The sequence below is a fragment of the Devosia sp. 2618 genome (assembly GCF_040546815.1).
Taxonomy (GTDB): domain Bacteria; phylum Pseudomonadota; class Alphaproteobacteria; order Rhizobiales; family Devosiaceae; genus Devosia.
In genome coordinates, this window is the sequence record NZ_JBEPOO010000001.1 from 2,863,445 (window position 1) to 2,978,787 (window position 115,343).

The following is a 115,343-nucleotide window of genomic DNA, read 5'->3' on the forward strand; positions in this document are numbered from 1 at the left end:
GTCTTGCGCTTTGCCGGCCACAACTTTGAACCCCTGCCCTCCGGCGCGCTCTATTGGCACGCGCAGGAAACGCTGCTGGTTGCCGACCTGCATTTCGAAAAAATGGCGAGCTTTGCCCGTCGCGGCCAGATGCTGCCGCCCTATGACACGGCGATGACCCTGTCGCGACTGGAAGGCGATCTGCGTCGCACCGGGGCCAAACGCATGATTAGCCTGGGTGACAGCTTTCACCGCGTCGATGCTAGCAGTCTGTTAACGAATTCGGACCGGATGCGGATCGATACGCTCACCGAAACCGTCGACTGCATCTGGCTTTCCGGCAATCATGATCCGGCCCCGCACGCCATCGGCGGCACCTGCCTCACCGATCTCGAAGTCGCCGGTTTGACGCTGACGCACGAGCCATCACGCGGCGCAAACGGCCTGATTTGCGGGCATTTACACCCTGCCGCTCACATTCACATCCAGGGCCGCTCGACGCGTCGCCCCTGCTTTGTGCACGACAACCGCCTACTGATCCTGCCCGCCTACGGCGCCTCGACAGGCTCGATCAACATCTTGTCCCCCGCCTTTGTCGGCCTGCTAAACTGGCCAACGGTGCAAGTCACCATGCTGGGGAAAGATCGGACTTATCCGGTGAGCCCGAATCGGTTGGTGCGGGGCTGACGCGTTCTTCCCCTCTCCCCTTGCGGGAGAGGGACGACATTTCTGCGTTCAGCAGAAATGGCAGGGTGAGGGGTGCTGCGCTTTCCCATGCCAGAGATAGAGAAGAGACCCCTCATCCGCCCTTCGGGCACCTTCTCCCGCAAGGGGAGAAGGGAGAAGCAGCATTCCCTACCGCCTGAACAGCACCCCGCCCAGCCAACCTGTAAAGAGCGCCAGGATCACGCAGACCACGCCATAGGCCAGCGGCTGTTGCACGGCAGACTGCGCCAGAAAGCGCTCGAAACCGATCTTGCGCACGGCGAAGCCCTCAGACTTGCGCGCGATGATTTCCCCATTCTTGAACACATAGGTCAGCGCGATATAGGGGCCCGGCGGGGCATTGCTGGGCAGGGTCAGGCGAGCCGAATAGAAGGTGTCGGACAGGAAATTGACGCCGTTTTCCTGAATGCCGAACAGGCCTTCCTCGGTCATCAGCCGCACCAGTTGGCGGCCAAAGACCGCGCTTTTCCACCAGTCGCCATTGTTGTTCGACAGCGTATGGGACTCGGGCAGGATGTAGTTGGTGGTCAGCGTCGTGATGTCCGTAATGTCGGTCAGCCGGTCGCTGGAGATCACGTGGAAGTAACTGGGAAAGTTACGGAATTCGACCTGATCGGTATTGAGCCAGACGCCGAACACATTGGATTTTTGCCGCGCCACGCGGTTCTGCGTCGGGCCCAGAACGACGATCACAACGTTGAGCGGGCCCTCGACGACCCGATCTGTGGAGCCAACGTCGGGCACCACGGTGCCAAAGAAACTCATGCGCTCGCCATCGAAACTCGAGGTGATTTCGACGGTATCGTTGGAGACCTGCGACAGCAACCGGGCCGCCTGCGCGGGGACCGCTGCCAGCAGGAGCGCAACAATGACCAGCAGGCGGATCATCGGGTTATCCCCACGATCGCCATGCTGAATGGATCGGACGGCGCAATCACCAGCGACAGGCCAAATCGGATCGCCACCGCCAGCACCAGTAGCGCCAAAAGCCCACGCAACTGTTCGCCGCGCAGATACTTTCCGGCCGATGCACCGAACTGTGCCCCCGCCGTCCCGCCCACCATCAGGCAGAAGGCAAGCAGGATATCGACGCTTTGGCTTTGCACGGCATGGAGGATTGTCGTCGCCGCCATCATCGCCACGACCTGCGCCAGCGAGGTGCCGATGACGACATTGCCGGGCACGCGCAGCAGGTAAACCAGCGCCGGCACCATGATGAAGCCGCCACCGATACCGAGCAGCGAACCAACAAAGCCAATGAACAACCCGATGATCAAAACCGGCAAGACACTGATATAAAGGCGAGATTTTTTGAACCGGACGCGCATGGGCAGGCCATGGATCCAGTTGTGCTGGTTGGGCAGGCGCTCGCGCACCACGATGCCCTTGCGGTGCTTGATGATGGCGCGGATGGATTCGTTGAGCATCAAAACGCCGACGAAACCGAGCAGCACCAGGAAGCCGACCGAGATGACGAGATCGAGCTGACCGCCATCGCGCAGCAGCGCGAATGTCGCGACGCCACCAAAGGCGCCCAGCACCCCCGACAGCACCAGATACATCGCTAAATGGAGGTCAATCGCCCCCCGTCGATAGTGCGCCAGCGCCCCGGAGGTCGATGCCGCCACCACCTGTCCGGTCACCGAGGCGACGGCTACAGGCGCAGGCACGCCCGAGAAGATCAGCAGTGGTGTCAGCAGAAAGCCGCCGCCAACCCCAAAGAGGCCCGACAGGAATCCGACAGCCCCTCCTATCCCCACGAGAAAGAAGAGGTTTACGGACATCTCGGCGATCGGCAGATAGACCTGCAAGACCCTGATCCGTTAGAAAATCACTACACCGCACGACCATAGCCGACCGTACGTCAACAATAGGTCAAAGGTCCCCGCCGATAAGCGGGAACCTTTATGAAATGGGCTTAGGACTGCGTCCGCCCGGTGTCAAACGACAGTTCTGTATCAGACCGGCTGGCTACCCAGAACGGCGAGCAGCCGTGGATTGACCAGACCGCTTTCCGTCATGCCAGTGCCGCGCTCGAATGCCTTGACGGCTTCGGCGGTCTTGGGGCCAGCGACGCCGTCCGGCGTGCCGACGTCAAAGCCAAGCTTGCCAAGAGCGGTCTGAACTTTCGCCACCACATCCTTGGTGGTGATGCGTTCGCCGGGATCAAAACCAGCCGACCACGTGCCGATTGGCGCGAAGTTCGATGCAAGATCAATGGGTTCGGCCTTCCAGGTCGTCAGCTGCGCGTTGACGCGAGCGACCGCATCGGCGCTGAGCGACTTGGCGATATCGTCGCGGGCCTTGGCAGCGTCGCCGTCGCCATTGCGGGCGGCCAGCGAGAACCACTTGTAGGACTGCTCGAAATCCTGCTCGACGCCGAGGCCGCGGGCATAGAGCATGCCGAGGTTGAACTGGCTGTCGGTCATGCCGCGCGCGGCAGCCTGAGCGAACCACTCGGCGGCGGTTTCGAATTCCTGATCACCCAGCAATCCGCTGGCATAGAGCGCCGCCAGATTGTGCATGGCCATGCGGTTGCCGGCTTCGGCACCGCGCTGGTACCAGAGCTTGGCGACCTCGACGTCCTTTTCGACGCCCTGCCCAGCTTCATAGAGGTTGCCCAGGCGATACTGCGCCGGGATAAAACCCTGCGCGGCCGAGCGTTCATACCACTTGGCAGCTTCCGCATAATCCTGCGTTACCGCGCGACCTTCGGTATAGATGGCGGCAATTTCAAACTGCGCGCGCGCATCGCCATCGGCGGCGGCCTGACGCAGTTCGAGCGGACCAACGCCTTCCGGCGGCAACTCGAAGGTTTCAACAACAGCAGCTGTTTCGGGAATGCTTTCGCTGACGCCAAGCCCGGACAGATTTGCGGCGTCGACAGGCGCGACGGTGGCTGGCGAGCCAATGGCAGCGGCACGGATGGACGCAGGCATTGTCACGCCATCTGACTTCTGGAAGCCTGACTGACCACCATTGATCGAGGCCGTGGAGGTGCCGTCGATCATGTCGATGATGCGCGCCTCCGGCATCACCAGCGAGACTTTGTCATTGGCGGCCGGGGTGTTGGACGGAACTTCGACCGGGGCCTCGACGACGGCAGCTTCCTGCTCGGGCGCAGCCGGCGCCATGCGCTGGATCACCAGATTGAGCGCCAGCATCGACACAGCTACCAGGGTGGCCGCAAGCAGAAGCGGACGGCGGTACTTGGCGATAAAGCCCTGCTTGGCCACCAGCGTGTCGGTTTCGGCATCGTCGCCAAAGGCCGGCGCCTCTGGCGGCAGCTCGGCCTTTTTGGCGCGCTTTTCCTTGATCAGCTTGACCTTGACGGGCTTGGCCGGCTTTTCCAGAACCTCGGCGGGCACAGCATTTTCGGCTGCATCATCGGCCGGTGCGGCAACGGACGGCGCGGGCATGACGCGCGACAAAGCGCGGCTGATCAGTGAGTTCCCCGATGCTGGGGCCGAAACGCTCACATCCTGCCGAGCGCGCTGGGCGCGACGGGCGGCAGCAACGAAAGTGCTGGTGCTGTTCTGGCTGGCTGGCATTTCGACCTGAGGCGCGGCCGCTGTTGGCGGCGCGGCAAACGGATCGACAGGATCGCTGGCAAAGCTGGACTGTGGGCGCGGCGGAAGCTCGGCCTTGGACGGATCGAACGTTGGCCGCACGGTTGCCGCAGGCGCGACTGGCTTTGGCGGCACAGGTGCTGGCTCAGCGGCGGCCATTGGCTGCCGTGGCGTGACCTTGGCTTCGAGCGCAGCGCGGACGGGCCCGCTATCCTTAAAGCCCGGATCAACCAGCGGCATGTCGTCCGCAGGATTGGACGGCATTGCGTCGGACTTGGTGTTCTCCTGGCTCGACAATGCCAGCAGCATGGCATCGAGACGCGAGCGCTCATCGACGGCCTTGTCGACCTTGGCTGGCGTTGGTGCGGGAATAGATGCGGCCTGGGTCGGTGCAGCAGCAGGTGCGGCCACAAAGGCGGCAGCGGAGCGGTTTTCCTGCCGCTCGGTCAGCACAGCCTCAAGCCGCGCCAGACGTTCGGCCGTATCCTTGCCGGCCGTATTGAGCAGCGAGGCCATGCGGCTTTCGAGCGCGTTGAAGCTCTCTTCGCTGACGCCGCTTGGCGCAGCAGACTGACCGGAGCGCGCCACAGCAGCCGAAGTGCGCTCGGCAACCATCGTCGCGAGCGATTCATAGTCGGGCGTCTTGCCGGCCGATTTGATCAGGCCGGTAATGCGGTCTTCGATGCTCTTGAGGCTATCGGGGCCAAACATGGCGACGGGCGCCGGCGCCTTGCGGGTGATTGCGTCGCTGGTGCGCTCGGCGACCAGCGTTGCCATGGCTTCCATGCCAGCGTGGTCGGGCTGGGCGGAATAGAGCTTGGCCAGGCCATTGAGCTGGTTGCCGGTCTCGTCCATGCGCTGCATCAGCAGCTTGAGCTGGTTCTCGACCTGGGTCGTATCGCTTGGTGGCACAATGCGGTCGGCCAGCGCTTCGATCTGGCTTTCGATGCGGTTAAAGCGTGGCTCAATGCCGGACATCACCGCGTCGCGCAGCGAAGCGATATCGTCCTTGAGGCCCGCAACGTCGCCATTGGCTGTGTCGAGATTACCGATCCGCGCGACGAGAGCATCGACCTTGGTGACCAGCTTGCTGGGTGCAGCTTCGCGGTCTTTCATGGCCTGGGTAAAGGCGGCCATTTCCGAGGTCAGGCGCTCGAAGTCGCCCGAGGACAGCGTGACGTTCTTTTCGATGGAATCGATGCGGTCATAGACATTGCGCACGCTCTGCTCGATGGCATGCATGGCCGGTGCCAGCTTGGCAGCGCTATCGACGGCTGGCGTTGCGTCACGGCGCTCGTCGCGCACGATTTCGCGTTCCATCTGCTGCGCCTGCAACTCCGCCAGCTTGGCGACGGTCGAGGATACATCGTCGAGGCGCTTGTTGATGGCAGAAAGGTCCACCTTGGGACCACCTTCGATCAAGGCGGCCAGCGCACCGATCTGGGCTTCGAGGCGCTTAACCTGGCCGGTTTCGCCAACGGCGCCTGCCAGCAGTTCCACAACATGGGTGAGTTGCTCGACCTGGGCCGCGACTTCACGCACACTGCCATTGCCGGCGCGCTGCGTCTTGAGTTCACCCTCAAGCTGGCCAAGGCGACCCGACAGGCCACCCACCAGCGAGGTCAGTTCACGAAATTCTGGCTGATCGGCCGCGCGGCGACCAAGCGCTGCGGCAGGGGCCGACATCTGCCGGCCGCGGATTTCAGCAATCGCGCTGGTCAGTTCGTCCTGATCATCTTCGACATGCAGATCGTCACGCGTGCTGAACCGGTCGACGGCGCGCTTGACGGTGCGCAGCGCCTCGCGGCGGCGCACGGCGGGCTCGGGGCCAACGACCTGATCGCGCAGGCTGCGCACGCGGCGCGTCAGCCCGGTCAGTTCGGGTTCTTCACGTTCGACGCGGGCATAGCGCCCTTCGACCTGATCGAGAAGGGCGACCAGTTCGCCGCGCAAAGCCTGCCATTCACCTGGCTGAGGCTCATCAGCAAGGTCGGACATATCCGGATTGTGGTAGGCGCGGGCCATGGTCAGTCCCTGTCATGAGGAGGCGGACCCCTCGCGATTCAACACGAAGGTATGACGGTTACTCTTGGGAAAACATGGTAAAGAACCCGTTAAGTATCGCTGCAATATGCAAAGACGGGCCGCCTGTAGAGCCGAATTGTTAGGATACGGGAGCGCCGATTCAGTTTATGACGCGTTTCTGGCCAGCCGTATGAGGAGCATGCCGTCACCATGACCCGCCGCCGTATCATCATCGTTGATGACCATCCGCTGTTCCGCGCCGCCCTGCGTCAGACCCTGTCGGGAGGCGATGCCACGATCAGTGTCGAAGAAGCCGGCGACCTCAACGGGCTCAGCACCGCGCTCGATGCCGACCGCGATTGCGACCTCGTTCTGCTCGATCTGAACATGCCGGGCGTCAGAGGATTTTCCGGGCTATTGCTGCTGCGCGCACAATATCCAGATATTCCGGTGATGATTATTTCGGCGGTCGAGGACAATACTGTCATCCGCCGCGCTTTCGAGCTGGGCGCCGCCGGTTATCTTCATAAGTCCGTTGGTCCGACCGAAATTCGTCGCGCCATCGAGACGGTGTTGTCTGGCGAAGTCTTTGTGCCCGAGGGGACAAATCTGGGCAGCGACGACAATCACACGGCGCTGATGCGTCGCCTGTCGACGCTGACACCGCAGCAGGTGCGCGTGTTGATGATGCTCAGCGACGGGCTGATGAACAAGCAGATCGCCTATGAGCTGACGATTTCCGAAGCGACGGTGAAGGCCCACGTTTCGGCGATCCTGCAAAAGCTCGACGTGGACAGCCGCACGCAGGCGGTGATTGCCGCTGCGCGTATCGAGGATGGCCAGTTCGAGGCGCTGTTCTCGATCGGGTCCGAAAAGGCCTAGTCCAACTGACCACGGCCAGCAGCCCAGTCTTCGGTGTGCTGGCCGACCAGTTGCGCAATATTGGTTTTGCCCTCGGCGCGTACCGCCGCGACTAGCCCGCGCTTGAGCCGGTCCAGCATATCGAGCCCGCCAAACACCATGGCCGAGTAAAGCTGGATTGCATTGGCGCCGGCCTGAATCTTGGCCAATGCTGACTGCGGCGAGTGAATGCCACCCACACCGATGATCGGCAGTGCCCCAACGCGCTGACGCATTTGCGCCAGACGGCGGGTAGAGAGGTCAAACAGCGGCTTGCCGGAAAGACCACCCACCTCGTCGGCGTTTTCCAGCCCGGCGACCGCCTCGCGGGTGATGGTTGTATTAGAAATGATGAGCCCGTCGAGATCGGTCGCGAGAGCCACCGCCGCGATGGCGTCGAGCGCCGCTTCATCGAGATCGGGCGCGATCTTCAAAAATACCGGCACGCGCGTCTTGGCCTTGGCGCGGGCGGAAAGCACTTCGCTCAATAGCCGCCGCAGGGCTTCGTCGGCTTGCAAGTTGCGCAGGCCGGGCGTGTTGGGCGATGAGACATTGACGGTCAGATAGTCGGCCATATCGGCAAAGCGCGTGACGCCCAGCACATAGTCGGCGACGAAGTCTTCGCTATCCTTATTGGCCCCGATATTGATGCCGAGGGCCGCAGAGACGCGCTGGCCTTTGAGCCGCTCGAACACCGCGTCATGGCCTTCATTGTTAAAGCCCATGCGGTTGATGACGCCCTCGGCGGCCAGCACGCGGAACAGGCGCGGCTTGGCATTGCCGGTCTGCGGTCGAGGCGTGACGGTGCCGATCTCGACCATGCCGAAACCCAGCTTGGCCAATGGGCGCGCGACTTCGGCGTTTTTGTCGAACCCGGCCGCCATGCCGAGGGGATTGGACAGCTCAAGGCCGCAGAGGCTGGTCTTGAGTTCGGCGGCGTCGGGGTAGGTCTGCTCGGGCGCCAATCCGAGCCGCAAAGCGGTGATGGTCGCGCCATGCGCGGTTTCGGCATCCATCTTGAGCAGTGCTTCGCGCGTGAGGCCGGACAGCGCGGGAATGCGCAGCAGCGGAGATAGGGCCGACAGGATCATCGCACGCCCTCTGGCAAGGTGCAGGAGCCATCGGCCGCAACGCTCAGCGGCGCCTCCCAGGCAATGGTCGCGGTAGGCAGGTCACCACCGTAGAAATGGGGGAACAGCGCCCCACCGCGGGATGGTTCCCAGACCAGATCGTCGACAAGGTCAGCGCTGCGCACCGCGAGCAGTACCAGATCGCTCTGGCCCGCAAAGTGCAGGCGGAGCGTTTCGGTCAGTTGCTCGGCGGTTGAAAAGTGGATGTAGCCATCCTTGGCATCGATGGGCATGCCAGCAAAACTAGGCGCGTGGCGGCTCGGCGCGAACGCTGTTTCGGTGGCGATTTTGTAGATCAATTCTGGCGTGCTCATAAGGCGCGAACCTAAAGATGAGCGGCTTACGCGGCAAGTGAAGACGCCGGGCTCTTTACAAGAGAATTGTACGCGTTTAAAGGTAGGACTTAATTCCAAAATAAGACATATTTCCTGATTCTGGACTATATTCCATGCTGTCACACAGAGCCATTTGGGATGGAATCGATGCTTTGGCGCGCCGCCATGGCCATTCGGTGTCGGCCCTAGCCAAGCTGGCAGGGCTGGATGCGACGGCATTCAACGTCTCCAAGCGCGTTAGCAAAGATGGCCGCGAGCGTTGGCCGTCGACTGAAAGCATTTCCAAAATCCTTGAGGCGACGGACGAAACGTTTGAGTCCTTCCTCACTGGCACTGGCGCCTACCTCCAGATCACCAATAGCCTGCCCCGCAGCACGGTCCCTCTTTTGGGTCTGGCGCAGGCGGGTACGGGCGGCTTTTTCGATAGCGCAGGGTTTCCCGCCGGTCAGGGCTGGGACGAGATTGACCTGCCATCGCCAGGCGATGGCGGCATCTATGCGCTCGAAGTTCAGGGCGACTCCATGGAGCCGCTCTATCGCGAGGGTGACCGTATCGTGGTGTCGCCGACCGAGCAGGTCAGGCGCGGCGACCGCGTGGTGCTCAAGACCCGCGATGGCGAAGTGATGGCCAAGATCCTGTTCCGCCAGACCGGCAAGCAGATCGAACTACACTCGATCAACCCTGCCTATGCGCCGCGCATTTTCGATCTGGCCGATGTGGACTGGGTCGCGCGCATCATCTGGGCCAGCCAGTAAGCGTCTCTGGGCGGCTTGATTTCGCGCCTAACGCGTTGCAAGCATGACGCTGCCCTCGGGCCCGACCCGAGGGCCACTATCCCCGTCATCCGCTGTTCTGGCTCTCCCACCGCCCCTCGGGTCAAGCCCGAGGGCAGCCCGGTGGTTGGTTGAGAATGAGCAGTTCTTCATCCTCGTCCGCAGGGTTACGCATCAAGAGCTGTGGCCCGCTAGTCTACTGCGCCAGCATTTTGCCTGCGAGGGCGTCGGCGATCAGCTTGCGGGTATTCTCGACACCGTAAAGCGCGACGAATGAGCCGAAGCGGGGACCACGTTCCTGCCCAATCAGCACCTGATAGAGCATCTGGAAGAATTCCCCCGAAACACCCGGACCGCCGGTGGGGCTCTTCTTGGTGTGGTCCTGGTAGCGCTCGATCGTGCGAGCCACGTCGAGGGCCGCAGCCTGAATGGTTTCGTTATTCGCATCTGCCGGAAGGTCGGCGAACGCTGCCGAAACCGCCTCAAGCGCAGCGCGCTCGACGTCATCGGGCGCGCGATAGGTCTTCTGCACAAAGTCGCGGAAATAGCGGACGGCATAGCCGACCAGTTTATCCAGATCCGGATGTGTCTGCGGCGATACACCCGGCGCATAGGCCGAAATATAACCCCACATGACTTCGGGCGTTTCCGGGTTTGAGGCTGTGGCCAGATTGAGGAGCAGCGCAAAGGTGACCGGCATGTCGACCTTGGGCACATTGCCAAAATGAATATGGAACGCTGGATTCTCGACGCGCTCGGCCGTCGTCTGGCGCTCGAAGGCAGCAACAAAGCTGTAATATTCATCGACCGCGCGCGGGATGACATCGAAGTGCAACCGCTTGGCGGTGCGCGGCTTCTGGAACATGTAGAGGCCGAGGCTGTCGTTGCTGGCGTAAGTCAGCCACTCATCGATAGTCAGGCCATTGCCCTTGGACTTGGAAATCTTCTGGCCCTCGCTATCGAGGAACAGTTCATAGACATAGTGCTCAGGAGCCTTGCCGCCGAGGATTTCGCAGATTTTGTCGTAGATCGGTGCATTGGACTGATGGTCCTTGCCGAACATTTCAAAATCGACGCCGAGCGCAGCCCAGCGCATGCCGAAGTCGGGCTTCCACTGCAGCTTCACATGGCCGCCGGTGACCGGCACCGTGGTGTCGCGACCGTCTTCGTCCTCGAAAGTGATCGTGCCGTCCTTGGCGTTGACTTCCTTCATCGGCACGTAGAGCACGCGGCCCGAGATCGGGGAGATCGGCAGGAAGGGCGAATAGGTTGCCTGGCGCTCGGCACCGAGCGTTGGCAGCATGACCTTCATGATGGCGTCATAGCGCTCTGCGGCGAGGCGCAGCACTGGATCGAACTTGCCGGAGCGATAGTATTGGGTGGCGCTGGCGAATTCGTAGTCGAAGCCGAAGGTATCGAGGAACCGGCGCAGCATGGCGTTGTTGTGGTCGCCAAAGCTCGGGTACTCGTTACTCCAGGGATCTGGAACCGAGGTCAGCGGCTTTTGCAGATGCGGTTCCATCGCCTCCTTGGAGGGCACGTTTTCCGGAATCTTGCGCATGCCGTCGAGATCGTCCGAGAAGCAAAGCAGGCGCGTCGGGATCTGATCGCGGGTCAGCAGCCGAAATGCCGTACGGACCATGGTGGTACGCGCAACTTCGCCGAAAGTGCCGATATGTGGCAGGCCCGAGGGGCCATAGCCGGTCTCGAACAAAGCTTCGCCCTTGCCCGATTTCTCGAGCCGTTTGACCAGTTTCCTTGCCTCCTCAAACGGCCATGCTCTGGCAGTCTGGGCGGCGTCAAAAAACGCGGGGTCGAGAACAGGCAACGGGGCGGACGACAAAGGGGCAAACCTTTCAGGAGAAGGGAGTGCCGGTGTGTTACATTCCGAAGGCGTGACGTCAACGTTTTCGGGCGCCAATGCTTGCCAATCAAAGCCACCGAGCCTAGCAATCTTGTGTTGATGCCAATTTGCGGGATGCTCGATGTCCAACGCCGCTCACGACGCCCTGATCCACTTGATGATCGTCGCCGCCTCTTCCGACAGTGCGATGACGGAACAGGAATTGCTGCGTATTCAGGCGCTGATCGGGCGGCTGCCGGTGTTTGAAGGCTTCAACAAAGCTCGGCTGCCGCAGGTGGCCAATGCCTGTGCAGACAAACTGAATGGCCCCGGCGGGCTGGACCAGTTGCTCGACGATGCGATTGCCGCGCTGCCACGCAAGTTGCAGGACACGGCCTATGCCGTTGCGGTCGAGATCGCGTCGGTCGACCTGCATCTGGAACAGGAAGAGCTGCGTTTCCTTGAATTGCTGCGCGACAAGCTTGATCTGGATCGGTTGACCACCGCCGCGATCGAGACTGCTGCTCGCGCGCGACATCGGCGTATGCCGGCCTAGTAAAAGCCGACGGGGAACCAGCGCAGGTAAAGCTCGTCGAGCGCGCCATTGTCCTTGAGTTTGACCAGCGCCCAGTCGATGGCGTGGCGCACCGTGTCATGCCCGCCCGGCACCGCGACAGCCAGCCCTTCGCCAAACAGGTCCGGCCGAAAATAGGGATCGCCGGCAAAGCCGCAGCAGGTCAGGTTTTCGTTGAGCCAGAACGAGGCCCGCATGGCGTCGCCGAAGAAAGCATCGACCTGCTCGCCCCTAACAGCATCGAGCGCGAGAATTTCACTCGCATAGGGCGCGATCTTGACCGTGGGCAGGTAGCGCTTGAGGAAATTCTCGTGCGCGCTACCGGTGCGGACGGCGACGGTCTTGCCGCTCAGGCGTGTCGGATCGAACACCCCGATATCTGGCGCACGCGTCACGAACCGCCCCGGCAATGCCAGATAGGTCGATGAGAAATCAAAGCTGGCGCCATTTTCGGTGGACATGGCGAGCCCGGCGATCAGCGCATCGCCCTGATTATCTTCCAGCGCATTGGCCGCTTGCTCCCAGGGCCAGGCCTGAATGGTGCAGGCGACGTTGACCTCGGCGCAGATGCGCTTGGCCAGATCGACGTTAAAGCCAATCAGCTCGCCGCCAGCATCACGAAAGTTGAAGGGCGGAAAATCCGCCGTGGTCAGGAAGCGAATAGCCGGAACCGGCGTCAGGCTTGGCAGGATTTCTCTTGCACTTGGATCGACGTGGTACGGCAAAGGCTGCGCAAAGGCAGGCCCCGCCAGAAGCATGCCCAACAGGGTGAGCAGGGCCAGTTTTGATTTCATCAGCAGCATTGGGGCACCCCCTCGTCCTTCGACAAGCTCAGGATGAGGTCTACTATAAAACCGTGCATTTTCAGTAGACCTCATAGTGAGCCTGTCGAACCACGAGGGCGTGGCGATGGCTCAAATCTGATCCAACCCATATAGCAGGTCGGTGATCAAATCGTCGCTGGCTTCAAGACCAACCGACAAACGCACCAGACCCGGCGTCACACCCGTTTCAAGCCGCACGTCTTCAGTGAGGCGCTGATGCGTCGTGGTGCGCGGATGGGTAATCAAGGACCGCGCATCGCCCAGGTTGTTCGAGATCAGGATCACCGACAGGCTGTCGCACAGCTTGAACGCTGCTTCCTGGCCGCCCTTGAGATCGAGCGCGACAAGCGTCGAACCGGTCCGCATCTGGCGCTTGGCCAGATCATATTGCGGATGCGACGTGTGGTGCGGATAGATGACCCGACCGACCTTGGGGTGGCTGGCCAGCACATCGGTTATCTTGGCCGCGCTCTCGGTCATGGCCCGAACGCGCAGCGGGAACGTCTCCAGCCCCTTGAGCAAGACCCAGGCATTGAACGCACTCAGCGTCGAACCGGTCTGCCGCAACAGCGTATGGACTTCGCCCTCGATAAGCGCTTTGGACCCAAGCACGACGCCGCCGAGCACCCTGCCCTGCCCGTCGATATGCTTGGTGGCCGAATAGGTGACAAGGTCCGCGCCCAGTTCGAGCGGCTTCTGATAGAGTGCTGTCGCAAACACGTTATCGACGATCAGCACGGCGCCATGGGCGTGGGCGATATCGGCCACGGCCTTGATGTCGACCAGCTCAAGCGTTGGATTGGTGGGGGTCTCGATAAAGACCACCTTGGTATTGGGCTGCATGGCGCGGGCGAAGTTTTCCGGATCACGACCATCGACCAGCGTCGAGGTGACGCCCCAACGCGGCATGAAATCTTCCACCACATAGCGACAGCCACCAAACAGCGCGCGCGAGGCAACGATATGATCGCCGGCCTTGACCTGGCTCATCACCGCATTGCTGACGGCGGCCATGCCGCTGGCAAAGGCCTTGCCGGCCTCGGCGCGTTCAAGCAGCGCCATGCGCGTCTGGAACACATCGACGGTGGGATTGGCAAAGCGCGAGTAGTTGTGACCACCGGGGATCTCACCCTTGAACAGCCGTTCGGCGTGTTCGGAGCTCGGATAGCTATAGCCGGAGTTCAGAAAGAGCGCGTCGCTGGTCTCGTTGAAATTGGTGCGATGGGTGCCGCCATGCACAAGTTGGGTCTCGGCAGAGCGGCGGGAAGGATCGTTTAGGGGATTGTTCGCTTTGGACATCGTCACGCTTTCAAAACAAAAAAACCGGCACGCAAACAAGGCGGCCGGTTCCCAAACGGTCTTTAGCAATTTGTTTAAAGTGGCTGCAAGCGACCGGCCAAATCACCACTGAGGTTGATTTAAGAGCAATTGCCTGTTGGCGTCAATCGCGCGGGTTGGTAGGGAACACGGCTAAAGCCGAAGGAATACCGAGATCATGGACAAGCCACAGACCTGGCCGCAGGGCGTTTTTCCGGCGCGCCTGATCGACAAGCTGCACGACCAGGGTGCCATCATCGCGTCGCGCCCGTTCGACAGCGACCAGGTACAGCCCGCCAGCCTTGATCTTCGCCTCGGCGATGTTGCCTTCCGCGTGCGCTCGAGCTTTCTCCCCGGCCCCAGCCATTCGGTGGCCGAGCGGATCGAAGCGCTCAAGCTGCACGAGATCGACCTGACCAAGGGCGCCGTGCTGGAACGTGGCTGCGTTTACCTCGTACCGCTGCAGGAAAGCCTTGAGCTGCCCGATAGCGTCAGCGCCTCGGCCAATCCCAAAAGCTCGACCGGGCGGCTGGATGTGTTCACCCGCGTTATCGGCGACCGTGCGCGCGGTTTCGACCAGATGCCCGTCGGCTACAAAGGTCCGCTTTATCTCGAAGTCAGCCCACGCACCTTCCCGGTGCTGGTGCGGACCGGTTCGCGCCTCAGCCAGATGCGCTTCCGCTCGGGCGACAATCGCCTGACCGTCGCCGAGCATCAGGCGCTTCATGCCCGCGACACGCTGGTATTCGACAATAATGTGCCGGTCGGCGAGGGCGTTGCGCTGTCGATCGACCTCAAGGGCGCCGAGCGTAACGGCCTTGTCGGCTTCCGTTCCAAGCGCCACACAGCCGTTGTCGACGTCGACAAGAAAGCCGCGCTCGACGTGCTCGACTTCTGGGAGCCGCTTTATAATCGCGGCCGCGAAGAACTTATCCTCGACCCCGACGAATTCTATATTCTAGTGAGCGACGAGGCCGTGCATGTGCCGCCGACCCACGCTGCCGAAATGGTGCCGTTCGATCCATTGGTTGGCGAGTTCCGCGTGCACTATGCGGGGTTCTTCGATCCTGGTTTCGGCCATTCCTCGGCGGGTGGAACGGGTAGCCGTGCCGTGCTCGAAGTGCGCAGCCGCGAAGTGCCGTTCCTGCTCGGCCATCAGCAGACCATCGGTCGGTTGATCTACGAGAAACTGGCCGAGGCACCCGACCGCCTCTACGGCTCGGCATTGGGCTCGAACTATCAGGCCCAGACCCTCAAACTCTCCAAGCACTTCAAGCCGTATTCGGCCTGACCGGGCATTTGCGCGGCGCGTCGGGCGGACCAAACACCGTCTTGACGCCCCGCGCAATTTCCCGCATCTATCGCGCCGTTGCGGGTGTATCTCAATGGTAGAGAAGCAGCTTCCCAAGCTGATGACGAGGGTTCGATTCCCTTCACCCGCTCCAATTTCATGAAACTTGAATAGATCACACAACCGGGCGACTGCACGTCCGGTGCGTTGCCTTACCTGCCATTCTCACAATTGAGGAAATCGTGTTGCGGCGGGTGTCACGTCTGGCTCGGGGCGACTATGGTCGCGGCAGCCGAACCAAGAAGTAGATTCATGTCCGCACTCGACACTCGCATTGCCGCCCAGATCGCCACCGAAGTCGCCGCCCGCCCCGAACAGGTGCGTGCCGCGGTGGAACTGCTCGATGGTGGCGCGACGGTGCCGTTCATTGCGCGCTACCGCAAGGAAGTGACCGGTGGGCTGGACGATACTCAGTTGCGCCTCTTGGCCGAGCGTCTGACCTATCTGCGCGAGCTGGAATCCCGCCGCGCGGCCATCCTCAAATCCATCGACGAGCAGGGCAAGCTCACGCCCGATCTCACCGCATCGATCGTTGGCGCGGGCACTAAAGCCGAGCTCGAAGATCTCTACCTGCCCTTCAAGCCCAAGCGCCGCACCAAGGCCGAAATTGCGCGCGAACGCGGCCTAGGCCCACTAGCGGAAGCCATCCTCGCAAACCGCAATGCCGATCCGCTCCTGCTAGCCGAAGCCTACATTACCGAAGAAGTCCCCGGCACCAAGGAAGCGCTCGAAGGCGCGCGCGACATCGTCATCGAGGGCCTGTCGGAAAACGCCGCGCTGCTCGGCCAGCTCCGCACCTATATGCGCGACAAGGCCATGCTCAGCGCCAAGGTGCAAAAGGGCAAGGAAGAGGCCGGCGCCAAGTTCTCCGATTATTTCGCCCATTCCGAACTCTGGAAGAAGGTCGCTGGCCACCGTGCCCTCGCCATGATGCGCGGTCGTGACGAAGAGTTCCTCAGCCTCGATATCGAGGTGGACGCCGACGTCACCGACCCGGTCAAACCAGCCGAACGCCTCGTCGCTGGCGCCCTCAACGCGCAAGGCAATGGCGCGGGTGACAAATGGTTGCGCGAAGTGGCCGGCTGGGCCTGGCGCACCCGCCTCCGCGTTTCGCTCTCCATCGATCTGATGGTCGAGCTGCGCGAGCGCGCCGAGGTCGAGGCTATCGCTGTCTTTGCCCGCAATCTCAAGGATCTGCTGCTGGCCGCGCCCGCTGGTGCCCGCGCCACCATGGGCATCGACCCCGGCATTCGCACCGGCTGCAAGCTCGCCGTCATCGACCCCACAGGCAAGGTACTCGATACCGAAACCATCTACCCCTTCCCGCCGCGCAACGACGTGATGGGCTCGCAGGCCGCCATTCAGGCGCTGATCAAAAAGCATGGCGTCCAGCTCATCGCCATCGGCAATGGCACCGGCAGCCGGGAAACCGAAAAACTGGTGATGGACCTGATGGAGCGCCTGCCCGCGCCCAAGCCCACCAAGGTCATCGTCTCCGAAGCCGGAGCATCGGTCTATTCTGCCTCCGAACTCGCGGCGCAGGAGTTCCCCAATCTCGATGTCTCGCTACGTGGCGCCGTCTCCATCGCCCGTCGCCTGCAGGACCCGCTGGCCGAACTGGTCAAGATCGAACCCAAGGCCATTGGCGTCGGCCAATATCAGCATGATGTCGACCAGTACCGCCTTAACCGCTCGCTCGATGCCGTGGTGGAAGATGCGGTGAACGCCGTGGGCGTTGATCTCAACACCGCCTCCGCCCCTCTCCTCGCCCGGATTTCGGGCCTCGGGCCATCGGTCGCCGAAGCCATTATCACCCACCGCGACGCCAACGGCCCGTTCCGTTCGCGCAAGGCATTGATGGATGTGCCGCGCCTTGGCCAGCGCACCTTCGAGCAAGCCGCCGGGTTCCTGCGCATTACCGACGGCACCGAGCCGCTCGACGCTTCATCGGTTCACCCCGAGGCCTATGGCGTTGCCCGCAAGATCGTTGCCGCCTGCGGTCGCGACCTGCGCACCATCATGGGCGACAAGTCAGCCCTGTCGGGCCTTGACCCCAAGAGCTTCGTCGATGAGCGCTTCGGCCTGCCCACCGTGCGCGATATTCTACTCGAACTCGAAAAGCCCGGCCGCGACCCACGTCCCGCGTTCAAGACCGCGACATTCGCCGATGGCGTGGATGACATAAAACACCTCAAGCCAGGCATGATGCTGGAGGGCACGGTCACCAATGTCGCCGCCTTTGGTGCTTTCGTCGATATCGGCGTGCATCAGGACGGGCTCGTCCACGTCTCCCAGCTGGCCGACAAATTCGTCAAGGACCCGTACGAGGTCGTCAAAGCCGGCGATGTGGTCAAAGTCCGCGTCACCGAAGTCGACGTGCCGCGCAAGCGCATCGGGCTGACCATGCGTAAGGAACTTGACACGACCGCCCCGCGTGAACGCCCCCGCGACCAGCCCCTCCGCGCCAACCAGCGCCAACCGCAGGAAGCGCCGCGTAGCACCGGGTCGCTGGGCGACATGCTGAGCGAGGCGATGCGCAAAAAGAAGTAGCGGGGTCGACGGCTTTAACCGACCTGACAAGGCCGTTTGCAGGCATCATTCACGCGTAGTTTGACTTTTGTCAGAGTGCATGAATAATGTCGAAAAGGCGGAACTTGGTCAGGAAAACGATGTCGATACGGCCAACGGATCAGATCATTCATCGGGCTGCGTGGCTGTATTATACGCACGGCATGCGGCAGGACGAAGTGGCCAAGCGGCTCGATATTTCGCGGGCATCGGTCGCCATGTATCTGCGCAAGGCGCGCGAGACTGGCATCGTGACGATTTCGACGTCGAGCCAGCTGTTCACCGATGACGTGCTGGCGCGCAAGCTGGAAGACGAACTCGGGCTGCAGGCCGTTTGGATCGTGCCCGAGGACCGTCAAGCCATCGACCCGGTCGCCGAAATGCCCGTGGTGGCCGCGGCGGTTTTTCTGGAGCTGGTCAAGAAGGGCGATCGCGTTGGCGTGGCCTGGGGCCGCACCGTTTATCATATCGCCGACGTCATGCCCTATGCCGACCTGCAGGATGTGACCGTGATGCAAATCTGCGGCAACCTAGGCGCGCCCTACTCCTATCGGCCCGACCAGTGCACGACAGAAATTGCGCGGCGGTTGAACGCGGAAGGCATCAATATTTATGCACCGCTGGTGCTGAGCTCCGAGCGGTTGGCTGATGAAATCCGCGCCGAACCCGTTATCGAAGAACAACTCGCTTCCATCGCCGATTGCCAGTTGGCGCTTTATTCCGTTGGCGGTGTCGAGGATGACAGCCATCTGGTCAAATGCGGTGCGCTGAGCGCTGCTGAAATGCATGCTTTGGGCGAAGCAGGCGCCGTCGGCGTTATCGCCGGGCAGTTGATCGATGCCGAGGGGCAATTGATGGACTGCGCCTATAACCGCCGCTGCATTTCAGCCGACCTCGCCTCCATTCGCGCCATCCCTAAACGGATGATGGTGGTGCAGGAAGAAAACAAATTCGAGCCGCTGGTTGCCGCCATCAAGGGGGGCCTGGTCTCCCATTTGGTGGTCACCACCTCGATGGCGCAAAACCTGCTGGCCCGCTGGGCGCACGAAGCCAAGACCAGTTGATCCACCCGATCTATTGCCACCCCGGCCCGTCTGTGGGGCCTTTCCGATTTATGCGGGACCGATACGAATGAAAAATCTCTGGAATGATGCCGAAGCCGAAGCCATGGTGGCCACCTATGCCGCCAAGGGCGTCAATCGCGATCTGGCGCTGCGCACCTACACGACCCGGCTGCTCGGCGGCGAACCGCGCCTGGTTCTGCATGGTGGCGGCAATACCTCGGTCAAGACCACGGTAACCGATCTGGTCGGCGATAGCTGGGATGTGCTCTGCGTCAAGGGCAGCGGCTGGGACATGGGCACGATCGAGCCTGAGGGCCTGCCCGCTGTCAAAATCGCGCCGCTGCTCAAGGGCCGCGCGCTCGACAAGCTGTCCGACGCGAACATGGTGACGTTGCAGCGCGCCAACCTCATCGATCCGGCGTCGCCCAACCCGTCGGTTGAAGCGCTGCTGCATGCCTTCATTCCGCACAAATTCGTCGATCACACCCATTCGACCGCCATTCTGGCGATTGCCGATCAGGCCGAAAGCCGGGTGATGAGCGAAAAGCTGTTCGGGCCAAAGATGGGTTTTGTGCCCTACATCATGCCGGGCTTTGATCTCGCGAAGGCCGCGGCCGACGTCTACGATCAGGACCCGAGTGTTGAAGGCCTGATCCTCGACAAGCATGGCATTTTCACCTTCGCCGAAACGGCGAAGGAAGCCTATGACCTGATGATCCACTACGTCACGGTGGCCGAAGACTACGTCAAGCAGAACGGCAAGAACCCGTTCACGCCGACTGCACTTCCCTCAAACTTGGCCAAGCCTGCCGATGTTGCCGCCCTGCTGCGCGGTGCGGTCGCGGTTGATCGGGGCGAGGGTCGCTTCGATCGCATGGTCAGCGAGTTCCGGACCTCCCCGGCCATCCTCGAATTCGTCAATGCCAGCCAGGTCGAAGACATGGCGAGCCGTGGCGTGTCGACGCCCGATCTCTCGATCCGCATCAAGACCGGCCCGATGGTGTTGCCCGCGCCCGACGCCGATGCGCTGGACGGCTACAAGCAGATCATCGCAGATCGCGTCGCGGCTTTTGCTGCCGACTACACCGAGTATTTCAAGGCCAATGACGCGCGCGATGACGTCAAGCGCACCATGCTCGACCCGATGCCGCGCCTGACGCTGGTGCCGGGCCTTGGTATGTTCGGTCATGGCCGCACGCTCAAGGATGCCCGCATTGCCGCCGACGTTGGCGAAATGTGGATCGAAGCGGCGCGCGACGCCGAGTCCGTCGGCCGCTTCCAGCCGGTCAGCCGCCCCGATCTGTTCGATCTCGAATACTGGTCGCTGGAGCAGGCCAAGCTTGCTGGCGCCAAGTCGAAGCCGTTTACCGGTCAGGTTGCCGTCGTTACCGGTGGTGCCGGGGCCATCGGCGCTGCCACCGCCAAGGCGTTCGCCCAGCAGGGCGCGCATGTCGTGGTGCTCGATCTCGATGCGGCCAAGGCCGCCGCTGCCGCCAAGGTCGCCGGCAACGGCTCCATTGGTCTTGGCTGCGATGTGACCGACGCAGCGTCGGTACGAGCAGCGTTTGATGCGGCAGTGGCTACCTATGGCGGCGTCGACATCGTCGTCTCCAATGCCGGCGCTGCCTGGGAAGGGGCGATTGCCACGCTGGACGACGCGCTGCTGCGCAAGAGCTTTGAGCTCAATTTCTTCGCGCATCAGAGCGTGGCGCAGAACGCGGTTCGCGTGATGAAGCAGCAGGGTACCGGCGGCGTGTTGCTGTTCAATGCCAGCAAGCAGGCAGTCAATCCAGGCGCCAATTTCGGTGCTTATGGCTTGCCCAAGGCGGCCGCACTGTTCCTGTCGCGCCAGTACGCGCTTGAGCATGGTGTCGATGGCATTCGCTCCAATGCGGTCAATGCCGACCGCATCCGCTCGGGCCTGCTCAACGACGAAATGATCGCCAACCGCTCATCGGCACGCGGTCTCACCGTCAAGGACTACATGGCGGGCAATCTGCTCGGGCTTGAAGTCACTGCAGAGGACGTTGCGCAGGCATTCGTGCATCAGGCTTTAGCCGAACGCACCACCGCAGACGTGACCACGGTCGATGGCGGCAATATCGCTGCCGCAATGCGCTAAGAGCACAAGCTTTCGGGGCGCCTCTGGCTCCTCAGTCATCGAAGCTACAACACAGCCCCCATCGTGGGGGCTGTGTTCGTTTGAGCGCGCAGTCGTGCCGCGACCATCCCAAAATAAAAAGGGCGACTCGAAGGCCGCCCTCAATCTTGATTCTGGCAGGCGCCGTTACTTAGCGGCTGGCAGTGGCATCCAGGCTGGTACGACCACGTCAGCGTGAGCGAACTGGGGCAGCTTGGCGCCGAGTTCTTCCATGTTCTTGATGTCGTTGTCGTTGAGCTGAGCCTGAGTGATCAGGGTTGGCGGAACGACGACGCTGTGGCCGGGATCTTCGCCAGCCAGCATCATGGCAAGGGCACGGACAGAGACCTGACCAACCACTGCTGGGTTGGTTGCAGCGGTTGCCATCCAGGCACTGCCTGGCTCGCGCATTGCGGCAATGTCGGAGGTCGAAATGTCGGCCGAGTAGATCTTGACGTCAGACGACAGGCCGGCTTCGTCCACGGCGATCTTCACACCCTTGGCGAATTCGTCATAGGGAGCAAACATCACCTGAATGCCTGGATTGGCCGACAGGACCGAACGGGCCTGGTTGGCGACCGAGTTGGCAATCGGGTTGTCCATGGTGCCGAACATGGCGACTTCATCGATACCGGGATACTTGGCTTTGAACTCTTTCCAGGTCTCGTCGCGGCGGTCGAGTGGCGCGATGCCGGCGACATAGACATAGCCGGCTTTCCACGAGTCGCCATTGTCTGCGATGGCCTGTTCCAGAGCGAGGCGAGCCAGATCGCGGTCGGACTGTTCGATCTGTGGGATGGCGTCGTTTTCCACGTTCACGTCGAAGGCGACAACCTTGATGCCCGCATCGACAGCGCGCTGCGCCGCTTCTTTCATCGACTCGGTCAGGCCGTGCTGGATGATGATGCCATTGACGCCAAGCGCGATGGCCTGATCGACCATGTCGGCCTGAAGGGCGGCGTCCTGACGGCTATCGAGCACGCGCAGATCAACGCCCAGTGCCTTTGCCTGGGCCTCCACACCCGACAGGTAGGCCTGGAAGAAGTCGCCGGTCGACAGATAGCGAACAAGCGCGATCTTGACCTGGCCGGGGTTGTCGAATGGCGCTGGCTTGTCCTGCGCCAAGGCGGCGCCGCTCAGAGCGGACGCCCCAAGAAGGCCAAGTGCCAGTTTGCCGAGAGTTCTACGAGAAATATGCATTCAGTCATCCTCCACTTGCAGAAATTGAATTGATTGCGGCTTTTACCGCTTGCCTCTCTTGGAGAGTGCAAAGGTAAACACCAGCGCGACGACCAGCACCGCGCCCTTGATGAAATCCTGTGTGTAGTAAGGGGCATTCATCATGGTGAGGCCCTGCAGCAGCACACCGACGAACACCGCACCGACGGCCGTTCCCAGCGCATTGGGCTTGGCGGCGCCAAGCACGGCAAAGCCGATCAATGCGGCGGCAACGGAGTCGAGCAGCAGGTTATTGCCTGAGGCGATATCGCCGCGCCCGAGACGGGCCGCCAGCAGGATGCCACCGATCGAGGCAAAGACGCCCGAGATGATATAGGCCCAGATCTTGTAGGCATTGACCGGCGCTCCGGCCAATTGCGCGGCGCGCTCATTGGAGCCAACGGCATACATCATGCGGCCAAAGCGGGTGTATTCGAGGAAGAACCAGATCAGGATGGCCAGCACCACCAGCACCACCACCGAAATCGGCAGCAGATTTGGCAGAAAGAGGTCAAACCGATGCCGGCCCAGCGCCAGAAATTCGGGGCTGAATGTGCCGCTGGCGACGGAGCCGTCTGGCATGGACATGCCGGTGGCAATCGAGCGTCCTTCGGTGGGAATACGCTGCAGACCGACCAGCAGGAACATCATGCCCAGCGTGGCCAGCAGATCGGGCACGCGCATATATACAATGAGTACGCCATTGATCAGCCCGACAATGACACCAACCGCCAGACACACGGCAACGGCCGTTATGGCATCGCCGCCCAGCACGACCATCACATAGGACGACGCCATCATGGCCGTGGTGGCGACCGAACCGATGGACAAATCGAAGCCGCCGACGACCAGCGTGGCCGTGACGCCGAGCGCCAAGATGCCGGTGATCGCCACCGACTGGAAAATGAACACCGCGCTTTGAGGTGACGCAAAGCCTTCGGCGGCAATGCCGAAATAGATGACGAGGCCGGCCAGCAGCGCGAGGAAGCCATAGCGGATCGCGTAGTCGCGCGCGCTCATGGTGTTGGTCGAGCGTGATTTGGCCGCTGGCGCTGAGGTATCGGAGGCCATCTTGGTCCCTGTCGTTGAAGTGTCCATTTAGTTGACCGGGGCGTGCTGTCCGGCGATTTCCGCCAGCAGCCTGTCCATGTCGATCTCGGCGTTGCGGTGTTCACCGACCAGCGTATGTTCCGACATCACGACGATGCGGTCGGCGATCTCGAAGGCTTCGTCGAGTTCGGTCAGAAAGACGATGGTCGCCCTGCCCGCAGCGGATGCGCGCAGCTTGCCGGCAATGTCGCGGCGTGCCGCAATGTCGACGCCCTGGAAAGGCTCATCGAGAACCAGCACCTTTGCGGGTTGGCTCAGCCAACGGGCGACCATCACTTTCTGCTGGTTACCGCCCGACAGCGTGCTCATGTCGTCGCGCTCAGTGCGGCAGACGATATCGAGCGCGGCGATCTGCTCGCGAGCACGGGATCGCTCTACCCGACGCTTGGAGACGCCGAAATCGGACAGACGCTTAAGGAACGGCAGGCTGATATTTTCGTAGATGTTGAAGTCGGGCACGATGCCGCTGTCGCCACGATCTTTAGCAATCAGGAACACGCCGTGATCGATGGCCTGTGCCGTACTGCGCGGGGCATAGGCCTTGCCCATCAGCGTCATCGAGCCGCCGAGCGGGGCGCGGGCACCGAACAGGGTTTCGGCAAAAGCCGTCTTGCCGACGCCGACAAGGCCCGTGACGGCGACGATTTCGCCATCACCGAGTGCCAGCGAAAATGGCTTGGTACCAGCGGCGATGCGCAGGTTTTCGACCTGGAACACCGGGGCGCTGGCTTCGCGCACCACAACATTGGTCAGGCTGATCTTCTGGCCCAGCATGGCATTGACCGCGCCCTCATAGTCCAGTGTCGGTCCTTCGAAGACGCCGGCGATACGTCCGTCACGCAGGCTGACAATGGTGTCGGCGAGGCGGCGGATGTCGGACATGCGGTGCGAGATATAAAGGATGGCAACGCCGCGCTCGCGCAGGCGGTCGACCAGATCAAACAACCGGTCGGCTTCCGCGCTCGAGAGCGAGCTGGTGGGTTCATCGAGAATGAGGACGCGTGGCTCGTGCGCCATGGCGCGGGCGATGGCCACCATCTGCCGGTCGGCCAGTGCCAGATCGCTGACATTGGCCTTGAGGTCGACCATCAGGCCCATGCGGTCAGCGACGGCCTTGGCCTCGTGTCGCACCCGGCGTGGGTTGAACAACAGGCGCGCGCCGGCCCCGCTGAGGCGGTCGAGCGTGAGATTGGTTGCGACGTCGAGATCGGCGACGACGCCATCATTGATGTTTTGATGCACCGTCACGACGCCGGCACGAATGGCATCGGCGGGGGTCGCGGGGGCAAAGGCCTCTCCGGCCAAAGTGATGGTTCCAGCGTCCAGCCGATACACACCGCTGACGATCTTGACCAACGTGGATTTGCCAGCGCCGTTGGCGCCCATCAGCACCGTGACAGTGCCTGCGCGCAATGCCAGATCGACCCCACCCAGCACCTGGATCGGACCGAAAGACTTGCGCAGTCCATCAACGCGGAACACGGGTTCTTCGACCATTTGTTCCTCCCCTGATCACGATGCTAGAGCGCGTCATCATCAAATGTCAAGCATGTTGACAATTGACAGAAACCTACCTTACCAAAGGAGAACACTAAGGCGCGCAGGCGGCCAAACCGCCCAAGCGTGCAGATTGCGTCGCGAGGGGGAGATGAGCGAAATTCAAGTTTTTGAAGCACTGACAACCGACACCTTGCCTGTCCGGCTCGGCACTCTGCCCACTCTGCAGGATCGCATCGGAGCGGACTCCACGCACTGGAAAGTGCGCGAAGTGGGCGACGGCAACCTCAACCTGGTGTTCATCGTCGAGGGCGACAACGGCACCGCCATCGTCAAGCAGGCCCTGCCCTATGTCCGCCTGGTCGGCGACAGCTGGCCATTGCCGCTGAAGCGCTCGTTCTTTGAATACAATGCGCTCATTCGTCAGGAAGCGCGGCACCCCGGCAGCACGCCGCAGATCCTGCATTTCGATGCCGATCAGGCGCTGATCGTCATGGAATTTCTGTCGCCGCACATCATTTTGCGGCGCGCGCTGATCGAGGGCCAGCAATTGCCCAAGATCGCCAATGACCTTGGCCTGTTCCTGGCGCGCACGCTGTTCCGCGGCTCGGACCTGTCGATGACCGCCCGCGCCCGCAAGGATGACCTGGCGCTGTTCGCCGACAATGCCGAAGTCTGCGACATCACCGAAGCGCTGGTGTTTTCCGAGCCCTATTTCGATGCGCCACGCAATCGGCATACCTCGCCGCAACTCGATGGCATTGTCGCTCAGTTGCGCGCCGACCGCGATCTCAAGGTCGAAGCGCAGCGGCTCAAGCATCTGTTCGCGGCCAATGCCGAAACCATGCTGCATGGTGATCTGCATTCCGGCTCCGTCATGGTCACGCCGGATGAAACCCGCGTCATCGACCCCGAATTCGCGTTCTACGGCCCTATGGCCTTTGACGTCGGCATGCTGCTCGCCAATTTCTGGATGGCGTATTTCTCGCAGTCCGGCCACGAGGAGACTGGCAGCCGCGATAGCATGCGCGCCTATCTTCTAGGCGTCATCACCGACACCTGGAGCGTCTTCCGCACCGAGTTCTCGCGCCTCTGGCGCACCGAGCGCACGGGCATGCTGTATCAGGCTGCGCTTTATGAAGATCAGGGCGACGTGCTTGGCGCCGAACAGGCGCTTGACCATGTCCTGCATCAGATCTGGGTCGATATGCTCGGGTTCGCCGGTGTGGAAATGCACCGCCGCATTCTCGGGCTCGCTCACAATGCCGATTTTGAGACCATCGCCGATCCGGACCTGCGGGCCCGGTGCGAAACCAAGGCGCTCAAACTTGGCCGTCACCTCGCCGTGAACCGGCGTCAAATTTACAGCATGGACGAAGTCAATTCGCTGGCTGAACTGATCGAGAAGGAGATCGTGTCTTGAACGTTGGAGACCGTCACTACCACACCATCTGGCTCAACGAAGATGGCCGATCCGTCGATATCATCGACCAGCGCTGGCTGCCCCATGAGTTCCGCATTGAAACCGTGCGCACAGTCGATGGCATTGCCACCGCCATCCGCGACATGTGGGTCCGTGGCGCGCCACTGATCGGCGTCACCGCTGCGTATGGCGTTGCGATCGCCATGCTTGAGGACGCGTCCGACGCGGCTATCGATGCTGTCTGGGAAAAACTGCACGAAACCCGCCCCACGGCGATCAACCTCAAATGGGCGCTCGACGAAATGCGCGCATTTCTGCGTCCAATTCCAGTGGCGGATCGCGCGGAAGCGGCTTATCGCCGTGCCGCCGAAATCGCCGAGGAAGACGTCCAACTCAACCGCAATATCGGCTTGAATGGCCTCGCCATCATCAAGGAAATCGCGGCCAGGAAGAAGCCTGGCGAAGTGGTCAACATCCTGACCCACTGCAATGCCGGCTGGCTCGCGACCGTCGACTATGGCACCGCGACCGCACCGATCTATCTGGCCACAGAAGAGGGCATTGCGGTTCACGTCTATGTCGACGAAACCCGTCCCCGCAATCAAGGCGCTCAGCTCACCGCATGGGAGCTGAACAATCACGGCGTGCCGCATACGTTGATCGTTGATAATGCCGGCGGGCACCTGATGCAGCATGGCATGGTCGACATGGTCATTGTCGGCACCGACCGCACCACCGCCAATGGCGATGTGTGCAACAAGATCGGCACCTATCTCAAGGCGCTCGCCGCCAAGGATAACAACGTGCCGTTCTACGTCGCGCTGCCCTCGCCAACCATCGACTGGACGGTCAAGGACGGGGTCAAGGAAATCCCGATCGAAGAGCGTTCCGGCGACGAAGTCACCTTCGTTCAGGGCCGCGCGGCCGATGGCAAGATTGCGCTGGTACGCATTTCGCCAGAGGGCACCAAGGCTGCCAATCCGGCATTCGACGTGACCCCTGCCCGGCTTATCACCGGCCTGATCACCGAGCGTGGCGTCGCCAAGGCTTCGCCCGAGGGCCTCAAGGCCCTGTTCCCAGAACGGCAGTGAGGCAGCAATGTCGATTCCCAATCGCCAGACCACCGAGGACGTCGCCGCCGGCATCCGCCGTCGCGTCTTCCTCCATTCCATGCGCAATAATGGCGGCTATCTGAGCCAGGCCTGCTCGGCCGCCGAAAGCCTGGCGCTGCTCTATAATGAAGTGCTCAAGCTTGGTGAACCGACACTGCCAAAGGTGCCACTGCCTTTCGCGGGCGTGCCCTCGGCCGACAATCCCGATGCCTTCACCGGTGCCGGTTATCACGGCCCGTTCGCGCCGGATTATGACCGCTTCATCATCTCCCCAGCCCATTACGCGCTGGTGATCTATTCGGCGCTCATCCAGGTGGGCCGCATGGACGAGCACGCGCTCGACCACTTCAACCGCGATGGCGGATCGGTCGAAATGATCGGGGCCGAACACAGCCCCGGCATGGAAGTGACCACCGGTTCGCTGGCACAGGGCCTGTCCATGGCGTCGGGTCTGGCATGGGCGCGCAAGCGCAAGGGCGAGCCGGGCAAGGTCTGGGTCTATATGTCCGATGGCGAGTTCCAGGAGGGCCAGACCTGGGAAACCCTCGCCGCGATGAGCTACCACAACATCGACAACGTCCGCGTTATCGTCGACGTCAATCGCCAGCAATGCGACGGGGCGATGTCCTCGGTGCTTGATCTGGGCGACCTGCCGGCGCGTGTCGCCGCCTTTGGTGCCACGACACGTTCGATTGACGGTCACGATCTCGATGCTATGCGCGACGCGGCCAATTCGGCCGAGCCGGGCAAGCCGCTGGTGATCCTCGCCAATACGTCGCCGTATCAGGGCATGCCATTCCTGCAGAAGCGCTTCCCTCGACTGCACTATGTGCGCTTCAAGTCGAAAGCCGAGCGCGAAGAAATGCAAACAGCCATCGCTGCCGAGCTCGGCGTCGATCTGGCCGAAATCTGAGGGGCCGGAAAAATGGTCGAACTCGTCAACCGTCCCTATGCCAAGGCCTTCGAAACCTTCGCCACCGCCCGCCCGGAAGTGCTGTGCCTTTCGGCCGACCTCACCTCGTCCTGCGAGGTCGATGGCTTCCGCGACCGCCATCCGGACCAGTTCCTGTCGCTGGGCATGGCCGAACAGAACATGCTGAGCTTTGCCGGCGGTCTCGCCATGCAGGGTTTCCGGCCGTTCCTGCACACGTTCTCGGTGTTTCTCTATCGCCGTCCCTATGACCAGTTGGTCAATTCCATCGCCTATTCCAACCGCAAGGTTCGGCTGATGGGCTTCCTGCCGGGGATCACCACGCCGGGCGGGATTACCCATCAGGCCATCGAGGACATTTCGGTGATGCGCGCCATCCCGAACATGACCATCCTCGAAACCGGCGACGCTATCGAAGTCGAGACCGTGCTTGAAGTGGCCGATGCCATTGATGGCCCCGTCTATGTGCGCGTGCTGCGCGGCGAAGTGCCCCGCCTGTTCTCGACGCCGTTCGAGTTCAACAAGCTGCGCACCCTGTCGGAAGGCGACGACGTTCTGGTCGTCACGTCGGGCGTCTGCACCGAAGAGGCGCTGCGTGCTGCCGAGCCGCTCAATGCCCGCAATGTCGGCGTCCACCACCTGCATGTCTCGACGCTCAAGCCATTCGACCGCGATGGCCTGATCAAGGCTGCGCGCGGCAAGAAGGGCATCGTCACGCTCGAAAACCACACCATCAATGGCGGTCTGGGCTCGCTCGTGGCGGAAATCCTGGCCGAGGAAGGTCTGGGCATTCGCCTCAAGCGCCTTGGCCTCCAGGACACGTTCGCGCATGGCGCCTCCAAGCCTTACCTGATGAAGAAATATGGGCTCGACGCCAGCGCGCTGACGAATGCCATCGGTCAATTGCTCGGTCGCGATCTTGATATTGCGGATGCCGAGTTCGAAGCGGCGCGTCTTGATACCGTCCATTCGGCACAGAAGGCGGAAGCCCTCTGATGGCACGCTTTACCGTCACCTATTGGCTGGGCGCCGCTGACGAAAAGGACGCGCGCGCCCGCGCCCTCGATCTCGCTGCCGAGCAGACCGTTGAGATTCCCCGCGATATCGTCCCTGCTGGTTACGTCGAGGACGAGATTCTGGGGCGGCTGGAAGCGCTGACGCCCGGCACGGATTCCCGCGCCGGGTATCTGGCCGACATCTGTTATAGCGACGACGATGTCGGCGGCGATTTCCTGCAATTGCTCAATGTCATCTTCGGCAATTCCTCGATCAAGACGGCCACCCGCGTCGAGACGATGACGCTGTCGGATGCCATCGTTGATCTTTGCCCCGGCCCAAAATTCGGCAATGCCGGCCTGCGCGAACGCACCGGCGTTGCGACCGCGCCGCTCCTGATGTCCGCCATCAAGCCTGTCGGTCTACCCACCAGCGAGTTGGCGGCCCTCGCCCACCAGTTTGCACTGGGCGGCATGAACCTGATCAAGGACGATCACGGCCTCGCCAACCAGCACACGTCTCCCTATGAGGATCGTCTCAAGGCCTGCGTCGATGCGGTCAACGATGCCAATGCCAAGACAGGTTTTACCAGTACCTATGTGCCCAACATCACCGGTCCTGCCGTCGAAATCTTCGACCGCGCCTGGATGGCAAAGGAACTGGGCGCCGGCGCCATCATGCTGGCGCCATCGCTCGCCGGGTTCGACGTGGCGCGCACCCTGTCTGCCGATCCGGATTTTGATCTGCCGCTGGTTTCACACCCGACCTTTGGCGGCACCAATGTCATCACGCCCACCACCGGCTTTTCGCACGCCTTCTTCTTTGGCCTGCTGCAGCGGTTGATGGGGATAGACGCCGTGGTTTATCCCAATTTCGGTGGGCGTTTCGGGTTCTCGCGCGAGGAATGCCAGTCGATCATCGCGGGCTGCACCAGCGATTTCGGTGGCCTTAAGCCCATCCTGCCAGCGCCCGGCGGCGGCATGACCTTCGAGCGTATCCCCGAAATGCAGGCCACCTATGGCAATGACGTGATCTACCTGATCGGTGGCGCCCTGCTGCGCGAGAAGGCTGATCTCCCAGCAGCGTGCCGACGCCTCGCCGAAGCAGTCGGTCAGGCATAAAGCCCGGCATCCCGGATTACTTCCGGGATGCGATCACCAGGTCGGCGCGCAGCTCACGCCACCATCGACCACCAGATTTGCTCCGGTCACCCAACGCGCCGCGTCCGACGCGAGGAACAGCGCCGCATCCGCAATATCCTGCGGTGTTCCAAGGCGTTGCAGTGGGGCAGACGTCTTCCAGCGGGCCACACCTTCGGGCCAAGCGCTTTCCAACCCATCGCGGCCGATCAGGCCCGGCGAGATGGCATTGACGCGGATGCCCAGCGGCCCCAGTTCCAAGGCAGCGGCGCGCGTAAACATCAGCAGCGCCGCCTTGGACGTTGCGTAGTGGCTGTGTCCGGCTGCGGGCTGCAGCGCTTCGATGGAGGCGATGTTGACCACGCTGCCGCCCTGCCCGGCTTTGGCCAGTGCCTTGGTCAGCGCAAACGGCCCGCCGACATTGGCGTCCAGCATGGCCCGGAAATCATCGCCGGAAATATCGGTCAGCCCCGCGACCGGCTGCTGGCCGGCATTGTTGATGATGACGTCGAGCCGACCCAGCGTTGAGCGCACGCTATCGACCAGGGCGATGCATTCTGGCTCGTGTGCCAGATCGGCCTGAAAGGCCATGCCGCCGATCTCAGCCGCCAGAGCCTCGGCCGCCGCGCGGTTGGCGTGATAGTGCACGCCCACCTTGGCACCGGCAGCGGCGAAGGCGCGGGCAATGCCCTGACCAAGCCCGCCGGACGCGCCGGTGACCAGAACAACCTGACCGCTGAAATCGAACTGCGCTGTGCCCATGATCAGAGCGCCGGCAGCAGCTTGGCGAGCACGGCGCCGATCTTCTTGCCGGCAATGGCAGCGTTGGCCAAAACCTCTTCGATCGTGTCCGGCTGCTGGTCGGGTCCGCCCGTTGCTTCATTGGTGATGGCGGAAAGCCCGATCACCGGCAGGCGGATATGGGCCGCGGCAACGACTTCGAGCACCGTCGACATGCCCACGGCATCGGCGCCAGTGGCACGGTAGTAGCGGCGCTCGGCTGAGGTTTCGAGCGATGGCCCGGCCACGCCCACATAGATGCCCTGACGCAGGCTGACGCCGGCTTCTTCCGCTGCCTTGATTGTGACGCACTGCAGCGCGGGATCATAGGCCCGCGACAAATCGGGGAAGCGAACGCCGATGGCATCATCGTTGGGGCCGGTCAGCGGGTTAAGGCCTGTGAAGTTGAGATGATCTTCGATCAGCATCACATCGCCGGGACGATAATCCGGGTTCAGCGCGCCCGCCGCATTGGTGACGATCAACTGCTTGGGGCCGAGCTTGCCGAGCAGGTAGATGACCTGCGCCACGTCCTGCGGGGCCCAGCCTTCATAGAGGTGGACGCGGCCCTGCATCAGAACCGTGCGACGACCGAACAGATCGCCGATCACCAATTGGCCCTTGTGACCCGGGGCTGTCGAGACCGGGAAACCGGCGATTTCGCCATAAGAGATGAAAGTCGGATTGACCACGGCATCGGCCAGATGGCCGAGGCCCGAGCCCAGAACAATGGCGGTATCGCATGGCGCCCCAACCCGATCGGCAATGGAAGCATAGGCGGCGTCAAGCCGGGCAAGCGGGCTTTGGGTCATCAGAATTCTCCGTAAAATCAGGCAATGCTGGCTTTGATCCGCGGCACCAGTGCCTGAACCTCAGCCAGCGTGTCGGCGATATTGAGATGGGTCAGCACGCCATCGCGCACCACCTGCTCACCACCGAGAAAAACGTGTCGCACATCGGATTTGGCGGTCGAATAGACCAGATGTGTCAGCGGATCGAATAGCGGCACCGCGTGCGGGCGCTTGAGATCGAGCAGCACCATGTCGGCGAGCTTGCCCACTTCGAGCGAACCGATCCGGTCCGCCGCATTCAGCGCCTTGGCACCGTTGATGGTGACCATGGCCAGCGCCTCGCGCGTGCTGACCACCTGAGCATCGGCGGCGACGGCCTTGTGCAGCGTCGCGGCCAGTCGCAGCGCCATCCACATGTCGAGGTCATTGCCGGAGATCGCGCCGTCGGTCCCGAGAGTGACATTGACGCCGGCCTTGAGCATATCCGGCACGCGTGCGAAGCCCGAGGCGAGCTTGAGGTTGGACATGGGGTTATGCGACACCGTCGCGCCGCGCTTGGCCAGGATCTCGATCTCGGCATCGTCTAGATGCACGCAATGGGCGAACACCGAGCGATCATTGATCAGCCCATGATGCTCCAGATGCTGCACAACCGGCCGCCCATAGCGCGTCTCGATATCGGCGCGCTCGGCCACGGTTTCCGCGACATGGGTGCAGAACAGGCCACCATACTTTTCGGCGATGGCGTAGGCAGTCTTCAGATGTTCCGGCGAGACGGTGTAGGTGCCATGGGGTAGCACGGCCGGGAATACGTCATCCGCATCGCCGAACTCTTCAAAAAACGCCTCTGCGATGGCCTCGCGCTGCGCCTGGCTTTGTCCGTTGACGCCGGGATAATCAAAGAAGATGCCGCCGGTCGATACGCGCACCCCGACATCGCGCGCCGCGCGGACGGTCTCGCCGGGGAACCAGAACATGTCCATGACGGTGGTGACGCCACCCAACAGCAGTTCGGCAAATCCCAGAACCGAGCCCAGATGCGTCGTCTGCGGGTTGAGGATGGCCGCCTCGGCTTTCCACACGGTCTGGAGCCATGGCTCAAGCTTGAGGTCTTCGACCAGCCCGCGGAACAGGCTGTCGGCGGCGTGGCAATGGGTGTTGATCAGCCCCGGCATCAGCAGCATGCCCGAGGCGTCGATCACGCGCCTGGCCTGCCCTTCCATGGCCGACAGCGTTTCGGCCGAGGCGATGTGGGAGATCTTGCCGTTGCTGACCGCGACACCGCCGCGCTCGATAACGGTATTGGCGCCATCGGCGGCCACAACCAGCGCATTGGTGATGATCAGGTCGGTCATGTCTGCCTCACGCGGTCTTGGACTTGCGCCACGCCGACAGGCCGATCAGCACGATCAGCGTCGCCAGATAGGGCATCACGTCGGTGAATTGCTGCGGCAGGCCAACGCCCTGAATGCGGAAGGACAGGCTATCCACAAAACCGAACAGCAGCGCGATGAACAGCACATAGAGCGGCCGCCCGCGGGTCAGCAATACAGCCACGACGGCGATCCAGCCGCGCCCTGCGCTCATGTTTTCAACGAACAGATTGACGTTGGCGATGGACAATTGCGCCCCGGCAAGGCCGCATAGCGCCCCGCACAGCACCAGCGCCCAGAGCCGCACGCCCTGTACGCTGACGCCGCCGGAGGCGAGGCCGGTCGGGTTTTCACCCGCCGCGCGCAGGCGCAGCCCCAAACGGTGATGGGCAAAGAACCATTGCAGCGCAAAGGCGGCGATCACCGCGAAGTAGAACAGGGCCGATTGCCCGTTCAGCAGCGGTCCCAGCACGGGAATGTCGCGCAGCAGCGGGATGTCGATGCCCGAAAAGCCCTTGATGCCCGGATCGCGAAACGCGCCGGAAACACCAAAGATCGCACGCAGCAGATAGACGGTGACACCGGCGGCCAACAGGTTGAGCGCGATGGACACCACGATTGCATCGCCCTTGCGGCGCAGGCTGAACTCGGCAAACAGCAGGCCCATGACCACGCCGCCCGCAATCGCCGTCAGCGCGCCCCACCAGGGCGAGCCGAAGAGATAGGAGCCGAGCACGGCGCAGAACGCACCGACCAGAATGAAGCCTTCAAGCGCGATGTTGAACACACCGGCGCGCTCGCAAATGGCGCCGCCCAAGGCCGCCAGCAGGATGGGCGTGAGGAAACGTGGCACCGATTGAAGGAAGGCGGGGTCCAGCAGCAGATCAATGCCCATTGTCATCCTCCCGGCCAGCCAGGTTCACGCCCGAAATGCGACCGGCCACAAACAGGATGATCACCGCCTGCATGATGAGGCCAATCTCCTTGGGCACGTCGGCCGTGCGCTCCATACCGGCAGCTCCAGTCTGGATGGCGGCGAAAAAGAAGCCGGAAATCGGCACGGCCCATGGCACCATGCCCACCAGCAGAACCGCGATAATGCCGACCCACGCGTAAAGCGGTTGCACCAGCATGCCGTCGGTAAAGCGATGATGCAGCCCATAGACGGCCAGCGCGCCGACAAGTCCCGCAATGGCGCCGCTCAGTAGCAGTGTCTGCAGCACGATGCGCTTGACCGGCAGGCCGGAGGCGCGGGTGAATTCCGGCGCCAAGCCATTCATGCGGGCTCGATAACCCGGCACGGTGCTGGACGAATAGATGATGGCCAGGATCGCCACGACCACGATGAACAGCACGCCCATATCCAGCCGCGTACCGGGGAACAGCGGTAGCCAGACGGCATCGGGCACCAGATGGGTTTGCGGCAGGCCTGACGCGACGTCGCGGAACGGGTAACTGACGAAGTAGGACGCGAGATAGCGCGCGGGATAGTTCAGCAGCAGTGAGCCGATCAGCAGCGGCACCCCGACATAGAGCTGCATCATGCCCGCCAGCACGGCCCACAGCCCGCCCGCAGCCATTGCCGCGACAATGCCGGCGATGATGACGAGCCAACCGGGCCCCGGCAGGTAGATGCCGACCAGCGCGGCAACCAGTCCGCCGACCACCAGTTGGCCTTCGCCGCCAATATTGAACAGGCCCGCCCGGAAACTGATCATCACCGCCAGCGCCATGCCGACGATCAATGTGGCGCGGCTCAACGTGGTCATCAGATAGGCTAGGTTCCGGCCACCGAAGGCGCCGTTGAAAAATCCGCTCACCGCTTCGCCGAAATCGGCATTGGCGATCAACATCAATGCGAGCAGGATACCAAAAATCCAGGCCAGCACGGCCAGCCAGGGCAAGAGGCGGGTGCGAAAATCGAGTTCCATCTAGGCCACCTGCTCAAGCTTAGCGCGCGAGGTCATCATGGCGCCGATGGCCAGACGATCTGCGTTGGCGGCAGCAACTTCGCCCGCAATCCGACCTTCGTAAAGCACCAGAATGCGGTCCGACAGCGCCAGCACTTCATCGAGTTCGGTAGAGACCAGCAGGATAGCGTGGCCGGCGTCGCGCATGCGGATCAGCTCGCGGTGAATGAAGTCCGAGGCGCCGATATCGACACCCCAGGTAGGGTTTTCGGCAATGATGAGTGGGGTGGCACGGGAGAGTTCGCGGCCGACCACCAGCTTTTGTTTGTTGCCGCCCGACATCGAGGATGACCGCGCGCTGGGCCCAGCCACCCTGATCCGATAGCGGGCAATCAGGTCGCGCGCAAAATCGGCCATTGCGGCGCGTTTCAGCATCAATCCACGGCGGAAAGTACTGGTGCCCTCGCGGCCGACGGCGGCGTTTTCACTGACGGTTGCTTCGAGTGCCAGACCGACGCGTTGCCGGTCGGCCGGAATGTAGCTCATGCCCAAAGTGCGCCGTGCGCCAACATCGAGTCCACGCAGGCTTTTGCCCAAAAGGGATACCTCGCCGGCAGCCGTCGCGCGCAGTCCGACCAGCGCTTCGATCAACTGGGTTTGCCCATTGCCGGAAATGCCTGCGATGCCGACAACCTCGCCGCGCCGGACCGAGAAGCTGACGGGCGCCGATAGCCTGTCGCCGCTTGTCTGAAGTGCGTCCACCGATAGCACCACGTCACCGGCAGGCGCCGCGCCGCGCGTCAGGGGCGCAGGCAGATCGCCGCCAATGATGCCGCGCGCGATCTCATCCTTGCTGGTCTCAGCCACTGGGAAGCTGGAAATAAGCTTGCCTGCGCGCATGACGCTGACGCGGTCGGCAATCTGCATGACCTCATCGAGCTTGTGGGTGATCAGCGCGATGGCTTTGCCGCTGCTGCGGAAATTGCGCAGGATCTGGAACAGGCTCTCGGTTTCCTGCGGCGTCAAAACGGCGGTGGGTTCGTCAAGGATCAGCAGCGCAGCATCGCGATAGAGGACTTTAAGGATTTCGACGATCTGGCGCTCGCTGACCGACAGATCGGCGATGCGTTTGTCGGCATCGACGCCGATGCCATAGGTGTCGGCAATGGTTTTCAACCGCGCGCGGGCCGTGCCGAACTTGACGGCGCCCAGCGCATTGACCGGCTCGCTGCACAGCACGAGATTTTCCAGCACGGTCATGGAATCCTGCAGCATGAAATGCTGATGCACCATGCCCAGACCATGGGCGATGGCGTCTTGCGGGGTGCGCCAGCGCTTGGCGACGCCATCGATGCTGATGGTGCCCGAAGCGGGCTTGATCAGCCCGAAGGCGACGTTCATCACCGTGCTTTTGCCGGCGCCGTTTTCACCGACGACGGCGTGAATTTCGCCCGGCGCGAAATGCAGCGAGACATCATCCACGGCGACCAAGGACCCAAACCGCACTGTGATGCCGGACAGATCAACCTGCATGCTACGCCGCTTCCTAAAAACAAAAAGCCCGCCGCCCGTGGACCGGGCGGCAGGCTATAGGCAATCGCTTATTGAGCGAACATTGGATCGGCGACGACCAGCGAGCCGCTTTCGATCTCAGCGGCAACCGCGCGTACGCGGGCCAGAACGTCGGGCATATTGGCGATCAGGCACTGGCTATCGGCCAGACCTTCATCTTCGAGCCCGATGATCGACATGCCGCCTTCCTTGAGGCCGAGAGCAAGCGTCAGCTGCTTTTCACCAGCTTCGATGCCTTCGACGGCGGCGATGATGGCGTTGTCGACGCGCTTGAGCGTACCGGACACCATGTGCTCCGGGTCTTCTGGGCAGAGGTTCACGTCAACGGCGAAGGCCTTGAAGTTGACTTCCTTGGCCGCTTCAAACACGCCGAAATCGCCGCCCGAGGTCGCCGTGAAGATCACGTCGGAACCGGCCGCGCGCAGTGCCAGGGCCTGTTCCTTGGCGCGCACTGGATCGGCAAATGGATTTTCACCGCCAACCCAACGGATATCGACGCCGACATCTGGCTTTTCTGCCTTGGCGCCAGCGGCATAGCCGTCCGTGTAGCGGTGCAGGAATGGAATATCGAGCGCGCTGACGACACCGACCTTGTTGGTCTCGGTCAGCATGCTGGCGGCGACGCCGAGCAGATAGGTCGCCTCATGTTCGCGGAACATGGCGCAGTGGACGTTGTCCGGGCGGTTTTCGATGCACTGGTCAACGATCAGGAACTGCGTATCGGGCGCGGTTGGCGCCAGTTCGGTGACGATGTCGTTGAACTCAAAGCCAGCCATGATGATGATGGTGGCGCCTTCATTGATGGCCGCCTCCACGTTTTCGCGGCGCGATGCAGCGTTGGAGCTTTCAAAGGTCTGCGCTTTGGCGCCAGCCTTGGCGGCAGCGGCTTCAGTGCCGGTCTGCCCCATCTTGAGGAACGCGTTCACCCCGATCACGTCGGGCGAAACATAGACAAACAGCTTGTCCTGCGCCTGCGCGGCTCCCGCCAAACCGGCAAGGCCAAATGCCGTACCCACCAGAAGCGATTTCCAGGATGTCATTTATGCGATCCTCCAGATCATTGTCTGCCGTCGATGCACCAGAAAAACCCGCAAAACCAGACTTTTCTTGCACCGATAAACCCGTGGCGCTGCCCGTCTAGCCGCCGCTTACAGGAGAACAATGCCTTTGACATGAGTCAAGCCTGTTTTTACATTCGTCAGCACTATCAGCAATTGTCTAAGTTACGAAGGAAGAGCCCCGCCATGACGCCAGAATGGTTCATTGCCGGCCCCACTGCCACCGAATTTTATACCCCTGAACGCTGCCACATCACCGAGCTGATGAATTCGCCGCTGTCGCCAGAAACCTCGCTGGCCGTGGCCCGCGTCGAGCCCGGCGTGACCACGCAGCTGCACAGCCTTACCGGCGTCACCGAGCGCTATGTCGTGCGCAAGGGAGAAGGTGTCGTTGAGGTGGACGGCGTGACCACGCCGCTGGTCGTCGGTGCGCAGGCTGTCATTGGCGCTGGCGTATCGCAGCGCATCACCAATACCGGCACGACCGATCTGGAGTTCTATTGCCTCTGCACGCCGCGCTTCATGCCGGAGAGCTACGTCAATCTGGAAGGTGACGACTAGGCGCAACGCAATAGCGGCGCCAGATGGGGCGCCGCTATTGGTGAAACGATTGGAGCCTTAGAGCCCAGCGGCCGCCTTGTCGCAGAACACATGAACATTGTGGTGGCGATGCAGCGCCGAGGCGGGGCAGTCAATGCTTGGGTCAGCGTGGAAAGCGCGGTGAAGCGCTTCGGCCTTGTGCGCGCCAGTGACAACCAGCACGATTTCGCGCGCGTCCAAAATGGAGCCGATGCCCATCGTGGCGGCGGTTGGGGGCACGGCCTCGCCCGGTGGGAAATCGACGGCATTGGCACTTTGGGTCGACGCCGTCAGCGCCACTTCGCGGGTGCGGCTATCGAAGGGCGAGCCGGGTTCGTTGAACCCGATATGGCCATTGCGGCCGATGCCCAGCAATTGCAGGTCAATGCCGCCAGCGGTGGCAATGGCCTGTTCATAGGCAGCACAGGCCGCTGCAATGTCGCCGCCCGCAACTTCGGGCAGGCGCGCGGCGCCGGGCGCGAAGTCGACGTGATTGAACAGGTGCTGCTTCATATAGGTGGCAAAGGAAGCCGGGTGATCGGCGGCCAATCCGACATATTCATCAAGATTGAAGGCCTTCGCCTGCGCCAGCGAGAAGCCGCCCTTTTCGTAGAGGGCGACAAGATCGGCATAAATGGCGCGGAAAGTATTGCCGGTGGCAAGGCCAAGCGTCAGCTTCGGCTTGGCCTGAATAGCCTGCGCCACATGCTGGGCAACAGCGCTAGAAACGGCAGCTGCGTCTTCAAGCGTGGTGATGGTCGGTTCGGTCATAGCTATTCTTAGTCCAGAAAAAATCGGTCGATCAACCTGCCGCTTGCAAGCTGCCAGTACCGCCCACCGCTTGCACCGAGCGCGTGCCCGCGTCAATCGCCGATGCGAGGCAGGCCTGTCCATCAAGACCATCGAGCCACGCATCAAGGAAGCCGGCGTTGAACGCATCCCCTGCCCCGGTTGTGTCGACGACATCGACCCGCGGGGTGGCATGGCTAAACAAGGCGCCGTTCATGCTGAGCAATGCGCCGTCGGGGCCGCACTTGATGGCAACCACCGGGAAATGACCGGCGAGCTTGACCAGAGCTTCTTCGGGATTCTCGCAACGGGTCAGTGCGCGCGCTTCTTCGAGGTTTGGCAGGAAGACCGAGACGCCGCTGGAGCGTTCGAAAAACATCGGGTCGTGGATCAGCTCGGAGTCCCAGCTGGGGTCGAGCGACACGGTGTGGCCACGCGCGGTTGCGTTGCGCACCGCATGGGGGATTTCGTGCAGGGTGGCATATTCGGCGATGTGCAGATGGCTGGCATGAGGCCACTCCAGTGCCGCGTCGAACGTGGCTGGAAGCGCTGTTCCCGCGCGGCGCGACAGGAAGGCGCGTTCGCTGTCTTGTACCATCACCACGGTCACCTGCGGCCCAGCATCGGGGTGACGATCGAGGAAACGCAGATCAATGCCTAAAGACTTGATCTGGCCCTCGAGCGCCTGCGAAATCGTGTCGGTGCCATAGCGTGCGAGCAGTGCCGCCGGACGCCCCATAGCCGCCGAATGAGCCGCAGTAATGAGGGCTCCACCACCCGGGGTGATGGAGAAATCGCCAGCGAACTGTTCGCGCCCAAGGACTGGCATGGCGTCGAGGCCATTGAACACCATGTCGCAATAGATGCGGCCGAGACTCAGAACCGCCCGGCCGCCGGGATTTGGAGAAGTCATGCCCGGCCCCGCGCCCTTTCGGTCGCGGCGTCGAACAGATACAGCGAGCCCGCTTCCGCAGTGACGGTCAGAGTGCTGCCGATCTTGGGAACGACGCGGCCCGGCGCCGTTGCAACAACGGCGGTATCACCGAGTTGCAGGTGCACCAGCGTTTCAGCGCCCAGCGGTTCAACGGCGACGACTTCGCCAGTGGTGGTCAAACCCGCGCCTGGCGCTTCGGCAACGACCAGGTCGTGTGGACGAATACCCACCAGCACCTTGCCGTCATCACCCGGAATAGCCCCACCGGACCAGGTCGCGCCGTTCAGGGTCAGCTTGCCGCCGGCAACGCTGGCAGGAACCAAGTTCATCGACGGGCTGCCGATGAAGCGCGCAGTGAACACGTCGACGGGGTTCTCGTAGAGATCGGTCGGGGTGCCAACCTGGAGGATGTAGCCATCCTTCATCACCACGATCTTGTCGGCCATGGTCATGGCTTCGACCTGATCGTGGGTCACGTAGACAATGGTGGTGCCGAGGCGACGATGCAGGCCCTTGATCTCCATGCGCATCTGCGCACGCAGCTGGGCATCAAGATTGGACAGTGGTTCGTCAAACAGGAACGCTACGGGATCGCGCACCATGGCGCGGCCGATGGCGACGCGCTGGCGCTGACCACCCGACAAAGCGGCCGGACGACGATCCAGCAGCTTTTCAAGGCCGAGCAGCTTGCCGGTTTCCTGGATGCGCTTCTGCTTTTCGGCCTTGGAGAGCTTGGACGTGTAGAGGCCGAAGCCTATGTTCTGACCGACCGTCATGTGCGGATAGATGGCGTAGTTCTGGAACACCATGGCGATGTTGCGCTGCTTGGGTTCGCGCTGGTTGACGATCTCGTCGCCAATGATGAGGTTGCCCCCGCTGATATCCTCAAGCCCGGCGATCATGCGCAGCGTCGTGGATTTGCCGCAGCCGGATGGGCCGACGAAAACGACGAACTCGCCGTCTTCAATGGTGAGGTCGATGCCGTGCACGGCGCGGCTCTTGCCGTAGTCCTTGATCAGACCCTGCAGTTCGATCTTTGCCATCAGGCGGTTTCCTTCAATGCTTCAAAACGCTGTTTGAGAGTGTGTGCAGCGTCGTGAGCGCGCTGCAGCAGGGCGGTGTGGCGGGCCGTGAAATCGGCCGATTTTTCTCGATATCCGGCAATCGCGGCGTTGAGCGGCTCCGGTGCGGGACCGCCAAAACGGGTGCGGACGGAGACGAAATATTCGGGCGAGACCAATTCGGAGAACAGGGCCTCGTCAATGCTGGTGGTGCGGCCGGTGGCATGTTCGAAGGCCACGAGGAACGGCGCATAACCATCGGTCTGCAAATCGCCGCCCAGGGCCACGACGGCCTTGGCGACGGCGGCCGCGATTTCGTGACCTTCGCGGAAGGAAAGGCCTTCCCGACGGACGAGGCTATCAGCCAGTTCGGTGATGGTGATGCAGGAGCGGCGGATGTTGTTCGCCACCTTGGCCGGGTCGACCTTGATCTGGGACACCAGCGCAGCCAGCAGGTCGAGCACGCGATAGGCGCTGTCGAAGGCCTGGTAACCCATGGCCTGCGTTTCGCCTTCGCTGTCGTTCATGTCGGTGAACGGGGTATTGTGCATCACGTCCAGCATCGCGCGGGCCCGACCAAAGGTCTGGCTGGCGAGGTGACGCAAATGCTCGATCGGCACCGGATTGCGCTTCTGCGGCATGATCGAGGAGATTTGCACCAAAGCGTTCGGCACGTAGATCTGGCCGACTTCAAAGCTGGTCCAGAACTGGAAGTCCTGGATGGGACGGCCCAGATGGAGGAACATCAACTCGATCGCGCCATAGGTCGACGTGATGTAGTCGACGCCGGCGATGCAGCTATAGGAGTTCTGCAGCGGCGCCGCAAAACCAAGCAGTTCGGCCACACGGGCGCGGTCGATGGCGAAGCCGGACGTCGTGATCGCGGCGGCGCCCATCGGCGAAAGATCGACGATGGCGTAGGCTTCAAACAGACGCTCGATATCGCGCGCCAGCACCTCGGCCATGGCCGAGAGGTAGTGACCGAAAGTCGATGGCTGTGCCGGCTGGCCGTGAGTATAGGCCACGATCAGCGTCGCCTTCTCGCGGTCGGCCGCATCAACCAGTGCAGTGTGCAGTGCCAATGCCTTGGGGATCAACACATCAAGGCGGGCTTTGAGACCCAGCTTGAACAGGGTGTGGTCGATGTCGTTGCGCGAGCGTGCGGTATGGAGGCGTCCGGCCAGATCGGGACCGAGGCGCTTTTTGAGTTCGCGTTCGATCAGGAAGAAGAAGTCTTCCACTTCACCGGTATAGACCAGCTTGGAGGGATCGACTTCGGCATCGATGCTGTCGAGGGCTGCGGCGATCTTGCCGGCCTGTTCGCCATCAAGAATGCCAGTTTCCTTGAGCATCACCAGATGCGCCCGGTCGATGGCGCGGAACGCATCGACGTGGTGGTTCTTGGCGCTGTCGAACAGCGGGCCGAGCACGGTGGCCTTATAGACCGGATCGGGGAAGACCGAGGTATCGGAGAGACGTGGATCGGTCATGGCTTACCCCTTCAGTCCGGCCAGCATGACGCCGCGCACGATGTAGCGCTGCAGCACGAGGAAGACGAGCAAGGTCGGGATGGTGCCGATGGCAGCGCCCGTCATGATCAATTCCCACTGGATCGAGGATTCCGCCGAGAAGCTCGAGATGCCGACGGGGAGCGTGTAGAGCTCCTTGGACGTGGTCACGATCAGTGGCCAGAAGAAGGCCGTCCAGTTGCCGAGGAAGGTGAAGATGGCCAGCGCCGAGATGGCCGGCACCACCATGGGCATAGCGATCTTCCACCAGATGGTGAACTCATTCAGCCCATCGACGCGCGCGGCCTCAAGGAAGTCGTTCGGAACGCCTTCGAAGAACTGCTTCATCAGAAACGTGCCGAAGGCCGTCATCATGCCAGGGAACATGATGCCCCAATAGCTGTCGATCCAGCCGAGCTGGCTGCTCATCAGGTACCATGGGATCACCAGCATTTCGGTGGGGATCATCAGGGTCGACAAGATGGCCAAGAAGATGAAGTAGCGGCCACGGAACTGGAACTTGGCCAGCGTGTAACCGACAAGGCTGTCGAAGAACACGTTGGAGAGCGTCACGGTCAACGCGATGAAGGTCGAGTTGAAGAACCACTGCATGAAGCGCCCGTCGCCGAGCACCTTGATATAGTTGTCAAAGGTCGGTGCCGCCGGGATCAGGCGCAGGTCATAGACCTGGCCGGAGGTCTTGAGCGAGGTCGAGAACATGAACAGCAGCGGCGTGATCATGATCAGCCCGCCGATCAGCAGCAAGGTCCAGATGATGATGCGGCCGGGGCGGATGTCGCGGCGGTTGGCCGCCAGTTCGGTTGGTGCAGTCATGGTGGTCATTTCTTTTCCCTCAGCACATAGAGCTGCAACAGGGAGACGATGAGCAGGATGGTGAACAGCACGACGGTCTGCGCAGCGGCATAGCCCATCTGGTAGGACGAGAACGCGGTCTGATAGATCATGAGCACGAGCGGCTTGGTCGCATTGAGCGGACCGCCGGGATCGTTGGTCGTCATGTTGTAGACCTGATCGAAAATGCGCAGGAAGCCGATCGAGGAGAAGACGACGAGGAACACCGTGGTCGGCTTGAGCAACGGCATGGTGATCTTGCGCAAGATGGCCCAATCACCCAGCCCGTCGATCTTGGCCGCCTCGTAGAAGGTCGAGGGAATAGCGCGGATACCGGCCATGAAGATGATGATCTGGAAGCCCAGCCCAGCCCAGATGGCGGGCACGAGAATGGATGGCAGCGCCTGAGAGGTCGAGCGTAGGAATTGCTGCTGGTCGAGACCAATCGAGGTCAAAAAGCCGTTGATCACGCCGATTGGCACCGGCTGATAGAACCAGCGCCAGACCCAGCCCATGGCCGCGGCGGTGGTGAGGAACGGCAGAAAATAGAGCGCGCGGATAAAGCCGTGCATGAAGCGGACGCGATCGAGGTAGTAGGCGATCACGAAGGCGATGGCCAAGCTCAGCGGCGTGCCGATGATGAGGTAGAGGAAGGTGTTCTGGAACACTTTCCAGAAAACCGGATCGGCGAACATCTTCTGGTAGTTGGCAAAGCCAATGAAGTTGGCCGGACGCAGCAGGTCCCAGTCGGTCAGTGACAGCCAGAAGGCCTGAAATGTGGGGTAAAAGCGGATGCCCGCATAGAAAATGATGGGTAGAGCCAGGAAGGTCCAGGCCCAGATCACACGCTTGGTACTGATGTTCAAGCGGTCCCAGAAGCGAGCCGAGCCTGCCCCTTTATTTGCGGTCGCCGACGCCATGTTCGCTCCTGCCGATTACGCCAACCGGCGGCAGGGCTAGCCTGCCGCCGGTCAGTTGAACGCTATTGTGGATTACTTCTTGGTCGCCGCGTCGATGATCGCCTGCTCGGCAGTGGCTGCCTGAGCAAGAGAGTCTTCGATGGACTGACCTTCGAGCAGCACGCGGTTGACCATGTCGATGGAGACCTGGCGCTGTGCAGCTTCGTCGTAGAACTTGGTGGTGTGCGCGTATTCCAGACCCTTGAGGAATGGCCCCTTGATCGGGTCCGAAAGGTTGGCTTCGGTCAGCGCTGCAGCCTTACGGGCTGGCAGTTCGCCAACGGTGTCGAGCCAGATTTCCATGGCTTCGGCCGAAGTGATGTAGGCCAGGAACTTTTCAGCAGCAATCTTTTCTTCACCCTGGGCAGTCGCGCCGATGGCGTTGGCAAAGTAGCTGGAATAGTTCGAGCGCAGGCCGTTTGCGTCAGCTGGCAGCTCAACCACACCCCATTCGAATGGGTTTGCCGCGAAGGCGCCGAGACGGAAAGTGCCGTCGATGGTCATGGCAGCAAGGCCAGCGCGGAACGCGGCCTGACCTTCGTCCATGAAGCCAACCAGGCCCACTTTGTGCTCGGTCTGCAGGTCGGTGTAGTACTTCAGCGCAGCAGCACCGGCTGCGTCGTTGTAAGCCACATTGCCTTCAGCATCATAGGGCTCGCCGCCGTTCTGACGGATCAGAACTTCGCGCCACCAATGGTGATCCTGGCCAGCCATGTCGAGGGTGACACCGGCCGACGTGATGTTGCCCGAACCGTCACGCTTGGTGGTGGCTTCGGCAGCAGCGAGGAATTCTTCGAGGTTGGATGGTGGGTTGGCAACGCCAGCCTCAGCGAACAGCGCCTTGTTGTAGAACAGGGCCAGCGAACGCACGGCAGTTGGCAGGCCATAATAGTCATCGCCACGCTTCATGGCGGAGACGATCGGGAAGAAATCGGCTTCGATTTCGGCAGCCGGGAAGACAGCTGGATCAAGCGGCTGAATCAGCTGGCCATCAACGAACTGGTCGAGCCAGCCGTAGAACAACTGCACGACGTCCGGGCCCTGGCCGGCAACCTTGGCAGCGACAACGCGCGTCTGGTAGTCGGCATAAGGGAAGGTGGTGTGCTTGACGGTGATGTCTGGGTTGGCCGCCTCGAAGTTGGCGATCAGCTTGTCCATAGCCTGTACGCGGCTATCGAAAACATACTGCCAGTACTCGATCTCGACGGCCTGCGCCGAACCAAGCGCCAGAAAGCTGATACCGGCGGCGAGGCCGGCGACTGTAGCCTTTGAAAACATGCAAATACCTCCATTGCACCATCGGCTGTGCCGACAGCAATCTCTTCGCGAGAAAGGCGAAGCTCGCCATTCTGGGGCCAAACGTCGACGATGTGACACTCGCTTGTCAATAAAATAATCTACTTGAGTTATTTTCTTCCCCGGCTAGGTTCACATTGGTCTAAACGTGCTCGCGTCCGGCATTTGGGAGAAACCAGACCTTGAACAGCCAGAGCAAACGCAACATGCGCCAGCGTGTCGCCATCGGGTCCAATCCCGAGCGGAATCGCGCGCATAATCGACGCGTTGTGCTCGAAGTTATCCGGCTGCAGGGGCATCTGGGACGCACCGAAATTGCACGCCGCGCGCAGCTGACGCCGCAGGCTGTTTCCAACATTGTCGAGGAACTGCTCGACGAGGGCCTGCTCATCGAACTGGGCCGCCTGCGCTCCGGTCGCGGGCAGCCGCCGATCCAGTTTGCGGTGAACCCTGATGGTCCGCTGACAGCCGGCGTTGAAATCGCCGCCGATCACATGGTGACGGTGCTGGTCGATCTCTCCGGCGGGCTGCGGGCACAGTCGATCATTCCGCTGACCCAGACCGGACCCGATGTGATCCCGGGTCTGCTGACCGACCAGATCAAGCAGTTGCATTCAACGCTAGGCGAGAGCCCGGCGCGGCTGTTGGGCGTTGGCGTCGTGATGCCGGGACCGTTCGAAATCGAGGGCATGAGCTCTGTCGGACCAGCTACCCTGCCCGGCTGGACCGGCACTGATCCCGCAGCCCTGATGGCCAAGGCGACGGGCGAGCATGTGGTGATCGAGAATGACGCTACCGCCGCAGCGGTTGGTGAACGGCTCTATGGCGCGGGTCGGCAGATGGGCCATTTCTGCTATCTCTATTTCGGTGTCGGCCTTGGTCTGGGCGTCATTCAGGATGGCCGTCCGCTGCGCGGCGCCTTCGGCAATGCCGGTGAAATCGGCCATATCGGGCTGGTGCCGCGCAAGGGCAAAGCTTTCGCCGGTGCGGCTGGGGCGCTGGAGCGGTTCGTGTCGGTATTTGCGCTGCGCGAGCATCTGGCGCTGGCTGGCGTCTATGCCGCCAATGTCGATGACATCCAGAAGCTGCACGACGACGGCAGCAAGCCGCTGCTGGAATGGATCAGCATAGCGGCGGACTACCTCGCGCCCGCAGTCAGCATGCTCGAAAACATCTTCGATCCAGAAGCCATCATTTTTGGCGGCGGCTTGCCCGATTCGGTGCTCGACGCCGTGATCGCCGCGCTCGACCCACTGCCCGTTTCCGTCTCGACCCGCCGGCAGCGAACCGCCCCGCGTGTACTGCGTGGTCAGACCGGTCAATTGACGGCCGCGCTCGGCGCTGCCGCCCTCCCCCTTCTCGAAACCGTCTCTCCCCATCTCAGCATTGCGGCAGACGCCGCAGGCTGAGCCTGAACTTATCTGGATTTAGATCATGCTGACCAATCGCGAGCGCTTGCGCCACCGCCAGAACCAACCCGCCATCGTCGCCCTGCACCGGGCGCTGGCGCGGCTGACCTCCACCGTGACGGTGATGAATACAGGTGCGCATCCCGACGACGAACAAAGCGGCATGCTGGCGCTGATGAGCTTTGCCATGGGTATGCGCGTGGTCATCGCCTGCTCGACACGCGGCGAAGGCGGACAAAATACGCTCGGGCCGGAGCGTACCGGCGCATTGGGCGTGATGCGTTCACGGGAAATGGAAGAGGCCGCACGCGAACTGGGCGCAGACATTGCCTGGCTCGGTCATGGCCCGGATGATCCAGTGAATGACTTCGGCTTCTCGAAATCGGGGCCGGATACGCTGGAGCGCTGGGGCAAGGACCGCACCATCGAACGGCTGGTGCGCGCCTATCGCGAGTATCGGCCCGACATCGTCATCCCGACATTCCTCGACGTGCCGGGACAGCATGGCCACCACCGCGCCATGACGGAAGCTGCCGAAACGGCGATTGCACTGGCGGCTGATCCCGCCGCCTATCCCGAGCATTTCGCCGAGGGCCTGACGACCTGGAGTGTTGCGAAATACTACTTGCCGGCATGGTCGGGCGGCGAAAATGGCTATTACGACGACGAAGTCCCACCACCGCCAACAACGGTGACCGTCTCGGCCACCACAATAGACGCTCCGACAGGCGCGCCTTATGACACCGTGGGTGAGTTCTCGCGTGCCTTCCACGCCAGCCAGAATATGGGACATTGGCGCGCCGTGCCGCAGACCGACTGGCCACTGCACCTCAAGCTTGGCGGCGTTGTGGAGAATGACATTCGCGCCAGCCTTCCCGCAACGCTGGGCGAGATCGCCACGCGACTTTCAGGCGATGCGGCATCGGCGCTTGGACAGGCGCAGGCCGACATTGATCTGGCTGTCGCGGCATACCCCAATGGCCCCGCGATCACCGGTCCATTGCTGACGGCGCGTGCCGCGATTCAGTCGGCGCGAAGCGGATTGGATGGCGCAGAGGCAGCGTCATTCGGTCACCGTCTCGACCGCAAACTGGCGGAGATCGACACGGCGCTGCTGCTTGCCGCTGGTCTTGCGGTCACGGCATGGGTCGAGCCTGTCAATCTGGCACCCGGCGCCGAGGGCGTGTTGCATGTGGTGGTCGAGCCCGGCAGCGCGACCGATGTCTTGGTGCGCGCTCGGACGGCTCCGTTCATTTCCGTTGATGGCCCGGCAGCTGTCGAAAACCTCATCTCCATCCCGATCCGCGCCGCATCCAACGCACCGATCACCAATGCCTTCCTGCCCGGCTATGCCGCTTTGGGTGGCAATGGACCGGTCAGTGTCGAACTTGAAGCAGCCATTGCCGGACGGACGGCGCGCATCAGCATCGACCTCGAAGAGGCTGTGCAGATCGTGCCTGCCAATTCGGTGGAGCTGGCTCCAGATGCCATCATCGTCGCCCTGCCCGGCTCGGGCAAAGCCACCAGTGTCCGCGTCCGAACCGATGTGGACCTGTCGCGCGTGGCCATTGCCGGTGTTGACGGCCTCAATCTCGCGCAGACGGCATCCGGCGTGGACGTTTCAGCGACCGCCGAACTCGCTGCCGGTCGTTATACCCTGCCGGTGCAGATCGATGGCGAGCAGGCCTATAGCCTGACGCCGATTGCCTATCCGCATATTGGCCGCACCCATTTCGTTCGGCCGGTGGCGCTCGAAATAGTGGCGCTGGACCTGACCATCCCAAAAAGCCGCATCGGCTATGTCGGCGGCGGCAGCGACCGGGTTGGATTGTGGCTTGAGCGTATGGGCGCGGACGTCACCGAGCTCGACGCCGCGGCACTGTCCGGTGACCTATCGGGCTTTGATACCATCGTCATCGGCACATTTGCCTTTGGAACCCGACCCGATCTGGCTGCGGCGACAGCGCGACTGCATGACTGGGTGAACAATGGTGGGCATCTGGTGACGCTTTATCATCGACCATCCGATGGCTGGTCGCCAGACAGCACGCCACCGAAGCGCTTGGTGATCGGCTCTCCATCGCTGCGCTGGCGCGTGACCAACCCGAACGCCGACGTGGATGTGCTGCTGCCCGAACATAAACTGCTCACCGGCCCCAATGCCATCGGCGCAGAAGACTTCGCCAATTGGGACAAGGAGCGTGGGCTCTATTTCGCTTCTTATTGGGATGCCGCTTACGAGCCGCTTCTTGCCATGCATGATGCGGGCGAAAAGCCACTAACCGGATCGCTGGTTTCGGCTGTTATCGGCAAGGGCCGCCATACCCACACAAGTCTTGTGCTGCATCATCAGCTCGACAAACTGGTGCCGGGCGCATTCCGCCTGCTGGCCAATCTGGTGCAGCCCGCCTGAAATGAGCCAACACGTCCAGCGTGCGGACAATAGCGGGCTGGTCTGGCTTTTGTCCGACATGGTTCTCGTCACCGTCATGACCGTCTTGGTCAAGATCGGCGGCGCGAGCTATCCGGCTTTGCAGATGGTGTTTATTCGCTCGCTGATCGGGTTGATCAGCGTCTTGCCACTGGCATGGCGGCACCGTGCCGCTATCGCACAGACCAAGCAGGTCGGACGGCATGTGTTTCGCGTGCTGTGCAACACGCTGGCGCTGTCGGGCAATTTCGCGGCGCTGACCGCCCTGCCCCTCGCGATGGCCAATGCCATCGGCTTCATGCGGCCGCTGGTCGTGATGGTGCTTGCGGCCATCATGCTGGGTGAGCGTAGCACAGGCTGGCGCTGGATCGGGGCCTGCGTCGGCCTGCTGGGCGTCTTCATCATGGTGGCGCCGGGCGAGATCGCCTTCAGCCCCGGCATCTTGGCCGCTCTGGCTTCGGTGGTGTTCGGCTCGCTTGCCGTGATCCAGACCCGCGCTTTGGCGGCTGAAAACACCACAGTGCTGATGGTGTTCTACACGGTCGGACTAACCGTCTTCACTGCCATTCCGGCTGTCATCATGTGGGAGCCAGTGGCGTTCGCCGATTGGCCGCTGCTGATTGCCATCGGCATATTGGCGCAGATTGGCCAGTACTGTTTCCTGCGCGCCTATCAGTCGACGCCGGCAAACCTTTTGGCGCCGTTTGGGTACCTCTCCATTGTCCTCGCGAGCGCGGCTGGATTTTTGGCCTTCGGTGAAGTGCCCGGCTGGTCGACCCTGATTGGCATCGTCGTCATTGTCGGCGCGCTGGTGGCAACGTCGCGCCTCGATAGGCGTAGGCTCAATCGCGATGTTTGAATAGAAAAGGCCTCCGGACCGGGAGGATTGGTCGGAGGCCTTTCTGCGCCCGCCGCTTTAGCGGACAGCGCTGGCCTGCGCGGGAGAAACGCAGGCCAGTGTTGGTTTAGTGCTTGGCTGGCTGAGTGAGGTTTGCCAGCAGGCGGAATGCGCCCGGCACCAGCTTGTCGAGCTGATGGTGTAGCACGAGACTGGTGTGGGTGTGACGACCTTCGCCGATCACAGCCGATAGCAGCGAACCGTTCAGCGGCTCTTCGCCCGCATCGCTCATGGCAAGGAGCGGCTTATAGGCCTCGTCCCAGCTCGATGCGAAGTATAGACCACGCTCCTTGTCCCAGTTTGCCCAATCGTCTTCGCCAATGACGTTGGGATAGTTGAGCAGTGGGTGATCAGCCTCAAGCACGGTAACGGCTGCCTTGGCATCGGTGACGCGGAAGCGGATCGATGGCGTACCGATTTCGATCTTGGCCAGCGGCACCGTCTCTGGGTTCCAGCCGTCCGACGGACGGTGGTAAAGCGTGACAAGGTGGCCACCATTTCGCACCCATTCGTGGATGCCGGGCAGCGCCGCGACCAGATCCTTGCGGCGACCGAACGAGAAGATGCCGACGATAAGCGTCGTCAGGTCACGATAGGCACCGGCTTCGATATCGGATGGGGTCAGTTCGACGAGCTTGACGCCCAGACGACGCAGCCAGATGGCGACGTTGTCATTGCCACCGCCGACATAACCAACCTTGGCATCTGGCGGCAGCACCGCATCAACCGACTGCACCGGAATGGACACGAGGGTGGGGACCACCGACTTGCCGATATGCGGATATGAGAAAGTGTTGATGGCGTAGGCAGGCTGATCCAGCAGAGTTGGCTCAATGGCAATGCGCGCCACGCCCAGATCTGCCGGTGGGGACAGCTCGAACGTGCCGGCTTCGCGACCGGTTTCGCCGGTTGCCGCAATGGCCCAGCCTTCTGGCAGGTCGAACTTGAGATCGTCTGTCGTCGCATTGGCCACAACAGCGGTCAGCTCAACCGGGGCGATGTCCTGCTCGGTATTGAACACGACAGCGTCGGGCTTGAGTTCGAGCGAGGCTGCAGGCAGCACACGCAGGGCATCTTCCAGATCGATATCGAGTACGGCGGTGTGGCCACCGATATCGGCGGTGATGCGGACGAAAGCATCACCATTGCCGCCGAGCGGGTCGAACTGTTCGGCCAGCGGATTGGTCAGCGCCGCGTCGGCCGCGACGGTAACCTTTTCGCCATCGGCAGTGGTTTCCGTTGTCAGACCATCGCGGGCGATGACGGCAACGGACTGGATCGCAACCGTGTCCGGCGCATCGACGACCGTCTTGACGATGATGTCCTGACCGGGACGGAGATCGCCGCCATCGGTGTAGGCGCGGATGTTCATCCCGGCGGCTGTTGCCAGCACCAGATCGACTTCCTTGGCCTTGCGGTCGAGGCGATGGGCGACGCTGTCTTCGAGTTCAGCGGGCAGCTGGGCGCGGGCTTCGGCGATGGCCTTGCCGATTTCGGCAACCTTGGAGAGCACGGCAACCGGATCGCCATAATCAGCGATAGCGTCTTCGATCAGGCCCTGTGCATTGCGCAGTGCGTCGGCGGCCGAGGCTGGCATGCCGTCGAGTTCGGCGATGTGGCCAACGGTGGCGATCAGGCCTTCGCGGATGTCCTGTTCTTCGCCGCCCGGATTGCCCTGGGCCGTCCAGGCGAGATTGAGCGCCCATTCGGTCTGCGGATCGGGCTGCCAACGACCCATGCCCTGCGTCAGATGGCAGGAACGGGACCATTCGCCCATCTGTGGGAAAGTCGCGCCCGAGATTGGGTCGCGCTCTGGAGCGCGGACGGTCAGCGTGGTTGGAGGGGGCGGGGTTTCGTCGTCATAAACGCCGCCACCGCCGCCATAGGCCGGCAGGTAGATTTTCGGCACGGCCCATGGCTTGAGGCCAGATGCGATCTGATCGGGGAATTCCGCGGCATTGCCCGACAGTTCAGCAGTAACGAAGGTCGCAACGTTTGCCGCGCGGTGATGACCGTGCTGGCCGCCAACATCGAGGAAGCAGTTCATGATGACGTCGGGACGATAATAACGGAACGCCCAGGTCATGCGCTCGATGACGCGGTCACGACCCCAGCGGTCGATGGTGGCGTTGGGGTCCTTGGAGAAGCCGAAATCATGCACGCTGTCATTGTGGCCCTGGCCACCAAAGGCCAGCGAGGCGTCGAGCGAACGGGAGGCTTCAGTCATTTCTCGGGTGCGCAACACACCCAGCACAGAACCGCGTTCTGGGCCAATGGCGTTCTGACCGCCTTCGCCGCGCGTGATGCAATAAAGAACTGGGCGGATACCATAGACATGGCGCAGTGCGGCAAGCATGCCGCTTGGCTCATCGTCTGGATGTGCGCCGGTGGTCATGAGCGTAACCGTGGAGGTCAGGCGTTCCAGCTGACGGTAGAGTTTGACGATTGCCGGCTCGCCCTTTTGGGCAGCAATCAGTTCAAGGTTGGACGCGGGGGCAGCCCAAGCGGGGATCTGCGTGGCGGCCAAGGCAGGCGGAACGGTGGCGATAAAAGTTCGCCGGCTCATTCGAGTCATGAAGTTTCCTCTCTTCTTCATTGGCCAAAGCGGCCACTCAACGGGGTCTGTGACAACCCTGTGACGAACTATGAGAGCCCCATTAACGTAACTCAAGTGTGTTAATAATAAGAATTTGTAGGTCTTTGGGATGACCGCCTCACCTGGGGACTGCCAACATTGGCGCTTGCAAAGTGGTTCTTAATTGGTATTATTTTGGTTAGATTGGTATTTTCGATACCGACCGGCGCAGCAATCACCAAAAGGGCTCTATGGACCTCCTGGTAAACCTCTATTCGCGGAAGCTTTCTGAGCTTGGCAGCCGCGTTGCAGACGTCGCGGCGACGATCCGTGTGGCGCTGCCGCCTGAACAGCACATCGTCAAAGACTGGGTTCGGGACAATTTCAGCGAGTACTGGGTGAGCGAAGTCACCGCCGCCATGGCGCATCAGCCGGCGGGATGCCTTGTCGCCATTGTCGAGGGCAAGCTGGTTGGCTTTGCCTGCTACGACGCAACCGCACGCGGCTTTTTCGGGCCTACCGGCGTTGCCGAAGACCAGCGCGGCAAGAAAATCGGGCTAGCACTCCTCTATCACGCGCTGATCGCGATGAAGGCACAGGGCTATGCCTATGCCATCATTGGCTCAGCCGGACCGGTCGACTTTTATGCCAGCGCCGTGGGCGCCGTGGCCATCGAGTCCGACAAGGAAGACATTTATCAGGGCCTGCTGCGCCTGAACCCAATACAGGCAAAGGACTGAGCATGTCGCAAACCCCATTGGCGCTTTTTGTTGGCATGCCGGGCCTGACGCTATCAGCGGACGAGGTCGCCTTCTTCCGCGAAACCAATCCGCTCGGTTTGTTTCTGTTCAAGCGAAACCTCGACAATGATGAGCAGGTTCGCCGTCTCTGCGCACAGTTTCGTGAGGCAGTGGGCCGCGACGATGCGCCGGTGTTCATTGATCAGGAAGGAGGTCGCGTCCAGCGACTCGACAATGGTCACTGGCCGAGCTTTCGCAGCCTGGGAGCGTTTGGAGCATTGGCGCGCAAGGATCTCGAACTGGGCAAGCACGCTCTGAAGCTATCGAGCCAGGCAATGGGTTCGCTGATGGCTGAGCTGACCATCGATAGCGGCACCACGCCGGTCGTCGATCTGGCGCGCAAGGGTACCCATGACGTGATCGGCCAGCGCGCCTTCGGCGATGATCCGGACCTGGTGATCGAGCTTGGCCGCGTCGTCATCGACGCCATGCTGTCGGTCGGCGAAATGCCGATCATGAAGCATATTCCCGGCTATGGCCGCGTAACGGTTGATCCGCATTTCCACTGCCCGGTGGTGGACGCGAGCGTCGAGGATATGCGCGCTACCGACTTCAAGCCGTTCGTTGCCCTCAAGGACAGCCCTTGGGCGATGGTGGCGCATTTGATCTTCACCCAGATCGACGCCGAGCGTCCGGCTTCCGTTTCGCCAGTGGTCTGCGATCTCATTCGCGACGAAATTGGCTACGATGGTGTGATGATCACCGACTGCCTGACCATGGAAGCTCTGAGCGGCACCTGGGCGGAGCGCGTCACCGCCTCGCTGGATGCCGGCTACGACATTGCCCTGCACAGTCAGGGTGATCTGGCAGCCAGCCAGGCAGCCGCTCATGCGGCGCGGCCACTGAGCGCGGTGTCGCTGGCCCGTATCACCCGCGCGCAGAACCAGCGTGGCAACCTACGTGTCGATGTCGCGGCGGTTCACGCCGAAGTCGAACAAATCTTCAAGGAGAACGGCATCGCCTAAGCGGTACCGGTAGAAAAAAGGGAGACGAGCAGTGCTAAGAAACAAGTTGATCCTCGCCGCGTCAGCGGCGGTATTGGCGATGGTGGCTCCGGCCGCCGCGCAGTCGGTTCTGACCGCGAGTTCGGAACAGACCACCACTTGGGTCCGCAATTTCAACCCGTTCCAGCAGACCTCGGCGCGCTACACGACGCTCGATTTCATCTACGAGCCGCTGGTGGTGTTCAACCGTCTGGCCGGCAATGAGCCGAACTTCCGTCTCGCTGAAAGCTACGAGCTGTCGGACGATCTTAAGTCGATCACCTTTGTGCTGCGCGATGGTCTGAAGTGGTCCGACGGCGAGGCGTTCACCGCCGACGACGTGCTGTTCACCTATGACTATATCAAGAAGTTCCCAGCGCTCGATTTCATCTCGATCTCGGCACTGCTGGAGTCGGTTGAAAAGGTTGATGACCGCACGGTCCGCTTCCACCTGCTTGAGCCGAACTCGCTGATTGCCAACACCATTGTCGGCATGCCGATCGTGCCAGAGCACATCTGGTCGGGCATCACCGAGCCAGTGACTTTCGCCAACGAAAACCCCGTCGGTTCGGGTCCGCTGACCGAAATCACCCGTTTTACGCCGCAGGTTTACGAGCAGTGCCGCAACCCCAATTACTGGGATAACGCGACGCTGGCCGTCGACTGCATGCGCCTGCCACAACTTGCCGACAATCCGCAGGTGCTTGCCGCACTCGCCGAAGGCTCGCTTGATTGGGCCACGAGCTTTATCCCTGACATCGACAATACCTTTGTCGCCAAGGACCCAGAGCACAACAAATACTGGTTCACGCCATCGAGCCTGGTCTCGTTCTCGTTCAACCTCGAAACGGCTGACGCGAACAACTCCAAGGCGTTCAACGACGTCCAGTTCCGCCGTGCGGTCAGCATGTTGATCGACCGCGAAACCATCGTCGACATCGCCGGTTATGGCTATCCGCTGGTCAACGAAGATCCGTCCATGCTGGGCGAGCTGTATGCGTCCTTCGCCAACCCCGAAGTCGCGACCCAGTTCGGCCAGTATGGCAAGTTCGACCTCGACGCCGGCATGGCCCTGCTCGACGAAGCTGGCTATGTCGACGCCAACAATGACGGCTTCCGCGACAATCCGGACGGCACGCCGATCACAATCGACATCGAAGTTCCAAACGGCTGGACCGACTGGATCGATGCGGTGCAGATCGCCATGGAAACCATGCAGCAGGCTGGCCTCAACGTGAAGATGAGCACGCCGGAATCGGCTGTGTGGACCTCGGACCTGATCGACGCCAAGTACTCGATGACGCTGAACTCACTGGCAGCGGCTGCGAACCCATACTTCCCCTACCGCCGTTCGTTCAATCCAGACGATTTCGGCAAGAGCCGCTTCTCGGCCCAGCGTTGGACCAATCCCGAAGTGATGGACCTGCTCGACAGCTATACGCAGAGCAAGGATCCGGCCGAACAGAAGACCATGATGGATCGTATTCAGCTGATCGTGGCTGAAAACCTGCCAGTCATTCCGATCTACAACAGCCCAGCTTTCTACCAGTACAGCACCAAGCGCTTTACCGGTTGGGCCGATGCGGAAAACCCCTTCGTTTCGCCGACCATCTCCAATGCCAATCCGGCCCGCCTGCTCCAGTTGCTGGCGCTGCGTCCGGTCGCTCAATAATATCCTTCGGGAGCGCGCCGCAAAGCGCGCTCCCGATCCATCTTAACGCCCCGCCAGGAACGCAGAGAAAAGGAACACGGCTCGATGGTTTTTCTGCTCAGGCGACTGGCGTTTTACCTCGCGGCTTTTCTTGCCGCCGCGACGATCAATTTCTTTCTGCCGCGGGTCCTGCCTGGCGACCCCATCCAGATCATGTTCGCCAGCGCTGGCTCGGAACTGTCGCTGGAAAATCTCAACGCGCTCAAGTTGACCTTCGGCTTTATCGACGCGCCGCTTCACGAGCAGTATTTCGCCTATCTGCAGAGCGTCTTCACCGGCGATCTGGGCCGTTCGATCAAGTACTTCCCGCTGCCGGTAACCGAGCTGCTGGGCCGCGCGCTGGTCTGGACACTGGGCCTTGTCGGCATCGCCACCCTGATCAGCTTCACGCTCGGCACCTTTATGGGCGTGATGGCGGCCTGGCGACGCGGCACGGTGTTTGACACGATTGTGTCGCTGACCGCGATCTTTTCGAGCTCGGTTCCAGCCGTCGTCGTGTCGCTGATCATGCTGTTTGTGTTCGGCTATACGCTGGGCTGGTTCCCCAATGGCTATGCAGCCAACCCGCTGCTCGATCCGGCCTTCACCTGGGAATATATCTCGAGCGTCCTCTATCACGGCACGCTGCCCATGCTGACGCTGGTGATGGTGCTGACCGGCGGGTTCGCCGTGACCATGCGCAACAACATGATCAATCTGCTGGGCGAAGACTATATCGTGATGGGTCGCGCCAAGGGCCTGTCCGACAGCCGCGTCATGCTATGGTACGCCGCCCGCAACGCGCTGCTGCCCACCGTTTCGAGCCTCGCCATCGCGGTCGGCACCGTGCTCGGCGGCTCGCTGATCGCCGAGGTGGTCTACAATTATCCTGGCCTCGGCAACACGCTCTATCAAGCCATTCTGGCGCGTGACTATCCGGTTATCCAGGGCCAGCTCCTGATCATGACCGCCGCCATGCTCGTTTCAAACTTTGTCGTCGATCTGAGCTACGTCCTGCTCGATCCGCGCCTGAAGAAGGCCTGATCCCATGAAGCTCCTGTCTCAGCTTCTGCATAACAAGAAGGCCTTGGTGGGCGTGACCCTTCTGGCCATCATCCTGCTCGTCGCGATCTTTGCGCCGATGCTCACCGAATATAGCCCGACCCAACGCGTCGGACGGCCGCACCAGCCGCCATCCGCCGACCATTGGCTGGGCACCACTCGCCTCGGGCACGACGTCTTTACCCGGCTGATCTACGGCGCCCGCGTTTCGCTGGCTGTGGGTTTTGGCGCCGGCCTCATGATCACGCTCATCGGCACGGTGCTGGGCATCATTGCCGGCTACAAGGGCGGTGTGGTCGACGAAATCATCAACTTCTTCACCAACATGGTGCTGGTCGTTCCAAACCTGCCACTGTTGCTGGTGCTGGCGGCCTTTATCGGCCAAGCGAGCCCGCTGGTCATCGCGGTCATTCTGGGCCTGACCTCATGGGCATGGGGCGTGCGTGTCACCCGCTCAGAGACGCTCTCGATCCGGCAGAAGGATTTCGTCAAATCCGCCGAAATGCTGGGGGAGCCGAGTTGGCGCATCATGGCTTTCGAGGTTTTCCCGAACCTGATCTCGATCGTCGGCATCAACTTCATCGGCAGCGTGATCTTCGCTGTCATCACCGAAGCGACGTTGGAATTCCTTGGTTTGGGCGATCCCAATACCGTGTCCTGGGGCATCATGCTCTACAACGCGCAGAACGCTTCGGCGCTTTCGGTCGGCGCGTGGTGGGACCTGCTGTCGCCATGTCTGGCGCTGGCACTCTTGGGCCTCAGCCTCGCGCTCATCAACTTCGCCATCGACGAAATCGCCAATCCGCGCCTGCGCACCGGGGGCATGTTGGGGCGCTGGACCGGCATGGTTCGCACCGGGGAGGGCAAGCTATGAGCCAGCCAGTTCTATCCATTCGCGATCTCTGCATCGACTATATCGGCGCCGAAAAGGACTTTCGCGCCGTCAAGAATGTCAGCTTCGACATTGCGCCGGGCGAGTTCTTCGGGCTTGCCGGGGAGTCCGGTTGCGGCAAGAGCACCATCGCCTTTGCCGTCAGCCGGCTGCATAAACCACCCGCCCTGATCCGCACCGGCAGCCAGATATTGGTCAATGGGCAGGACGTAATGGCACTGGATGACAAGGCGCTGCGCAGCTTCCGTTGGCGCGAAGTGGCCATGGTGTTCCAGAGCGCGATGAATTCGCTCAACCCCGTGCTGACCATCGAAGCGCAGTTCCACGACGTGCTGAAAACCCATGCCGGGATGAACCGCGCCCAATCGCGCGTGCGGGCGGCTGAATTGCTCAAGCTGGTCGACATTTCCCCCGACCGGCTCGACAGCTATCCGCACCAGTGTTCGGGCGGCATGCGGCAGCGCATCGTCATTGCCATTTGCCTGGCGCTCAATCCAAAGCTGCTGATCATGGATGAGCCGACCACGGCGCTCGACGTGGTGGTGCAGCGTGAAATCCTGCTGCGCATCGACCAGTTGCGCAAGGACCTCGGGTTTGCCGTGCTGTTCATCACCCACGATCTGGGCCTGATGGTACAGGTCAGTGATCGCATCGGCATCATGCTCGAAGGCTCGCTGGTCGAGGTCAACGACGCACAGACGATCTACAACACGCCCCAGCATGACTACACGCGCCGCCTGTGGGCTTCGATGCCGCGGCTGCATGGCGAACAGATCCGGCAGGACGCATCCGCATGACCGATACCGCGCCCGTTCTCGCCCTCGATGGCGTCTCAAAAGTCTTCGGCGCTGGCGACAATGCCGTCTATGCCGCGCGCTCGATATCATTCGCGCTGCATGCAGGCCGTACGCTGGCACTGGTCGGGGAGTCCGGCTCCGGCAAGACCACCGCCGCCCGCCTGATCATGCGCGAATACCAGCCCGATCAAGGCCAGCTGTTGTTCCGCGGCGTGCCGGTTGGCAGCAGTGCCGTCAGCAGCCTCAAGGCTTACCGCGCGGCCGTGCAGATGGTGTTTCAGGATCCGTTTTCATCGCTGAACCCCGCCCATACCATTCGCTATCATCTCGAGCGCCCGCTGCGGTTGCATCAGCCCAAGCTCAACAAAAAGCAGCGGCTGGCGGCAATCGACGAACTGCTGGCATTGGTCAAGCTTGATCCGGCCCTTGTGGCACCAAAGTACCCGCACGAACTGTCCGGTGGACAGCGCCAGCGCATCAGCATTGCACGCGCTCTGGCGGTCAAGCCCGAGGTCATCGTTGCCGATGAGCCGACCTCGATGCTCGACGTGTCGGTGCGACTAGGCATTCTTAATCTGCTCAACGACATGAAAAAGCAGCTCGGTCTGGCGCTGCTCTACATCACCCATGACATCGCGACCGCGCGTTATGTCGCCGAAGACATCATGGTGATGTATGCGGGGCAGATCGTCGAATGGGGTGATATGGAAAGCGTGTTGGGCAACCCACAGCACCCATACACCCGACTGCTGTTGGCAGCCGTTCCCGACCCTGATCGTCGCTTCACCGATACGGAGTTTGATAATGAGCTGAGTCGGATCGACATCATCCGCCGTCAGTCAGCGCTGCCGCAGCCGGAGACGCGCGAGGTTGCGCCAAACCACTTCATTAGGCCCATGCCTGAATAGTGGATTGCCTCAGGTCGCCAGTTTCAGCTCGGCGATGAAGTCGTAGCGGTCGCCACGATAGGCGGATTTGGTGATCTCGATGGCGCGTCCATTGGCGAGGAAGCCGTGCCGTTCGATGCGCAGGATAGGCGAGCCACGCTCGATGCCCAGATGCTCGGCTTCCCAGTCTTCGGCGATGCCCGCCCGCAGGCGCTGCAAGGCGCGGACCGGTGGATTGCCGGTCGCTCGCAACGCAGCGTAGAGCGAGTCATTGGCCAGCCCCTCCCCCACCGCAAAGCGCGGCACTACGGCGTGCTCAATGGCCAGCGCCTCGCCGTCGGCAAAGCGAATGCGCGACACGCGAAACACTTCCTCCGACGCCATTAGCCCCAGCCGCAGCATTTCGTCGGCAGTTGGCAGTGCGATGGCTTCACTGATGATGCGCGAACCAGACACCGCACCACGCCGCGCCATATCTTCGGTAAAACCCACCAGCACCGATAGCGGCTGATCGAGGTAGGGCGAAACCTGCGACCCCGCACCCGGCCGGGTTTCGATCAGGCGGTCATCCATCAACCCTTCCATCGCCTTGCGAATGGTAACGCGGGAGAGGCCTGTCGCCTTCATCAAGGCGCGTTCGGACGGGATCGTCTGACGAGCGCGCAACTCGCCGTTTTCGATGAGGCGGCGGACGGCCAGTTCGAGGCGAACATAGAGCGGATCGGGCGAGCCATCGGCGGCAGCGAGCAGCGCGGTGACCCGCGTGAGGATGCCGGCAGGGACGTGATCGCTAGGCTCGCTTTCGTCCGCCGACGGCGTCATCAGGTTTGCCCCCGCAGACGTGGATCGAGCGCATCGCGCAAAGCGTCGCCGAGCAGGTTAAAGCCGAACGACAGGAACAGGATCGCAAAGCCTGCAAACACGGCTGGCCACGGCGCCAGCATCAGGAAGTTGCGGCCTTCCGACAGCATGAGTCCCAAAGATGGCGTCGGTGGCTGCGCGCCCAGGCCGAGGAAGGACAGTGACGCTTCGACCAGCACCGCCGCCGACAGCAGAAGGCTGGTCTGGACCAGCACGACTGACGCCAGATTGGGCAGCAGGTGAATGAAGATGATGCGCGCGTTGGAACTGCCGATGGCGCGGGCGCCATTCACATATTCGCTTTCGCAGATGACCAGCGCCGGGCCACGCAGCAGCCGCGCAAAGATTGGCGTATAGACGATGGCGATCGCGATGGCCGCGCTCCAGACGCTGGGGCCGAGCACAGCGATGACGCCAATGGCCAGCAGCATGATCGGGAAGGCAAACAGCACGTCCATGCAGCGCATAACGATGCGATCAAACCAGCCGCGATAAAAAGCAGCCAACATGCCCAGCGTACCGCCTGCCAGTAGCGATATGACCACCGCCGTCACGCAGGTCAGCAGCGAGGTGCGATAGCCGTAAATGATGCGGGACAGCACGTCGCGGCCGAGCTGGTCGGTGCCCAGCCAGTTGAGCATGTTCGGCCCTTTGAGGCGCTGCACCACGACCTGCGCAAACGGGTCCTGCAGACCGATGAACGGCGCGAATACCGCAAGCAGGACCTGAAAGGTGACAAAGATCGCTGCGAAGGTCAGCAGCTTGTTCTGGCGCATATACTCGATCATCGCGTCACCCGCGGATCGATGACGGAATAGAGCATATCGACAACGAAATTGACGATGACAAAGGCCGCCGTCATGACGAGGATCGTCGCCTGCACCAGCGGATAATTGCGTTCGGCGATGGCGCCCAGCACCAGCCGTCCAAGCCCCGGAATGGCGAACACCTGTTCCACCACGATGGCCCCGCCCAGCAGATAACCGGCCGATACACCAACGCTGGTGATGAAGGGGATCAGCGCGTTGCGCAAAGCGTGCTTGTAAATGATGCGCCGCCGCCCTGCCCCCTTGGCCTTGGCGGTGCGGATATAATCCTGGCTCAAGGCATCGAGCATGGCCGACCGCACGAGGCGCGACAGGTTTGCCAGCATGGGCAACGATAGCGCGATCACCGGCAGGATCATGCGCTGCAGATTGCCCAGCGGGTCTTGATGGAACGGCACATAGCCCAGCGCCTGCACGCCGGGCAGAAATTTCGAAACCAGAAAGATCGAGACGATCCCGAGCCAGAAGGACGGAATGGTCAGCCCGGCGATGGCGCCGATGCGCACCACCACTTCTGCGCCCTTGCCGCGCGCTTCGGCCATGAAGGCGCCGAGCGGAATGGAGAGGCCTGCACCCACGAGAATGGAGAGCAGCGTCAGTTCAACCGTCGGCCAGATATTGGCGGCGATTTCCTGCGTGACCGGTCGACCGGTCCAGATCGAGGTGCCTAGATCGCCCTGCAATACGCCCCAAATCCAGCGGCCATATTGTTCGAGCAGCGGCTTGTCGATGCCAATGCGCGCTTCGAGTTCGGCAATGCGTTCGGGCGTGACTTCGGTGTTGGCGCCGAGCATGATGGCGACGGCATCGCCGGGTATGAGGCGGATCATCAAGAAGACGATGGCCGACACGCCGAACAGCACGATAGCGAGATCGACCAGCCGGCTGATCAGGTAGCGATGCGACATCGGTGGTTCCGGTGCAGAAATTGGGAAGTGACCGGCGCGAGCAGAATGGCCCGCGCCGGAAGTGCGGGATTACTCAGCGACCGACACATTGACCAGGCTGGTCAGCCGGCCATTCGGGAAGATCACGAAGTCTTTGACGCTGTTGTTGACGGCAGTATTGAGCGAGCCATAGGCGATGTGCGCCGCTGGACCGTCACAGGCGAGCTTGGCCTGCACCTTGTCGTAGATGGCCTTGCGCGCTGCCGGATCGGTTTCCGAGCGGCCTTCGTCGAGCCAGGTATCGATTTCAGCGTCGTCATACTTGAAGACGTTGGTCGAACCGCCGCCATAGAAGGTGCGGTAGAAATATTCGTCCGGATCGGGGCTACCGCCATTGGCGGAGACGAACAGGTCAAAGTTAGAATTGCGCCAATCCTGCACGAACTGGCCGATTTCCTGATTGATCAGTTCAACCTCGATGCCGCCGGCGGCCAGCTGCTGCTGCACCACCTGGGCAATGTCGCGCGTGTCCTGGCGCGGCAAGACGTTCAGCTTGAGCTTGAGCGGCGTGGTGACGCCAGCCTCTGCCAGAAGCGCCTTGGCGCCATCAACATTGGTCGTGTAGCAGGCATAGGTCGATGGATCGACAGCCCAGTTCACCAGCGCCGGCGACAGCGGACCGGCGGGCACGCCCATGCCGAACAGGGCCGCATCGATGATTTCCTGACGGTTGAGCAGCATGTTGACGGCTTCGCGAACCTTTGGATTGCCAAAGGGCTCGCGGCTGACATTCATGCCGAGCAGGGTATAGGCGATGTCGCGCGTTTCCTGCACGGTCACATTCGGCTGCCCCTGCAACTGCAAGGCCGTTGCCGGATCGATGCCCGGCAGCAGGTCATATTCGCCGCTGGTGATGCCCACCTGACGCGTAGCCGATTCCGGCACGAAGCTGAACTTGACGCCATCGAGCTTTGGCAACCCCGCGACGTAATAGTCAGGGTTCTTTTCAAGGCTGATGAAGCCGTTTGGCTGCCACTCAACGAACTTGAACGGACCGGTGCCAACCGGCACCTGCTGCAGGCTTTCGGCGTTGGATTCAACTTCTGCCGGAACGATGGCGATGCCGGACAGCGAGCTCAGGATCGGCGCGAATGGCGCGTTCAGCGTCAATGCGACGGTCAGCGGATCGATGACTTCGATACCGGTGATCGGTGTAACGCGGCTGGCCAGCGGCGACGCGATCGCTTCGGACTGCACACGACGGATGGACGCGGCGACGTCCTCGGCATCGAAGGTGGTGCCATCGTGGAACTTGACGCCATCATGGAGCTTGAACGTGTAGGTCAGGCCGTCGGCCGAGATTTCCCAGGACTCAGCCAGACCGGGCACGACGGCGAGGTCCTTGTCGATGGCTGTCAGGGCTTCGTAGATATTGCTTTGCACGATCACCACCGAATTGAACGCGGTGATCAGATGCGGGTCGAGCCCGGCGGGCGATGAGTCGATGGCGACGTCTATCGTTGCGGCGCTGGCCGCACCGACCAGCATGGTTGACGCGAGCAGACCAAGTCCAAGTTTACGCAGTGTCATGTTCCCTCCAATGCGCTTGCCTTACCGAGCAGCAGCATTTCCAGCATAGGTCCAGTTCAATACCAGTCTGGACTTATGGCACGCTATGGTACTAACTGAGACGGCGCAAGCGCACAAAATCGGCGCACGCCACAGCGGAGGTTCCATGCAGGCCGAGCCTTTGCTCGACATCGAAAACCTATGCATCACGGCAGCAGGCCGCCCGGTGATCGAAGGCGTGTCGCTATCGATCGCTGCCGGTGAAATGGTCGGGCTGGTTGGCGAATCCGGGTGCGGCAAGTCGGTGACGGCACTGTCGATCATGCGCCTGCTGGCGGAGCCGCAGATGCGCGTGACGGATGGCAGCATTCGCTTTGATGGCCGGGATATTCTGGCGCTGGACGAGCGCGCGCTTGAGCGCCTGCGCGGCGATGATATCGCCATGATCTTTCAGGAGCCGATGACCTCGCTCAATCCCGTGCTGAACGTCGGCGAGCAGATTGCCGAGGTGGTGTTGCTGCATCGGCGGGTGTCACATGCCGAAGCAAACCAGCGCGCGATCGATCTTCTGACGCGCGTGGGTATTCCCGCGCCGGCCGCCGCCATGCAGCGTTATCCACATCAAATGTCTGGCGGTCAGCGTCAGCGTGTGATGATCGCCATGGCACTCGCCTGCGAGCCACGCCTGCTGGTAGCAGATGAGCCGACCACCGCGCTGGACGTGACCGTTCAGGCGCAAATTCTCGACCTGCTCGATGATCTGCGCCGCGAAACTGGCATGGCCGTTTTGCTGATCACCCATGATCTCGGCGTCGTTTCGCAATACTGCGACCGAGTGGCCGTCATGTATGGCGGCCGCGTTGTGGAAGAGGCGCTGGCCAGTGAAATCTTCGCCCATCCGCGCCATCGCTATACCGAGGCGCTGCTGCGCACCATTCCGGCGTCGAACCCGCCGGGCACCGAGCTTCCAGCCATTCCCGGCACTGTACCGCCGCCCGGCCGTCGTCCGGCTGGCTGTGCGTTTCATCCGCGCTGCCATGCCATGGTCGCGCCCTGCGCAACCGAAATGCCGCAACTGGCTGGTACCGGCCATCTGACGCGCTGCTGGAACCCTGCTGCATGAGCCTGCTTGAACTCAACAATCTGTCCAAGACCTATCCGGGCCCCAATGGCAGCAAGGTGCAGGCCGTGTCAGAGGTCTCACTCACCATTGCGCCGGGCGAAGTGCTGGGCGTTGTGGGGGAATCGGGTTGTGGCAAGTCGACCCTTGGACGCACGCTGCTCAAGCTGATCGAGCCGACAGGTGGGCAGATCATCTTTGAAGGCGCGGATATCACCGCCCTGTCGCGGGCGCAGATGAAACCCGTCCGCCGCGACATGCAGGTGATCTTTCAGGACCCGTTCGGCTCACTCAATCCGCGCCACACGGTTGGTTACATCATCGGCGAACCGCTGATCGTCCACCGCATTGGCGACAAGGCGTCTCGCACGGCGCGGGTCGCCGAGCTGCTGCGCATCGTTGGTTTGCCAGAGGATGCGGCAGAGCGCTATCCGCACGAATTTTCCGGCGGGCAGCGTCAGCGTATCGCCATCGCCCGCGCGCTTGCCCTCGACCCGAAATTGCTGGTGGCGGACGAAGCTGTGTCGGCGCTCGATGTGTCGATCCAGAGCCAGATCATCAATCTGATTGCCGATCTGCAAAAGCGGCTCAATCTCTCGATCCTGTTCATCAGCCATGACCTGTCGGTCATCCGCCATGTCAGCGACCGGATTGCCGTGATGTATCTGGGCCGGATCGTTGAAGTCGGACCGGCCGAGGAAATCATGGCCAGCCCGCAGCATCCCTATACTCAGGCGCTGCTATCGGCCATTCCGCGCCCCGGCGTGACGCGCGCCCAGCGTATCGTGCTGCAGGGCGAATTGCCCGACCCGTCCAATCCGCCCACCGGCTGCAGCTTCCACACGCGCTGTCCCATTGCGGTCGACATCTGTTCGGCCAGCCGTCCGGAACTGGCGCCGCCCGCCAATCCAACACAGCCCCATATAGGACTGGCCGCATGTCATCTCGCCTAGATATCGAAACGCGGCTCGACCGCGCGTTTTCGCCGGTCGCGGCCCTGGTTGAAGCCGGGCGCGTTCCCGGCGCGGTGCTGGGCATTGTCGATGCCGATGGCTCGCGCCGCCTTCGCCACATCGGGCAAGCGCAGACAGTGCCGGAAGCGCGGCCGATGACGCAGGACACCTGGTTCGACCTGGCGTCGCTGACCAAGGTGCTGTTCACGACGCCGGCCATTCTGGCCCTCGCCGACGCCGGCACAATCGACCTCGATACGCCGCTGACGACTGTGCTGCCCGATCTGCGGCATTACAATCTCGATGCCTGGGAGCGGAAGGTGACGTTCCGGCAGTGCCTCGGCCACCAGACGCCATTCCCTGCGGTCGAGCCGATCTATACCTATGGCCGCGATCCCGATCTGTTGCGCACCTTCATTTTGCAGCGCGAATGGCGGGCCGGGCCTTCGGTCTATTCCGACATCAATTTCATCCTGCTCGGCTTCGTGCTGGAGCGGCTCAACGGTAAGTGGATCCGCGAGCTGGATCCGGGGGCGGGCTTTGCGTGGTCGGCCGATCCGCTCAATGCAGCCGCGACTGAGAACTGCTACTGGCGCCACCGCGTGCTCTGCGGCGAAGTGCATGACGACAATTGTTCGGCGCTTGAGGGGGCTGGACATGCCGGTCTTTTCGGCACGGCAGACAGCGTGCTCGACTTCGCCCAAGGCCTGCTCGACGGCACAGGTGCATCCGCAGACGCCATCGCGCTGATGCGGCTGCCGATCTCCGGCAAGCGCACGCATGGCTGGGAACTGCCCTATGACGGCTGGTCGGGCGGCGATCAGTGCAACGGCTCGGTCATCGGCCATACCGGCTTCACCGGCACGGGCCTGTGGATCGACTTCGCAACGGGCAGCGCCTGGACGCTATTGACCAATCGGGTTCACCCCACGCGCCACTTCGATAGCGGCATTTTCACCCTGCGCCGCGCTGTGGGCGACGCCATCAACGCCAAAAGCTAGAGATCACCATGCAACCTCTGTGGGCCATCGGCCTGATGACCGGCACTGTGCTGGACGGCAATATCGACATCGCGCTGCTCCGCACCGATGGTGAGACCATTGCAGAGTTCGGCGCTTACACGCTGGCGCCCTATGGGCAACCTCTGCGTGAGCTGCTGGTGGAAACGCTGGATGTGGCGCGGAAATGGAACTTCGATGGACCCGAGCCCGCCATCTTTGCCGAAGCCGAAGCGGAACTGACGCGGGCACAGTCTTACGCCGTGCGCGATTTCGTGACGGCGCAGGGCATGAGCATGGGCGATATCGGCATTATCGGCTTTCACGGTCAGAGCGTACTGCACCGCGCGCCGCAGCCGGGACGCATCGGGGCGACGCGGCAGTTGGGCGATGGCGCACTGATGGCCGAAATCCTCGGCACCAAGGTCGCCTACGACTTCCGCAGCGCCGACGTTCGCGCCGGAGGACAGGGCGCCCCGCTATCGGCCATCTACCATCAAGCCTTGTTGCGCGGCATTGGTGCCAAAGGCGAGACAGCCGTGCTCAATCTCGGCGGCGTCGCCAATATCACCTGGTGGGATGGAGCGGACCAACTCATCGCCTTCGATACCGGGCCGGCCAATGCACCGATCAATGATTTCGTCAAATCACTGGGTCTCGGGGAAATGGACCGCGACGGCAAGCTCGCCTTGGCCGGCACCGTCGACGAGGCACGCCTCGCGGCTGCGCTATCGCACCCCTATCTCACCGCTGCCTATCCCAAGTCGCTCGACCGCTCCGATTTTACCGCCGAAATGGCCAAGGGTCTGTCGGCCGAGGATGGCGCAGCGCTGCTGACGGCATTCACCACATCCGCGGTAGGCAAGGCACTGGATCTATTGCCGCGTCGGCCAGATCGGCTGATCGTCTGCGGCGGTGGTCGCCGCAATCCGGCGATCATGGCCATGCTACCCAAGCGGGCCAATATCGACGTTCTGCCGGCCGAGGCCGTTGGCTGGCGCGGGGATGCAGTTGAGGCGGAGTGCTTTGGCTTGCTCGCGGTCCGCACGCTATGTGGCCTGCCGATCAGCTTTCCGACCACGACTGGTGTAGGTCCGATGACGGGTGGCCAGATCGCCGGCTAAGCGGCGGCCACAGCGGTGACGCGACGGGACGCCTGTGTGCCTATGACACAGGCGACAATGATCAGCCCGCCGCCAATCCACACCTGCAAAGGCGGCAATTCGGCAAAGAAAATGTAGCCGAACAGCGCCGCCCACAGTAGGCCGGTATAGTCGAGAATGGCAAAGATCGAAGCCGGGATGCGGCGCAATCCGGTGATCAGGAGCAGATAGCCCATGGCACCGAGGAACCCGACGCCGAACACCATCGGATAGGTTTCTGTCGGCGGCCATTCAAAGGTCGGGATGAGAAAAGGCACGGCCACCAATGCCGCCGCCAGCGATTGCGCCAGCGTCATCTGCGGCGCGCCTTCATCACTCGAGTGGTGCTTGAGCAAGACAATGGCACCGGCATAGGCGACCGGCGCCAGAACGGCTGCCGCCCAGGCCAGCGGTTCGAACTCGCCCGACACTTCGAGCATTTCGCCGCCAAACCCGATCACTGCCGAACCCGCCAGTCCAAAGGCCAGCGCCACGAAGATCAGTCGATGCGCACGCTCCTTGAGCAGCAACACGCTCATGCCTGTGATGTAGAGCGGCGCGGTCATCGCCAGCGCCGCAACTACCGCCAGCGGCAGGCGCGTGACAGCAAAGAAGAACAGAAAAGCCGTCGCGCCCATCAATGCACCGCGCACGGCGTGCCGGCCGAAGTTTTCGCGACGGGGCCAGGGCTGGCGGAACGCAGCAAGATAAAGCGCCAGCACCAGCGCCGCGCCGGTGTAGCGCACGAACACCACAAAGGGCGTGCCGACATGTGCGCCGAGCGCCTTGGCGACGGCGTCCATGGCACAAAGCAGCGTTATTCCGCTCATGGCGATGAGCATGCCGGTGGCCAGACCCTTGGGTGGCATGTTCAGAGAGCTTTCTGCAGGAAGACGCGGGTGCGGCCGGGCGGGAAGTCGTTCAGGCGGCCAAATTCGACATAACCGGCGCGCTGATAGACGTCTATAGCGGTGGGGCTGAAGCTATCGATATAGGCACCGTGGCAGCCGCGCTTGATCGCTTCGCTATCGGCCATTGCCAGAAGCCGAGCCGCGAGCCCCTGCCCGCGCAGGTCCTCGGCCAGCCACAACCACTGCACATAAAGCCAGCCCCACGCCGTGTAGCCACTGAGCCCGCCCTGCACCGTGTCACCGTCCCCGCGCACGAGGATAGCCAACGGGTTGCGTTCGGCGGGACCGACATCGTTGTCATTGAATGCGGTCAGCCCACCACCGACCGCCGCAAGTTCGGCGGCGCTCGGATTGTCGGTCAGTTCCAGCCGCAGGGACATGTCAGGCCAGCGCGCGGCGCAGATTGCCGCCATTCTGATCGAGCAGCGCCTGCGCTGCCGCCTTATCCAAATCGCGGGTCAACATCACGGTTGCCAGCTTGATGCTGCCATCGGCGGTATCGAGCGCGGCACGGGACGTGTCGTAGTCGCGGTCGGTGAGTGTGGCGACCATCTTGGCGGCCCGATCCTGCAACTTCACATTGGTGGGCCGCATCTCGACCATGAGGCCGCGATAGACATAGCCGAGGCGGATCATGATGCCGGTGGAAATGACGTTGAGCGCCACTTTCTGCGCCGTGCCTGCCTTCATGCGCGTTGAACCAGCAAGCAGTTCCGCGCCGGTTTCGAGCAGCACGGCGATGTCGGCCACTTCGCCAAGCTTGGCGTTGCGGTTGTTGAAAATGCCGATGGTGAGGGCACCGGCTTTTTTGGCGTGGACCAGCCCGGCAATCGCATAGGGCGTGCGGCCGCTGGCAGCGAGGGCAACGACCACGTCGGTGTCGTTGACCTGAACTTCGTCGAGCGCGGCGATAGCCAGTTCTTCGCTGTCTTCGGCGCCTTCGGCCGCCACAAAGATCGCATTGCGGCCGCCGGCCATCAGGTTGAGTGCGCGCTCATAGGGCCAGTTGAAGGTGGGCGGCAATTCGGCTGCGTCCTGCCCCCCGATGCGGCCCGAAGTGCCTGCGCCCATATAGATCAGGCGACCACCGCGCGCGAGCCGCTCGGCGCCCTGATCGATGGCTGCGGCTAGCGCCACATTGGCCGCCTGTACCGCGCCGATGGCAGCGAACTGGCCTTCGACGATGCCGGTGACGAGGCTGGCGCTATCCCAATCTTCGATGCTGGCAAAACGGGGCGAGGAGGCTTCGGTGGTGGTGGTCACGGCGTGGTCCTTTGAGTAGCGGCGAGGCGCGCAGCATTGGCTGCATGCAAGGCCGGATCGATTTGCGGAAAGCTGATATCTACGCCGGGGAGCGCAGCAATCAGCGCCGACTGGATTGAGGGATGGAGGCGAATGACGCCGCCGATGAAGGCCACTGGCAGCGCCCCGCCCCGACCGATCAGCGCCTTGGCCAGCCGAGCCAGTTCGCCCGCCGCGTCGGACAGCACCTTTAGAGCGAGCGGATCGCCCTCATCTGCGGCGCTCGCCACGGCCTGCGCCAGACCGCCGATGCGCCCACGGTCGCTGCCATAGATATATTGCTTGGTGATGTCCCAATCATCGCCACCCATAGCGGCAAACAGCTTGTCAGCGAGGACGCCCGCCTCGGCCGCGCCACCGGTTTCGTCGATGCGCCGATAGAGCTGGTCGAGCGCCGTCAGCGCGATCCAGGTGCCCGAACCGCCATCGTCGATCAAAAGGCCACGCCCACCGACGCGCAGCGTATTGCCGGCTGCGTCGATGTGAAGACCAATTGACCCGGTACCAGCAGACACCAGATGTCCCGCGCCCAGTTGGAAGGTGGCGTGGAAGGCCAGATCGAGGTCGTTCGTCACAGCAACATCGTCGGTTGCCAGACCAAGCCGTGCTGCGGCTAATGTCTTGAGTTCAGTCTCGACAGCATCACCAAAACCGGTAAGGCCAAGTCGCGCAGCGGTGATGGGCGCCACCTGCCCTGCATCAGCCGCGATGGCTTGCAGCACGGCATCAAGCTTGTTGCGTTCGACGGGATTGAACACGTGTGCCGTTGCACCGCCCGCCGCGCCACGACCGAGCACTTTGCCCTGAGCATCGACCAGCGCCCAGCGCGAGGCCGTACCGCCAACATCGATGCCGAGGTAAGCGGCCTGCATTACGACCCCATCACCTGCCGCACGAACATGCGGGTGATCTCGCGCGGATTGGTGATCATCGTGCCTACAACCACGGCATGGGCCCCTGCATCGAGCGCTGCACGCGCCAGTTCGGGCGTATTGTAGCGACCTTCGGCGACGATGGGCACCGTGATCCGCTTGGCGAGTTGTTCGACCAGTGCCAGATCGGGCTCAACAGGCTTGGGCATGGTGTAGCTGGTATAGCCAGAAAGGGTCGTCGACACATAGGTCGCCCCCATGTCGGCCGCCGCCAATCCCTCGTCCAGGGTCGATATGTCGGCGAAGACTTCGACGCCCAGTTCCTCGCGAATGCGGCGCACCATTGCGGCAGGCGCATCGCCGATTCGCGGACGTGGCGTACAATCGAGCGCGATGATATCGGCGCCCGCTTTCACCAATGCCTCGGCACTCGCAAAATCGGGGGTGATATAGACGTCGTAGCCGTCGCTCATCACCTTGTGGATGCCGATGACCGGCAGGCCCGCCGCCTTGACCGCAGCAACGTCGTCCGGACCATTGGCGCGGATGCCGACGGCTCCACCATCGCGCGCCGCCAGCGCCATCGCGCCCATGAAGTGCGCCCCATGCAGTGGGTTGTCGGCGCGGGCCTGGCAGGAAACCACCAGGCCGCCCTTTGGCAGAAGCAGGCTCACTTCACCGCCCCTGCCGTCATGCCGGAGATGAACTGCTTGGAGAGCAGGATATAGATGATGATGATCGGCGCGGCCGACAGGGTGAGCCCCGAGAACAGCGCGCCGTAATCGGTCGCGTATTCGCCCATGAACGTCGTGAGGCCCTGCGGCAGGGTCTTGAGATTATCGTTCTGGATGAAGACCAGCGGGAAAAAGAAGTCGTTCCAGATCGGCACGACGTTCTGGATCGCCGCAATCACCATGGCAGGCCGCACCAGCGGCAGCATGATGGCCCACATGATCCGCGCTTCGCTGGCGCCATCCATGCGCGCAGCGTCTTCCAGCTCGTTGGGCAATGTGCGGATAAAGCCGGTCATGATGAAGACCGTCGTGGGCAGGCCCATCGCCGTATAGACAAAGATCAGCGACAGCTGATTGTTGAGGATGCCCAGATCACGCATCAGCATGAACAGCGGAATGATCGCCAGCTTGAGCGGCAGGGTCAGCCCGGCAAGGAAGAACATCAGGATGAAGGAATTGCCCCAAAACTGGTATCGGCCAAGCGCATAGGCGGCCATGGTTCCCAGCGTCAGGATCAGCACCATCGAGGTACCGGTCACCACGAAAGAGTTGAACAGGTAGCGCAGGAAATTGGTGTCGGTCCATATCTTGACGAAGTTACCGACATTGGAAAAGTCGGGCACCGAGAACGGGCTCTGGAAGATTTCCATGTTCGTCTTGAACGCGGAAAACACCATGATGATGATCGGCGCCAGCATGATGAAGGTGTTGGCGACGAGAATGATCTGCAGCATGCCGTCGCGCCCAAGCGTCGCCAGCAATCCCTTACGATCGTAGTAGTTGTCGGTCGCGGTGCTCATAGCTGGATCTCCCGCGCCCGCAGTCGCACAGTGATGACGCTGGCCACCACGGCGATGAACAGGAACATCAGCACGGCAAGCGCGCTACCCAGACCGAAATCCTGGTGCGCCGCCGAGACGTTGCCGAAGGCCGTGCGGTAGAAATAGAGGCCCAGCACGTCGGTCGACCCATAGGGCGAGCCATCAAGCCCTGCCATGATGTAGGGCAGCTCGAACCAGTTGAAGGCACCCACGAACAGCAGCACGAAAACGATGGTGGTGCTGGGCGCGACAAGCGGCCAGACGATCTTGGTGATCTTGACCCATTCGCTCTGGGTTTCCATGCGCACGGCATCGACGATATCGGTCGGAATGCGCTGCATGCCGGCAAGGAACACCAGCGTCGGAAAGCCAACCATGTGCCAGGCCTGCGCGATGATCAGCGCCCAAAGTGCTGTTGAATCCTGCCCCAGCCAAGGCTGGGCGAAGTCGCCAAGCCCGATACCGCGCAGGCTCTGATTGACCGCGCCGAACAGGGGGTGAAGGAACAGCTTCCACAGATAGGCAACGATGATGGTGGAGAGCACCACCGGCAGGAACACCGCGACGCGATGGAAACGCGCGCCGGGCAATTCGCGCCACAGTGCGTAGGCCAGCAGAAAGCCCATGCCGTTTTGCAGCACCATCAGCGCAAAGAACACGATGATGTTGTGGCTAAAGGCATTCATCGTGCGCGAAGCATAGGGCTCGACGAACAGCACGGTGCGGAAATTTTCAAACCAGACGAAGTCGCCGCGCAGCAGGCCCTGCCAATCGTAAAAGGCATAGGCGAAGGCCGCGAGAATTGGGTAGACGATGAACAGCCCCACAAAGGCGAGCGGCGGCGCGATCAGCGCTGTAATCCACAAGCCGCGTCCAGTCATGCGCATTGTCGGGTCTTTCTTCGGCTGGCTTTCGTCGGGGTAAGAGTGGACGGGGCTCAGCGCCCCGCCCATCAGATTGCTTACTTCTTGAACGGCGCGTACCAGGCAGCCAGTTCCTTGGTGATGCGTTCACCGGCAGCTTCAGGCGTGGTCTGGCCAGCCATCAGCTTCTGAACTTCTTCCTGCAGCAGCACGGAGCCGGAAGGCTCGCCAAAGCGGAAGTGGACCAGCATGATGTAGGGGATCGAGTGCTGGTTCAGCTCGGCAACTTCAGCCAGCAGCGGGTTGTCGAAGGTGACGCCCGGAACGGTCGAAATGTTGTTGAGCGTGTTGGCGAACGCCTGGCCGAATTCCTGGCTCGCAACGTAGTTCAGGAACTTGAGGGCCGCTTCCTTGTTCTTGCCGCTGGCATTGGCGGCATAGCCACCGTCGTAATAGATGCCGACCAGCTTCTCATCGGTGGCCGCTTCGCCGGGCGCAGCGAAAATGCCGAGTTCGATGTCTGGGTTCATGGTCTTGAACGTGGCGAGCTCATAGGAGCCGCCCGCGAACATGCCGGCGAGACCCGAAACGAACAGCTGCTGGGCCGAGGGATAGTCGAGGCCGATAAAGCCGTCCGGGAAGTAGGCGCTGATGTCCTTGAGCTTGGCCAGCGCATTGGTAAAGCGCGCGTCGGTGAAGTCAGCTTTGCCGGCCATCAGGTCATCATAGAAGCCGCGCGTCATGATCGACGACACGAGGTCCGAGACGATGGTTTCGTTCTGCCAGGCGGTCGCAGTGCCATTGGCAAAGGCCATGACGCCAGCATCCTTGAGCTTCTGGCTCAGGGCGATGAACTCGTCCCAGGTCTGGGGTTCATCGAGGCCGTTGGCGTCGAAAATGCCCTTATTGTAGATAACGAACTGGGTCTGGCTGGCGAAAGGCACAGCATAGAGCGTGCTGTCGGACCGCATGGTTTCGGCCTGCAGTGCGCTTTCGGCAAAACCCTTGAGGTTCGGCACGGTGTCGACGCTGATTGGCTCAAGATAGCCGGCCGACGCGATGGCTTCCATGCCGCCATAGGCGCGCACCATCATCAGATCCGGGCCGGTACCACCAGCAAGGGCGGTCGACAGAATGGTGTTGTAGTTTGCCGCTTCGAACGTTTCGAAGGTGACAGTGATGCCTGGATTGGCGGCTTCAAAGGTGTCGATGAACTTTTCGTACTGGGCGCGGTCTTCCTGCCGCCAGCTCCAGAACGTCAAATCCTGCGCCATCGCTGGCGCTGCAACGAGAACGGCCGCAAGAGCCGCGCCGATGCGCAAAGTTGTCCGATTCATTGTCTTAGTCCTCCTGAGATTAAGGTATGCGAAGTGTTCTTTGAGGCCCCCTCAGGCCTCGAGCCGCCGACCGTCCTCGGCGGAAAAGAAGTGCGCAGCCGACGCGTTGATCGACACCGTGACCGGGGTTTCGGGCGCGTAAAGATCGTTGACGCCAACCCGCGCCGGCATCACCGTGCCGTCGGCAAGGCGTACGTAAACGAACGCGTTGTCGCCCAGGTATTCGGTGTAAACGACCTCGCCGATCAGCCCGTCGTCGCCATGGCCACGGCTCAGCGACACCGCATCGGGGCGCACGCCGACCTTGAGCTTGGCCACATCGGGCAAAGCCGATACGGCGACGGACCCACCATTGGCGATGCCGAGGCGGCCGCCGTCACGGGTCATTTCAACCAGCGTCATGCGCGGCGAACCGATAAAGGTCGCGACGAACGTATTGGCGGGCGTTTCGTAGAGTTCGCGCGGGCTACCGACCTGCTCGATCCGGCCAAGGTTCATGACGACGATCTTGTCGGCCAGCGTCATGGCCTCGACCTGATCGTGGGTCACGTAGATCATGGTGCCGCCGATGTCCCGGTGCAGCTTGGCGATCTCCAGACGCACATCGGAGCGCAGCGCCGCGTCGAGATTGGACAGGGGCTCATCGAGCAGGAACACTTCAGGCTTACGCACCAGCGCACGGCCGATGGCGACGCGTTGGCGCTGACCGCCGGAGAGTTCGCGCGGCTTGCGCTTGAGATAGGGTTCGAGCCGCAGCATGCGCGATGCCTCGGCAATGCGGGCTTCGACGGCAGGCTTGTCGAGCCCCATCAGTCGCGCGCCAAAGGCCATGTTTTCATAGACGTCCATATGCGGATAAAGCGCGTAGGACTGGAACACCATGGCAATGCCGCGGCGCGATGGCGGCACGTCGTTCATGCGCTGGCCGTTAAGCAGGAACTCGCCATCGCTGATCGGGTCGAGCCCCGCGATCAGGCGCAGAAGCGTGGATTTACCGCAGCCGGAGGGGCCGACGAACACCACAAATTCCCGGTCACCGATTTCGAGATCGATGCCGTGCAGCACATCAGTCGTCTTGAAACGCTTCTTGATACCGCGAAGTGAAAGCTGTGCCATGCCCCAACCTAGTCCAAAATGCTACCGCAATACGACCAATAGAATACCAATTGAGCCCATCTCAAGGGTTCTGTACAGCCCCATGCGCTTGCGCCCGAGCTTTCCCACAAAGGAAAACGCCCCGGCGGCCGCTTTCGCGACCATCCGGGGCGTCAAATCTGTCTGGTCTTTGTCGGGCGCTAGCCCGGCTTAGCTGCGCAGGCCCGGGGCTTCCTGGCCGGTGCTCTCGACATATTCGGTATAGCCGCCGCCATAGACGTGAACGCCCTCAGGCGTCAGTTCCAGAACGCGGTTCGAAAGCGCGGCGAGGAAATGGCGGTCGTGCGAGACGAAAAGCATGGTGCCTTCATATTGCGACAGCGCGGTGATGAGCATTTCCTTGGTGGCGATGTCCAGATGGTTGGTCGGCTCGTCAAGCACGAGGAAGTTCGGAGGATCGAACAGCATCATGGCCATGACCAGACGGGCCTTTTCGCCACCCGACAGCACGCGGCACTTCTTTTCGATCTCGTCGCCGGAAAAACCAAAAGCCCCAGCCAGAGCGCGCAGTGGGGCCTGCCCGGCTTGCGGGAACGAGCTTTCCAGCTGCTGGAACACGGTGAGGTCACCCTCAAGCACATCCATCGCGTGCTGGGCAAAATAGGCCATCTTGACCGAAGGCCCACGCGAAACATTGCCTTGATCTGGATCGGCCGTGCCGGTCACCAGCTTGAGCAGCGTCGACTTGCCGGCGCCGTTGACGCCCATGATGCACCAGCGTTCCTTGCGGCGTACGTGGAAATCGAGCCCGTCATAGATGGTGCGATCGCCATAGCTCTTGGACACACCCTTAAGCAGCGCCACGTCTTCGCCTGAACGCGGCGCGGGGCGGAACTCAAAGTCCACCGTCTGGCGGCGCTTGGGCGGCTCGACGCGGTCGATCTTGTCGAGCTTTTTGACCCGGCTCTGCACCTGCGCAGCGTGAGACGCGCGGGCCTTGAAGCGGGCGATGAAGTCCAACTCCTTCGCCAACATCGCTTGTTGGCGCTCAAATTGCGCCTGCTGGTTCTTTTCCGAGATGGCGCGCTGCTGCTGGTAGAATTCGTAATTGCCCGAATAGGTGGTCAGCGAGCCGGCGTCGATTTCGACGATCTTGGTGCAGATGCGGTTCATGAATTCGCGGTCGTGCGAGGTCATGAACAGGGCGCCGCTATAGTTCTGCAGGAAAGCTTCGAGCCAGATCAGGCTTTCGAGATCCAGATGGTTGCTCGGCTCGTCGAGCAGCAGCGCGTCAGGCCGCATCAGAAGGATGCGGGCCAGCGCCACGCGCATCTTCCAGCCGCCGGAAAGCTTGCCGACATCACCATCCATCATTTCCTGGGAAAAGCCGAGGCCATCGAGCACTTCGCGGGCGCGACCGTCGAGCGAATAGCCGTCCAGTTCTTCGAACTGGTGCTGGATTTCGCCATAGCGTTCGATGATGGCATCCATCTCGTCGGCCTTGTCGGGATCGCCCATATCGGCTTCGAGCGCGCGCATTTCGGTGATCAGGGCACTGACCGGACCGGCGCCATCCATCACTTCGGCAACGGCGCTGCGCCCACCCATCTCGCCGACATCCTGGCTGAAATAGCCGATGGTGACGCCGCGCTCCATCGACACCTGCCCCTCGTCGGGCTGTTCTTCGCCGGTGATCATGCGGAACAGAGTGGTCTTGCCGGCGCCATTGGGGCCGACCAGACCGATCTTTTCGCCCTTCTGCAACACTGCCGAAGCGTCGATGAAGACGATCTGTTTGCCGTTCTGTTTGCCGATGCTTTCGAGACGTATCATGGGATTCCGAGGTGTCTGGCTGCCCGCCTCAAGGCGCGCGGAAAGCGCCGGTAAAGCATTGCAGACCGCTCAACGCAAGCATCGCGCGGTCACAGGTGGTTTGCGCTGGCTGCTCGGGACAAAATACCGCGTCTTTTCCTGAATAAAGTTTGCAGTGATGGGGCGGTGATTCAGGAAATGACAAAGAGTTTGGCGCAACATGGACATGCGTCGGTGCCTTGTATTGCGTCCGCCGACCCATGGAGAACGACGTGTCGTCACCTTGGCAGATGTTGGCCGGCAATCTTGCCGTCGTAACGCTGTTTGTGCTCGGTTGGGGGCATGCACGCTTTTGGCTGCGCAATGTGCCCGGCCTGGCGCGGAGCGCGCTGTTCGGTCTGGCCATGGGGCTCGGGGCCATCGCCTCGATGATGATGTCGGCGCAGATGCAGCCCGGCTCCTATATCGATCTCCGGCTGTCGCTCATTGCTGTCGCTGCGTTTTTTGGTGGCCCGCTATCTGCACTGATCGCGACGACGCTGGCGCTGAACTGGCGTTATGAAATGGGTGGCGTCGGCCTGACCGCCGGCCTGACCACCATTGCCCTGATGACCGTACTGGGCCTGCTGGGGCGCGTCGCCGTGGCCAGACAGGGCTCCAAGCCCTGGCATGGTGCGGTGCTCGGCGTTGTTGTCGGGGCCATTTCGGCGGCTGGCATCCTGCTGCTGCCGGGCGATACGGTCGCTGAGGCCATCTTCAACCACGCCCTGCCACTTGGCGTCCTGAATACGTTGACGACGGCGCTGGCAGGCGTGGTCTTCTTGCAGGCCCGCCGGTTTTCCGCTGACCGCGACCTGTTGGCCGCGGCGCTCTCACAGGCCCCCGACTATGCCTATGTCAAAGACCGCCATGGCCGGTTCAGCGCGGTCAATGACGCGGTTGTTGGCCTTTATGGGCGCAGCAGCCCGGCAGAAATGATCGGCAAAACGGACTTTGACGTATCGCCTCCAGAGCGGGCGCAGACCGTGTTTGAAGCCGAGCGACGGATCATCGAAACCGGCGTGCCGCAGGTAGCACTCGAGGAGTTCGTCAAGGATTCCAAGGGGGTGACGCGCTGGTATGTGACGTCCAAGGTGCCGCTATACGCACCGAATGGCGATGCCATCGGTATGGCGGGTGTTACCCGCGACATCACCGCCGACAAGCAGATGCGCGAGGATCTGATCGAGAGCCGCAACACGCTGTCCTATGCACTGGCAGAAATGTCGGACGGGCTGGCAATGTTTGATGCGACGGGGCGCATTGAGCTTTCGAACGAGCAGTATCGCGCCAGCTTTCCCTATACCGGTCATCTCCGCCAACCTGGCGCGCACATGCGCGACATTTTGCGCGCAGTGATCGAGACCGGAGAACAGGTTACCGCGCCCAAGTCCCGCGTCGAAGGCTGGATGACCCATATCATCGCCAATCTGCACCGCGAGAGCGAGGAAGAGGTCAACCTCTTTAACGGGCGCTGGTTGCAGGTGCGAACTCGGCCGACGTCGAAAGGCAAGACGCTTGTTGTCGTGACCGATGTAACGCGCCTCAAGCAGACGGAACTCGATCTGCAGGACGCCAGCGACAAGCTCAAATATCTGGTGCGCACCGATGCGCTGACGGGGCTCTACAATCGCCGGGCTTTTGATGATGCCGTTGAAACCGAGGTGTCGCGCAGCTCGCGCACCGGGACACCGATGAGCCTGCTGCTGATCGATGTGGATCGCTTCAAAGCCTATAACGACCACTATGGCCATCCAGCAGGCGACGACTGCCTGCGTCGGGTTGGCGAGTACCTTAGTGCCGGGTTGCATCGCCCGGCCGACATGGAGGCGCGTTACGGTGGCGAAGAGTTTGTCGCCATCTTGCCCGATACGGACGAGGACGGCGCCTATCTCGTGGCGGAAGGCTTCCGCAAGTCGCTGGCGGCGGGCAGAATTCCTCATCTTGCCAGCGAGCGCGGCTATGTGACGGCCAGTGTTGGCGTCGCAACTTACACTGCCGACAATCTGCACCGCAGCGTCCGCGAAATCATCCAGGCCGCCGACGAAGCGCTTTACAGCGCCAAAGCCGCCGGCCGGGATCGTGTGTTTGGCACCCGCGTCAGCGGCGTGCGCCGCCGCTACGCGAGCGAGTAATCAGGCCAGCGTGCCGTAGAGTTCGTCGAACAGCTTGGCGACATGCATGGCTGTGTAGATGCCACCGAAATTGGTGTTACCCACCCGGCCAATCACCTTGCCTGCTGCAACGGCCGGAAGGCGGGTCCAGGTCTGCTGCTGCGCCACGGGCTCAAGCCCGCCTTCGGTGTGCAGCACCAGCAGGATGCCATCGACGCCGCCCAGAACATCGCTGAAGTTCTCGGCACTGACGATGTTGCCCTCGACCACGGGAATGGTCTTGGCACCAAGGTCAGCCATGATCTGGGGCTGCAGCAGGCTCAACTCGGCCTGAAGGAAAATGGTGCCGTCGCTCCAGGGCTGCACCACGGCAATGGTCTTGCTGGCGATCTGCTCGGCACGGCGCTGTTTGATGTCGGCAATCAGCGCATCATACTCGGCAAGCATCGCATCGGCAGCGCCTTCGCGACCGGTCCAGACGCCAATCTGGGCGAGGATTTCTTTCCACGGCAGCACGTATGGCGGCGGCAGAACCGGCGCGACGTCCTTGAGGCGATTGATCGGCCAATACTCGCTGTCGCGGTCGCCAACGTCGGTGCAGATGATGAGGTCGGGATCGAGCGCCAGCACTTGCTCCAGATCGGGGACTTCGCCAACAAACTTCCAGTTTGGATCGGCGGGCACCCATGGCTCGACCTTGTCATAGGCATGGCCGACGATATTGAGGCCCAGCGCAACGGCCGGTTCGATATCGAGGCGGCTATCGACGCAGAGCACGCGCTGCGGATCGGCCGGAATGTCGTAGGTGCCGAGCGCCGTTGTAACGCTGCGTGTTTCCTGCGCAAAGGCGCTCTGCGGCACGAGGCCTGCCAAAGCCAGCCCTGCCGCACCGATACCGAAGCTGCGGCGGTTCAAAGTGATCGTCTTGGTCATGGTATTTCCTTATGCGGCAGGCGCAGAACCGCGCGGAATAACCAGCGGTGTGTGGGCAATAGGATCGTCGATGATGATGCAGGGCAGGCCGAAGACTTCTTCGACCAGTTCGGCCGTGACGATGTCGCGCGGGGCCCCTTCGGCAATCACCGCGCCATCGCGCATGGCGATGATGTGGGTGGCGTAGCGGCAGGCGTGGTTGAGATCGTGGAGCACGGCGACGATGGTCTGGCCATCGCGACGGTTGAGTTCGCCCAGCAGTTCAAGAAGTTCGATCTGGTGGGTGATGTCGAGGAAGGTGGTCGGTTCGTCGAGCAACAGGAGCGGGGTTTCCTGCGCCAGCACCATGGCGACCCAGACGCGCTGGCGCTGGCCGCCGGACAGTTCGTCCATCAGACGATGCGACAGCGCTGTCACCTTGGTGGCTTCCATGGCGGCAATGACAGCCACTTCATCCTCGGTCGACCACTGGCGCAAGAGCTTTTGGTGCGGATAGCGGCCACGGGCGATCAGATCGGCAACGGTAATGCCTTCTGGCGCAATCGAGCTCTGGGGCAAGAGACCCAGACGGCGCGCGACTTCTTTGGCCGGGTAGGACGAGATGGTCTGCCCGTCCAGCACCACCCTGCCCTCGGCTGGCTTGATCAGACGAGACAGCGCGCGCAGCAAGGTGGACTTACCGCAGGCATTTGCCCCAACCACGACGGTGAAGGAACGGTCCGGAATTTTCACCGACAGGTCGGTGGAAATGACACGCTTGTCGTAGCCGATGGTAATGCCTTCGGCGAACAGGCGCGGATCGGCTGCGGCGAGTGCGGGATCGTGTCGGTTCATCGGATCATCCATTCCTATCGTCTTGTTTCGCGCAGCAGCAGCCACACGAAGTAAACGCCGCCCAGGCTGACCGTGACAATGCCAACGGGAAGCTGGGTGGGTGCGAAAGCGCGTTGCGCCAGATAGTCAGCGGCCGCCAGCAGAAGCGCGCCCATGGCCGCAGCGGGCAGCATGGCGACACCGGGGCTGCCGGTCAGGCGACGGGCCAGCTGTGGTGCGGCCAGTGCCACAAAACCGATTGGGCCGGCCGTTGCCGTCACTGTCGCCGTCAGGGCAACGCCGAGCACCAGCAAGGCCAGACGCGTCCGCTCGGCGCTGACCCCGAGGGCTCGGGCCGCGTCGTCGCCCAGTTCAAGCTGCGCCATCGGGCGGCTCATCAACAGCGCAAGCGGGATCAGGATACCAAGGATCAGCACCGACGGGCCGAGGCGATCAAGGCCGAGGCCGTTGAGCGAACCCGCACCCCAGATCGCAGCGGCCATCGCCACTTCGAGCTTGGCGCGCAGCAGCATCCAGGTGTTGAGCGAGTTGAGCATGGCCGAAACGCCAATGCCGACGATGATCAGGCGGAAGCCCTGCACGCCTCGGCTATAGGCCAGCACATAGACGATCAGCGCCGTCGCCAGCCCGCCGAGCAGCGCGCCGCCTGCGATGAAGTAATAGCCGCCCTGCATCAAGATGATGACGACCAGTGCGCCAGTATAAGCGCCGGCGTCAAAGCCGATGATGTCGGGGCTACCCAGCGGGTTGCGGGTCAGCGACTGGAAAATGGCGCCGCCAATGCCCAGTGCTGCGCCCAAAATGAGCGCCAGCGCGGTACGCGGCAGGCGCCATTCGACGACCACCATATGGACGCGACCTTCGGCCTGTCCCAGCAATGCCCAGATCACGTCCGGTAGTGGCACCTGATACTCGCCACTCGCCAGCGTGATCAGCGCGACCACTAAAGCGACGCCCAGCAATATGGCGCAGACGGTGACGGTCTTGACGTCGAGCCGATAGGACAGCGCACCACCGAAATTGCGCACCGCCTGGATCGGGCGGCCAAAGTCGATGCCCTTGGGTTGCTCGATAATGCTCATAGCCCACTCACCCGGCGGCGGCGCGCCAACAAGATCAGAACCGGTGCGCCGACGAAGGCGGTGACGATACCGACCTGCAATTCGCCCGGCCGCATGACGAGGCGGCCGACAATATCGGAGGTGAGCAACAGCACTGGCGACAGCACAACCGTAAAGAGGAATATCCAGCGCTGGTCCGGACCAACGATCCAACGCGCGACGTGGGGCACCATCAGCCCAACAAAGCCAATAGGACCGGCAGCAGCCGTGGCCGCACCCGCCAATAGCGTGGTGGAGACGATGACCAGTGCCCGCGTGCGCGTGATGTTGGCACCCAGCGCCGATGCGAGGTCGTCACCTAATGCCACCGCGTTCAGTGGCCGCGCCACAAACAGCGAGATGATCAGGCCGATCACGATGAACGGCAGCACAGCCCAGAGCGTCTCGTAGCCAGGAGCCACCAGCGAACCAGCGCCCCACTGGCGCATGCGATCGAAAATGGTCGGGTTGAGCAGGGTAATGCCTGATGAAATGCCGCTTAGAACAGCGCCGATGGCAACACCGGCCAGCGTCAGACGCACTGGCGTCGCCCCTGCCCGACCAGCCGAGCCGATGGCATAGACGACGACGGTGGTGAGGATCGCGCCGAGGAACGCGAACCAGATATAGCTTTGCACCGATGTCAGGCCGAACAGGCCAACTGCCAGCACCACGAAGAACGCCGCACCGGCATTGACGCCGAGAATACCGGGATCAGCCAGCGGATTGCGGGTCAGCGCCTGGATCAGCGCACCGGACATGCCAAGCGCTGCGCCGACCACCAGCCCCATCAGCGTACGCGGAACGCGCAGCGCCTGAATGATGGCGTGGTCGTCGCTGTCATTGTAGGCAAACAGCGCGTCGAGAACGGTGGACACCGGAATGTCCTTGGAGCCGATGGCGATGCTGGCGAGCAGCACCGCAACGAGCACGAGAACGGCCAGCATAAGCCAGCCGAACCGCATGGCGTTGGTCTGGGCGAGCCCGGGGCGTTTCTGCTCCTGGCGCGCCAGATCCTGACTGGTGACGGCTGTCGTGCTCACCTCAGAGACCGAACTTTTCGAGGGTGGCTTCATATTCGTCGCGCACTTCTTCGGGGTCGCGATCGGAATCCCAGGCGGCGTCGATTTCCGACTTTACCGCTGGATCGAGCGCTTCCCACTTGGCTTCCCATTCTTCGCCATTGGCGGTCCAATAGCCAACCAGCTCGTAGCGCTCTGGTGGCAGCTTGAGGTCCTGACGGACGAACTTGCGAATGGTGCGCACCACTTTCTGCTCACCGGCCACCCAGACATAGCCGGGGGTGGATGGCAGCGGAACGGCCCGAACGACCTCTTCCATGCGGCTCGGGGCAACACCATTGCCGCTCTTGTGCAGCCAGGTCACCGTCGCGCCGGGATGGGCAAACAGCGGCTGCTCATGATCGACATCGGCAACCTCGATAAAGACACGCGATTGGATGTGTTTTGGCGTCTGTTCCAGCAGCCGCGCCAGCGCCGGCAAGCCCGTCGCATCGGCGATCAGCAACTGCCAGACGGTATCTTCTGGTGGGGTATAAAGCCCACGCGGATTGTTGATTGTAATGCTATCGCCGGGCGCTGCCTTTTGGGCCCACTCGCTGGCGAGACCGCCCTCATGCACCACGAAATCGATGTCGAGTTCGCCGGTTTCGGAACTGTGGCGGCGCACCGTATAGGTCGAGCAACGCACAGCGTCCTGTCCGTCGGGATAGGTCCAGCGGCCTTCTTCGGTGATCACCGGAAGATGCAGTTTGCCGGTTTCCGGATTGGGGAAGAACAGACGCAGATACTCGTCGCCGACGCCGGTGGGCTGGAACTTGGCAAGACCGTCGCCGCCCAAAGTGACGCGCACCATGCCGGGCGTCAGCTGCGTACGAGAAAGAACGGTGGCTTCGTGGAACTTGGGAGTCATTGGGCGTCGGCCTTCTCGAGTACAGCCATGGCTTCAGTAAAATCCTGGACCAGGTCGATGGCCGTCAGCGCGAAGCCCCAACTATTGACCGTGTCCATCTCATATTGGGCGCCGCGCGCGATGGCCGGCAGGCGCTGCCACATCGCGTTATCGGCCATATCCTTGGACCAGAGCGACATGATCAGTGCGGCGTCGTGATAGGCGCCGAGGTTCTCTGCGCTATAAACCTGATAGCCATCTTCAGCTTCTACTGGACCCGTTGCCAGGTCAATCCCCAGGTCGCGGGCAACGGCAGCGGAAAAGGTCTCGGTCTGGAGGGCAAACTGGTCGCCCCAGATGTCGGTGACCGCGACCTTGCGACCATGCAACACGCGCGCGATCTCGGGCCTGGCCGCCGCAACGGCCGCATCATATTCAGCGATCAGCGCCGCGCCCTTTTCCGGGCGGTTATAGGCCGCCAGTTGGCTAGTCAGCTGCTCTTTCCAGTCCGGGCCGGTGCCGTCCTTGATCACGAGTACCGGCAGGCCATTGGCGTTGAAGCTGTTATTGTCTTTCCAATAATTCCACCAACCGGCGCCCACGACCAACAGATCCGGGTCATAGGTCAGCACCAGTTCGGCATTGGGTTCACCGCGGAAGATCAGGCGGTCGACGTTTTCGGGAATGAACTTGTCGAGGTGCATTTCCTCGTCATCGTCCCAATCGGTGGCGACAATCGGGAAACCGGCGCTGACGGCAAAGTCGAGCGCAGTGCGCGAGTCCATGACAAAGACGCGCTGCGGATCGACCGGCAACTCAGCGGTGTAGTCGCCGTAGGTATAGGTGAACGTCTCCTGCGCGAAGGCGGGAGCGACAAGCGCTGTAAAGGCGACAGCCAGAAGGAAATGGCGGGGCAGCATGGGCACCAACATGGGTTTGAAAATCAGGCGCTCAACAGCGAATAGAGCTTGTCCCATTCGCCGATGAGGTGGCGGGCGGTGTAGCCACCGCCGTAATAGGCGCCGCTGGTCGGCAGGGCGCGGCCAGCCTTGACGGCGGGCAGACGGCTCCAGACCGGCGAGGTTTCGAGCGCGTCGAGTTCGCTCTGCTCGAAGTGATCGATGACGATGCCTTCAACATCGGCGAGAATTTCGTCCATGCGCTCGTAGCTGACATTGCCATATTCGCCCAAGCCTTCGGGCGAGACGGTGATGCCGCCCAGATCATCGAGCACCTGACCGATTGCGGTCACCTGCGGCGTGTTCACGCCCATCAGGATGTTGATCTCGCCCGCGTCGGGGCTGGACCAGATTGCCGCCACCTTACGATTGAGCACGGCCGCGTGCTTGATCTTGAAGGCTTCGACCTCGGCCTCATAGGCGGCGATGAACGCGTCCGCCCGGTCGCGACGGCCGAGCCAGTCGCCCATACGGGTCAGGTTATCGCGCCAATGCATATTGAAATCCACCGGCAGAACCGGGGCGATGTCGGACAGCTTGTCGATGGGCCAGAGTTCGCTTTCCGGGATGTCGGTGCAAACGATCAGGTCCGGGTCGAGCGCTAGCACAGCCTCGCGCGATGGCGGCGTGCCGATATATTTGTCGGCGCCCTCATAGGGCACCCAGGGCTCGATATCCTGATAATAGCTGTAGCCGACGATGGGCAGTCCGAGCGCCACCGCAGGCTCCAGGTCGAGCCGTGTATCGATCACGACGACGCGCTTGGGGTCGGCTGGAATGTCATAGGTGCCAACCGAGGTGGTGATCGTGCGGACCGAGGACTGAGCCAGTGTGGGACCGGCCAGCAGCGTTGCACCCAGACCCGCCGCGCCAAGGATAAATTGTCGGCGACTGATGATGCTCATGGCGGCATTCCCCGATAGACGGGCCGCGCCGGCCCTCTCGTGGAGGCTTGCTACATATTATGATTTTTGTAGTCAAGTTAGGAAATGCGTAGGCCACCAAATATGCGGCGGCGGGCCTTGCGCCTGCGCCTCGCCACCTCGGTCGCCGCCGGCCTGTGCGGTGTCTTGAACCAATGAAATGGGCGCACAAGCAGTTCATGCCCGGCCCGGAATGTCGCAAAGCCCATCAGCAGCCAATACAGCGGCAATAACAGTTGCTGGCCCAGCAGGTGTGTCTTGCCCAGGCGAGCGAGGCCAAGCCAGCTGGTGGCAAAGGCGCTGCCGTAGCCAATGATCAAGACCCAGATATAGAAGACGCCCCACGGCCAATCTCCGACGCCAAGCGCGCCCAAGATTAAATGAACCACGACCATTACAGCGAAGGCACAATGCAGCACTGGCGCAGTGATCATGCCGATGACGAGGATCTGGAAGGCGAGAAATGAGCGCAGCCCCATCTGCTTGCACAGAAGGCCCGGATTGCGGTTGTGGACGATGAACGTCTGCATCCAACCTTTCATCCAGCGGGTGCGCTGACCCATCCATGGCGCAAGCATGGCGGGCGCAGTTTCGCGGGTCCGCGATGCCAACACATCGACGCGCAGCCTCTGACGCGCAAGCCGGACGCCGAGGTCAGCATCTTCGGTGACATTGTAAGCGTCCCAACCACCCAGTTCGCGCAGCACATTGGTGCGGAAATGGTTGGAGGTCCCGCCAAGCGGCATGGGCAGGCGCCAACGCGCCAGAGCGGGAAGCAGTACCGTGAACAGGCCTGCATATTCGCCCGTGAACAGCGCAGCCAGCCAGTTGCGGCGACCGTTGTCGATGACGAGATGGGCCTGCAGGCAAACGATGTCTGGGTTGTCGCGAAAGCGGACGACCGCCTTCCACAGCTGGTCGGGGTCGGGAATATCCTCGGCGTCATAGACAACGACGTGCTCGCCCCGGCAGAGCGGCAGGGCAAAATCGAGCGCCTTGGGTTTGGTACGCGGCGCGGCATCCGGCACAGCCACGAGCGTAAACCGCGGGTCGCCCAATTGCGCCCGCACGGCGTTCACCGTCCAGGTCGACTGAGCCTCGACGACAAACTTGATGTCGAGACGCTCCGCCGGATAGTCCAGCGCGCGCATGGCCGCGAACAGTTGTGGCACCATCAGGGCTTCGTTGTGCAGAGGAATCATTACCGAATAGATCGGTAAGTCCTCATCGGCAGGACGATGCATCTCGGGGATTTTGCGCGGCGGCGTCAGCAGCGCCGCAATGCGGATCAGCGCGGGTAGAACGAGTATGCACATCACCAGCGGCAGCAGCCACAGCTGCATGAGGTAGGGCGCAATCAGCACCAGCGCGACCAGCAGCCCCATCCCGGCAACGAAACCCCATCGCGCCAGTATCGTCAGCTCAAGTTGCGCGCAGGCATAGGGCCAGCGTCGCGCCAGTCCCTGCCGGGCGGCATCGATCAGTGCAGGCGCCGCAGCTTCAGTCAGGAAATCCCGCAAGGCCGTTTCAGGGACGAGGCAAATGGTCTGGCGCAGACTCGGCTTGGCGATCAACGCCTGTCGCAGCCGGATGACACCCAAAAAGTCCGGTGCCGCGAAGGCCACTTCTCTATCGAGCATCGTGACGCGGAACAACCGAACCTCGGCGAGTGCCTCTAGTCGCGCGGGCACGGTGACGCCCTTCACATGGCGCGGAACGCGGTCGAAATAACCGTAGCCAGCCCAGACAGCAGCCCGTTCCATGACTATGGCCTCGCCCAGTCCGAGCGTCACGGCGCAATAGAGAAGAACGTCCACTTCGCGCTCAAGCGCAGCGTCCAGCACAGCAAGCGCCACGGCGTCGCTTTGTTGATCTTCCGCGAGGATTGCTTTGACGAGTTCTACTGCGTCCGACATGGCGCCACCGGACTGACGCGGTTACTCAGCGCACGGCTTAGCTCAAAAGCGTCGGCGTTCACCTGGCACCCCCCTGCCCGGATACTTACGGACAAATACTGCTCAGGTTTGATGAAAATGGCAAGCATAGCAGCCACTTGCTGCCAGCAACGAAAATGGCCGCCCTTTTTCAAGGACGGCCATTCGGTCTTGGATCATTCGCTCAGTGCTTGGCGTCGAACTGGTGCGGATTGAAGTGATAGGCGGTTGAACAGAACTCGCAGACCACTTCGATTTCGCCATCAACCGCCATTTCCTCGCGGTCTTCGGCGGTGAAGCTGGTGGCCAGCATGTTCTCGATATTGTCGGCAGAACAGGTGCAGCGCTCCACCATCGGCAGTGGGGTGAACACGCGCACGCCGGTCTCGTGATAAAGCCGGAACAGCAGGCGTTCCGAGCTCAGATCGGGGTCGGCGAGCTCAAGATCATCCAGCGTTGCCAGCAAAGTCTTGGCTTCGGTCCAGCCGTCGGCTTCCTCGATATCCTCGAAATTCCCATCACCCGGCAGGTCGGCAACATGGGACATGCCATGCTCGGGCAGGTGCTGGATCAGCACGCCGCCAGCGCGCCAATGGGGGCGATGATCGCCCTTCTTGGTGAACTCAGCGACGGCCAGGCGAACCTGGGTCGGGATTTGCTCGGACTGCATGAAATAGGCATGCGCCACTTCCTCAAGGGAATGGCCTTCAAGCGCGACAATACCCTGATACCTCTCGGTATGAGGGCCCTGATCGATGGTCATGGCGAGATGCCCCTTGCCGAGCAATTCGCCCGGCTTGGTGCGGCCTTCCTCGGCAGCCTTGAGCAAGGCGTCATGATCAAAGCGGGCATAGCCGCGCAACCCGTCCGGTGCGTCGAAGTCGACGACCAACAGGTTCACCGGGCCATCGGTCTGGGTCTGCATGATGAAACGACCCTCGAATTTGAGGGACGAGCCGATCAAAGATGCCAGCACCACCGCTTCGCCGAGCAGGCGCGCGACGGGTGCGGGATATTTGTGGCGGGCCAGAATGGTATCAAGCGCTTCGCCCAGCCGCACGCTGCGGCCGCGGGTATCGAGCTTGTCCAGCGTGAACGGCACGACCACATCGTCGCCGCTTTCCGGCCGGTCGAGCCCGAGGGCACTCATCATGTTCTCGGTCATGGTCGTCGTATCCGTAGTCATTTTCGGTCAGGTGGCTTTCAAGTCGGCGCGGCCACAATGGTCATACTGCCCAAACTCGGCAAGAGTTTGGGCAGCCATTGCCGGGGCGGTCCGTGAAACTGCAATGAGCTTCTGGTTGGGGCGAGCCGAAAATGGTGGGCTTCGAGAACCGGAGCGGAGCGTACATTGGTACGTGAGCACCGGAAGCGCAGAAGGCTGCCATTTGCAGGCCGTCCCCGGCCAGAAGATCGAAGCAGTTAGTTAACGTCGACCCCGAAGGCCCAGCACAGGATGGCTTTTTGGGCATGCAGACGGTTTTCCGCCTCGTCAAACACCACCGACTGCGGACCGTCGATCACTTCGTCGGTCACTTCGTCGCCGCGATGAGCGGGCAGGCAATGCATGAAAAGGGCGTTCTTGTCCGCCAAGGCCATCAAATTGGTGTTGACCTGATAGGGTTTCAAGACCCGGCGGCGTTCGGCGGCATCCACGTCGCCCATCGACACCCAGGTGTCGGTGATGACGAGGTCGGCGCCTTCGACAGCTTCGCGCGGATCTTCGATCAGCCTGACGCGCGAACCGGCGCGCTGGATGTCCAGCATCAGGTCCTTTTCGGGGCTATATTCGTCCGGCACGGCAATGGTCAGGTCGCAATCGAACAGTTCGGCCGCGTTGACCCAGGAGTGCAGTACGTTGTTGCTGTCGCCCACCCAGGCAACCTTGGCGCCCTTGATGTTGCCGCGGTGCTCTTCAAAGGTTTGCAGATCGGCCATGATCTGGCACGGATGAGCCCGGCGGGTCAGGCCATTGATGACCGGCACGCTGGCGCCTTCGGCCAGCTCGAGCAGATCGGCATGGCTGAGGATGCGGATCATGATCGCATCGACATAGCGGCTCATCACCTTGGCGGTGTCTTCCAGCGTTTCTTCGCGGCTGAGCTGCATTTCCTGGCCGGACAGCATGATGGTTTCGCCACCAAGCTGGCGCATGCCGACATCGAACGAAACGCGCGTCCGGGTCGACTGGCGCTCAAAGATCATGGCCAGCACCTTGTCCTTGAGGGGCTGTGGCCGGTCGCCCTGCTTGAGGCGAGCCTTGAGCGATGCTGCCGTGTCGAGCATGCCGCGCAGTTCGGAATAGTCGAAATCGTCGATCGATAGAAAATGCCGTGGGGTGCCGGTCGAAGTCATGGGCCGGGTTCCTTTGTGACGCTATGGTTTTCGGTGAATACGCGCGTTGTCGCTCCGCCCCTCAGGGCGGAGGAAACAGGCCGCGTCGTCGGCGACCATAGTGGTAAACACCGAAGTCCATATCAACCCACTGTAGGCGCTGAAGCCGTTTCAGTTTCGATGGCTTCAAAAGCCGCGCCGAGTTTGCCCATGGCTTCCTCGATATCGGCCTCGGTGACGATCAGCGGCGGCAGCAGACGCAACACGTTATCGCCTGCGCCGATGGTCAGCAGCTGGTGGTCGTCGCGCAGGCGCGCCACGAAATCGCGCACCGGTGGCGTGATCTTGATGCCAGCCAGCAGGCCCTTGCCGCGCGATTCCACCACGTATTCAGGGTACTTTTGCGCCAGCTGCTGCAGGTGCCAGGCCAGTTTCTGGCCCATCAGGTTGACGTGGTCGATAAAGCCGGGCGCCAGAATCCGGTCGAGCACAGCATTACCCACGGTCGAAGCCAGTGGGTTACCGCCATAGGTCGAGCCATGGGTGCCCGGCACCATCGAAGCCGCCACATCGCCCTTGGCAAGGCAGGCGCCGAGCGGGAAGCCGCCGCCGATGGCCTTGGCCACCGCGACGATATCGGGCGTGATGCCGCTCCACTCAAAGGCAAAGAAGCGCCCGGTCCGGCCATAGCCGCACTGCACTTCATCAAGGATCAGCAGCATGCCGTGCTCGTCGCATAGCGCGCGCAGGCCCTGCATGAACTCATTGGTCATGGCGGTCACGCCGCCCTCACCCTGCACCGTCTCGATCAGGATGGCGCAGGTCTGCGGGGTGATCAGAGCCTTGACGGCCTCCAGGTCGCCTGGGGCGGTGTGCTTGAAGCCAGCCATTGGCGGGCCGAAGCCTTCCAGATAGCTCGGATTGCCGCCAGCAGCGATGGTGCCCATCGTCCGACCATGGAACGAGCCGGTAAAGGCAATGATCTCGTAGCGATCGACTTCGCCCTTGGCCCAGAAATAATGACGCGCAGTCTTGATGGCGCATTCCAGCGCTTCTGCACCCGAATTGGTGAAGAAGACCGAGTCCGCAAAAGTGGCATCTACCAACCGCTGACCCAGCCGTTCCTGCTCGGGAATGGTGAAGACATTGGAGGTGTGCCAGACCTTGTCGGCAGCGCTCTTGAGCGCAGACACAATATGGGCGTCGCCATGGCCCAGCGCGTTCACCGCAATACCGGAATGGAAATCGAGATAGTCTCGGCCATGCTGATCGTACAGTCGCATACCCTCGCCCCGCTCAAAGGCGAGTTCGGACCGGGCATACGTGCCGTAGAGCGCAGACATGGGTTCATTCCTTATACGTGTCGGGGTGAAAACAGGCTTCGTGGCGGACAGTGACAATAGAGCCACAAAAACCAAAAACGCGCTCTTAGCTCGGCGCGTTTCAGCGTCCGAATTAGGCCAATTTTTGCAGATAAGTCAATGATCGCGCGCCAAGTGCCTGATTTGACTCGCAGATCGTTAGCATAATTTTAACCACTGAATTTACGGGGAAAGTCCGCCCCGACTCTTGATCCTGATTCCGCCCATAGAGTAAACTCAAGGACATTGGGAACACGATATCTCGTGTGGCGGACCCACTTAGCATACGACGCCTAGCGTTTGATGGCTGCCATTACCATTTTGGCAGCACAATGAAGGATTCTGTTTTGAGCATGGTTTCAGGAGCACAATCGGCGGGCTGGACTGACGAGCGCGTCGAAACTTTGAAGAAGCTCTGGATGGAAGGCCTGTCGGCCAGCCAGATTGCTGGCGAACTTGGCGAGGGCGTTACACGCAACGCCGTCATCGGCAAGGTACATCGCCTGAAGCTTTCGGCCCGTGCCAAGCCTACCAATTCGGCACCGCGCGCCCGTCCGGCAGCGCGTCCGGCACCCCGTCGGGTTTCGAGCCCATCGGCAGGCATTTCCAACCTCGGCGGCAGCAGTGCAGCTGCCAAGCCGCGCCCGGCTATGCAGCAGTCGCGGCCACAATCTATCGGCGCAACGGCGCTGGCGCATAATCCAGAAATGGAACAGCAGCTCTATGTCGCGCCCGTCGCGGCCGAGCTGTTCATTCCCGAGGACAAGCGTCTGAGCCTGCTGCAGCTGAACGAACACACCTGCAAGTGGCCAATCGGCGACCCGCTCTCGAGAGATTTTTATTTCTGCGGTCAGCACAGCCTCGAAACCGGCCCCTATTGCGACTTCCACTCGCGTCGCGCCTATCATCAGGTCGACAAGAAGCGTCGTTGATCCCCGCAATAGACTGAATAAAAGAGGGCGCCAGTGGCGCCCTTTTTGTTTTGGGGGCGGGGTGAGACGGTTGGGATTGCCTGACTGTACATGTGCGGCGCGACTTCCGCTAATCTCCTACAAATCCCGCCACAACCACCACGCTGCCCTCGGGCTTGACCCGAGGGCCTTTTCCAGCGCGGCGCAGATGGCGAGTGGTCCTCGGATCAAGTCCGAGGACAGCGCGGCGTTGGGGCGGCAGGCAGCGGTTATCTTCAGGATATACAGACCAGCGCAGATTTTGGGAGGCATAGGAGCTACGCCCCCCAGCTACCCCACCCGTCATTACCCGGCTTGTCCGGGTAATCCATCTCTCCACAGTCGCTGACCCATGGATTGCCCGGACAAGCCGGGCAATGACGATCGATTGGTTGTTTCGCCTGATAGAGTTGCTCCAGATGCAGCGCCACGCTCTCGTGGTTCGAGGCTCGCTGTGCTCCCACCTCACCATGAGGGCTGTTCTTGGTGCGGTGCATCAGTAGCCCTCATGGTGAGGTGCGAGTTCTTCACGAGCCTCGAACCACGAGGGCGTGCCCCAAACCAACAACTTATCCCCGCACCCAAAACCGCGCGCATACTCCTCCCCGTTGCCCACGTCAGAGCCCAGTCATGACGAGTGATGGTCGTGGGGATTGCCGGGGAGGAGGGGTCGCCTTCCTCGTGCGGGTTGGAAACACGGCAGCCGCGCCTGCAATAATGGTAGCGCCTGAACCGGACCTGTTCGAAATCCCGGTATGGTGGCGAGGCAGCAGTCTCACTCCCAATACTAGATCGAGGCTGATGCCTCGCCACCATCGCTCTACTTGAAAACCGCATCACAGGCGGCGCTTTTGCACGCCTAAGGCAGAAACACATCCACCCGCATGCCCTCGCCGGGCTTGCTTTTGATCGTCAGCTGTCCGCGATGGCGGTTGACGATGTGCTTGACGATGGCCAGTCCGAGGCCCGTGCCTTTTTTCTTGCGGCTGGCGTCGGCGTCGATGCGGTAGAACCGCTCGGTCAGGCGCGGCACATGCTCCGGCTCCACGCCCGGACCATGGTCGACGATGGTCACCACATGCTGCAGGCCGGGCCGACCTGCGGGCGACAGGCTCACTTCGACAAACTTGCCGACAGCGCCATACTTGATGGCGTTTTCCATGAGGTTTTCGAACACTTCATAGAGCTGACCCCGGTCGCCGATGGTCGTGCTGGGACCGGCGAACATATCCATGCGGATTTCGACATCGGCCGCTTTGGCCTGTGTCATCAGCCCTTCACGAACCTCGCGCAATAGGCCTGCCAGATCGATGCTACCGGTGGGGCGCACATGCTGATGCATTTCAATACGCGACAGGCTGAGCAGGTCATCGATCAGCTTGCTCATGCGTTCAGCCTGGCCGCGCATGATGCCGAGAAACTTTTCGCGCGCCACCGTGTCCTTGGCCGCGGGGCCGAGCAAGGTATCGATAAAGCCGAGCAACGAGGCGAGCGGCGTGCGCAGTTCATGGCTGGCATTGGCGATGAAGTCAGTGCGCAGGGCCTCGACGCGCTTGAGTTCGGTGAGGCTCTGGAACGTCACGACCAGTTGGCGGTCGTCAGCGCCCAGCCAGTCACGGCCGGGGCGGCGCAGCGGCGAGACCACGACGCGATCCCAGGTTTCGGACGGCACGGTCTCATGCAGCTCGATGGTGCGGGCAACGCCAGTGCGCATCACCAGATCGATGGCCTGCACCAATTCGGGGTTGCGCATGGAAAAGGTCAGCGGGTTGCTGTTGCTGATGGTCGGGAACTGCCGGCTGGCGGCGGCGTTGGCATGCTGCACGACACTGCGGCGGTCAAGCACCAGGCAGGGGTCGACCAGCGCGTCGGCGAAAGCAAACACGGTTTCGTCGCCATCATCGGCAAGCAGGCCCGGCACATCCACCGTCTGGGCAACAGTGACGGCGCGCGTCGGCAAGATCGCGACGCCCACCACCATGACAAGCAGGCTAATCAGCGCGGCAACAATGTTGAGTTCACCGAAAATCACCAGCGCCAGCAGCACGCCGCCAATGCCAGCCAGCACACCGGACTGCGCAACAATGCGGGCGATGCCGATGGACCGGGACGGCGCAGATCGGCTTATGTCAGGCTCGTCCATGTTTTGCTTCTTGAAATCAGACAGTTGCGACGCCTCTTGCGCGCGGGGGCGCCTTCATAGCACGGTGAAGATGACAACGGAGAGACAGCATGACCGACCCGCTTGATGGTTTCGACATTGAAAATCCAAAGCTGCCCAAGGCAATAAAGAAAAACGCCATGGCCTCTGGCGGCTATCCTTACGAGGATAAGCTGGATAGCGAAATCTATGAAGCGCATATGTATGAGCTGCAAAAGCAGCTTGTGCTGTTGCAGGCCCACCTCGCCAAGACCGGCGAGCGCGTCATGGTGGTGTTTGAAGGCCGCGACGCTGCCGGCAAGGGCGGCACCATCAAGACCTATTTGGCAAACCTCAACCCGCGCTACAATCTGATCGCGGCCCTGCCCAAGCCCAACGATCGCGAACGCACGCAGTGGTATTTCCAGCGCTATGTCGACTGGCTACCCGCCGCTGGCGAAACGGTGCTGTTCGACCGCTCCTGGTACAACCGGGCTGGCGTCGAACCCGTGATGGGCTTTTGCACGCCCGAACAGACTGAGCATTTCCTCGAAGAAGCCCCCGAGTTTGAAAAACGCCTGACGCGCGACGGCATTCACCTGTTCAAGTTCTGGCTCTCCATCGGCCGCGAAATGCAGCTCAAACGGTTCCACGACCGTCGCCACGATCCGCTCAAGGTCTGGAAGCTCTCGCCCATCGACATCGAGGCGCTGAACAAATGGGACGCCTATAGCAAGGCCCGCGACGAGATGCTGTCGCGCACGGATACCCAATACGCGCCCTGGACGGTCATTCGCGCCAACGACAAGCGGCGTGGCCGGATAAATGTCATCCAGACGATGCTCGACAAGCTCGATTTCACCGGCAAGAGCAGCAAGGCCATTGGGGATATCGATCCCAATATCACGATGGCGGCTGCGGACTTTATGAAGTTGAGCAAGTCGGACTAGGGGGGGCGCCCCTACTGCCCCTCAATCGCCCCCATCCGCTTGCTCGCCGTGGTCCACGCCAATTCCGTCGTGCGCGCAATGATGGCTTCCACCAATGTGAACAGCGAACCATTGGCGTCCCAGGTGCGGCCCATTTCAGTGCGGCAGGGCAAGACCAGTTTTGCGAAGCGGCTCACCGGGCTCATCCATTCATCGGTGATGAGCACGATATGCGCCCGGCGCGAAGCCAGCTCCGTCGCCACATCGACAAGCTCGGCATCATAGCGCCGGACGTCAAAGATGATGGCTGTATCGCCCGGCCGCACGTCGATCAACTGGTCGGCCCGCGTCGCAGGACGACCATCGAGTCGCCGAATGCCGGGTCGGATCAGGCGCAGATGGGCCTCCATATAACCGGCCAGAAAATCGGTGAAGCGACCGCCTGCAAGAAAACACGCGCCCTTGGCTTCCGCCAGACGCGCGCAGACCGCTTCAAACTCGGATGCCGGGATCAGGTCGGCGGTGTCGCGCAGGTTCTCGGTGGCTTGCGTGGCGAACCGACCGAGAAAATTGTTATCACCATCGGCAACGCCGGCCGTAGAGTGGCTGCGCTGTAGCGGCGACTTGGACCGCTGCTCCAGTTCATCGCGCAGCGCCCGCTGAAAGTCTGGATAGGATTTGTAGCCGATCTGGGACACGAAGCGCAGCACGGTCGCCGAACTCGCACCGGCCTGCTGGCCAAACTCGGCGACAGGGGCCAGCCCCAGGGTTGGATAAGAACCGAGCAGTCCACGGGCCGCCCGTTTTTCCGCTGCAGTCAGGCGGTGAATGGCTTCGTGAATACGCCCCGCAACCGTCTTCCCTTCCATGCGCCCCCCTGAATTTCTGATTTCAGTATTGACACTTTTGGCCAGTATGGAACTACTGATACAGAAGTTAACTGGTCATGCGTAGGGGCAAAGTGGACGTTAGCGGTCAAAACTCGGTGCTTGTGTCCAATGCGCGGGGGCGTTCGCCCTTCGTGATCGTGTGCGACCATGCCAGCAACCGCATCCCCGCAAAATATGGCGACCTGGGCCTGACCGCCACTGAACGGCTCAGCCACATTGCCTGGGATCCGGGCGCGCTGGCAGTCAGCCGCGCGCTCTCGGACAGCCTCGACGCGCCGCTGGTGCAGTCGACCGTTTCGCGCATCGTCATCGACTGCAATCGCGAGCTTGATGCGCCGGACCTGATCTGGACCCTGTCGGAATCGACCCGCATCGCCGCCAATGAAAACCTCGATGCGGCCGAGCGCCAGTACCGCATCGATCACTTCCACCGCCCCTATCACGCCTCCATCGAGACGCTGCTCGAAGCGCGTCGGCATGCGGGGCAGGAAACGGTGCTGGTCTGCCTGCACTCCTTTACCCCGGTCTATCACGGCGTCGCCCGTCCCTGGCCAATCGGGCTGATCCACGGCGTCGACACCGGCTACACCAAGGCATTGTTCGATGCGCTCAAGGCCGATGATCCGACGCTCAATGTTGGCTGGAACGAGCCCTATGCGGCGCTCAATGGGGTAACGTTGACGCTTGAAAAACACGGTGACGGGCGCGGGCTCGAAGCCACCATGATCGAAATCCGGCACGACGAAATTCTTGAACCTACTGGCGTGACCCTTTGGGCAGACCGGTTGGCGCGTTGTCTGCAAACCGCGCGGGTCGCGCGCAAGAGGGCAATGGCAGTCTAGACTTCACTTGGGCTTCAATTCAGGGGACGTGACTATGGCTGAGACCAAGAAGGTCGGCAGTGTCGCCTATGCGACACGCGACAAGGACTATTTCGAAAAACGTGGGCTGCAACGCTATGCCGGCATCTGGTCGCTATGGGCACTGGGCGTTGGCGCAGTGATTTCCGGCCACTTCTCTGGCTGGAATTTTGGCTTCATGACCGGCGGCTGGGGCGGCATGGTGGTCGCCGCCGGCATTATCGCCATCATGTATCTGGGCTTGGTCTCGTCCATCGCCGAAATGAGCCCCGCTTTGCCCCATACGGGTGCCGCCTATTCCTTCGCCCGCACATCGATGGGGCCATGGGGCGGCTTCGTCACCGGGCTGTTCGAGAACGTCGAATATGTGCTCACCCCGGCGGTGATCTGTACCTTCATCTCGGGCTACTTCGGCTCGATCACCGGGCTCGATACGGCCTATTACCCGATCCTCTGGGTGGTGTTCTTCGCCCTGTTCCTCGCGCTCAATATTTTTGGTGTGGCGCTTAGCTACAAGGTGACGCTCACTGTCACGCTGATCTCGCTGGCAGGTCTGGTGTTCTTCTGGTTCAGCGCCTTCCCGCATATCGATTTCTCGCGCTGGGCGCTCAATATCGGCGTTGGGCCGGATGGCGCGGCTGTCGAACTGCCGGAAGGCAATGGTTCGTGGTTCCCCTTTGGCTGGCAGGGCGTGTTGTCCACCCTGCCCTTCGCGGTCTGGCTGTTCCTTGCCATCGAGCAGGTGCCGCTGGCGGCCGAAGAATCCGTTGACCCCAAGCGCGACATGCCACGCGGCATTCTACTCGGCTTCTGCACACTGTTGCTCAGCGCCTTCATGATCGTGTTGCTCAACCCATCCATCGCCGGCGTCGGTGCGTTCAGCCTCGGCTCATCGCTTGAGCCTGCGCTGCAGGGTATCCGCGCCATCTATGGCGATGCGGCCGCTCCTGTCTTTGGCGTCGTGGCGCTGATCGGTCTGATCGCCTCGTTCCACACCATCCTCTATGCGCAGGGCCGTCAGGTCTATTCGCTGAGCCGCGCTGGCTACTTCCCATCTGCGCTGTCGGTCACCCATCCCAAGTACAAGACACCGCATATCGCGATGGTCTCGGGTGCTCTGCTGGGTCTGGCCGTGATGCTCATCATCTGGTTTGCCAATGGTGGCGGCGGCGATGGCGCTGATCAGCTGGGCGATGACATCATCGGCTCGGTGCTCCTCAACATGGCCGTGTTCGGCGCGATGCTGAGCTACATCATGCAGGCCCTGAGCTTTATCATCCTGCGCCGCAACCTGCCCAATATCGAGCGGCCATTCCGTTCGCCCGTCGGCATTCCTGGCGCCGTTCTGACCATCATCATTGCGGCCGTGACCTTGTTCTACCAGCTGCAGGATCCGAACTTTTACAAGGGCGTGATCTGGGTGGTGCTGTGGTGCGCCGTCGGCATCGTCTATTTCGCCGCGATCGGTCGCCACAAGCTGATCATGTCGCCTGAAGAAGAGTTTGCGCTCGAAAACAAGGCGTAAGAACAAACAGGTTGTCCGGCCCCGCGCCGGACAGCCATCCTCCTTCGGCGTGGTTCCTGCGGAGACGGGAATGTCCTGCCGGACATTGGGGGAACGACGCAGTGATACTTGGAGGAAACACTGATGGCCTACTCTCTTGCCGAGCTGAAAAAAGACGTCGCAGCCGGGTCAATCGACACCGTGCTGGTCGCCTTCCCTGACATGCAGGGGCGAATGATCGGCAAGCGCTTTCAGGCTGAGTATTTCCTCGAAGTGGCCAATGACGAAACCCACGGCTGCGACTATCTGCTGGCCGACGATATCGATATGGAGCCGGTGCCCGGCTACGACGCCGCCAATTGGGGCAAGGGCTATGGCGACTTCGTCATGAAGCCCGACCTGACCACGCTGATGAAAGCGACCTGGCTTGAGGGTACCGCCATCGTTCTGTGTGACCTCTCCGACCACCACCATCACGAGCCGGTGCCACATAGCCCGCGCGCCATTCTCAAGCGTCAGCTCGAGCGCCTCGCCAAGCTTGGCTACACGGCAAATGTTGCCACAGAACTTGAGTTCTACCTGTTCGACGATGACTACCGCACCGTCCACCAGAAGGGCCATCGCAACCTGCAGCCGGCAGGCGACTACATTCAGGACTACAATATTTTCCAGACCACCAAGGAAGAAGGCGTGATGCGCGCGCTGCGCAAGCATCTGCAGGCGTCGGGCATTCCGGTGGAATCCTCCAAAGGCGAGTGGGGCCCGGGGCAGGAAGAGATCAACGTCAAATATGCCGATGCGCTGACCATGGCTGACCGCCACGTGGTCCTTAAGAACGCCACTAAGGAAATCGCCTACGCGCAGGGCAAGTCGGTCACCTTCATGGCCAAATGGGACTATGCGCTGGCTGGTTCGTCGAGCCACATCCACATGTCGCTGGCCGACAAGGCGGGGAAACCGCTTTTCGTCGGTGACAAAGACGAGCGCGGCATGAGCGATCTGATGAAGCATTTCATGGCAGGGCAGCTCGCCTATGCCCGCGAGATCACCTATTTTCTCGCCCCCTATATCAATAGTTACAAGCGCTTCCAGGCCGGCACTTTTGCGCCGACCAAGGCGATCTGGTCGCCGGACAACCGCACCGCTGGCTTCCGCCTTTGCGGCGAGCATTCCAAATCCATCCGCGTCGAATGCCGCATGGGCGGCGCTGACCTCAATCCCTATCTGGCCATTGCGGCACTGATCGCCGCTGGCATTGAGGGCATCGAGGAAAAGCTGCCGCTCGAACCAGCTTTCGTCGGCGACGCATACATCACCGAAAAGTTGCGCGAGATTCCCAAGACGCTGCGCGAAGCCACCGACACGCTGCGCAACTCGGCAATGCTCAAGGATGCGTTCGGCGAGCAGGTCGTCAGCCATTATGTGCACACCGCCGAATGGGAACAGCTCGAATATGATCGCCGTGTCACCGACTGGGAACTCAAGCGCGGTTTCGAGCGGAGCTAGCCAGATTGCTGCCGCACTGATCGACCACTACTAGCTGCACAACCATCCATGACCTGCGTCCTTTTCGCGGCCAAGAACACGAGGACTTCTCGATGACCGAAACGGTCAAGATCATCTCCCCCATCGACGGCAGCGTCTATGCCGAACGCCCCCTGGCTACCGGGCAGCAAATCGACAGTGCCGTTCTCAACGCCAAGGCAGCGCGCCGGGCGTGGGGCGAGACGACCATCGCCGAGCGGCAGAAAATCCTGACGCATTTCGTCGATGCGCTGCTGTTGATGAACGATGACATTGTGCCCGAACTGGCCTGGCAGATGGGCCGTCCGGTCCGTTTTGGCGGCGAGAAGCGTGGCGTCGAAGAGCGCGCGCGCTATATGATCGAACTGGCTGCCGAGGCTCTGGCGCCGTCGATCAAACCTGAGAAAGAAGGCTTCACCCGCTACATCACCCGCGAGGCGCTCGGCACCGTCATGGTAATCGCGCCATGGAACTATCCGTTCCTCACCGCGGTCAACTCCATCGTTCCGGGTCTGATGGCGGGCAATGCCATCATCCTCAAACACGCTAGCCAGACGCTGCTGGCCGGTGAGCGTTTCGCCGCCGCTGCCGAAAGCGCCGGCCTGCCATCCGGGCTGTTCCAGAATCTGGTCCTTGGCCACGCCGATACCGAAAAGCTGATCGGTTCAGGGCAGATCGACCACATCAATTTCACCGGCTCGGTCGAAGGCGGCCGCCGCATCGAAAAGGCCGCAGCTGGCACCTTTGCTACTCTCGGCCTCGAACTTGGCGGCAAGGATCCGGCCTATGTCCGGGCCGACGCAAATCTTGAAAACGCCGTCGAAAACCTCGTCGATGGCTCGTTCTTCAATTCCGGTCAAAGCTGCTGCGGCGTCGAGCGCATTTATGTGCATGAAAGCGTCTACGGCAATTTTGTCGAACGCTTCATCGACAATGCCAAGGGCTGGACGCTGGGCAATCCGCTTGATGCCGACACAATCGTCGGCCCGATGGCGCGCGGCAATTTTGCTGACCATGTGCGCCAACAGACCGCCGAAGCCCTGCGGGGTGGCGCGACCCGACATCTCAATACCAAGCATGAACTCGACAAAGCCGGCTCGCCCTATCTGGCGCCTGAGGTGCTGACGAACGTCAACCACCAGATGTCGATCATGCGCGAAGAGAGCTTTGGCCCCGTCGTCGGCATCATGAAAGTGGCCGACGATGCGGAAGCGATGACGCTGATGAACGACAGCCCCTATGGGCTCACTGCCTCGATCTGGACCGACGACCTCGACGCTGCGGCCAAGCTTGGTGGGCAGATCGAAACCGGCACCGTGTTTGCCAATCGCTGTGATTATCTCGATCCGGCGCTGGTCTGGACCGGGGTCAAAGACACTGGCAAGGGCGGCGGGCTGAGCGAGATCGGCTATGCGAATTTGACCCAGCCCAAAAGCTATCATTTGAAGCGGATTTAATTCGGGAAACCGATCACTCCCCCATCGTCACCACCGGGCCTGTCCCGGTGGTCCATGCCACCGCCGGCGCGAAGCCGCGATGGATTGCCGGGACAAGCCCGGCAATGACGCTGGTGGGAAGTTAAGAAGCCGAACCGAACAACGAGGCCACAATGACCAAAGCCAACTGGAACTACCCGACCGCCATCAAGTTCGGTCCCGGCCGTATCGCCGAGCTACCCGAAGCGCTCAAGACGGCCGGGATTTCACGGCCGCTGCTCGTCACCGATGCGGGGTTGGTCAACCTGCCGGTGACGCAGAACACCATTGCCCTGCTCAAGGCCGCGGGCGTCCCGGTCGGCGTGTTCGCCGATGTCAAACCCAACCCGATTTCGGCCAATGTCGAAGCCGGCATTCGCGTATTGCGCGAAGGCGGCCATGACGGTGTGATCGCCTTTGGCGGCGGTTCGGGGCTCGATGTGGGCAAGGTCATCGCCTTCATGGCTGGCCAGACCCGCCCGATGTGGGATTTCGAAGATATCGGCGACTGGTGGACCCGCGCCGATCCTGCAGGCATTTTCCCGATTGTCGCCGTGCCGACCACGGCGGGCACTGGCTCAGAAGTGGGCCGCGCGGGCGTCATCACTGACGAGACGACCCACACCAAGAAAGTCATCTTCCATCCGCTGATGATGCCAAAGGTGGTCATCGTCGATCCTGAACTCACCGTCGGGATGCCCAAATTCATCACCGTTGGCACCGGCATGGACGCGCTGGCGCATTGCCTCGAAGCCTATTGCGCGCCGGGCTATCATCCAATGGCGGACGGCATTGCGGTCGAGGGCATTCGCCTGGTGTTTGAGAACCTGCCTAAAGTTTATGCTAACCCAAACGATGTCGAAGCGCGCGGCCACATGATGAGCGCCGCCGCCATGGGCGCCACCGCGTTCCAGAAAGGCCTTGGCGCCATTCACGCACTGAGCCATCCCGTCGGCGCGCTTTATGACACTCATCACGGCATGACCAATGCCGTGTTCATGCCCTATGTGCTGGTGGTCAATCGTCCGGCCATCGAAGCGCGCATCGCGCGGCTGGCAGCTTATCTTGGCCTCGCGCCGAGCTTTGAGGCATTCCTCCACGCCGTCACCGCGCTGCGCCTGCGATTGGACGTGCCGCATACCTTGGCTGAGTTCAAGGTGGATGGGAGCAAGCGCGAATTGATCGGAGACATGGCAATTGTCGACCCGACAGCCGGTGGCAATCCGGTGGAATTGACCAAGGAACGGGCGCTCGAGATCTTTGATCGGGCGATGGAAGGGCGGGTTTAGGCGAAGAGTACCCCACCTAGCCTCACCCCTGAAAAGGGGGAGGCTAGGTGGGGTATCCCCTAAGCAGCAACTACCTCTGCCACAGCTTCCTTCACCCCAATCTCGAGCAGACTATCGAGATGGGTCGCCACGGCCTCGCCGAACGCCTGGTTTTCAGCCAGATCGGTGCCGAACACCTCGGTCAGGCCCGCCAGCCCGATATAGAGCTCCTCGGCGTCATCGCCTGCATCTGCGGCAATCGCCAGCATGCGCATAGCCAGCGGATCGCGCACGTCGATCTCGTCGCCGTTCTCGTCGATGCCCATGACATAACGCATCCAACCGGCGACACCGAGCGCAAGGCGGTCGAACGGCTGATCGGCATTGAGACGATTGCGGATGGTGCCGAGCAGGCGCTGGGGCAGTTTTTGGCTGCCGTCCATGGCGATCTGCCAGGTGCGATGCTGTAGCGCTGGATTGCGGAAACGGTTGAGCAACTGATCGCGATAGGCACCGAGGTCAACGCCGGGCATATCCAGCGTTGGCATAGCTTCTTCGGTCATGAGGTCGTGGATCAGTGTGACGAAGTTTTCGTCTGCCATGACGTCGGAAATGTATTCATAGCCAGACAGATAGCCGAGGTAGGCCATGGTCGAATGGCTGCCGTTGAGCATGCGCAGCTTCATGCGCTCGAACGGCTCGACGTCCTTGACCAGCTGCGCCCCGGCCTTTTCGAACGGCGGACGGCCCTGCGGGAAGTCATCCTCGATAACCCATTGGGTAAAGGGCTCGGTCATGATCGGCCAGGCATCGTCGACGCCGGTCAGGTCGGCAATCGTCGTGCGGTCGGCATCGGTCGTGGAGGGTACGATGCGGTCGACCATGGTGCCCGGGAACGCGACTTCGGCCACCCATTCGCCCAGCGCTGCATCGCGCAGGCTGGCAAACTTGGTGACGATGCGCTTCACGGTCGCGCCATTGGACGGCAGGTTATCGCAGCTCATCACCGCGAACGGAGCAATGCCTGCGGCTTTGCGGCGCGCCAACGCCTCGACAATCATGCCGGGAGCCGAATGTGGTTCGGTCGGGTTGGCCAGATCGTGGACGATGTCGGGATGGCGCTGATCGAGCTCGCCGGTTGCCGGATCGTGGCAGTAGCCCTTTTCCGTCACCGTCAGCGAAACGATCCGAATGGCAGGGCTGGCCATCAGCGACAGCAGTTCTTCACGCTGCGTATTGGCGTCGAGCACCTTGAGGATCGAGCCGATAATGCGCGGATGAGTGCCGGAGGCATCGCGCACGGCTACTGTGTAGAGACCGTCCTGCGGCTCAAGCGCCTCCTTGGTGTCCGGACGACGGAGGCTGGCGCCGACGATGGCCCAATCGGGATTGTCCTTGAGCAGGTCGTCGACATAGACCGCCATATGCGCGCGATGGAAGGCGCCAATACCCAGATGCACGATGCCAGCAGTGACCTTGGTCCGGTCGTAGTTGGGCACGGCAACACCGGTGGGGGCGTTGGCAAGAATGGCGGCGCTGAGGCGCGTCATGGGAGTCTCCGACTTGAAAATCGTGGGCAGCATAGTGCCTTCCTATCTTGTATGGAAGATAGTGGCTTGCGGCGAATTGGGCTTTACCGGCATAAGCCATGAGCGTTTGCAGTAAAAGTGGCTACCGGTTTTTCGTTCGCAAACGCGTCTAGGACTGGCACGCAAGGCAGGAGATGTGTTTGGCACAGCAGCGCTTCGTCAGCATCGGGGAATGCATGATCGAAATGAGTGGCGGCGAAGATCGCCAATACCGGCTTGGCTATGCGGGTGATACGCTCAACACCGCCTGGTATATGCGCGCACTGCTCGGTGAGGATTGGTCGGTAGACTATTACACAGGCCTGGGCGAAGATCGCTATTCGGGCGATATCCGTCAGTTCCTCGATGACAACAATATCGGCACCAGCCATATCCGCACCGTGCCCGGCCGCCGCCCTGGCCTTTACATGATCCATCAGCAAGACGGTGACCGCCACTTCACCTATTGGCGCGATACGTCCGCTGCCAAACTTTTGGCCGATGACAAGGATGCGCTGGCAGCCGCGGTCAAGGGGGCGAGCGTGGTGTATTTCTCGGGTATTACCCTCGCCATTCTGACGCCACGGGCGCGTGGCCGGTTGCTCGGCGCCATCGTCAAGGCGCGCGATGCCGGTGCACGGATCGTGTTCGACACCAATATCCGCCCTGCCCTGTGGACCAGCCCGCGCGTTATGACGGCCGTGCTGACGGCTGCAGCGACGCTGTGTGATGTGGTTCTGCCGACCCATAGCGATGAAGCACCGCTGTTTGGCGACAAGTCGGTTGATGACACAGCCGACCGCTATCTCGAACTGGGTGTCGAGGAAGTGGTGGTCAAGGATGGTGCTGGCGAAGCGCTCATTGCCACGGCGAGCGAGCGGGTAAGGGTTGCGCCCAAGCCCGGTGCGACGGTGGTCGATGCGACGGGCGCCGGCGACAGTTTTAACGGGGCGTATCTGTCGGCACGGTTGGCGGGCAAGTCACTGCAGGAGGCGGCGGAAGCGGCGCACCGGGTGGCTGGGGTCGTGATCGGGCAGAAGGGTGCGTTGGTCGATCCGAAGTTGTTGGTTTAGGGGATACCCCCACCTCGCCTCCCCCTGATAGGGGGAGGAATCCGGGCGGTGTGTTCGGTATAATCTCGCGCACCCACCGCCCCTTAAAACGCCCGGTCGCCCTGCTCTACCATATAGGCCAATTCCTCGGCAGTGCTCTCGCGGCCCAGCGCCTTGTTCCGGAACGGGAACCGCCCGAACCGCGCGACTGTGTCGCGGTGGCCGGTCATGAAATCGAGAAGGAAAGCATCGTTCAGCGCTGCGAACAGGCGCACGCCGTCATCCTGCACTTTCAGCGATTCCGCATGCATGAAGGGCATGTAGAAGAACATGCGCCACTTGGCATCCACCGCCTGGTCTGCTCCGGCGGTGATCGCTTCCTGCGCCAATGCCGTTGCCATTGTGTCCTGCGCAAAAGCCTTGGCAGAGTTGCGATGCAGCTGACGTGAAAACTGATCGAGCACGATGAGTTCGGCCAGCCGCCCTTCGGCGGTCTTGCGCCAATCCCAGGCTTCGCCCAGCGCGACTTTGGGATGGGTATCGGCAAAGCGTTCAGCAAGCGCGGCATCGAATTCGGGCTTGCCGCCGAACCAGTCATCCATGCCGTGGTCGACAAACCAGAATGTGATGATGTCCTGAGCTGTGCGCATGAAAAAGTCCTCCTATCGATGTGACAGGAGGACTAACGCGTTCTGCGGTGCAAAGGCTAGGCCAGGATGATCTTGATGCGGTTGCCAGACGGGTCCTGCGTCTCGATGCCGCCGTCGATGGGCGTCACGGCGGCATTGGCATTGACCAGTCGGGTTTTGACGCCGTCGAGCGTGGCGGCATCGGGCAGCACGATGGTGAACCAGCGCAGGCCGGCGGACCCGGCCACGGGCAGGCTGGCGTTGGGGCCAGACCAGATGTTGAAGGCGATGGTGTGGGGCATGTAGTCGAGCCCCACATCGCCCATGCCGAACGAGTCGATGAGCAGGAACCCGGCAAAACCAAGCACGTCGCGATAGAACTCCATCGACTGGCGCAGGTCTTTGACATGGACATGCACGTGCCCGATCCGCGTGCCTTCAGGCATGCGGGGGACGATTACGGGCGCAGGCCCCAGTTCGGCAAGCAGGCCATCGAGATCGATTGGGTCGCGACCCGAGTGACGCTTGCCATCGACGGTGATCGCGTAGGTTTCCCCCTTGTCGGGATCACCCAACCGGCCGCGCCAAGGCGTCTCAAAGGTGATTTCAATGCCATTGCCATCAAGATCCCACAGGTAGATGGCTTCGCTGACAAGGTGATCGGTCGGCGAAATTCGGACATTACGCTGCATGGCCCGAACCGCCAGCTGGGCCATATCGACCCGTTTGGGCACGTGGACAGCAACGTGATAGAGCCCGATCGTGTGCTGCTGACTCGGGCGGGTCGCGCCCGTTTCGAGTACGATCAGCGGCTTGCCGCCTGCGCCGAGGGTCAACTCGTTGCCGGTTTCAGAGATGATGTCGAGGCCAACCACGTCCTGCCAGATGGCGAGGGCCTTGGCGCGGTCGGTCACCGCGATATGGACGGTACCCAGCTTCGTGGTCAGGGGCAGGATGGGGGCCGATTTGACGTTGGTCTGGACGGAGGTATCAATCATGACGCGCTTCCTGGTTCATTTGTTGCCCAAGATATAATACCGGCCACCGCCCGCAGCCATTGGCACCGTGGCGAAGGCATCGTTCGCCAAACAACGGCCAATCGCCCCCCTTCCCCGCCACCCCATTTCGTGGTGAGGTCAGCCATCCTTGGGAGGTTCGTGATGAATTTGAGGATAATCTTGACGGTTGCCGCGCTGCTCGCCGGAACAGGCGCGGCGACGGCGAACTGCTATGAAGGGCTGGGCTGCGACGATAGCCAGTATTTCACCACCCAGGCGCTGCAGCAGGGCACGTGCCAGCAGCTCTGGGAGGTCAGAAACATGATTTATCAACAGAACGGCTATTGCTTCCAGACCAACCGCGCCAAGCAGAGTTTCAGCAATGACGGTTGCTACATCAACGATCAGGCGTCGGTGCGGCTCAACGTATATGAGCGCAAGAACGTCGCCACCATCCAGTCTGTGGAAAAGGCCAAGGGCTGCAAGTAGGGCCCCGCAAACAATGAAAAACGCCGGAGCTTTCGCCCCGGCGGTTTGTCTCAGGCGACAAGGCCCTTGGTAAGCTCTAGTGCCTGGCGCTCGAACAGGCGGCGATAGATACCGCCATTGAGCCGGATGAGTTCGGCGTGATCGCCTTCCTCAACAATGCGGCCCTTGTCGAACACCAGCAGGCGGTCAAGCGCGCGGACGGTCGACAGACGGTGCGCAATGACCAGCGTGGTGCGGCCAACCATCAGGCGTTCCATCGCCTCCTGGATCTGCACTTCGCTTTCGCTGTCGAGGCTCGATGTTGCCTCGTCGAGGATCAACACCCGAGCATCGGCCAGGAACGCGCGAGCGATGGCGACACGCTGGCGCTCGCCACCGGACAGTTTCACGCCACGCTCACCAACCATGGTCTCATAGCCCTTGGGCAGGCTTTGGATGAAGTCGTGCGCATTGGCCTGACTTGCCGCAAGCTCAATCTCGGCGCGGGTGGCGCCGGGGCGGGCATAGGCGATGTTTTCGGCTAGCGTTCGGTGGAACAGGATTGGCTCCTGCTGCACGATGGCGATCTGGCCACGCAAATCGGACTGCTTCACATCGGCGATGTTCTGGCCGTCGACAGTGATGGCGCCCTCATTGATGTCATAGAGCCGCTGGATTAGCTTGACGAACGTGGTCTTGCCCGAGCCGGAATGGCCAACCAGACCGACGCGTTCGCCCGGCGCAATGCGCACCGAAAAATCGCGATACAGCGGGGTCCGGTGCAAACCATACTGGAAGGTGACGTTGTCGAAGGCGATTTCGCCCTTGTCGATGACAATGTTGGTCGCGCCTGGCTTGTCGGCAATGCCGAACGGCTGACGATCAAGCGCCACCAGTTCTTCCATGTCGTTGACCGAGCGCTGCAGATTGCGGATGTGCTGACCGACGTCGCGCAGGTGACCTTGCAGGACGAAGAACATGGTCAGAACAAAGGTGATGTCGCCCGGCGTTGCAGCACCCTGCTGCCACAGCAGCAAGGCGGTACCCAGAATAGCGGTCTGCATGATAGCCATCATCAGGCCCTGCGCGCCGCCGTTGAGCGTGCCACGCTGCCAGACACGGCGGGTGCGCTTGCGCCATTTGGCGACGACACGACCAAGGATGGATTCCTCGCGCATTTCGGCGCCGAAGGCCTTGACCACCGAATTGCAGCTGACCGCATCGGCCAGCGCGCCACCCATCTTGGTGTCCCAGGCATTGGCCAACGCACCGGCAGGCGCAACGAAGCCAACCGACAGCCAGACCGTCAGGACAACATAGATCAGCGAACCGATGCCGACGACCAGACCCATGACCGGCCAGAATGCGCCGAGAATAACGGTCGCGCCGACTAGCATGACCAGCGACGGCAGCAGCGCCACCAGCAGTGTGTCGTTCAGAAGATCGATGGCGCTCGAGCCACGCGTGATCTTGCGGACGGTGGAACCAGCAAAGCTGTTGGCATGCCAATCGGTCGAGAAGCGCTGCACGCGATGGAAAGCGTTGGCGATCACGTCGTTCATGATCTGCAGCGTGAAGGTGATCAGGTTGAAAAATACAAACTGACGCAGGATCACCGAGACAAGGTAAAGCCCCGCCATGGTCCAAAAGGCGGTGACGGCTGGAATCCAGGACGCATTGTCATTGCCAGTGCCCGAGGCGACGGCATCGACAAGACGACCGGCAAAGACCGGGCTGAACGCCTCGGCCAGCGTTGCACCCAGCACCAGCAGGGCAATGAATGTGGCGCGAAGAGGCTGTTTGGCCCAGTGGCGGAAGGTGAAGCCGAGCACATCACGGAAGGCATCGGCACGGAAATCGAGTTTCTTGCGACTCATATTGCAGCCCGGCGCCGTTCTCCGGCAACCGGCCCTCAGATACAGGGGATGAAAGGCACAGCCGCAGCGAGGGACGCAGTAATCCCGTCAGATCAGGTCGGCTATGATGAAAAACAGGCGGCGGACCACAAAAAGGCGGGCCGCGAATGGCAAAGACCTAAGGTCGAGGCATGCCAAGCGGGGGGCGGTTGGAAAATGTCACTGCCATACAACGCCTCCCTGGTTCGAAATTTGAAGCGGTGGACGTTTTGTAGACAAACCGTTCCGGCTTGCCAACCTGGTATTTTCAACGGGCGCAAGAGTTGGTGCGGGAATGCCACAGGGGCAGCACGCCCAGAGTAGACCTCATGGTGAGATGGGAGCGTGGCGACCCTCGAACCACGAGGGCGTGGCAGCATCTCGTAGCATTTGACAGATAGGCCCCCTCCCGTGAGGGAGAGGGTTAGGGTTGGTTCAGAGCCGCACGAGTACAGTGGCCGCGGCAATGCTGCCCTCTCACCCGATGGATCGGGCGAACCTCTCCCTTCGGGCCGGATGCAGCGCGATCTCAGTCTTTGGGCGTCAGTACCACGTCGCGGGTTGCCCAGGAGCCGTAGGCGAGGCCGATCATGAAGATGCCGAAAAGGGACAGAATAGCGGTAATGAGGATGGGCAGATTGGCAGCCATTTCTAAGCTCCTGTGATGACTGCGCTACAGATCTCACACCGCCCAAATTCACCCTTGATTTAGGTCAAGAGTTTTTCCGATTTCGGCGGGGTGGAATTGCCATCGCGCCGGGACTAGGCTTTCTGCGACCGATTCAAAAATACAGAGGCATTCGCCCAAGATGACTATTGATCCCGTCAAGCTCGACAAACTCGCCCAGGTCGCCATCAAGGTTGGCCTGCAACTGGCTGAAGGCCAGGACCTGGTGATGACCGCGCCGATGACCGCCGCTCCGCTGGTTCGCCGCATCACCGAACATGCCTACAAGGCTGGTGCGGGTGTCGTGACCACGATCTATTCCGACGAGGAATCCACCCTCGCCCGCTACAAGCACGCCAATGACGCCAGCTTCGACAAGGCGGCAGGCTGGCTCTATTCGGGTATGGCCGAGGCGTTCAAGAACAACGCGGCCCGCCTCGCCATTGCCGGCGACAACCCAATGATGCTGGCCGGGCAAGACCCTGACAAGGTGACCCGCGCCATGCGCGCCAATTCAGCAGCGTACAAGCCTGCGCTACAGCTGATCACCGGCTTTGACATCAACTGGAACATCGTTTCCTACCCAAGCGCTGCCTGGGCCAAGCTGGTGTTCCCGAACGACAGCGAAGACGTAGCGGTCACCAAACTGGCCGACGCGATCTTTAAGGCGTCGCGCGTCGATCAGGACGATCCGATTGCGGCCTGGAAGGATCACAATGCCAACCTCAAGAAGCGCTGGACCTGGCTTAACGGCAAAGCTTTCTCGGCGCTGAAATATACCGGACCAGGCACCGACCTCACGGTAGGTCTGGCCGATGGCCATCGCTGGAAGGGCGGCGCGTCGGAAGCCAAGAACGGCATCACCTGCAACCCCAATATTCCGACCGAAGAAGTGTTCACCACGCCGCACAAGCTGCGCGTGGAGGGCTATGTGGCTGGCACCAAGCCGCTCAGCCACAATGGCGCGCTGATCGAGGACATGCAGGCGCGTTTTGAAGGCGGCCGTCTCGTCGAATTCAAGGCATCCAAGAACCAGGACCTGTTCAACAAGGTGCTCGACACCGACGAAGGTGGCCGTCACCTCGGCGAAGTGGCCCTCGTGCCGCATTCCTCGCCGATTTCGGCTTCGGGCGTACTGTTCTTCAACACGCTCTATGACGAAAACGCTTCGTGCCACATCGCGCAGGGCCAGTGCTATTCGGACTGCTTTGTGAACGGCAAGGACCTGACCCAGGAACAGATCGCGGCACAGGGTGGCAATACGTCCAACATCCACATCGACTGGATGATCGGCAGCGACAAGATCGACATCGACGGCATCAATGCCGACGGCAGCGCCGAACCGGTGATGCGCGGCGGCGAGTGGGCCAACTAGCACAAACACCAGCGCCAGGAAGACTCCGCATGAAACGCTTGCTACCCGTTATCGGCCTCCTCTTTCTGGCGCAGCCCGCCTTAGCCCAAACCGTCACCGATTCAGACTTCGTGCTGCAGCTCAATGATGGCTCGGCGCCCCAGAGCACGACGATCATCCCGCTGATTGACGGCGCCTGTTACGAGTGGCGGCTCAAGCTGGCCAAGGCCAAGTCTGCAGTTGACGTCACCGAGATCTTCACCCTGCCCGCGCCGCCCACCAGCTGGAATGGCGTTGGCAGCAATGTGACCATCTCGAACGACAAGACGACGGCAACGTCGGCTTTGCAGTTGTCGCCACAAGACGGCTGGATCTCACATGGCTGGTGCGTGGCCACTGGCGATCCGGTGGGCGGACACACAGTCGTCGTCAAAGTCGGCGACAAGGTATTGGGCGAGTTCCCGTTCATCGTCGAGAAACAGAAAACACGCCGTCCGACACGTCAGTAGTTCGTTGCAGAGCCGGCAACTGAAATCGTGCGAAACTGTGGATCATCGACGCTAACACCTAAGCAACTTTGTTGATCCATAGTTTTTCGATGACCACGAGCCAGACGCCGCGCAGCAGTAAACTAAGCCAGCTTTACAAAGCGGGCCTCGACGCCATGATATCGATGGGCATTGTGCGGGCGGTGATCCTTGCCACAGCTGCCTCGACATTGCTGTCAGTGGTGGTCTGCGGCTTGGCAATATATGTCTCCATGCCATATGTGCCGCCTATCGAGTGGTTGCCGTTTGCCGTTGTGACGCCTGCCGTGGTGTCTCCGCTTGTGAGCTGGGCCATCTTCACCATGGCTTATGAACTGGCGGAAACCCGCGCAGCGCTTGCCAATACCGCGGCGACCGATCCGCTGACCGGCGTCGGCAATCGCCGGCGGTTCTACGAGGGCACCGATCGTGACCTGGCTCGCTCGCGGCGCGATGGTTCGCCCATCTCCATCGTGATGATGGATATCGACCATTTCAAACGCCTCAACGACCAATTCGGCCATGAAAAGGGCGATGCCGCGCTGGTGGCGGTAGCGGAAACCTGCAGCGCTCGGTTACGCGAGACGGACCTGTTCTGCCGTTGGGGCGGTGAGGAATTTATTGCGCTGCTACCGCTTTGCAGTCTGGCTGATGCCATCCGGCTGGCCGACGCACTTCGCGCAGGCGTCGAAGCGATCCGTCTCAAGGGTGTATCGACCGGGCTCACCATCAGCCTGGGCGTCGCCGAGATCGGACCCAAAGAGTCTTTGTCCGAAGCGATCGCGCGGGCCGACGAACTGCTTTATCAGGCTAAGGCGGCCGGCCGCAACATTGTCCGGCCGGCCTTCAATAGGGCTGCCTAACCCTTAAACTCGTTGGCCGTGATGGATTCACGCTTCATCTGTATCGAGAAGCCAGGCAGCTTTGGCGGCATGTAGGCTGCGTTGCGGATGTCGCAAGGCTCGATAAAGTGCTCGTGCAGGTGATCGACATATTCGATCACGCGGCCTTCCTTGGTGCCAGAGACGACCAAATAGTCGATCATCGACAGATGCTGCACATATTCGCAGAGGCCCACGCCACCAGCATGCGGCCAGACCGGCAGGTCGTATTTCGTCGCCATCAGTAGAACCGACAGCACTTCGTTCAGGCCGCCAATGCGGCAAGCATCGATCTGGACGATGTCGATGGCGCCGTCCTTGATGAACTGCTTGAACAGGATACGGTTCTGGCACATTTCGCCCGTTGCCACCTTGACCGGCGCAACGGCCTGGCGGATCGCCTTATGGCCTGAAACGTCATCAGGGCTGGTTGGCTCTTCGATGAAGTATGGGTTGAAGCGGCTGAGTTCCTTGACCCAATCGATGGCCTGATCGACTTCCCAGACCTGATTGGCATCAATCATCAGATAGCGGTCAGGCCCCATGATGGAGCGGACGATTTCGAGACGACGGATGTCGTCGTCGAGATCGCGACCGACCTTCATCTTGATGTGCTGGAAGCCTTCGGCGACCGCTTCTGTGGCGAGGCGCGTCAGCTTCTCGTTGGAATAGCCCAGCCAGCCGGCCGAGGTCGTATAGCACTGATAACCTTCGGCCTGCAGCGTTGCGATGCGCTCAGCCTTGCCCGCTTCGGCCTTTTTGAAGATCGCCAATGCCTCATCGGGCGT

General features: G+C 61.7%; 99 protein-coding genes, 1 tRNA gene and 1 riboswitch (2 of these 101 running past the window's edge). Of the genes, 42 read left to right on the plus strand and 58 right to left on the minus strand.

The features are described 5' to 3' along the window. Positions 1–666: the 3' portion of a ligase-associated DNA damage response endonuclease PdeM gene (gene pdeM / locus ABIE28_RS14290; RefSeq protein ID WP_354064026.1), read on the plus strand. Its footprint begins 42 nt before the window's first position; 666 of the gene's 708 nt are visible here — the last part of the coding sequence; its start codon lies off the left edge, out of view; the stop codon is at positions 664–666. Between the two features lie 168 nt (positions 667–834). Here the strand turns inward: pdeM and ABIE28_RS14295 are convergent, their stop codons facing one another. From ABIE28_RS14295 to ABIE28_RS14305, 3 genes are all read right to left on the minus strand, one after another. Continuing rightward, complete coding sequence (locus tag ABIE28_RS14295; protein ID WP_354064027.1) at positions 835–1,593, minus strand: TIGR02186 family protein; 759 nt, start codon at positions 1,591–1,593, stop codon at positions 835–837. Further along, complete coding sequence (locus ABIE28_RS14300) at positions 1,590–2,516, minus strand: sulfite exporter TauE/SafE family protein (RefSeq protein WP_354064029.1); 927 nt, start codon at positions 2,514–2,516, stop codon at positions 1,590–1,592. Before ABIE28_RS14300 ends, ABIE28_RS14295 begins: the two co-directional genes overlap by 4 nt. Before the next feature lie 147 nt (positions 2,517–2,663). Further along, on the minus strand, positions 2,664–6,299 hold the full coding sequence (locus ABIE28_RS14305) for a peptidoglycan-binding protein (RefSeq protein WP_354064031.1): 3,636 nt from the start codon (positions 6,297–6,299) through the stop codon (positions 2,664–2,666). A 210-nt stretch (positions 6,300–6,509) separates the two neighbouring features. On the opposite strand from ABIE28_RS14305, the gene ABIE28_RS14310 reads away from it, so the two are divergent. After that, on the plus strand, positions 6,510–7,181 hold the full coding sequence (locus tag ABIE28_RS14310) for a response regulator (protein ID WP_354064033.1): 672 nt from the start codon (positions 6,510–6,512) through the stop codon (positions 7,179–7,181). On the opposite strand, the gene ABIE28_RS14315 is transcribed toward ABIE28_RS14310, so the two are convergent. After that, the gene (locus ABIE28_RS14315; RefSeq protein ID WP_354064035.1) at positions 7,178–8,290 is read right to left on the minus strand and encodes a quinone-dependent dihydroorotate dehydrogenase; all 1,113 of its coding nucleotides are present in this window, start codon (positions 8,288–8,290) and stop codon (positions 7,178–7,180) included. The two genes, ABIE28_RS14310 and ABIE28_RS14315, sit on opposite strands and share 4 nt — an antisense overlap. After that, on the minus strand, positions 8,287–8,643 hold the full coding sequence (locus ABIE28_RS14320; RefSeq protein WP_354064037.1) for a DUF952 domain-containing protein: 357 nt from the start codon (positions 8,641–8,643) through the stop codon (positions 8,287–8,289). Before ABIE28_RS14320 ends, ABIE28_RS14315 begins: the two co-directional genes overlap by 4 nt. Before the next feature lie 134 nt (positions 8,644–8,777). Between ABIE28_RS14320 and ABIE28_RS14325 the strand changes: the two genes are divergently transcribed. Beyond that, positions 8,778–9,419 (plus strand): S24 family peptidase, encoded by a 642-nt coding sequence (locus tag ABIE28_RS14325; protein ID WP_354064039.1) that lies wholly within the window; start codon positions 8,778–8,780, stop codon positions 9,417–9,419. A gap of 214 nt (positions 9,420–9,633) precedes the next feature. On the opposite strand, the gene ABIE28_RS14330 is transcribed toward ABIE28_RS14325, so the two are convergent. After that, positions 9,634–11,280, minus strand: a complete 1,647-nt coding sequence (locus ABIE28_RS14330) for a lysine--tRNA ligase (RefSeq protein ID WP_354064041.1) — start codon at positions 11,278–11,280, stop codon at positions 9,634–9,636. A gap of 142 nt (positions 11,281–11,422) precedes the next feature. Here ABIE28_RS14330 and ABIE28_RS14335 point away from each other — a divergent pair, with 142 nt between their 5' ends. Next, positions 11,423–11,836, plus strand: a complete 414-nt coding sequence (locus tag ABIE28_RS14335; protein WP_354064043.1) for a tellurite resistance TerB family protein — start codon at positions 11,423–11,425, stop codon at positions 11,834–11,836. Here ABIE28_RS14335 and ABIE28_RS14340 read toward each other — a convergent pair. After that, positions 11,833–12,657: a transporter substrate-binding domain-containing protein gene (locus ABIE28_RS14340; protein ID WP_354064045.1), complete on the minus strand. Its 825-nt coding sequence runs from the start codon at positions 12,655–12,657 to the stop codon at positions 11,833–11,835. The genes ABIE28_RS14335 and ABIE28_RS14340 overlap by 4 nt on opposite strands. Before the next feature lie 111 nt (positions 12,658–12,768). Further along, entirely contained in the window at positions 12,769–13,977 is a 1,209-nt protein-coding gene (gene metZ / locus ABIE28_RS14345; protein WP_354064046.1) for an O-succinylhomoserine sulfhydrylase, read from the minus strand. A 43-nt stretch (positions 13,978–14,020) separates the two neighbouring features. Next, positions 14,021–14,096: riboswitch (SAM riboswitch) on the minus strand. Between the two features lie 77 nt (positions 14,097–14,173). On the opposite strand from metZ, the gene ABIE28_RS14350 reads away from it, so the two are divergent. The 5 genes from ABIE28_RS14350 to ABIE28_RS14370 all read left to right on the plus strand — a co-directional run bounded on the left by ABIE28_RS14350 (position 14,174) and on the right by ABIE28_RS14370 (position 21,100). After that, positions 14,174–15,286: a 2'-deoxycytidine 5'-triphosphate deaminase gene (locus ABIE28_RS14350; RefSeq protein WP_354064048.1), complete on the plus strand. Its 1,113-nt coding sequence runs from the start codon at positions 14,174–14,176 to the stop codon at positions 15,284–15,286. Between the two features lie 80 nt (positions 15,287–15,366). Then, a tRNA-Gly gene (locus ABIE28_RS14355) sits at positions 15,367–15,440 on the plus strand. Between the two features lie 158 nt (positions 15,441–15,598). After that, on the plus strand, positions 15,599–17,896 hold the full coding sequence (locus ABIE28_RS14360) for a Tex family protein (protein WP_354064050.1): 2,298 nt from the start codon (positions 15,599–15,601) through the stop codon (positions 17,894–17,896). Positions 17,897–18,015: 119 nt separating this feature from the next. Then, the gene (locus ABIE28_RS14365; protein WP_354064052.1) at positions 18,016–18,978 is read left to right on the plus strand and encodes a sugar-binding transcriptional regulator; all 963 of its coding nucleotides are present in this window, start codon (positions 18,016–18,018) and stop codon (positions 18,976–18,978) included. A 67-nt stretch (positions 18,979–19,045) separates the two neighbouring features. After that, positions 19,046–21,100: a bifunctional aldolase/short-chain dehydrogenase gene (locus ABIE28_RS14370; protein WP_354064054.1), complete on the plus strand. Its 2,055-nt coding sequence runs from the start codon at positions 19,046–19,048 to the stop codon at positions 21,098–21,100. Between the two features lie 165 nt (positions 21,101–21,265). On the opposite strand, the gene ABIE28_RS14375 is transcribed toward ABIE28_RS14370, so the two are convergent. From ABIE28_RS14375 to ABIE28_RS14385, 3 genes are read right to left on the minus strand one after another with little or no spacing between them, the layout of a single operon-like run. Further along, positions 21,266–22,318, minus strand: a complete 1,053-nt coding sequence (locus ABIE28_RS14375) for a substrate-binding domain-containing protein (protein ID WP_354064056.1) — start codon at positions 22,316–22,318, stop codon at positions 21,266–21,268. Between the two features lie 42 nt (positions 22,319–22,360). Continuing rightward, the gene (locus tag ABIE28_RS14380) at positions 22,361–23,407 is read right to left on the minus strand and encodes an ABC transporter permease (protein WP_354064058.1); all 1,047 of its coding nucleotides are present in this window, start codon (positions 23,405–23,407) and stop codon (positions 22,361–22,363) included. A 27-nt stretch (positions 23,408–23,434) separates the two neighbouring features. Further along, positions 23,435–24,943, minus strand: coding sequence for a sugar ABC transporter ATP-binding protein (locus ABIE28_RS14385; RefSeq protein ID WP_354064060.1), 1,509 nt, complete (start codon positions 24,941–24,943; stop codon positions 23,435–23,437). 151 nt (positions 24,944–25,094) lie between these two features. On the opposite strand from ABIE28_RS14385, the gene mtnK reads away from it, so the two are divergent. The 5 genes from mtnK to ABIE28_RS14410 are packed head-to-tail and all read left to right on the plus strand — an operon-like array spanning position 25,095 to position 30,526. Next, entirely contained in the window at positions 25,095–26,366 is a 1,272-nt protein-coding gene (gene mtnK, locus ABIE28_RS14390; protein ID WP_354064062.1) for an S-methyl-5-thioribose kinase, read from the plus strand. Next, on the plus strand, positions 26,363–27,457 hold the full coding sequence (mtnA, locus tag ABIE28_RS14395; protein ID WP_354064064.1) for an S-methyl-5-thioribose-1-phosphate isomerase: 1,095 nt from the start codon (positions 26,363–26,365) through the stop codon (positions 27,455–27,457). Before mtnK ends, mtnA begins: the two co-directional genes overlap by 4 nt. 7 nt (positions 27,458–27,464) lie before the next feature. After that, positions 27,465–28,391, plus strand: a complete 927-nt coding sequence (locus tag ABIE28_RS14400; protein ID WP_354064066.1) for a transketolase — start codon at positions 27,465–27,467, stop codon at positions 28,389–28,391. 12 nt (positions 28,392–28,403) lie between these two features. Then, complete coding sequence (locus tag ABIE28_RS14405) at positions 28,404–29,405, plus strand: transketolase family protein (protein ID WP_354064068.1); 1,002 nt, start codon at positions 28,404–28,406, stop codon at positions 29,403–29,405. Continuing rightward, positions 29,405–30,526 (plus strand): RuBisCO large subunit C-terminal-like domain-containing protein, encoded by a 1,122-nt coding sequence (locus ABIE28_RS14410; protein ID WP_354064070.1) that lies wholly within the window; start codon positions 29,405–29,407, stop codon positions 30,524–30,526. The genes ABIE28_RS14405 and ABIE28_RS14410 overlap by 1 nt, the downstream gene beginning before the upstream one ends. A 33-nt stretch (positions 30,527–30,559) precedes the next feature. On the opposite strand, the gene ABIE28_RS14415 is transcribed toward ABIE28_RS14410, so the two are convergent. From ABIE28_RS14415 to ABIE28_RS14445, 7 genes are all read right to left on the minus strand, one after another. After that, on the minus strand, positions 30,560–31,306 hold the full coding sequence (locus tag ABIE28_RS14415; RefSeq protein ID WP_354064072.1) for an SDR family NAD(P)-dependent oxidoreductase: 747 nt from the start codon (positions 31,304–31,306) through the stop codon (positions 30,560–30,562). A 2-nt stretch (positions 31,307–31,308) separates the two neighbouring features. Then, positions 31,309–32,136, minus strand: coding sequence for a purine-nucleoside phosphorylase (locus ABIE28_RS14420; RefSeq protein WP_354064073.1), 828 nt, complete (start codon positions 32,134–32,136; stop codon positions 31,309–31,311). Positions 32,137–32,153: 17 nt separating this feature from the next. After that, positions 32,154–33,470: an amidohydrolase family protein gene (locus tag ABIE28_RS14425; RefSeq protein WP_354064075.1), complete on the minus strand. Its 1,317-nt coding sequence runs from the start codon at positions 33,468–33,470 to the stop codon at positions 32,154–32,156. Between the two features lie 7 nt (positions 33,471–33,477). Then, entirely contained in the window at positions 33,478–34,383 is a 906-nt protein-coding gene (locus tag ABIE28_RS14430; RefSeq protein WP_354064077.1) for an ABC transporter permease, read from the minus strand. Beyond that, positions 34,373–35,419 carry an ABC transporter permease gene (locus ABIE28_RS14435; protein WP_354064079.1) on the minus strand — a complete coding sequence of 349 codons (1,047 nt, stop codon included), beginning with the start codon at positions 35,417–35,419 and terminating at the stop codon, positions 34,373–34,375. The genes ABIE28_RS14430 and ABIE28_RS14435 overlap by 11 nt, the downstream gene beginning before the upstream one ends. Next, a complete protein-coding gene (locus ABIE28_RS14440; RefSeq protein WP_354064081.1) occupies positions 35,420–36,931 on the minus strand; it encodes an ABC transporter ATP-binding protein in 1,512 nt (503 codons plus the stop codon). It lies immediately after the preceding gene. 68 nt (positions 36,932–36,999) lie between these two features. Continuing rightward, on the minus strand, positions 37,000–38,010 hold the full coding sequence (locus tag ABIE28_RS14445; RefSeq protein ID WP_354064083.1) for a BMP family ABC transporter substrate-binding protein: 1,011 nt from the start codon (positions 38,008–38,010) through the stop codon (positions 37,000–37,002). A 204-nt stretch (positions 38,011–38,214) separates the two neighbouring features. Between ABIE28_RS14445 and ABIE28_RS14450 the strand changes: the two genes are divergently transcribed. Then, entirely contained in the window at positions 38,215–38,589 is a 375-nt protein-coding gene (locus ABIE28_RS14450) for a cupin domain-containing protein (protein ID WP_354064085.1), read from the plus strand. Between the two features lie 57 nt (positions 38,590–38,646). Here ABIE28_RS14450 and ABIE28_RS14455 read toward each other — a convergent pair whose 3' ends face one another. The 7 genes from ABIE28_RS14455 to ABIE28_RS14485 all read right to left on the minus strand — a co-directional run bounded on the left by ABIE28_RS14455 (position 38,647) and on the right by ABIE28_RS14485 (position 45,988). Then, positions 38,647–39,378, minus strand: coding sequence for a glucosamine-6-phosphate deaminase (locus ABIE28_RS14455; RefSeq protein ID WP_354064087.1), 732 nt, complete (start codon positions 39,376–39,378; stop codon positions 38,647–38,649). A 31-nt stretch (positions 39,379–39,409) separates the two neighbouring features. Then, on the minus strand, positions 39,410–40,309 hold the full coding sequence (locus ABIE28_RS14460) for a carbohydrate kinase family protein (RefSeq protein WP_354064088.1): 900 nt from the start codon (positions 40,307–40,309) through the stop codon (positions 39,410–39,412). Then, complete coding sequence (locus ABIE28_RS14465) at positions 40,306–41,373, minus strand: ABC transporter ATP-binding protein (RefSeq protein ID WP_354064090.1); 1,068 nt, start codon at positions 41,371–41,373, stop codon at positions 40,306–40,308. The genes ABIE28_RS14460 and ABIE28_RS14465 overlap by 4 nt, the downstream gene beginning before the upstream one ends. Further along, the gene (gene argH / locus ABIE28_RS14470) at positions 41,373–42,881 is read right to left on the minus strand and encodes an argininosuccinate lyase (protein ID WP_354064092.1); all 1,509 of its coding nucleotides are present in this window, start codon (positions 42,879–42,881) and stop codon (positions 41,373–41,375) included. The genes ABIE28_RS14465 and argH overlap by 1 nt, the downstream gene beginning before the upstream one ends. 3 nt (positions 42,882–42,884) lie before the next feature. Beyond that, on the minus strand, positions 42,885–43,733 hold the full coding sequence (locus tag ABIE28_RS14475) for a carbohydrate ABC transporter permease (protein ID WP_354066456.1): 849 nt from the start codon (positions 43,731–43,733) through the stop codon (positions 42,885–42,887). 5 nt (positions 43,734–43,738) lie between these two features. Continuing rightward, on the minus strand, positions 43,739–44,671 hold the full coding sequence (locus ABIE28_RS14480) for a carbohydrate ABC transporter permease (protein WP_354064094.1): 933 nt from the start codon (positions 44,669–44,671) through the stop codon (positions 43,739–43,741). Between the two features lie 72 nt (positions 44,672–44,743). Next, a complete protein-coding gene (locus ABIE28_RS14485) occupies positions 44,744–45,988 on the minus strand; it encodes a sugar ABC transporter substrate-binding protein (RefSeq protein ID WP_354064096.1) in 1,245 nt (414 codons plus the stop codon). A gap of 224 nt (positions 45,989–46,212) precedes the next feature. Here ABIE28_RS14485 and ABIE28_RS14490 point away from each other — a divergent pair, with 224 nt between their 5' ends. Genes ABIE28_RS14490 through ABIE28_RS14500 form a run of 3 tightly spaced genes read left to right on the plus strand, consistent with a single transcriptional unit; the run spans position 46,213 to position 50,705 of the window. Beyond that, a complete protein-coding gene (locus ABIE28_RS14490; protein ID WP_354066457.1) occupies positions 46,213–47,415 on the plus strand; it encodes an ROK family transcriptional regulator in 1,203 nt (400 codons plus the stop codon). A gap of 25 nt (positions 47,416–47,440) precedes the next feature. Then, on the plus strand, positions 47,441–49,828 hold the full coding sequence (locus ABIE28_RS14495) for a PIG-L family deacetylase (protein ID WP_354064098.1): 2,388 nt from the start codon (positions 47,441–47,443) through the stop codon (positions 49,826–49,828). Position 49,829: 1 nt separating this feature from the next. Continuing rightward, positions 49,830–50,705, plus strand: coding sequence for a DMT family transporter (locus tag ABIE28_RS14500; protein ID WP_354064100.1), 876 nt, complete (start codon positions 49,830–49,832; stop codon positions 50,703–50,705). Between the two features lie 106 nt (positions 50,706–50,811). Here ABIE28_RS14500 and ABIE28_RS14505 read toward each other — a convergent pair whose 3' ends face one another. Further along, positions 50,812–53,319: a PIG-L family deacetylase gene (locus ABIE28_RS14505; protein ID WP_502913391.1), complete on the minus strand. Its 2,508-nt coding sequence runs from the start codon at positions 53,317–53,319 to the stop codon at positions 50,812–50,814. A 251-nt stretch (positions 53,320–53,570) separates the two neighbouring features. Between ABIE28_RS14505 and ABIE28_RS14510 the strand changes: the two genes are divergently transcribed. From ABIE28_RS14510 to ABIE28_RS14540, 7 genes are all read left to right on the plus strand, one after another. Continuing rightward, complete coding sequence (locus ABIE28_RS14510) at positions 53,571–54,059, plus strand: GNAT family N-acetyltransferase (protein ID WP_354064104.1); 489 nt, start codon at positions 53,571–53,573, stop codon at positions 54,057–54,059. A gap of 2 nt (positions 54,060–54,061) precedes the next feature. Beyond that, complete coding sequence (locus ABIE28_RS14515; RefSeq protein WP_354064105.1) at positions 54,062–55,084, plus strand: glycoside hydrolase family 3 N-terminal domain-containing protein; 1,023 nt, start codon at positions 54,062–54,064, stop codon at positions 55,082–55,084. A 79-nt stretch (positions 55,085–55,163) separates the two neighbouring features. Continuing rightward, positions 55,164–56,774: an ABC transporter substrate-binding protein gene (locus tag ABIE28_RS14520; RefSeq protein WP_354066458.1), complete on the plus strand. Its 1,611-nt coding sequence runs from the start codon at positions 55,164–55,166 to the stop codon at positions 56,772–56,774. Between the two features lie 84 nt (positions 56,775–56,858). Then, on the plus strand, positions 56,859–57,836 hold the full coding sequence (locus tag ABIE28_RS14525; RefSeq protein WP_354064106.1) for an ABC transporter permease: 978 nt from the start codon (positions 56,859–56,861) through the stop codon (positions 57,834–57,836). Positions 57,837–57,849: 13 nt separating this feature from the next. Next, on the plus strand, positions 57,850–58,728 hold the full coding sequence (locus tag ABIE28_RS14530; RefSeq protein ID WP_354066459.1) for an ABC transporter permease: 879 nt from the start codon (positions 57,850–57,852) through the stop codon (positions 58,726–58,728). Further along, positions 58,725–59,543, plus strand: a complete 819-nt coding sequence (locus ABIE28_RS14535; RefSeq protein WP_354064108.1) for an ABC transporter ATP-binding protein — start codon at positions 58,725–58,727, stop codon at positions 59,541–59,543. The genes ABIE28_RS14530 and ABIE28_RS14535 overlap by 4 nt, the downstream gene beginning before the upstream one ends. Beyond that, the gene (locus ABIE28_RS14540) at positions 59,540–60,451 is read left to right on the plus strand and encodes an ABC transporter ATP-binding protein (protein WP_354064109.1); all 912 of its coding nucleotides are present in this window, start codon (positions 59,540–59,542) and stop codon (positions 60,449–60,451) included. Before ABIE28_RS14535 ends, ABIE28_RS14540 begins: the two co-directional genes overlap by 4 nt. A 9-nt stretch (positions 60,452–60,460) precedes the next feature. On the opposite strand, the gene ABIE28_RS14545 is transcribed toward ABIE28_RS14540, so the two are convergent. The 4 genes from ABIE28_RS14545 to ABIE28_RS14560 form a co-directional block, all read right to left on the minus strand. Continuing rightward, positions 60,461–61,252 carry a GntR family transcriptional regulator gene (locus ABIE28_RS14545; protein WP_354064111.1) on the minus strand — a complete coding sequence of 264 codons (792 nt, stop codon included), beginning with the start codon at positions 61,250–61,252 and terminating at the stop codon, positions 60,461–60,463. Then, complete coding sequence (locus ABIE28_RS14550) at positions 61,252–62,079, minus strand: ABC transporter permease (protein ID WP_354064113.1); 828 nt, start codon at positions 62,077–62,079, stop codon at positions 61,252–61,254. The genes ABIE28_RS14545 and ABIE28_RS14550 overlap by 1 nt, the downstream gene beginning before the upstream one ends. Continuing rightward, positions 62,076–63,026 carry an ABC transporter permease gene (locus tag ABIE28_RS14555; protein WP_354064115.1) on the minus strand — a complete coding sequence of 317 codons (951 nt, stop codon included), beginning with the start codon at positions 63,024–63,026 and terminating at the stop codon, positions 62,076–62,078. The genes ABIE28_RS14550 and ABIE28_RS14555 overlap by 4 nt, the downstream gene beginning before the upstream one ends. Before the next feature lie 69 nt (positions 63,027–63,095). Then, a complete protein-coding gene (locus ABIE28_RS14560) occupies positions 63,096–64,595 on the minus strand; it encodes an ABC transporter substrate-binding protein (RefSeq protein WP_354064117.1) in 1,500 nt (499 codons plus the stop codon). A gap of 145 nt (positions 64,596–64,740) precedes the next feature. Between ABIE28_RS14560 and ABIE28_RS14565 the strand changes: the two genes are divergently transcribed. Genes ABIE28_RS14565 through ABIE28_RS14580 form a run of 4 tightly spaced genes read left to right on the plus strand, consistent with a single transcriptional unit; the run spans position 64,741 to position 68,769 of the window. Continuing rightward, a complete protein-coding gene (locus tag ABIE28_RS14565) occupies positions 64,741–65,697 on the plus strand; it encodes an ABC transporter ATP-binding protein (RefSeq protein WP_354064119.1) in 957 nt (318 codons plus the stop codon). Then, positions 65,694–66,647: an ABC transporter ATP-binding protein gene (locus ABIE28_RS14570; protein ID WP_354064121.1), complete on the plus strand. Its 954-nt coding sequence runs from the start codon at positions 65,694–65,696 to the stop codon at positions 66,645–66,647. The genes ABIE28_RS14565 and ABIE28_RS14570 overlap by 4 nt, the downstream gene beginning before the upstream one ends. Continuing rightward, a complete protein-coding gene (locus tag ABIE28_RS14575) occupies positions 66,632–67,648 on the plus strand; it encodes a serine hydrolase domain-containing protein (protein WP_354064123.1) in 1,017 nt (338 codons plus the stop codon). Before ABIE28_RS14570 ends, ABIE28_RS14575 begins: the two co-directional genes overlap by 16 nt. A gap of 8 nt (positions 67,649–67,656) precedes the next feature. Further along, positions 67,657–68,769 carry an anhydro-N-acetylmuramic acid kinase gene (locus ABIE28_RS14580; protein ID WP_354064125.1) on the plus strand — a complete coding sequence of 371 codons (1,113 nt, stop codon included), beginning with the start codon at positions 67,657–67,659 and terminating at the stop codon, positions 68,767–68,769. Here ABIE28_RS14580 and ABIE28_RS14585 read toward each other — a convergent pair. From ABIE28_RS14585 to ABIE28_RS14630, 10 genes are all read right to left on the minus strand, one after another. Next, the gene (locus ABIE28_RS14585; protein WP_354064127.1) at positions 68,766–69,656 is read right to left on the minus strand and encodes a DMT family transporter; all 891 of its coding nucleotides are present in this window, start codon (positions 69,654–69,656) and stop codon (positions 68,766–68,768) included. The genes ABIE28_RS14580 and ABIE28_RS14585 overlap by 4 nt on opposite strands. A gap of 2 nt (positions 69,657–69,658) precedes the next feature. Then, complete coding sequence (locus tag ABIE28_RS14590; RefSeq protein ID WP_354064129.1) at positions 69,659–70,078, minus strand: GNAT family N-acetyltransferase; 420 nt, start codon at positions 70,076–70,078, stop codon at positions 69,659–69,661. A gap of 1 nt (position 70,079) precedes the next feature. Continuing rightward, positions 70,080–70,961: an N-acetylmuramic acid 6-phosphate etherase gene (locus tag ABIE28_RS14595; RefSeq protein WP_354064130.1), complete on the minus strand. Its 882-nt coding sequence runs from the start codon at positions 70,959–70,961 to the stop codon at positions 70,080–70,082. Next, positions 70,958–71,872 carry an N-acetylglucosamine kinase gene (locus ABIE28_RS14600; RefSeq protein WP_354064131.1) on the minus strand — a complete coding sequence of 305 codons (915 nt, stop codon included), beginning with the start codon at positions 71,870–71,872 and terminating at the stop codon, positions 70,958–70,960. The genes ABIE28_RS14595 and ABIE28_RS14600 overlap by 4 nt, the downstream gene beginning before the upstream one ends. Beyond that, positions 71,872–72,546 (minus strand): N-acetylmannosamine-6-phosphate 2-epimerase, encoded by a 675-nt coding sequence (locus ABIE28_RS14605; RefSeq protein ID WP_354064133.1) that lies wholly within the window; start codon positions 72,544–72,546, stop codon positions 71,872–71,874. Before ABIE28_RS14605 ends, ABIE28_RS14600 begins: the two co-directional genes overlap by 1 nt. After that, complete coding sequence (locus tag ABIE28_RS14610; protein ID WP_354064135.1) at positions 72,543–73,406, minus strand: carbohydrate ABC transporter permease; 864 nt, start codon at positions 73,404–73,406, stop codon at positions 72,543–72,545. Before ABIE28_RS14610 ends, ABIE28_RS14605 begins: the two co-directional genes overlap by 4 nt. Continuing rightward, positions 73,403–74,308, minus strand: a complete 906-nt coding sequence (locus ABIE28_RS14615) for a carbohydrate ABC transporter permease (RefSeq protein ID WP_354064137.1) — start codon at positions 74,306–74,308, stop codon at positions 73,403–73,405. Before ABIE28_RS14615 ends, ABIE28_RS14610 begins: the two co-directional genes overlap by 4 nt. 80 nt (positions 74,309–74,388) lie before the next feature. Beyond that, positions 74,389–75,627: an extracellular solute-binding protein gene (locus ABIE28_RS14620; protein ID WP_354064139.1), complete on the minus strand. Its 1,239-nt coding sequence runs from the start codon at positions 75,625–75,627 to the stop codon at positions 74,389–74,391. Between the two features lie 51 nt (positions 75,628–75,678). Next, positions 75,679–76,743: an ABC transporter ATP-binding protein gene (locus ABIE28_RS14625; protein WP_354064141.1), complete on the minus strand. Its 1,065-nt coding sequence runs from the start codon at positions 76,741–76,743 to the stop codon at positions 75,679–75,681. 189 nt (positions 76,744–76,932) lie between these two features. Further along, positions 76,933–78,555: an ABC-F family ATP-binding cassette domain-containing protein gene (locus tag ABIE28_RS14630; RefSeq protein ID WP_354064143.1), complete on the minus strand. Its 1,623-nt coding sequence runs from the start codon at positions 78,553–78,555 to the stop codon at positions 76,933–76,935. Positions 78,556–78,806: 251 nt separating this feature from the next. Here ABIE28_RS14630 and ABIE28_RS14635 point away from each other — a divergent pair, with 251 nt between their 5' ends. Continuing rightward, positions 78,807–80,708, plus strand: coding sequence for a diguanylate cyclase (locus ABIE28_RS14635; RefSeq protein ID WP_354064145.1), 1,902 nt, complete (start codon positions 78,807–78,809; stop codon positions 80,706–80,708). Here the strand turns inward: ABIE28_RS14635 and ABIE28_RS14640 are convergent, their stop codons facing one another. The 11 genes from ABIE28_RS14640 to ABIE28_RS14690 form a co-directional block, all read right to left on the minus strand. Then, entirely contained in the window at positions 80,709–81,620 is a 912-nt protein-coding gene (locus ABIE28_RS14640; RefSeq protein WP_354064147.1) for an ABC transporter substrate-binding protein, read from the minus strand. A gap of 9 nt (positions 81,621–81,629) precedes the next feature. Continuing rightward, the gene (locus ABIE28_RS14645) at positions 81,630–82,454 is read right to left on the minus strand and encodes an ABC transporter ATP-binding protein (RefSeq protein ID WP_354064148.1); all 825 of its coding nucleotides are present in this window, start codon (positions 82,452–82,454) and stop codon (positions 81,630–81,632) included. A gap of 14 nt (positions 82,455–82,468) precedes the next feature. Beyond that, positions 82,469–83,536, minus strand: coding sequence for a FecCD family ABC transporter permease (locus ABIE28_RS14650; protein WP_354064150.1), 1,068 nt, complete (start codon positions 83,534–83,536; stop codon positions 82,469–82,471). Continuing rightward, positions 83,533–84,597: an iron chelate uptake ABC transporter family permease subunit gene (locus ABIE28_RS14655; RefSeq protein ID WP_354064152.1), complete on the minus strand. Its 1,065-nt coding sequence runs from the start codon at positions 84,595–84,597 to the stop codon at positions 83,533–83,535. Before ABIE28_RS14655 ends, ABIE28_RS14650 begins: the two co-directional genes overlap by 4 nt. Position 84,598: 1 nt before the next feature. Further along, positions 84,599–85,486 (minus strand): siderophore-interacting protein, encoded by an 888-nt coding sequence (locus ABIE28_RS14660; RefSeq protein ID WP_354064153.1) that lies wholly within the window; start codon positions 85,484–85,486, stop codon positions 84,599–84,601. After that, positions 85,483–86,385 carry an ABC transporter substrate-binding protein gene (locus ABIE28_RS14665; RefSeq protein ID WP_354064155.1) on the minus strand — a complete coding sequence of 301 codons (903 nt, stop codon included), beginning with the start codon at positions 86,383–86,385 and terminating at the stop codon, positions 85,483–85,485. Before ABIE28_RS14665 ends, ABIE28_RS14660 begins: the two co-directional genes overlap by 4 nt. Positions 86,386–86,408: 23 nt before the next feature. After that, positions 86,409–87,329: an ABC transporter substrate-binding protein gene (locus ABIE28_RS14670; protein WP_354064157.1), complete on the minus strand. Its 921-nt coding sequence runs from the start codon at positions 87,327–87,329 to the stop codon at positions 86,409–86,411. Between the two features lie 77 nt (positions 87,330–87,406). Then, a complete protein-coding gene (locus tag ABIE28_RS14675) occupies positions 87,407–89,263 on the minus strand; it encodes a glycosyltransferase (protein WP_354064159.1) in 1,857 nt (618 codons plus the stop codon). A gap of 202 nt (positions 89,264–89,465) precedes the next feature. Next, positions 89,466–90,446: an Hsp33 family molecular chaperone gene (locus tag ABIE28_RS14680; RefSeq protein ID WP_354064161.1), complete on the minus strand. Its 981-nt coding sequence runs from the start codon at positions 90,444–90,446 to the stop codon at positions 89,466–89,468. Positions 90,447–90,703: 257 nt separating this feature from the next. Further along, the gene (gene argF, locus ABIE28_RS14685) at positions 90,704–91,636 is read right to left on the minus strand and encodes an ornithine carbamoyltransferase (RefSeq protein WP_354064163.1); all 933 of its coding nucleotides are present in this window, start codon (positions 91,634–91,636) and stop codon (positions 90,704–90,706) included. Positions 91,637–91,758: 122 nt separating this feature from the next. Then, positions 91,759–92,958, minus strand: a complete 1,200-nt coding sequence (locus ABIE28_RS14690; protein WP_354064164.1) for an aspartate aminotransferase family protein — start codon at positions 92,956–92,958, stop codon at positions 91,759–91,761. Positions 92,959–93,329: 371 nt separating this feature from the next. Between ABIE28_RS14690 and ABIE28_RS14695 the strand changes: the two genes are divergently transcribed. Next, a complete protein-coding gene (locus tag ABIE28_RS14695) occupies positions 93,330–93,908 on the plus strand; it encodes a GcrA family cell cycle regulator (RefSeq protein ID WP_354066460.1) in 579 nt (192 codons plus the stop codon). 877 nt (positions 93,909–94,785) lie between these two features. Here the strand turns inward: ABIE28_RS14695 and ABIE28_RS14700 are convergent. Continuing rightward, on the minus strand, positions 94,786–96,069 hold the full coding sequence (locus ABIE28_RS14700) for a sensor histidine kinase (protein WP_354064165.1): 1,284 nt from the start codon (positions 96,067–96,069) through the stop codon (positions 94,786–94,788). 89 nt (positions 96,070–96,158) lie between these two features. Between ABIE28_RS14700 and ppk2 the strand changes: the two genes are divergently transcribed. After that, positions 96,159–97,016 carry a polyphosphate kinase 2 gene (gene ppk2 / locus ABIE28_RS14705; RefSeq protein WP_354064166.1) on the plus strand — a complete coding sequence of 286 codons (858 nt, stop codon included), beginning with the start codon at positions 96,159–96,161 and terminating at the stop codon, positions 97,014–97,016. 11 nt (positions 97,017–97,027) lie between these two features. Here the strand turns inward: ppk2 and ABIE28_RS14710 are convergent, their stop codons facing one another. Then, positions 97,028–97,864 carry a MurR/RpiR family transcriptional regulator gene (locus ABIE28_RS14710; protein ID WP_354064167.1) on the minus strand — a complete coding sequence of 279 codons (837 nt, stop codon included), beginning with the start codon at positions 97,862–97,864 and terminating at the stop codon, positions 97,028–97,030. 77 nt (positions 97,865–97,941) lie between these two features. On the opposite strand from ABIE28_RS14710, the gene ABIE28_RS14715 reads away from it, so the two are divergent. The 5 genes from ABIE28_RS14715 (at position 97,942) to ABIE28_RS14735 (ending at position 104,537) form a co-directional block, all read left to right on the plus strand. After that, positions 97,942–98,727, plus strand: coding sequence for an N-formylglutamate amidohydrolase (locus ABIE28_RS14715; protein ID WP_354064169.1), 786 nt, complete (start codon positions 97,942–97,944; stop codon positions 98,725–98,727). A 34-nt stretch (positions 98,728–98,761) separates the two neighbouring features. Next, a complete protein-coding gene (locus ABIE28_RS14720; protein WP_354064171.1) occupies positions 98,762–100,270 on the plus strand; it encodes an amino acid permease in 1,509 nt (502 codons plus the stop codon). 123 nt (positions 100,271–100,393) lie between these two features. Next, positions 100,394–101,755, plus strand: coding sequence for a glutamine synthetase family protein (locus ABIE28_RS14725; protein ID WP_354064173.1), 1,362 nt, complete (start codon positions 100,394–100,396; stop codon positions 101,753–101,755). A gap of 92 nt (positions 101,756–101,847) precedes the next feature. Further along, the gene (locus ABIE28_RS14730) at positions 101,848–103,230 is read left to right on the plus strand and encodes an aldehyde dehydrogenase family protein (RefSeq protein WP_354064175.1); all 1,383 of its coding nucleotides are present in this window, start codon (positions 101,848–101,850) and stop codon (positions 103,228–103,230) included. A 152-nt stretch (positions 103,231–103,382) separates the two neighbouring features. Then, positions 103,383–104,537: an iron-containing alcohol dehydrogenase gene (locus ABIE28_RS14735; RefSeq protein WP_354064177.1), complete on the plus strand. Its 1,155-nt coding sequence runs from the start codon at positions 103,383–103,385 to the stop codon at positions 104,535–104,537. Between the two features lie 59 nt (positions 104,538–104,596). Here the strand turns inward: ABIE28_RS14735 and ABIE28_RS14740 are convergent, their stop codons facing one another. After that, complete coding sequence (locus tag ABIE28_RS14740; RefSeq protein WP_354064179.1) at positions 104,597–106,066, minus strand: mannitol dehydrogenase family protein; 1,470 nt, start codon at positions 106,064–106,066, stop codon at positions 104,597–104,599. Between the two features lie 179 nt (positions 106,067–106,245). Between ABIE28_RS14740 and ABIE28_RS14745 the strand changes: the two genes are divergently transcribed. Continuing rightward, positions 106,246–107,157 carry a sugar kinase gene (locus tag ABIE28_RS14745; protein ID WP_354064181.1) on the plus strand — a complete coding sequence of 304 codons (912 nt, stop codon included), beginning with the start codon at positions 106,246–106,248 and terminating at the stop codon, positions 107,155–107,157. Positions 107,158–107,240: 83 nt separating this feature from the next. On the opposite strand, the gene ABIE28_RS14750 is transcribed toward ABIE28_RS14745, so the two are convergent. Further along, positions 107,241–107,786 (minus strand): DUF924 family protein, encoded by a 546-nt coding sequence (locus ABIE28_RS14750; protein WP_354064183.1) that lies wholly within the window; start codon positions 107,784–107,786, stop codon positions 107,241–107,243. Between the two features lie 56 nt (positions 107,787–107,842). Next, positions 107,843–108,763: a VOC family protein gene (locus ABIE28_RS14755; RefSeq protein ID WP_354064185.1), complete on the minus strand. Its 921-nt coding sequence runs from the start codon at positions 108,761–108,763 to the stop codon at positions 107,843–107,845. Positions 108,764–108,925: 162 nt separating this feature from the next. On the opposite strand from ABIE28_RS14755, the gene ABIE28_RS14760 reads away from it, so the two are divergent. Further along, entirely contained in the window at positions 108,926–109,252 is a 327-nt protein-coding gene (locus ABIE28_RS14760) for a YARHG domain-containing protein (RefSeq protein WP_354064187.1), read from the plus strand. A 50-nt stretch (positions 109,253–109,302) separates the two neighbouring features. On the opposite strand, the gene ABIE28_RS14765 is transcribed toward ABIE28_RS14760, so the two are convergent. Next, complete coding sequence (locus tag ABIE28_RS14765) at positions 109,303–111,108, minus strand: ABC transporter ATP-binding protein (RefSeq protein ID WP_354064189.1); 1,806 nt, start codon at positions 111,106–111,108, stop codon at positions 109,303–109,305. A gap of 827 nt (positions 111,109–111,935) precedes the next feature. On the opposite strand from ABIE28_RS14765, the gene ABIE28_RS14770 reads away from it, so the two are divergent. The 3 genes from ABIE28_RS14770 to ABIE28_RS14780 all read left to right on the plus strand — a co-directional run bounded on the left by ABIE28_RS14770 (position 111,936) and on the right by ABIE28_RS14780 (position 114,537). Continuing rightward, the gene (locus ABIE28_RS14770; protein ID WP_354064191.1) at positions 111,936–113,168 is read left to right on the plus strand and encodes an aminopeptidase; all 1,233 of its coding nucleotides are present in this window, start codon (positions 111,936–111,938) and stop codon (positions 113,166–113,168) included. Positions 113,169–113,197: 29 nt separating this feature from the next. Beyond that, positions 113,198–113,656, plus strand: a complete 459-nt coding sequence (locus ABIE28_RS14775) for a PM0630 family protein (protein ID WP_354064193.1) — start codon at positions 113,198–113,200, stop codon at positions 113,654–113,656. Positions 113,657–113,745: 89 nt separating this feature from the next. Further along, positions 113,746–114,537, plus strand: a complete 792-nt coding sequence (locus tag ABIE28_RS14780; RefSeq protein WP_354064195.1) for a GGDEF domain-containing protein — start codon at positions 113,746–113,748, stop codon at positions 114,535–114,537. Here ABIE28_RS14780 and ABIE28_RS14785 read toward each other — a convergent pair. Further along, positions 114,534–115,343, minus strand: the 3' portion of a protein-coding gene (locus ABIE28_RS14785; protein ID WP_354064197.1) for an L-fuconate dehydratase. The gene runs 465 nt beyond the window's last position; the window shows 810 of its 1,275 coding nt (coding positions 466–1,275); the start codon falls outside the window, past its right edge; the stop codon is at positions 114,534–114,536. The genes ABIE28_RS14780 and ABIE28_RS14785 overlap by 4 nt on opposite strands.

Excerpts from the sequence above, each read along its gene's own strand:
- ABIE28_RS14295 (WP_354064027.1), bottom strand. The coding sequence starts at position 1,593 with ATGATCCGCCTGCTGGTCATTGTTGCGCTCCTGCTGGCAGCGGTCCCC.
- ABIE28_RS14305 (WP_354064031.1), bottom strand. The coding sequence starts at position 6,299 with ATGGCCCGCGCCTACCACAATCCGGATATGTCCGACCTTGCTGATGAG.
- ABIE28_RS14310 (WP_354064033.1), top strand. The coding sequence starts at position 6,510 with ATGACCCGCCGCCGTATCATCATCGTTGATGACCATCCGCTGTTCCGC.
- ABIE28_RS14315 (WP_354064035.1), bottom strand. The coding sequence starts at position 8,290 with ATGATCCTGTCGGCCCTATCTCCGCTGCTGCGCATTCCCGCGCTGTCC.
- ABIE28_RS14320 (WP_354064037.1), bottom strand. The coding sequence starts at position 8,643 with ATGAGCACGCCAGAATTGATCTACAAAATCGCCACCGAAACAGCGTTC.
- ABIE28_RS14325 (WP_354064039.1), top strand. The coding sequence starts at position 8,778 with ATGCTGTCACACAGAGCCATTTGGGATGGAATCGATGCTTTGGCGCGC.
- ABIE28_RS14335 (WP_354064043.1), top strand. The coding sequence starts at position 11,423 with ATGTCCAACGCCGCTCACGACGCCCTGATCCACTTGATGATCGTCGCC.
- ABIE28_RS14340 (WP_354064045.1), bottom strand. The coding sequence starts at position 12,657 with ATGCTGCTGATGAAATCAAAACTGGCCCTGCTCACCCTGTTGGGCATG.
- metZ (WP_354064046.1), bottom strand. The coding sequence starts at position 13,977 with ATGTCCAAAGCGAACAATCCCCTAAACGATCCTTCCCGCCGCTCTGCC.
- ABIE28_RS14350 (WP_354064048.1), top strand. The coding sequence starts at position 14,174 with ATGGACAAGCCACAGACCTGGCCGCAGGGCGTTTTTCCGGCGCGCCTG.
- ABIE28_RS14360 (WP_354064050.1), top strand. The coding sequence starts at position 15,599 with ATGTCCGCACTCGACACTCGCATTGCCGCCCAGATCGCCACCGAAGTC.
- ABIE28_RS14365 (WP_354064052.1), top strand. The coding sequence starts at position 18,016 with ATGTCGATACGGCCAACGGATCAGATCATTCATCGGGCTGCGTGGCTG.
- ABIE28_RS14370 (WP_354064054.1), top strand. The coding sequence starts at position 19,046 with ATGAAAAATCTCTGGAATGATGCCGAAGCCGAAGCCATGGTGGCCACC.
- ABIE28_RS14375 (WP_354064056.1), bottom strand. The coding sequence starts at position 22,318 with ATGCATATTTCTCGTAGAACTCTCGGCAAACTGGCACTTGGCCTTCTT.
- ABIE28_RS14380 (WP_354064058.1), bottom strand. The coding sequence starts at position 23,407 with ATGGCCTCCGATACCTCAGCGCCAGCGGCCAAATCACGCTCGACCAAC.
- ABIE28_RS14385 (WP_354064060.1), bottom strand. The coding sequence starts at position 24,943 with ATGGTCGAAGAACCCGTGTTCCGCGTTGATGGACTGCGCAAGTCTTTC.
- mtnK (WP_354064062.1), top strand. The coding sequence starts at position 25,095 with ATGAGCGAAATTCAAGTTTTTGAAGCACTGACAACCGACACCTTGCCT.
- ABIE28_RS14400 (WP_354064066.1), top strand. The coding sequence starts at position 27,465 with ATGTCGATTCCCAATCGCCAGACCACCGAGGACGTCGCCGCCGGCATC.
- ABIE28_RS14405 (WP_354064068.1), top strand. The coding sequence starts at position 28,404 with ATGGTCGAACTCGTCAACCGTCCCTATGCCAAGGCCTTCGAAACCTTC.
- ABIE28_RS14410 (WP_354064070.1), top strand. The coding sequence starts at position 29,405 with ATGGCACGCTTTACCGTCACCTATTGGCTGGGCGCCGCTGACGAAAAG.
- ABIE28_RS14415 (WP_354064072.1), bottom strand. The coding sequence starts at position 31,306 with ATGGGCACAGCGCAGTTCGATTTCAGCGGTCAGGTTGTTCTGGTCACC.
- ABIE28_RS14420 (WP_354064073.1), bottom strand. The coding sequence starts at position 32,136 with ATGACCCAAAGCCCGCTTGCCCGGCTTGACGCCGCCTATGCTTCCATT.
- ABIE28_RS14425 (WP_354064075.1), bottom strand. The coding sequence starts at position 33,470 with ATGACCGACCTGATCATCACCAATGCGCTGGTTGTGGCCGCCGATGGC.
- ABIE28_RS14430 (WP_354064077.1), bottom strand. The coding sequence starts at position 34,383 with ATGGGCATTGATCTGCTGCTGGACCCCGCCTTCCTTCAATCGGTGCCA.
- ABIE28_RS14435 (WP_354064079.1), bottom strand. The coding sequence starts at position 35,419 with ATGGAACTCGATTTTCGCACCCGCCTCTTGCCCTGGCTGGCCGTGCTG.
- ABIE28_RS14440 (WP_354064081.1), bottom strand. The coding sequence starts at position 36,931 with ATGCAGGTTGATCTGTCCGGCATCACAGTGCGGTTTGGGTCCTTGGTC.
- ABIE28_RS14445 (WP_354064083.1), bottom strand. The coding sequence starts at position 38,010 with ATGACATCCTGGAAATCGCTTCTGGTGGGTACGGCATTTGGCCTTGCC.
- ABIE28_RS14450 (WP_354064085.1), top strand. The coding sequence starts at position 38,215 with ATGACGCCAGAATGGTTCATTGCCGGCCCCACTGCCACCGAATTTTAT.
- ABIE28_RS14455 (WP_354064087.1), bottom strand. The coding sequence starts at position 39,378 with ATGACCGAACCGACCATCACCACGCTTGAAGACGCAGCTGCCGTTTCT.
- ABIE28_RS14460 (WP_354064088.1), bottom strand. The coding sequence starts at position 40,309 with ATGACTTCTCCAAATCCCGGCGGCCGGGCGGTTCTGAGTCTCGGCCGC.
- ABIE28_RS14465 (WP_354064090.1), bottom strand. The coding sequence starts at position 41,373 with ATGGCAAAGATCGAACTGCAGGGTCTGATCAAGGACTACGGCAAGAGC.
- argH (WP_354064092.1), bottom strand. The coding sequence starts at position 42,881 with ATGACCGATCCACGTCTCTCCGATACCTCGGTCTTCCCCGATCCGGTC.
- ABIE28_RS14475 (WP_354066456.1), bottom strand. The coding sequence starts at position 43,733 with ATGACTGCACCAACCGAACTGGCGGCCAACCGCCGCGACATCCGCCCC.
- ABIE28_RS14480 (WP_354064094.1), bottom strand. The coding sequence starts at position 44,671 with ATGGCGTCGGCGACCGCAAATAAAGGGGCAGGCTCGGCTCGCTTCTGG.
- ABIE28_RS14485 (WP_354064096.1), bottom strand. The coding sequence starts at position 45,988 with ATGTTTTCAAAGGCTACAGTCGCCGGCCTCGCCGCCGGTATCAGCTTT.
- ABIE28_RS14490 (WP_354066457.1), top strand. The coding sequence starts at position 46,213 with ATGCGCCAGCGTGTCGCCATCGGGTCCAATCCCGAGCGGAATCGCGCG.
- ABIE28_RS14495 (WP_354064098.1), top strand. The coding sequence starts at position 47,441 with ATGCTGACCAATCGCGAGCGCTTGCGCCACCGCCAGAACCAACCCGCC.
- ABIE28_RS14500 (WP_354064100.1), top strand. The coding sequence starts at position 49,830 with ATGAGCCAACACGTCCAGCGTGCGGACAATAGCGGGCTGGTCTGGCTT.
- ABIE28_RS14505 (WP_502913391.1), bottom strand. The coding sequence starts at position 53,319 with ATGACTCGAATGAGCCGGCGAACTTTTATCGCCACCGTTCCGCCTGCC.
- ABIE28_RS14510 (WP_354064104.1), top strand. The coding sequence starts at position 53,571 with ATGGACCTCCTGGTAAACCTCTATTCGCGGAAGCTTTCTGAGCTTGGC.
- ABIE28_RS14515 (WP_354064105.1), top strand. The coding sequence starts at position 54,062 with ATGTCGCAAACCCCATTGGCGCTTTTTGTTGGCATGCCGGGCCTGACG.
- ABIE28_RS14520 (WP_354066458.1), top strand. The coding sequence starts at position 55,164 with ATGGTGGCTCCGGCCGCCGCGCAGTCGGTTCTGACCGCGAGTTCGGAA.
- ABIE28_RS14525 (WP_354064106.1), top strand. The coding sequence starts at position 56,859 with ATGGTTTTTCTGCTCAGGCGACTGGCGTTTTACCTCGCGGCTTTTCTT.
- ABIE28_RS14535 (WP_354064108.1), top strand. The coding sequence starts at position 58,725 with ATGAGCCAGCCAGTTCTATCCATTCGCGATCTCTGCATCGACTATATC.
- ABIE28_RS14540 (WP_354064109.1), top strand. The coding sequence starts at position 59,540 with ATGACCGATACCGCGCCCGTTCTCGCCCTCGATGGCGTCTCAAAAGTC.
- ABIE28_RS14545 (WP_354064111.1), bottom strand. The coding sequence starts at position 61,252 with ATGACGCCGTCGGCGGACGAAAGCGAGCCTAGCGATCACGTCCCTGCC.
- ABIE28_RS14550 (WP_354064113.1), bottom strand. The coding sequence starts at position 62,079 with ATGATCGAGTATATGCGCCAGAACAAGCTGCTGACCTTCGCAGCGATC.
- ABIE28_RS14555 (WP_354064115.1), bottom strand. The coding sequence starts at position 63,026 with ATGTCGCATCGCTACCTGATCAGCCGGCTGGTCGATCTCGCTATCGTG.
- ABIE28_RS14560 (WP_354064117.1), bottom strand. The coding sequence starts at position 64,595 with ATGACACTGCGTAAACTTGGACTTGGTCTGCTCGCGTCAACCATGCTG.
- ABIE28_RS14565 (WP_354064119.1), top strand. The coding sequence starts at position 64,741 with ATGCAGGCCGAGCCTTTGCTCGACATCGAAAACCTATGCATCACGGCA.
- ABIE28_RS14570 (WP_354064121.1), top strand. The coding sequence starts at position 65,694 with ATGAGCCTGCTTGAACTCAACAATCTGTCCAAGACCTATCCGGGCCCC.
- ABIE28_RS14575 (WP_354064123.1), top strand. The coding sequence starts at position 66,632 with ATGTCATCTCGCCTAGATATCGAAACGCGGCTCGACCGCGCGTTTTCG.
- ABIE28_RS14580 (WP_354064125.1), top strand. The coding sequence starts at position 67,657 with ATGCAACCTCTGTGGGCCATCGGCCTGATGACCGGCACTGTGCTGGAC.
- ABIE28_RS14585 (WP_354064127.1), bottom strand. The coding sequence starts at position 69,656 with ATGCCACCCAAGGGTCTGGCCACCGGCATGCTCATCGCCATGAGCGGA.
- ABIE28_RS14590 (WP_354064129.1), bottom strand. The coding sequence starts at position 70,078 with ATGTCCCTGCGGCTGGAACTGACCGACAATCCGAGCGCCGCCGAACTT.
- ABIE28_RS14600 (WP_354064131.1), bottom strand. The coding sequence starts at position 71,872 with ATGCAGGCCGCTTACCTCGGCATCGATGTTGGCGGTACGGCCTCGCGC.
- ABIE28_RS14610 (WP_354064135.1), bottom strand. The coding sequence starts at position 73,406 with ATGAGCACCGCGACCGACAACTACTACGATCGTAAGGGATTGCTGGCG.
- ABIE28_RS14615 (WP_354064137.1), bottom strand. The coding sequence starts at position 74,308 with ATGACTGGACGCGGCTTGTGGATTACAGCGCTGATCGCGCCGCCGCTC.
- ABIE28_RS14620 (WP_354064139.1), bottom strand. The coding sequence starts at position 75,627 with ATGAATCGGACAACTTTGCGCATCGGCGCGGCTCTTGCGGCCGTTCTC.
- ABIE28_RS14625 (WP_354064141.1), bottom strand. The coding sequence starts at position 76,743 with ATGGCACAGCTTTCACTTCGCGGTATCAAGAAGCGTTTCAAGACGACT.
- ABIE28_RS14630 (WP_354064143.1), bottom strand. The coding sequence starts at position 78,555 with ATGATACGTCTCGAAAGCATCGGCAAACAGAACGGCAAACAGATCGTC.
- ABIE28_RS14640 (WP_354064147.1), bottom strand. The coding sequence starts at position 81,620 with ATGACCAAGACGATCACTTTGAACCGCCGCAGCTTCGGTATCGGTGCG.
- ABIE28_RS14645 (WP_354064148.1), bottom strand. The coding sequence starts at position 82,454 with ATGAACCGACACGATCCCGCACTCGCCGCAGCCGATCCGCGCCTGTTC.
- ABIE28_RS14650 (WP_354064150.1), bottom strand. The coding sequence starts at position 83,536 with ATGAGCATTATCGAGCAACCCAAGGGCATCGACTTTGGCCGCCCGATC.
- ABIE28_RS14660 (WP_354064153.1), bottom strand. The coding sequence starts at position 85,486 with ATGACTCCCAAGTTCCACGAAGCCACCGTTCTTTCTCGTACGCAGCTG.
- ABIE28_RS14665 (WP_354064155.1), bottom strand. The coding sequence starts at position 86,385 with ATGCTGCCCCGCCATTTCCTTCTGGCTGTCGCCTTTACAGCGCTTGTC.
- ABIE28_RS14670 (WP_354064157.1), bottom strand. The coding sequence starts at position 87,329 with ATGAGCATCATCAGTCGCCGACAATTTATCCTTGGCGCGGCGGGTCTG.
- ABIE28_RS14675 (WP_354064159.1), bottom strand. The coding sequence starts at position 89,263 with ATGTCGGACGCAGTAGAACTCGTCAAAGCAATCCTCGCGGAAGATCAA.
- ABIE28_RS14680 (WP_354064161.1), bottom strand. The coding sequence starts at position 90,446 with ATGACCGAGAACATGATGAGTGCCCTCGGGCTCGACCGGCCGGAAAGC.
- argF (WP_354064163.1), bottom strand. The coding sequence starts at position 91,636 with ATGACTTCGACCGGCACCCCACGGCATTTTCTATCGATCGACGATTTC.
- ABIE28_RS14690 (WP_354064164.1), bottom strand. The coding sequence starts at position 92,958 with ATGTCTGCGCTCTACGGCACGTATGCCCGGTCCGAACTCGCCTTTGAG.
- ABIE28_RS14695 (WP_354066460.1), top strand. The coding sequence starts at position 93,330 with ATGGTTTCAGGAGCACAATCGGCGGGCTGGACTGACGAGCGCGTCGAA.
- ABIE28_RS14700 (WP_354064165.1), bottom strand. The coding sequence starts at position 96,069 with ATGGACGAGCCTGACATAAGCCGATCTGCGCCGTCCCGGTCCATCGGC.
- ppk2 (WP_354064166.1), top strand. The coding sequence starts at position 96,159 with ATGACCGACCCGCTTGATGGTTTCGACATTGAAAATCCAAAGCTGCCC.
- ABIE28_RS14710 (WP_354064167.1), bottom strand. The coding sequence starts at position 97,864 with ATGGAAGGGAAGACGGTTGCGGGGCGTATTCACGAAGCCATTCACCGC.
- ABIE28_RS14715 (WP_354064169.1), top strand. The coding sequence starts at position 97,942 with ATGCGTAGGGGCAAAGTGGACGTTAGCGGTCAAAACTCGGTGCTTGTG.
- ABIE28_RS14720 (WP_354064171.1), top strand. The coding sequence starts at position 98,762 with ATGGCTGAGACCAAGAAGGTCGGCAGTGTCGCCTATGCGACACGCGAC.
- ABIE28_RS14725 (WP_354064173.1), top strand. The coding sequence starts at position 100,394 with ATGGCCTACTCTCTTGCCGAGCTGAAAAAAGACGTCGCAGCCGGGTCA.
- ABIE28_RS14730 (WP_354064175.1), top strand. The coding sequence starts at position 101,848 with ATGACCGAAACGGTCAAGATCATCTCCCCCATCGACGGCAGCGTCTAT.
- ABIE28_RS14735 (WP_354064177.1), top strand. The coding sequence starts at position 103,383 with ATGACCAAAGCCAACTGGAACTACCCGACCGCCATCAAGTTCGGTCCC.
- ABIE28_RS14740 (WP_354064179.1), bottom strand. The coding sequence starts at position 106,066 with ATGACGCGCCTCAGCGCCGCCATTCTTGCCAACGCCCCCACCGGTGTT.
- ABIE28_RS14750 (WP_354064183.1), bottom strand. The coding sequence starts at position 107,786 with ATGCGCACAGCTCAGGACATCATCACATTCTGGTTTGTCGACCACGGC.
- ABIE28_RS14755 (WP_354064185.1), bottom strand. The coding sequence starts at position 108,763 with ATGATTGATACCTCCGTCCAGACCAACGTCAAATCGGCCCCCATCCTG.
- ABIE28_RS14760 (WP_354064187.1), top strand. The coding sequence starts at position 108,926 with ATGAATTTGAGGATAATCTTGACGGTTGCCGCGCTGCTCGCCGGAACA.
- ABIE28_RS14765 (WP_354064189.1), bottom strand. The coding sequence starts at position 111,108 with ATGAGTCGCAAGAAACTCGATTTCCGTGCCGATGCCTTCCGTGATGTG.
- ABIE28_RS14770 (WP_354064191.1), top strand. The coding sequence starts at position 111,936 with ATGACTATTGATCCCGTCAAGCTCGACAAACTCGCCCAGGTCGCCATC.
- ABIE28_RS14775 (WP_354064193.1), top strand. The coding sequence starts at position 113,198 with ATGAAACGCTTGCTACCCGTTATCGGCCTCCTCTTTCTGGCGCAGCCC.
- ABIE28_RS14780 (WP_354064195.1), top strand. The coding sequence starts at position 113,746 with ATGACCACGAGCCAGACGCCGCGCAGCAGTAAACTAAGCCAGCTTTAC.